At 37.7% G+C, this 96,863-nt stretch carries 79 protein-coding genes, 3 tRNA genes and 1 pseudogene; 54 read left to right on the forward strand and 29 right to left on the reverse strand.

What is annotated here, in order from left to right:
- Positions 1–175 precede the first annotated feature (175 nt).
- The 5 genes from H4J70_RS14235 to H4J70_RS14255 all read left to right on the forward strand — a co-directional run bounded on the left by H4J70_RS14235 (position 176) and on the right by H4J70_RS14255 (position 3,568).
- Positions 176–868: an SOS response-associated peptidase family protein gene (locus H4J70_RS14235; RefSeq protein WP_182251310.1), complete on the forward strand. Its 693-nt coding sequence runs from the start codon at positions 176–178 to the stop codon at positions 866–868.
- Between the two features lie 315 nt (positions 869–1,183).
- Complete coding sequence (locus H4J70_RS14240; protein WP_182222393.1) at positions 1,184–1,798, forward strand: MarC family protein; 615 nt, start codon at positions 1,184–1,186, stop codon at positions 1,796–1,798.
- 234 nt (positions 1,799–2,032) lie between these two features.
- Positions 2,033–2,482, forward strand: a complete 450-nt coding sequence (locus H4J70_RS14245) for a methyltransferase (RefSeq protein WP_310733698.1) — start codon at positions 2,033–2,035, stop codon at positions 2,480–2,482.
- A gap of 190 nt (positions 2,483–2,672) precedes the next feature.
- On the forward strand, positions 2,673–3,122 hold the full coding sequence (locus H4J70_RS14250; RefSeq protein ID WP_182251311.1) for a hypothetical protein: 450 nt from the start codon (positions 2,673–2,675) through the stop codon (positions 3,120–3,122).
- 200 nt (positions 3,123–3,322) lie between these two features.
- Positions 3,323–3,568 carry a hypothetical protein gene (locus H4J70_RS14255; protein WP_182216598.1) on the forward strand — a complete coding sequence of 82 codons (246 nt, stop codon included), beginning with the start codon at positions 3,323–3,325 and terminating at the stop codon, positions 3,566–3,568.
- 49 nt (positions 3,569–3,617) lie between these two features.
- Here the strand turns inward: H4J70_RS14255 and H4J70_RS14260 are convergent, their stop codons facing one another.
- The 3 genes from H4J70_RS14260 to H4J70_RS14270 are packed head-to-tail and all read right to left on the reverse strand — an operon-like array spanning position 3,618 to position 6,020.
- A complete protein-coding gene (locus tag H4J70_RS14260; RefSeq protein WP_182251312.1) occupies positions 3,618–4,598 on the reverse strand; it encodes a biotin-dependent carboxyltransferase family protein in 981 nt (326 codons plus the stop codon).
- Positions 4,591–5,295, reverse strand: a complete 705-nt coding sequence (gene pxpB / locus H4J70_RS14265) for a 5-oxoprolinase subunit PxpB (RefSeq protein WP_182241962.1) — start codon at positions 5,293–5,295, stop codon at positions 4,591–4,593. Before pxpB ends, H4J70_RS14260 begins: the two co-directional genes overlap by 8 nt.
- Complete coding sequence (locus H4J70_RS14270; protein ID WP_182251313.1) at positions 5,295–6,020, reverse strand: 5-oxoprolinase subunit PxpA; 726 nt, start codon at positions 6,018–6,020, stop codon at positions 5,295–5,297. The genes pxpB and H4J70_RS14270 overlap by 1 nt, the downstream gene beginning before the upstream one ends.
- Before the next feature lie 768 nt (positions 6,021–6,788).
- On the opposite strand from H4J70_RS14270, the gene H4J70_RS14275 reads away from it, so the two are divergent.
- Complete coding sequence (locus tag H4J70_RS14275) at positions 6,789–7,577, forward strand: ABC transporter substrate-binding protein (RefSeq protein WP_182222387.1); 789 nt, start codon at positions 6,789–6,791, stop codon at positions 7,575–7,577.
- Between the two features lie 9 nt (positions 7,578–7,586).
- Here the strand turns inward: H4J70_RS14275 and H4J70_RS14280 are convergent, their stop codons facing one another.
- From H4J70_RS14280 to H4J70_RS14295, 4 genes are read right to left on the reverse strand one after another with little or no spacing between them, the layout of a single operon-like run.
- Positions 7,587–8,615, reverse strand: a complete 1,029-nt coding sequence (locus H4J70_RS14280; RefSeq protein WP_182251314.1) for a zinc-binding dehydrogenase — start codon at positions 8,613–8,615, stop codon at positions 7,587–7,589.
- Between the two features lie 15 nt (positions 8,616–8,630).
- Positions 8,631–10,067 carry a TolC family protein gene (locus tag H4J70_RS14285; protein WP_182251315.1) on the reverse strand — a complete coding sequence of 479 codons (1,437 nt, stop codon included), beginning with the start codon at positions 10,065–10,067 and terminating at the stop codon, positions 8,631–8,633.
- A gap of 3 nt (positions 10,068–10,070) precedes the next feature.
- Complete coding sequence (locus H4J70_RS14290) at positions 10,071–13,214, reverse strand: efflux RND transporter permease subunit (protein WP_182241960.1); 3,144 nt, start codon at positions 13,212–13,214, stop codon at positions 10,071–10,073.
- A gap of 9 nt (positions 13,215–13,223) precedes the next feature.
- Positions 13,224–14,405: an efflux RND transporter periplasmic adaptor subunit gene (locus tag H4J70_RS14295; RefSeq protein ID WP_182175705.1), complete on the reverse strand. Its 1,182-nt coding sequence runs from the start codon at positions 14,403–14,405 to the stop codon at positions 13,224–13,226.
- Between the two features lie 119 nt (positions 14,406–14,524).
- On the opposite strand from H4J70_RS14295, the gene H4J70_RS14300 reads away from it, so the two are divergent.
- Positions 14,525–15,469 (forward strand): LysR family transcriptional regulator, encoded by a 945-nt coding sequence (locus tag H4J70_RS14300; RefSeq protein ID WP_182218253.1) that lies wholly within the window; start codon positions 14,525–14,527, stop codon positions 15,467–15,469.
- A 23-nt stretch (positions 15,470–15,492) separates the two neighbouring features.
- On the opposite strand, the gene H4J70_RS14305 is transcribed toward H4J70_RS14300, so the two are convergent.
- Together H4J70_RS14305 and H4J70_RS14310 are read right to left on the reverse strand one after the other, a co-directional pair.
- Entirely contained in the window at positions 15,493–16,185 is a 693-nt protein-coding gene (locus H4J70_RS14305; protein WP_182251316.1) for a cupin domain-containing protein, read from the reverse strand.
- Positions 16,186–16,274: 89 nt separating this feature from the next.
- Complete coding sequence (locus H4J70_RS14310; RefSeq protein WP_182251317.1) at positions 16,275–16,892, reverse strand: glutathione S-transferase; 618 nt, start codon at positions 16,890–16,892, stop codon at positions 16,275–16,277.
- A 188-nt stretch (positions 16,893–17,080) separates the two neighbouring features.
- Here H4J70_RS14310 and H4J70_RS14315 point away from each other — a divergent pair, with 188 nt between their 5' ends.
- The 8 genes from H4J70_RS14315 to nhaD all read left to right on the forward strand — a co-directional run bounded on the left by H4J70_RS14315 (position 17,081) and on the right by nhaD (position 28,279).
- Positions 17,081–18,193, forward strand: coding sequence for an FAD-dependent oxidoreductase (locus tag H4J70_RS14315; RefSeq protein ID WP_182251318.1), 1,113 nt, complete (start codon positions 17,081–17,083; stop codon positions 18,191–18,193).
- A 12-nt stretch (positions 18,194–18,205) separates the two neighbouring features.
- Positions 18,206–18,457 (forward strand): glutathione S-transferase N-terminal domain-containing protein, encoded by a 252-nt coding sequence (locus H4J70_RS14320; protein ID WP_182218245.1) that lies wholly within the window; start codon positions 18,206–18,208, stop codon positions 18,455–18,457.
- A 76-nt stretch (positions 18,458–18,533) separates the two neighbouring features.
- Positions 18,534–19,064 carry a TetR/AcrR family transcriptional regulator gene (locus tag H4J70_RS14325; RefSeq protein ID WP_182251319.1) on the forward strand — a complete coding sequence of 177 codons (531 nt, stop codon included), beginning with the start codon at positions 18,534–18,536 and terminating at the stop codon, positions 19,062–19,064.
- 236 nt (positions 19,065–19,300) lie between these two features.
- Positions 19,301–20,152, forward strand: a complete 852-nt coding sequence (locus H4J70_RS14330) for a DUF6279 family lipoprotein (protein ID WP_182251320.1) — start codon at positions 19,301–19,303, stop codon at positions 20,150–20,152.
- Between the two features lie 244 nt (positions 20,153–20,396).
- Positions 20,397–21,809: an efflux RND transporter periplasmic adaptor subunit gene (locus H4J70_RS14335; RefSeq protein WP_182251321.1), complete on the forward strand. Its 1,413-nt coding sequence runs from the start codon at positions 20,397–20,399 to the stop codon at positions 21,807–21,809.
- A 9-nt stretch (positions 21,810–21,818) separates the two neighbouring features.
- Complete coding sequence (locus H4J70_RS14340; RefSeq protein ID WP_182251322.1) at positions 21,819–24,956, forward strand: efflux RND transporter permease subunit; 3,138 nt, start codon at positions 21,819–21,821, stop codon at positions 24,954–24,956.
- Between the two features lie 313 nt (positions 24,957–25,269).
- Positions 25,270–26,070, forward strand: coding sequence for a hypothetical protein (locus tag H4J70_RS14345; protein ID WP_182230627.1), 801 nt, complete (start codon positions 25,270–25,272; stop codon positions 26,068–26,070).
- 787 nt (positions 26,071–26,857) lie between these two features.
- Positions 26,858–28,279: a sodium:proton antiporter NhaD gene (gene nhaD, locus H4J70_RS14350; protein WP_310733551.1), complete on the forward strand. Its 1,422-nt coding sequence runs from the start codon at positions 26,858–26,860 to the stop codon at positions 28,277–28,279.
- 68 nt (positions 28,280–28,347) lie between these two features.
- Here the strand turns inward: nhaD and speB are convergent, their stop codons facing one another.
- Positions 28,348–29,289, reverse strand: a complete 942-nt coding sequence (gene speB, locus H4J70_RS14355) for an agmatinase (protein ID WP_259368061.1) — start codon at positions 29,287–29,289, stop codon at positions 28,348–28,350.
- Between the two features lie 213 nt (positions 29,290–29,502).
- Between speB and H4J70_RS14360 the strand changes: the two genes are divergently transcribed.
- The 11 genes from H4J70_RS14360 to H4J70_RS14410 all read left to right on the forward strand — a co-directional run bounded on the left by H4J70_RS14360 (position 29,503) and on the right by H4J70_RS14410 (position 39,732).
- Entirely contained in the window at positions 29,503–30,465 is a 963-nt protein-coding gene (locus H4J70_RS14360; protein ID WP_182251323.1) for an adenosylmethionine decarboxylase, read from the forward strand.
- On the forward strand, positions 30,455–31,312 hold the full coding sequence (gene speE, locus H4J70_RS14365; RefSeq protein ID WP_182175720.1) for a polyamine aminopropyltransferase: 858 nt from the start codon (positions 30,455–30,457) through the stop codon (positions 31,310–31,312). The genes H4J70_RS14360 and speE overlap by 11 nt, the downstream gene beginning before the upstream one ends.
- 485 nt (positions 31,313–31,797) lie before the next feature.
- On the forward strand, positions 31,798–32,457 hold the full coding sequence (locus H4J70_RS14370; protein ID WP_182230622.1) for a methylamine utilization protein: 660 nt from the start codon (positions 31,798–31,800) through the stop codon (positions 32,455–32,457).
- Entirely contained in the window at positions 32,447–34,774 is a 2,328-nt protein-coding gene (locus H4J70_RS14375; RefSeq protein WP_182230621.1) for an EAL domain-containing protein, read from the forward strand. The genes H4J70_RS14370 and H4J70_RS14375 overlap by 11 nt, the downstream gene beginning before the upstream one ends.
- On the forward strand, positions 34,758–35,579 hold the full coding sequence (locus H4J70_RS14380; RefSeq protein ID WP_182251324.1) for a DUF3034 family protein: 822 nt from the start codon (positions 34,758–34,760) through the stop codon (positions 35,577–35,579). Before H4J70_RS14375 ends, H4J70_RS14380 begins: the two co-directional genes overlap by 17 nt.
- Entirely contained in the window at positions 35,579–36,016 is a 438-nt protein-coding gene (locus tag H4J70_RS14385) for a group 1 truncated hemoglobin (protein WP_182216343.1), read from the forward strand. The genes H4J70_RS14380 and H4J70_RS14385 overlap by 1 nt, the downstream gene beginning before the upstream one ends.
- 204 nt (positions 36,017–36,220) lie before the next feature.
- Positions 36,221–36,493: a DnaJ domain-containing protein gene (locus H4J70_RS14390; RefSeq protein ID WP_070376442.1), complete on the forward strand. Its 273-nt coding sequence runs from the start codon at positions 36,221–36,223 to the stop codon at positions 36,491–36,493.
- Positions 36,494–36,514: 21 nt separating this feature from the next.
- Positions 36,515–36,979, forward strand: coding sequence for a hypothetical protein (locus tag H4J70_RS14395; protein ID WP_070376443.1), 465 nt, complete (start codon positions 36,515–36,517; stop codon positions 36,977–36,979).
- A gap of 87 nt (positions 36,980–37,066) precedes the next feature.
- Positions 37,067–37,714 carry a hypothetical protein gene (locus H4J70_RS14400; protein ID WP_070376444.1) on the forward strand — a complete coding sequence of 216 codons (648 nt, stop codon included), beginning with the start codon at positions 37,067–37,069 and terminating at the stop codon, positions 37,712–37,714.
- Positions 37,715–37,777: 63 nt separating this feature from the next.
- Complete coding sequence (locus tag H4J70_RS14405; protein WP_070376445.1) at positions 37,778–38,698, forward strand: hypothetical protein; 921 nt, start codon at positions 37,778–37,780, stop codon at positions 38,696–38,698.
- 311 nt (positions 38,699–39,009) lie between these two features.
- Positions 39,010–39,732, forward strand: a complete 723-nt coding sequence (locus tag H4J70_RS14410; RefSeq protein WP_182251325.1) for a hypothetical protein — start codon at positions 39,010–39,012, stop codon at positions 39,730–39,732.
- Positions 39,733–39,821: 89 nt separating this feature from the next.
- Here H4J70_RS14410 and H4J70_RS14415 read toward each other — a convergent pair whose 3' ends face one another.
- Positions 39,822–41,663 (reverse strand): M2 family metallopeptidase, encoded by a 1,842-nt coding sequence (locus H4J70_RS14415; protein ID WP_182251326.1) that lies wholly within the window; start codon positions 41,661–41,663, stop codon positions 39,822–39,824.
- 741 nt (positions 41,664–42,404) lie between these two features.
- Here H4J70_RS14415 and H4J70_RS14420 point away from each other — a divergent pair.
- From H4J70_RS14420 to H4J70_RS14430, 3 genes are all read left to right on the forward strand, one after another.
- Positions 42,405–43,025: a TetR/AcrR family transcriptional regulator gene (locus H4J70_RS14420; protein WP_070376448.1), complete on the forward strand. Its 621-nt coding sequence runs from the start codon at positions 42,405–42,407 to the stop codon at positions 43,023–43,025.
- 161 nt (positions 43,026–43,186) lie between these two features.
- On the forward strand, positions 43,187–44,200 hold the full coding sequence (nagZ, locus tag H4J70_RS14425; RefSeq protein WP_182216335.1) for a beta-N-acetylhexosaminidase: 1,014 nt from the start codon (positions 43,187–43,189) through the stop codon (positions 44,198–44,200).
- 45 nt (positions 44,201–44,245) lie between these two features.
- The gene (locus H4J70_RS14430) at positions 44,246–45,622 is read left to right on the forward strand and encodes a DASS family sodium-coupled anion symporter (protein WP_182216333.1); all 1,377 of its coding nucleotides are present in this window, start codon (positions 44,246–44,248) and stop codon (positions 45,620–45,622) included.
- 93 nt (positions 45,623–45,715) lie between these two features.
- Here the strand turns inward: H4J70_RS14430 and H4J70_RS14435 are convergent, their stop codons facing one another.
- The 3 genes from H4J70_RS14435 to nhaB all read right to left on the reverse strand — a co-directional run bounded on the left by H4J70_RS14435 (position 45,716) and on the right by nhaB (position 48,899).
- Positions 45,716–46,432: a ZIP family metal transporter gene (locus tag H4J70_RS14435; RefSeq protein ID WP_182216331.1), complete on the reverse strand. Its 717-nt coding sequence runs from the start codon at positions 46,430–46,432 to the stop codon at positions 45,716–45,718.
- 148 nt (positions 46,433–46,580) lie between these two features.
- A complete protein-coding gene (dsbB, locus tag H4J70_RS14440) occupies positions 46,581–47,099 on the reverse strand; it encodes a disulfide bond formation protein DsbB (protein ID WP_182216330.1) in 519 nt (172 codons plus the stop codon).
- Between the two features lie 225 nt (positions 47,100–47,324).
- On the reverse strand, positions 47,325–48,899 hold the full coding sequence (gene nhaB / locus H4J70_RS14445) for a sodium/proton antiporter NhaB (protein WP_182216328.1): 1,575 nt from the start codon (positions 48,897–48,899) through the stop codon (positions 47,325–47,327).
- 817 nt (positions 48,900–49,716) lie between these two features.
- Here nhaB and fadR point away from each other — a divergent pair.
- The gene (gene fadR, locus H4J70_RS14450) at positions 49,717–50,427 is read left to right on the forward strand and encodes a fatty acid metabolism transcriptional regulator FadR (protein ID WP_182216326.1); all 711 of its coding nucleotides are present in this window, start codon (positions 49,717–49,719) and stop codon (positions 50,425–50,427) included.
- A 61-nt stretch (positions 50,428–50,488) separates the two neighbouring features.
- Here the strand turns inward: fadR and H4J70_RS14455 are convergent, their stop codons facing one another.
- From H4J70_RS14455 to sodB, 4 genes are all read right to left on the reverse strand, one after another.
- The gene (locus H4J70_RS14455) at positions 50,489–51,982 is read right to left on the reverse strand and encodes a SpoVR family protein (protein WP_182216324.1); all 1,494 of its coding nucleotides are present in this window, start codon (positions 51,980–51,982) and stop codon (positions 50,489–50,491) included.
- Positions 51,983–52,008: 26 nt separating this feature from the next.
- Positions 52,009–53,286 (reverse strand): YeaH/YhbH family protein, encoded by a 1,278-nt coding sequence (locus H4J70_RS14460; protein ID WP_182216322.1) that lies wholly within the window; start codon positions 53,284–53,286, stop codon positions 52,009–52,011.
- A gap of 45 nt (positions 53,287–53,331) precedes the next feature.
- A complete protein-coding gene (locus tag H4J70_RS14465) occupies positions 53,332–55,266 on the reverse strand; it encodes a PrkA family serine protein kinase (RefSeq protein WP_182216320.1) in 1,935 nt (644 codons plus the stop codon).
- Positions 55,267–55,627: 361 nt separating this feature from the next.
- Entirely contained in the window at positions 55,628–56,209 is a 582-nt protein-coding gene (gene sodB, locus H4J70_RS14470; protein ID WP_182216319.1) for a superoxide dismutase [Fe], read from the reverse strand.
- Positions 56,210–56,520: 311 nt separating this feature from the next.
- Here sodB and H4J70_RS14475 point away from each other — a divergent pair, with 311 nt between their 5' ends.
- The 3 genes from H4J70_RS14475 (at position 56,521) to H4J70_RS14485 (ending at position 58,900) form a co-directional block, all read left to right on the forward strand.
- Positions 56,521–56,859, forward strand: coding sequence for a Grx4 family monothiol glutaredoxin (locus H4J70_RS14475; RefSeq protein WP_070376459.1), 339 nt, complete (start codon positions 56,521–56,523; stop codon positions 56,857–56,859).
- 140 nt (positions 56,860–56,999) lie between these two features.
- Complete coding sequence (locus H4J70_RS14480; protein WP_070376460.1) at positions 57,000–57,605, forward strand: peroxiredoxin; 606 nt, start codon at positions 57,000–57,002, stop codon at positions 57,603–57,605.
- Between the two features lie 920 nt (positions 57,606–58,525).
- Positions 58,526–58,900: a hypothetical protein gene (locus H4J70_RS14485; protein ID WP_070376461.1), complete on the forward strand. Its 375-nt coding sequence runs from the start codon at positions 58,526–58,528 to the stop codon at positions 58,898–58,900.
- On the opposite strand, the gene rnt is transcribed toward H4J70_RS14485, so the two are convergent.
- Positions 58,897–59,610: a ribonuclease T gene (gene rnt, locus H4J70_RS14490; RefSeq protein ID WP_182216316.1), complete on the reverse strand. Its 714-nt coding sequence runs from the start codon at positions 59,608–59,610 to the stop codon at positions 58,897–58,899. The genes H4J70_RS14485 and rnt overlap by 4 nt on opposite strands.
- A gap of 183 nt (positions 59,611–59,793) precedes the next feature.
- Here rnt and H4J70_RS14495 point away from each other — a divergent pair, with 183 nt between their 5' ends.
- Positions 59,794–60,660 (forward strand): OmpA family protein, encoded by an 867-nt coding sequence (locus H4J70_RS14495; protein WP_182216315.1) that lies wholly within the window; start codon positions 59,794–59,796, stop codon positions 60,658–60,660.
- A 101-nt stretch (positions 60,661–60,761) separates the two neighbouring features.
- Positions 60,762–62,612 carry a M1 family metallopeptidase gene (locus tag H4J70_RS14500; protein ID WP_182216313.1) on the forward strand — a complete coding sequence of 617 codons (1,851 nt, stop codon included), beginning with the start codon at positions 60,762–60,764 and terminating at the stop codon, positions 62,610–62,612.
- A gap of 84 nt (positions 62,613–62,696) precedes the next feature.
- Here the strand turns inward: H4J70_RS14500 and H4J70_RS14505 are convergent, their stop codons facing one another.
- The gene (locus H4J70_RS14505) at positions 62,697–63,083 is read right to left on the reverse strand and encodes a hypothetical protein (protein ID WP_182216312.1); all 387 of its coding nucleotides are present in this window, start codon (positions 63,081–63,083) and stop codon (positions 62,697–62,699) included.
- A 216-nt stretch (positions 63,084–63,299) separates the two neighbouring features.
- Complete coding sequence (gene cysZ, locus H4J70_RS14510; protein WP_182216310.1) at positions 63,300–64,052, reverse strand: sulfate transporter CysZ; 753 nt, start codon at positions 64,050–64,052, stop codon at positions 63,300–63,302.
- 156 nt (positions 64,053–64,208) lie between these two features.
- On the opposite strand from cysZ, the gene smc reads away from it, so the two are divergent.
- From smc to ligA, 3 genes are all read left to right on the forward strand, one after another.
- Positions 64,209–67,709, forward strand: a complete 3,501-nt coding sequence (gene smc / locus H4J70_RS14515) for a chromosome segregation protein SMC (RefSeq protein WP_182216308.1) — start codon at positions 64,209–64,211, stop codon at positions 67,707–67,709.
- Between the two features lie 57 nt (positions 67,710–67,766).
- Complete coding sequence (zipA, locus tag H4J70_RS14520) at positions 67,767–68,831, forward strand: cell division protein ZipA (protein ID WP_182216306.1); 1,065 nt, start codon at positions 67,767–67,769, stop codon at positions 68,829–68,831.
- A gap of 74 nt (positions 68,832–68,905) precedes the next feature.
- On the forward strand, positions 68,906–70,948 hold the full coding sequence (ligA, locus tag H4J70_RS14525) for an NAD-dependent DNA ligase LigA (protein ID WP_182216305.1): 2,043 nt from the start codon (positions 68,906–68,908) through the stop codon (positions 70,946–70,948).
- A 60-nt stretch (positions 70,949–71,008) separates the two neighbouring features.
- Here the strand turns inward: ligA and H4J70_RS14530 are convergent, their stop codons facing one another.
- Positions 71,009–71,371 carry a hypothetical protein gene (locus tag H4J70_RS14530; protein ID WP_182175749.1) on the reverse strand — a complete coding sequence of 121 codons (363 nt, stop codon included), beginning with the start codon at positions 71,369–71,371 and terminating at the stop codon, positions 71,009–71,011.
- 221 nt (positions 71,372–71,592) lie between these two features.
- On the opposite strand from H4J70_RS14530, the gene H4J70_RS14535 reads away from it, so the two are divergent.
- The 6 genes from H4J70_RS14535 to H4J70_RS14560 all read left to right on the forward strand — a co-directional run bounded on the left by H4J70_RS14535 (position 71,593) and on the right by H4J70_RS14560 (position 78,213).
- Positions 71,593–72,423, forward strand: a complete 831-nt coding sequence (locus tag H4J70_RS14535) for a spondin domain-containing protein (protein ID WP_182216303.1) — start codon at positions 71,593–71,595, stop codon at positions 72,421–72,423.
- A gap of 17 nt (positions 72,424–72,440) precedes the next feature.
- A complete protein-coding gene (locus H4J70_RS14540; protein ID WP_182216301.1) occupies positions 72,441–73,292 on the forward strand; it encodes a spondin domain-containing protein in 852 nt (283 codons plus the stop codon).
- Between the two features lie 374 nt (positions 73,293–73,666).
- Positions 73,667–74,392 carry a response regulator transcription factor gene (locus H4J70_RS14545; RefSeq protein ID WP_182216299.1) on the forward strand — a complete coding sequence of 242 codons (726 nt, stop codon included), beginning with the start codon at positions 73,667–73,669 and terminating at the stop codon, positions 74,390–74,392.
- A complete protein-coding gene (locus tag H4J70_RS14550) occupies positions 74,389–75,870 on the forward strand; it encodes a HAMP domain-containing sensor histidine kinase (RefSeq protein WP_182216297.1) in 1,482 nt (493 codons plus the stop codon). Before H4J70_RS14545 ends, H4J70_RS14550 begins: the two co-directional genes overlap by 4 nt.
- A gap of 88 nt (positions 75,871–75,958) precedes the next feature.
- Positions 75,959–76,765: a M48 family metallopeptidase gene (locus H4J70_RS14555; RefSeq protein WP_310733599.1), complete on the forward strand. Its 807-nt coding sequence runs from the start codon at positions 75,959–75,961 to the stop codon at positions 76,763–76,765.
- Between the two features lie 251 nt (positions 76,766–77,016).
- A complete protein-coding gene (locus H4J70_RS14560; RefSeq protein ID WP_182222357.1) occupies positions 77,017–78,213 on the forward strand; it encodes a GAF domain-containing sensor histidine kinase in 1,197 nt (398 codons plus the stop codon).
- Between the two features lie 107 nt (positions 78,214–78,320).
- Here H4J70_RS14560 and nhaR read toward each other — a convergent pair whose 3' ends face one another.
- A complete protein-coding gene (gene nhaR / locus H4J70_RS14565; protein WP_182216294.1) occupies positions 78,321–79,229 on the reverse strand; it encodes a transcriptional activator NhaR in 909 nt (302 codons plus the stop codon).
- A 261-nt stretch (positions 79,230–79,490) separates the two neighbouring features.
- On the opposite strand from nhaR, the gene H4J70_RS14570 reads away from it, so the two are divergent.
- Positions 79,491–79,949, forward strand: coding sequence for a Rap1a/Tai family immunity protein (locus H4J70_RS14570; RefSeq protein ID WP_182216292.1), 459 nt, complete (start codon positions 79,491–79,493; stop codon positions 79,947–79,949).
- Positions 79,950–80,170: 221 nt separating this feature from the next.
- On the opposite strand, the gene H4J70_RS14575 is transcribed toward H4J70_RS14570, so the two are convergent.
- Together H4J70_RS14575 and H4J70_RS14580 are read right to left on the reverse strand one after the other, a co-directional pair.
- On the reverse strand, positions 80,171–80,449 hold the full coding sequence (locus H4J70_RS14575) for a diguanylate cyclase domain-containing protein (protein WP_182222356.1): 279 nt from the start codon (positions 80,447–80,449) through the stop codon (positions 80,171–80,173).
- 47 nt (positions 80,450–80,496) lie between these two features.
- A complete protein-coding gene (locus H4J70_RS14580) occupies positions 80,497–81,816 on the reverse strand; it encodes a Na+/H+ antiporter NhaC family protein (protein ID WP_182222355.1) in 1,320 nt (439 codons plus the stop codon).
- Between the two features lie 220 nt (positions 81,817–82,036).
- Here H4J70_RS14580 and H4J70_RS14585 point away from each other — a divergent pair, with 220 nt between their 5' ends.
- From H4J70_RS14585 to H4J70_RS14615, 7 genes are all read left to right on the forward strand, one after another.
- The gene (locus H4J70_RS14585) at positions 82,037–82,660 is read left to right on the forward strand and encodes an FKBP-type peptidyl-prolyl cis-trans isomerase (protein WP_182216286.1); all 624 of its coding nucleotides are present in this window, start codon (positions 82,037–82,039) and stop codon (positions 82,658–82,660) included.
- A 143-nt stretch (positions 82,661–82,803) separates the two neighbouring features.
- Positions 82,804–83,226, forward strand: a complete 423-nt coding sequence (locus H4J70_RS14590; RefSeq protein WP_182222354.1) for a hypothetical protein — start codon at positions 82,804–82,806, stop codon at positions 83,224–83,226.
- 38 nt (positions 83,227–83,264) lie between these two features.
- On the forward strand, positions 83,265–84,068 hold the full coding sequence (gene dapB, locus H4J70_RS14595) for a 4-hydroxy-tetrahydrodipicolinate reductase (RefSeq protein ID WP_182216282.1): 804 nt from the start codon (positions 83,265–83,267) through the stop codon (positions 84,066–84,068).
- 267 nt (positions 84,069–84,335) lie between these two features.
- Positions 84,336–85,475 carry a glutamine-hydrolyzing carbamoyl-phosphate synthase small subunit gene (gene carA / locus H4J70_RS14600; protein WP_182241928.1) on the forward strand — a complete coding sequence of 380 codons (1,140 nt, stop codon included), beginning with the start codon at positions 84,336–84,338 and terminating at the stop codon, positions 85,473–85,475.
- Positions 85,476–85,506: 31 nt separating this feature from the next.
- The gene (carB, locus tag H4J70_RS14605; protein WP_182251327.1) at positions 85,507–88,725 is read left to right on the forward strand and encodes a carbamoyl-phosphate synthase large subunit; all 3,219 of its coding nucleotides are present in this window, start codon (positions 85,507–85,509) and stop codon (positions 88,723–88,725) included.
- Between the two features lie 118 nt (positions 88,726–88,843).
- Complete coding sequence (greA, locus tag H4J70_RS14610; protein ID WP_070376488.1) at positions 88,844–89,320, forward strand: transcription elongation factor GreA; 477 nt, start codon at positions 88,844–88,846, stop codon at positions 89,318–89,320.
- Positions 89,321–90,199: 879 nt separating this feature from the next.
- Entirely contained in the window at positions 90,200–91,066 is an 867-nt protein-coding gene (locus H4J70_RS14615) for an NAD(P)-dependent oxidoreductase (RefSeq protein ID WP_182251328.1), read from the forward strand.
- 301 nt (positions 91,067–91,367) lie between these two features.
- Here H4J70_RS14615 and H4J70_RS14620 read toward each other — a convergent pair.
- The 3 genes from H4J70_RS14620 to H4J70_RS14630 all read right to left on the reverse strand — a co-directional run bounded on the left by H4J70_RS14620 (position 91,368) and on the right by H4J70_RS14630 (position 91,768).
- Positions 91,368–91,443 (reverse strand) — tRNA-Asn (locus H4J70_RS14620).
- A gap of 123 nt (positions 91,444–91,566) precedes the next feature.
- Positions 91,567–91,642: transfer RNA gene (locus tag H4J70_RS14625), tRNA-Asn, on the reverse strand.
- A 50-nt stretch (positions 91,643–91,692) separates the two neighbouring features.
- Positions 91,693–91,768 (reverse strand) — tRNA-Asn (locus H4J70_RS14630).
- Positions 91,769–92,337: 569 nt separating this feature from the next.
- On the opposite strand from H4J70_RS14630, the gene H4J70_RS14635 reads away from it, so the two are divergent.
- Entirely contained in the window at positions 92,338–93,711 is a 1,374-nt protein-coding gene (locus tag H4J70_RS14635) for an MATE family efflux transporter (protein WP_182251329.1), read from the forward strand.
- Positions 93,711–95,708, forward strand: a complete 1,998-nt coding sequence (gene uvrB, locus H4J70_RS14640; protein ID WP_182175759.1) for an excinuclease ABC subunit UvrB — start codon at positions 93,711–93,713, stop codon at positions 95,706–95,708. Before H4J70_RS14635 ends, uvrB begins: the two co-directional genes overlap by 1 nt.
- Before the next feature lie 641 nt (positions 95,709–96,349).
- On the opposite strand, the pseudogene H4J70_RS14645 reads toward uvrB, so the two are convergent.
- Positions 96,350–96,863: pseudogene (locus H4J70_RS14645) on the reverse strand (hypothetical protein); the annotation flags it as partial.

Genomic DNA, 96,863 nt, shown 5'->3' on the forward strand with positions numbered 1-96,863 from the left:
TGTTAGTCATATGAAAGTGAGTTGAATAGGCTCACTTTTATCATTAAAAACATCTTATTTTTAATCATCAGTCGTCACTAAGTCATTTTCTCTTTAACACCAACTTGTTACATTCGTTGGCAAGACACAGCTAATATTCGTTGCTACACTGGCCGATATAAATAAGGATAGTATTATGTGTGGTCGGTTGAATACGACGTTTGATAGCGGTGTAAAAAAGCTTTATACCCACTTAAAAATAAATAAGGTTATTGATAGGCCGATTGATCGTCGCTTTGTTAAAGCTGCAGACACTGTTTCCATTGTAAGGAATGTGGGTGAACAACGCCGAGTAGAAAGTGCTATGTGGTGGTTATTGCTTGATCAAACTGAAAATGACTTTAAACCCTCTCGGTTTACTTCATTTAATACCCGATTTGATAAGCTTAATACTCCCCAAAGTGCTGGTTATCAGGCGTATCGGAGCGCTAGGTGTATTATTGCCGTTAAAGGCTTTGGTGAAACTGAATTTGTCGATAAAAAGCCGGTTCATTACTTTGATATGCAAGCAGAATCTGGCGGTTTAATATTGGGGGGCTTGTATCGAACATGGCAGTATAAGAAAACGGGAGAAATTAAACTGAGTTGCTCGGTGATAACGCTGCCAGCACACGAAAAATTAAAACATATCCATAGCAAAGCCATGCCACTGATACTCCCACAAAATTCATCACTCGTAGACAAGTGGTTAGATCCACAATGTGATGAACTTGATCAATTTGAACATTTGTTACATCCGCGTTTGCCTCAGTCTTTGATTGCCCATCAAATTGATAAACCCATGACTCATCGGCCAATTTCTTTGCCGCAAACAATTCCTTATGATTGAAAGTCGATAATACACTAAGTTATCTGAGATAATTGCTAATAGGCGTAAATAGCGTAAAAGGAACAGAAGGTTTTAGCGTAGAAGCACATTTAAAAGCTGGAGTTGTGTGTTTAATAACCGTTTCTTATTTAGACTTAGTTGATGTAATATTTTGAAAAGCCTAAGGTATTATTATTGAGGGGATCAATCTTTAAGAAGGGATAATTACCTTAATTAAAATCGTTTAGAAAGTCTATATCTTGTATACTTCACCAGTTTTCGACTTAAATAATACAATCGTGTTTTAAACTTTTCTAAATCTGGGGGACATGTAAAATGATAGATGTTTTAGCGGTTTTTATAACATTCTTTGCTGTTGTAGATCCAATTGGCACAATACCAGTATTTATAGCTGTAACAGCTCAATATGACCAAAAAACTAAGCGTCGTGTTGCCTTACTCGCCACCATTGTCTCTGCGTGTGTGTTGTTGTTTTTCTTGATTGTTGGTGAAATAGTCTTAACGGCGTTATCCATTCCATTACCCGCATTTCAAATATCTGGAGGGATCGTTTTGTTTCTTTTTGCTCTCAATATGATTTTTGGCGATAGTAAACCCGATGAAGAAATAAAATCATTACAAGATTCCCATAAAGAAACTGCCATATTTCCACTTGCGGTTCCTTCCATTGCAAGCCCCGGAGCCATGCTAGCGGCCGTACTCTTAACTAAAAATTCTGTATATTCACTCTGGGAGCAAACGCAAACTGCATTAGTTATGTTATCTGTCCTAATTTTAGTTTATATCTTAATGTTACTCGCTGGCTTCATTAACCGCATTATAGGGACAAGTGGAGCAAGTGTGATCAGTCGAGTTATGGGACTCATTCTTTCATCTATTGCTATCACGAATATTTTAGCTGGCTTTGGTGATTATTATAAACTGCTATAGGTAGGGGGAAATTAACTCACATTTAGGATGAGTGTCTTGTTAATTTTTATTAAAGGTAAAATGAACAGTTGGCTTTTTCCGCTTGTTGCGGTGTTAGGTGTAAGCGAAATCATCAGCGTTCAACTATTTTAGGCTATTGTTAACATGGACTTTTTTTCTCTAATACTTCTTGTCATAGTTATTCTAATAGTATTATCCATTGTTTGGAGTACGCTGAAAACGGGGATTTCCCCTATGATGAGTTCAAGCAAAGCGTGCAAAACCATGCTTGCTGAAATAGATACGTATGAAAAAGGACCTTTAATTGATCTAGGCTCTGGTTGGGGCACGCTGGTTATAGCTGTTGCCCAAAAACACCCCAATCAGCAAGTTATCGGCTACGAGTTATCTTGGTTTCCGTGGTTGGTTTCAAAAATTTTGAAACACAGTTTACGTTTAGATAACCTTACTCTCTTTCGTAAAGACTTTAAAAACGCTGATCTCAGTACTGCCTCGACCCTAGTTTGTTACCTTTTTCCTGAAGGCATGGTCGCTCTTCAAGAAAAGTTAGTAGATGAAGTCTTTAATAAGGTTACTATTGTGAGTAACACCTTCGCCTTACCTTTATGTCAACCAACAAGAGTCATCAGGCTTAGAGACTTCTATCAAACACCTATTTACGTATACCATTGGCAACCAAAATGAGCTTTGGCTTTATTAAGGCGTAATGACGATATACTATATTCTAAATTTCAGTATCTAGCTGACAAGCCACTCAATAATGAAAATTAACAATTGGCTGTTTTTATTTCGTTCAACATTTCAGTAAACTTTTAACCTCTCCTTATTGGAGTGTAGCTAAATAGTATTAGTGTGTTTTACCTTTGGAGAATAAATGAAAAATGGATTTATGGGCGTTTTTGATATTGCGTCAGTAACAAAGACTTTAGCTCTTTGTATTCTAAGTATCGGCTCATATTTGATATATAAGCTCTACCTGTTGTCTAAGCAAATTAATAAACATACAGCGTTAAAAATATCTAAGACTTTTATTTTTATCACTATATTTTTATATATTATTTCGTTTGGCACTCTAATTCACGCACTAGTAAACTGGCAAGAGCCTGGTATTTTAAATTTCACCTTAGGTTTTCATATTATCTCATCTATTTTCGATATCACCTGGATAATTATGGTGCGTAATCGTATTAATCTAATTGCAGGCGCTAATAGAGGAGACAAACTTTGGTTAAACCCGTTTATTACATCGTTGTTACATGTGGTTTATATGCAACATAAAATAAATCAAGGCTTGGCTAAAAACGCTACTGAGTATCAACGTTGAAGAGCGACCAAATAGCGTTGCAAAACTAATCAGAATCAACTGTAGAACTAGACGAGTTAATATCTGCAGTTGAAGTACTAATAAACGTAGGCTTCTTCATTATTATTAGTGTGATATTGTTTTTATTAGGTATTATTCTAATTTTTATAGATATAATGAAACACAGTTATAATAAGTTGTTAGCTTAATAAGGGCAGTTAATGGGTGTAGGTGTTAAAAAGTTAGCAGAAGATGATTGTTATTTTACCAGTAAAATCGTTTTATTCGGCGTTGTTGTATTATGTGCACTTTTTGGGCTTGGTCTAAGTCTATTGGTTAGTTTAGTTCTACTTGAGCCATCAACAGGGCAGTGGGCTAATTTATTAAGTTCTATTATTTTCCCTGTACTCGCTTCTGGTTATGTTTTGCATTATTACTATAAGCAGGTCTTTACTCGCGCTAAGTAATACAACCATAGCTTCAAACTAAACCAATAGCTTATTTGTGTGACTTATATTAATCACAGACGCTAACTTGGGTTTGTTCAAATAAGCTTAAATCTTCGAGAATAAGTTCACGTGCCTTTTCCATCGTAATAGGCGCAAAGCGTACTTTACCGCCTTGAGATAACTGACCTAATTTGGCGGTATCAATGGATATAACTGCACCGATTTTAGGGTAGCCACCAATTGTTTGACGATCATTCATTAATACTATTGGTTGGCCATCGCTAGGAATTTGCACGGCACCATGACAAATACCCTCTGATAAGATGCCGTTAATATCAGAGACAATTTTTTGACCTTCTAAACGATAACCCATCCGATCAAAGCTTTTACCAACGCTATATTCACTTGAAAAAAACAATTTTTGCTGTTCTACACTGAAATGATGTTTCTGATAACTAGGAATAATACGCAGCAGTACTTCTTGGCTATATTTAGGTTGGTCTTCTATAGATAAATTAACTAATTGAGAATCTTTTGTTGTTACACAAGGGAGTATATCGTTCGCGGCTAATTTTTTGCCCTTTAATCCCCCGATACCTTCACGGCAAACGGTTGCAGTGCTGCCAAAACTGGGTGTTATATTAAAACCACCAGCAACAGCAAAATAACTTCGCATACCAAGGTTAGTAAAACCTAGTTCGATTAAGTCACCGGCTTTCACCTGATAACTGCGCCATAACGTTTTTACTTGACCGTTAATGGTTAATGGCATGTCAGCGCCTGTTACGGCAATAACAGCATCTACTTGTGCAATGATGGCAAAACCACCAACACTCACTTCAATAGCACTAACATTAAGGGCATTATTACATAAGCGGTTTGCCCAGTGAAAAGCCAGCTTATCAATCGGACCACCATTGGTTAAACCGACATTAAAAGCACCATAACGACCCTCATCTTGAACAAGACTTAACATGCCTGGTCGTTTAACAATAAAACCTAAGTTTATTGCCGGTCTTCTTAAAGAAGCTTTACTTTGACTAATCATATGTTGCACCTAATACACCACCTAGTGCAAAAAATTCATCTTTGGAAATCGCTTTAAATTTAACCCTATCACCTACTTGAACGGGCATTGTCGGCGCTTTATTGGCGTTAAACATTTCAATAGGGCAAAGACCAATAATATTCCAACCACCGGGAGAAGTACTTGGATAAACAGCTGTTTGCCTGTCAGCAATACCAACAGCCCCTTTAGGCACTTTTATACGAGGAGTGCTTAATCTAGGCATCGCAATACGCTGATCAACTTCGCCTAAATAAGCAAAGCCCGGCGCAAAGCCAATCGCATAAACGTTATATTCTTGTTGCTGATGTAGGGTAATTATTTGCTCTATGGTTAAGTCTTTAGATTTAGCCATAGCCGCTAAATCGGGTCCTGACTCGCTCGAATAATAAACAGGTAATTCGATGAGTGCCCCTTGATTATGATTAATTATTGGTGAGTTTATTAATAGCTTTTGCAATTTGTTAGTGATCTGATGATGGTCGATATTGTGTAAATTAAACATCACTAATATTGAAGCATAAGATGGTATTAAATCAATAATATCATTGCTCATCTCTTGCCTGATCAGCCATTGTGCTTGCTGTACTTTTGCGGCAACTTCATCATTAACGGGTTGGTCAAAATAAAGGATCAAGCTGTTTTCACCGGCAATTTCTATTTTAAATGTTGCTGACATTAACGAATAAGCTCCCTAATAGTGGCTATTGCTTCTACGCCCTCGAGGTTGTCACCGTGCACACACAAGCTGTCTACTTCTAAAGGTAAGCGCTTACCATTAATAGTGATGACACTGCTTTGCTCTTTTAACAGTTTAACTTGTGCGATCATTTTTTCTCTATTATGCACCGCACCTGTTATGTTGCGTGATAACAAGCTGCCATCATCGTTGTAGCATCTGTCAGCAAAGGCTTCAGTGAGTATTTCCACGTTAAATTTTTCTGCTTGAGCGCGATGTTTTTTAATATTTGAGCTTGCTTGTATCATTAGCTTAAGTGGTTTGTGATATTGGGCTATGGCTGAAAGTATCGCCTCGCGCACTTCAATATTAGTCATCATGTCGTTATATAGTGCACCATGAGGTTTTACATAGCTAAGCTCAATATCTAAAGACTGAGCAACGCCATCAATAGCCGCCACCTGATATAAAACTAACGCAATAATTTCTTCTGTGGAGCACTTCATTGAGCGACGACCAAAACCAACTAAATCAGGGTAACTAGGATGAGCGCCAACACTAACGTTGTGCTGCTTAGCTAATTCTAATGTTTTTTGCATGACCAAAGGATCGCCGGCATGGAAGCCACAAGCAATATTTGCTTGATCAATGTGCGGCATTACTTTTGCGTCTGAGCCCATATTCCAAGAGCCAAAACTTTCGCCGAGGTCGCAATTTAACTTCATTTCATTTCCTAAAAATATTACCGTATATGCAGTGAAGAATTATGATTACTTTAACGATACTCTGACCAAGCATCGTTATTTTAAATCTTTAGCATGCTATTAAGTGACAAAGATTAGCCAGCATCTTACTAAATTTTAGGTGTATAAGGCTAATAGTATCTAAATAAGAGAGGCTAGATTACTTAAATCAAATGGCTGAGATAAATATAAAAAGATGTTAATGATACTTTTGGGAGTGTACAACAATAAAATCAATGCAATAAGACACTTGCCAGTTCAATAAATGATCATTTTTGTGTACCTATTGATCCTACATAATTTATTTTCGCAAGTAATAAGATAAAATGTTACCTGTACATTTCCTTGCATGTGTTAATGTCATTGTTTTAGACTTTACCGGCAGTTATGGTCTGTAGTCCTGTTAAGGCAAAGACTTGATTTAATGCTAGGTTTTCAAATAGGTAGTTGCCACTGACATGATAAAATAACGGGGTGTATTGATTACAATCATGGGATGAATGGCCAGTTGTTTGACGAGCGACTTTACATTAGCAATGCCTGTAAGGTATAAATTGGTATTGTTACTTTTGACCCTAGTAACAAGTAATCGGTCGTTTCTGTTAAAGTTAAAGTTAAAAATAAGCTAATCTTTAACAAGCTAATAGCTGACTATTGTTATAATTATTAATATACCAATAGATCTACTTACATTCTTATGGGGTTTTACCTAATTTCACCGTTGAAATTAGGTAAAAACGATGGTGCTAAATGCCGTATAAATATATATTATTTATTGTTTTTTCATGGTCACTGCAAGTTGGGGCAAATGACACCATAAACATTGCTTCAGACGAATGGTGTCCTTACATTTGTAATGAAGATGATAAGCCAGGTATATTAATTGAAATCATCAGTGAAATTGCTGAAGCTCAAGACTATGATGTTAATTTTACCCTTATGCCGCTGGCTCGTTCATTAAGGCTTCTTCAACAATCAAAGTTAGACATGGTCCTCGCTTTAACAAAAGAACACATTGAAGCTTTTGATTTAAGGCAAAGCCAACAAGTTTATGGCGGCTTGTATAATGACTTTTATGTTAGTAACGAAACTCAATGGAAATTTTCTACCATAGAGAACCTTAAAAACTTCATTGAACAGGGCAATATTCTTGGGCTTATTAATGGCTATGAATACGGCAGTGCAGTGAGTCGCCTAAAAGAAACCTCGGGTGAATTTATATTTTTAGCCTCGGGAGATAAGCCGTTATCCAGTGCTTTAAAAATGCTCAGTAAGCAGCGTATAACTGTGCTGCTTGATTCGCGTTTTAATGTTGAATATGAAATTCAGGATAAAAAAATCACTAACTTACAATATGCCGGTACCCAAGGTATATTTGTTCCGCTTTTTATCGGCTTTGCACCAGACACTAAACTTAACTATATTAGTGCCTTTGATAAAGGCTTAATAAAACTAAGATCAGAAGGACAACTGTCAAAAATATTGCAGCGTTATGGTATCTCAGATTGGCACTCAAAAAGTAGCCAGCCAAGGGACTAAATAAAACCCTCAGGCAAATATTTTTACCACTTGTTTACCGGTAAAACCTCCATCAACTTGAATATGCAGGGCACGAGAAACCTGATGTGCGTTAAATTCAATTAAGGTAATATCAGGCGTTTGAATACTGCCTTTTGCTAGTGCATCAAGTAATTGATTACTCTTAAAACTCATTTTTTGTTGTGCGCACAAGCTATTGGCTAACCACGCACCAGCGAGTGATACTATGCCGATATTGGGCGCTTTTCTAAACATGAGCTCTTGGTCAATGTTAGGCAAGGGACGCAAGCAAGCAATACGACCACAAAACCTCATCAGCTCAATATTACGCATTGTTGAGTCACCACCAACAGAGTCAAGAACTGCATCAAAACCTTGTGGTCCTAATGCTAGGCGAATTTTTTGACAAAGTTTTTTATCGTGGTAATCAAATATTGCATCAGCACCGAGTTTCTTTACTAATTTATGATTATGCTTAGCAGCCGTGGTAAACACATCTGCTCCACGTTCCTTGGCAAACTGAATAGCAAATTGCCCAACAGCACCTGCACCAGCCTCAATTAAAATAGTATCACCTTGTACTACTTGTAATTTATCTAAAGCAATTAAAGCCGTCATACCGGCACAAGGAAGTGTTGCCGCTTCACTTGCTGTAACATTTTTTGGCACAATAGAAACGGCAAAGTTAGGGACTTTAGCGTACTCACTTAGCACGCCTTGTTGACCAATATTGGCATGCCACATAACGCGATCGCCAATATTAGGAAACAGGCCTTTTTTAGCTTGGACGACAATGCCAACTGCATCTAAGCCAAGAATATGAGGATATTGCCATTGAGAAAATCCACTTTTAGCGAAATGAGCATCAATAGGATTGAGACCTACATATTCAACCTTAACTAACAGCTCGTGTTCATCGCACTCAGGTAACGGCAATTGCACGTCAGATAAATGGATTTTTTCGTTTGCCTTTTCAAGCACTATAGCTCGCATAGAAGTAGGTTGGTCAATGTTGGGCAATATCTCAGTAGTTAGCATAAAAAAACTCAAACTTTACAAGGTGATTAAACCGTAACTCCACCGACCATTAAAAGCCTGATAGGCACTTACTTTGGCCAGAGATGAAGAAATGGTCGCGTTTACTGCATTTTCTTGGGCTATTAAAACATCCTGCCGCGCATCTAACAACTCTAAGTAAGGAATTTGCCCCTCTTGATACATAGCGTTAGCTTGCATAAAAGCTTGATGAGCAAATTGGAAACGTTTATCTGCAAAGCGTTTTTGTTCAAGGTGCTTTGTCAGCAATTGTAACGATAGTTCACTGTCATTAATAGCCGCTAAAACAACCTGCTGATATTGGCTATATGCCGCTTCACTTAAATATTGCTGCGCGTCACGTTGCGCCAGTAAAGCTGGATAGCTTAATAATGACCATTGTATTTGTGGCGCGACTTGCCATTGATGCTGGCTATTATTTAATTGGCTACTGCCAAGGCTTAGCACACCAACAAAGGCACTTAAACTAATGTCAGGTAACAAGGCTTTACTTGCGGCTACACTTAACGAATTAGCTTGGCTAAATTGATATAAGGCTTGGCTAATATCAGGACGTAAAGCTATAGCCGAACTGGGTTGCGCTAAAGTGACCTCAAAGGGTAAGTCAAAGATCTTTTGTTCATTATTAAGCTTTATATCGCCGCTTAAACGACCGGTTAATAAGGCCAACGTAGATAAATCGTTATATAATGCATAACTTGTTTCAGGTAATAATGCTTGTTGTTGACTTAACTGAGCACGAGTGCGGTTTAAGTCAAGTTCATTAGCAATGCCTTCTTCAACCCTGGCGGAAAGAACCAAGATACTTTTTTTAAGCGCAGCAACTTGCAGACTAATAATCTCTTGCTTTTGCATATTGCCCTGATAACTAATGAAACCTTTAACAACAGACGAAATCACTTCGATTTGCAAGGCGCGTAATTGTTCAGCCTGGCTCATCGCTGATGCATTGGCGGCATCAACTAACGCATTAATACGACCAAATAAATCGAGTTGCCAACTTAAGGCTAGATTAGCACTTGATTGACGACTAATATTATCAGCTATGCTGGTGCGTTGCGCACCAACCTCAAGCCCACCTTGTGGTAGAAAATCACTCTTTTCTACCTTGAGTTTAGCTAAAGCACTTTGCAATTGTAACTGACTTGTTTTTAAGTCATGGTTATTGGTAAGTGCATCTTTAATCAATTGATTCAATTGTACTGAGTTGAGTTGTTGCCACCAATTAATCTCGTCTTGACCGGTCAACTGTGTGGCTATATCAGCATCAGCAATAAAACTTTTCATTAATTGTTGATGCTGTTGCTCATCAATTTTGGTGGCACATCCCGATAATAAGCTGGCGACTAAAACGACACCGACAGTTAACTTGGTTTTTAGCGGTTTAGCGCTAAATTGCTTGGCTTTTAAACTACGGGTAAGTAACTTAATCATTGGCTACTCCTCAACCTTTTTTTGTTTAGTCTTGGTCACTAAAATATAAAATACTGGCGTAAAGAGCAGGCCAAATACAGTCACGCCTATCATGCCTGAGAACACCGCATTACCCATAGCATGGCGCATTTCTGCTCCAGCACCTGTAGCAAAAACTAACGGTAGTACCCCAGCCGTAAAGGCTATCGAAGTCATGAGTATTGGACGTAAACGCAGCTTACATGACTCAATAATAGCGTCAAAGTGAGATAAGCCTTGCTCGTTTTGATCCTTAGCAAACTCTACCATTAAAATAGCATTTTTCGAGGCCAGTGCGACCAGAACAATTAACGCAATTTGGGTGAAAATATTGTTGTCTGAACCAACGAGCCAAACACCTAACAAAGCAGAGAATATAGTCATGGGTACAATGAGAATAATGGCTAAAGGTAAACGCAAACTTTCATATTGTGCAGCTAAAACCATAAAGACTAAAAGCACCACTAGCGGAAAAACATACACCATAGTGTTGCCGGCTAATATTTGTTGGTAAGTCACTTCTGTCCATTCATAAGCAATACCTTTGGGTAGGGTATTGGCCAATATACCTTCTATTGCCGTTTGTGCTTGGTCTGAACTATAACCAGGGGCAGGGCTACCATTAAGCTCAGCACTTGGGTAACCATTGTAATGCATTACACGGTCTGGACCTGTTGTTGGCGTTACGGTTAAAACAGAACCTAACGGCACCATATCACCATGGCGATTGCGCACTTTGAGGTTTAATATTTGTTCAGGGTCTTGGCGAAACTCAGCTTCTGCTTGCGCTTTTACTTGATAAGTACGACCAAACATATTGAAGTCATTGACATAAACTGAGCCTAAATAGACTTGCAGCGCATTAAAGACTTCATCGAGTGGAATTCCTTGTATTAAGGCTTGTTCACGGTCGATATCTATATCCATTTGTGGAACTTGAATTCTAAAACTTGAAAACAGTCCTACCAATGCAGGGTCTTGTCTTGCTTTGTCAATAACTGCCTGTAAGCTATTAAATAACACTTCAAAGCCTTTGTTACCACGGTCTTCAATTTGTAACTTAAAGCCGCCGGTTGTACCTAAACCTTGGATTGGTGGTGGTGTAAATACCGCAACAAAAGCTTCATCTATGGCTGTAAAACGTTGGTTTAATTGCGCTGCAATTGCCATAGCTGATTTACTATCATCAGTTCGCAGAGAAAAAGCATCTAAAGGAAGAAAAACAATCGCACTATTAGGACTATTAGTAAAACCATTGATCGACAAGCCAGGAAAAGCAACAGTATGAGCAACACCTGGTATATCTAGAGCAATTTTTTCCATTTCTCTAACCACCGCATGGGTACGGTCAAGACTTGCTGCGTCAGGTAATTGAGCAATAGCGATAAGATATTGTTTATCCTGTGCTGGAATAAAGCCACCGGGCACACTGCTAAATAACTGTACCGTTCCACCCAAGAGTGCGATATAGGCAACAATAACGATAACACTCATACGCATTAATTTTTTAACCAGCTTCTGATAACCATGGCTACCACGTTCAAAAACACGGTTAAAAGGCGCGAATAACCAACGGCCAAAAAGTTTATTAAGTAGGCGTGTTAATCGGTCTGGTTTACTATCGTGTGATTTTAATAACAATGCCGCCAATGCTGGCGATAACGTTAAAGAGTTAAAGGCCGATATTATCGTTGATATCGTAATAGTTAAGGCAAATTGTTTATAAAATTGCCCCGATAGGCCACTAATAAATGCCGTTGGTATAAATACCGCACTTAATACTAAGGCGATAGCGATAATAGGTCCGGTGACTTCTGTCATGGCAACGCGTGTTGCTTCTAAAGGGCTTAGCCCTTTTTCGATGTTACGCTCGACATTCTCAACGACAACAATAGCGTCATCGACGACAATACCTATTGCCAGTACTAAACCAAAAAGTGATAGGGTGTTAATTGAAACGCCAAGTAATTGCATTACCGCAAAGGTACCAATTAACGACACGGGTACGGCAATTAACGGGATAATTGAAGCACGCCATGTTTGTAAAAATAGTATTACCACAATCACAACTAAAACAATGGCTTCAATTAAGGTCGTTATTACTGCATCGATAGAGTCACGGACGAAAATAGTGGGATCGTAAACTATGTCGTATTCGACACCAGCAGGGAAGTCTTCAGATAATAACGCCATAGTTGCCCGTACTTGATCTGATAACTCAATAGCATTAGAACCAGGTCGTTGAAAAATAGGCATAGCTAAAGCAGGTTGCCCGTCTAACATGGCACGCAAGGCATAAGTATTTTGTCCTAGGTCAACACGAGCGACATCTTTTAATCGAGTAAGCTGGCCTTGTTCGCCGACTTTAATAATAACTTGTTCAAACTCTTCAATGTTATCAAGACGGCCTTTTACATTGAGTAATACTTGAAATTCACTGTCGTTAGCAGCAGGTTGAGAGCCTAAACTACCGGCAGCAACTTGTTGGTTTTGCTCACGTAATGCATTAATAACATCGGTTGCGGTTAATTCACGCGCAGCTAATGCATCTGGGTTAAGCCAAACGCGCATCGAATATTGACCACCACCAAATAATTTTATATCACCAACGCCGGGTAAGCGGGAGATTTTATCTTTAACGTAGAGATCGGCGTAGTTAGATAAATATGCGGTATCATGGCTTTCTTGGGGTGAATATAAATGTACCACCATAGCTAAATCAGGCGATGATTTTTCTGCAACCACACCCAGACGTTGCACTTCTTCTGGTAAGCGAGATAATGCACTATTAACGCTATTTTGTACTTGTACTTGCGCGCGATCTAGATCAGTTCCAAGAGCAAACGTCACCGTTAAGGTCATACGACCATCGCCAGTGGCTTGTGAAAACATGTATAGCATGTTTTCAGTGCCGTTGATTTCTTGCTCAAGTGGGGTTGCCACTGTTTGTGCAATAACCGAAGGGTTTGCCCCTGGGTAATTTGCCGTAACCACCACGGTTGGTGGCACAACACCAGGGTATTCACTAACGGGTAGTTGAAAAAGTGAAAGTCCACCAGCAAGCAGAATGACAAATGACAAGACAGCTGCAAATATCGGGCGTTGTATAAAAAAATGTGAAAAGTTCATGGTTAACTCTTATTCTTCTGACGTTAGTTTTGCCGTTAAACTGGCATCAGCAACAGGTGATAAAGTAAAGGCAATACCAGCACTATCAATGGTGACATTATTAGGTGCGACAGGCATGCCTGGACCTACGCGGGCAGGACCATTAACAGCAATAACATCCGTTGCTTTTAGCCCAGAAGTAATCGCCTGTAAACTGCCGTAACGCTCACCCAATTTAACCAGCTTATATTGCAAAATATTATTTTCACCAACAGTTAAAACAAAATTATTTTTTAAGTCGGTACCAATAGCGCGTGAAGGCACGATAATTTTTTCGGTAATGGCATTTGCAGCCAACTTGATGCGCGCAAAAGAGCCTGCACGGAGTTGGTTTTTCTCTTCATTAAATACCGCTCTTACCCGCAATGTGCCGGTTGCCGAATTTATTTGGTTATCAATAAAATCAATATAGCCTTGGTAAGCAAACTCACTTTGTCCTACTTTTTGCATCATGACTTTTTGCTGATCGGAGGCACTAATATTAGCAAAATCGCTATTCCAAGTGCGCTCATCAATGTCAAAGTAAGCAAACATCGCTTGGTTAGAAACAATCGTTGTTAGCACACTTTGTCCGGCGATAATGTTATTGCCTTTGGTAATGTTGGCGCGAGAAATAATACCGTCGATAGGTGAACGAATAGCGGTAAATTCTAAATCAAGTTGTGCTGCTGTTAATTGTGCTTGTAATGCGGCGAGTTGTGCTTCGCGCTGACGTAATGTTGACGTGCGAGACTCTGCTTGTTCAGTGGATATCGCTTTTCGTTGAGTTAAACGTATTGCACGTTCTTCTTCACTTTTGGCTTGATCAAATGCAGCTTTTGCACTGTTAACTTGTGCTTGAAGGCTAGCAACAATAGCTAAAAAGGGTCGATCATCTAGTTTAAACAGTAGGTCGCCCGTTTTAATTTGCTGACCCTCATCAAAAGCAATCGACTCTATTACCCCTGAAACACGTGGTTTCAAAGCAACTTGCTCAGGTGCTTCTAAGTGGGTGGTATAGGTGTGCCAATTTTGTACAGATTTGACTAGCACTTCTGCCACATCAATCGACTGTAGTTGTTGCTGCTGTGTTTTTTGACTAGGCGCTTCTGAGCAACCTAATAAAGTTAAGCTTGCCATAGCAATAGCTACTGCGATTAAATGTTTATTCATAATAAGACCTCTTTTAATTTGAGCGCAATTTTACGTAACAAACCTGTTGATAAAAACCATAGATTTTGCATTTGATTAGTGCCAAAATAGCACCAATAGAATTGTGATGGTAATAAAGTATGGATACGACTAGCCGATTATTGATGTTGCTTGAAGTGGTTGAACAAGGTTCTTTTATTAAAGCGGCTGAGGTACGTAATATTGACCGTTCGGTTATTTCTAAACAGCTCAGCCGCCTTGAGGAACAATTAGGCGTTAGATTACTTAATCGCACTACACGCTCATTTTCCTTAACGGCTGCTGGCGCTGAGATGGTTAAAAAAGCAGCTGAACTTAGAGAGTTACTGGGCGAAACAGTACGAATGGCTGAAAATTATCATTTGGAGCCCCAAGGAGTCCTCAAAATAACGTCTTCTACCTTATTTGGGAAACGTTACTTACAGCCAGTCATTAACGATTTTCAAATGCGCTTTCCGCAGGTTGAAGTAGAATTGCGTTTAGATGATCGTGTTATTGATATTGTCTCAGAAGGGTTTGACCTTGCGTTTCGTATCGGTGAGCCCAAAGATTCGTCGTTAATTGCTCGTAAAATAGCGCGTAATCGTTTGTTAATTTTAGCGACCCCGACATTTATTGCTAATTATGGTTTACCTCAAACTATCGAAGATTTAACGCAATTACCGGCGGCAAGTTACGCTAGCACCTCGTTTAAAGTCGAAGGTGTTCGCTACTATGATAAAAATGGTGAAGCCAAGGAACAAAAACTCAATAGTATTTTTAGGGCAAACGATGCCGAAGTTTTATTGATGAAAACATTATCAGGTAGCGCGTTTTTTGTTGCGCCAGCTTTCGTACTTGATAACGAAGTGAAAGATGGTCGTTTAGTACCTTTATTGACCGACGTTAGATTAATGGAGTATGGCGCTATCTATGCAGTATATCCACATCGCGATCTACCCGTTAGAACGCGATTATTTTTTGATGCGGTTCGTGAGTATTTAGGAAAAGAAATACCTATTTGGGAACGGGCTATTCCTAACTTTGAACAGTTATATACCCGGTAGATATTTGTCTGTGCTATTAAATATTAACCCGCCAATTTTACTCGTTTTATTTGCTTGTTTACCTCAGTTAAATTACCTGTCTTAAGCCAAATTCTTGCGCCAGCACTACCAGCGGTTACCGTTAAGGTATCGCCTAATGGCAAACGTACCCAACTATGCTTTTGTAATAAATCACTGGGTGTTTGTAACTCCCCTGATAACACTAAAACTTCAGCCCCTTGAGTCGCGACAATATTCATTACTGCGCTCGGTTCAAAAGATAAAATAGCGACCTCTTCAATGGTATCTTGGTGTAGTGGGATAATTGAAACGCCTAGTATTTTTGTCGGTGTTGCAGACATTTGCTGTGTTTGTAAACAAACATGGCTTCTATCTTCTGGCTGAAATTGCCAAAGTTTTACAAAAATAATACAGCCTTCATCAGAACGAGGTGTATGAGAAGATTGTGGTGGGTTTCTAATATATGAGCCGACAGGGTAGTCGCCGTGTTCATCTTGAAATACACCTTCAAGTACAATAAATTCTTCACCACCGGTGTGAACGTGGGCAGAAAACTTGCTTCCTTTTGCGTATCTTACTATCGATGTTGCTCTGGCCACTTCACCGCCTACTCGGTCTAACGGTCTTCTGTCTACGCCAGGCATAGGTGAAGCTAACCATGCTAATGAGGTACTGTGCACGATAGCTCTTTGTTCAAAGTTAGCTAAAATTTCCATAATCAATCCTATTTTAAAACAGTAAGGGTGAAAGTGAGTCATTTTACATTTAGTAAAAACCTTCATGTAAAATGACTAACCGTCATTTTTTATTTAACGCTTGGACGTTCAGCAACCTTAGCACGCCAATTGAGTAAATGTGTGTATTCGTCGGGTACGGCTATTTTTGCAAAGTCAGCAAAACCAAGACCGGCAAACAGGGTAATATCAGCGACAGTAAAAGCTTCACCTGCGACATAAGTCTGGTTGCTTAAAACAGTGTTAAAGTATTTAAAACCAGCAAGTGCTTTCTCGCCTTGTTTCTTACCCCATTCTTTATTTTGATATGTTTCAAGTTCAGGTCCTAGGCCGTCGGTAGCATGATGAAAATAAGTAGCGACAGCATCAAGTACCATTAATTCAGCTCTTCGTTGCATCATGCTAATAACGGCACGCGATTTTGCCGTTGACCCTGTTAACGATATCCCCTCAAAAGTGTGGTCGATATATTCAATAATAGCAGAACATTCAGCGATGTAAGTTCCATCATCTAATGCCAATACGGGTACGCTGGCTAAGGGGTTCATAGCGATGAAAGCGTCACTTCGATGTTCTTTGTTCATCACATCAACAGCAATAAAAGTGACCTTGTCAGAGGCGTTTTTCTCTGCTAACGCCATGCGGACACGCAATGGGTTAGGAAAACCTTCTATATCATATATTTTCATTTTATATTTCCAATTAATTTGGTTATCGTTGTTTACTTGACTACCTACTGGTAGGTAGTCTGCGTATTTTTAATTATATTGTCAAATTTTATTTAAAACTCAAGTCTTCTAAAAAATTAAAGTTGCTTTTACAGGTCGAGCTAGTTAATATTTATCTATCAGTAGATAGTTTTTTTTAAAGTTTACATATGAATAATAAACGTGTGATTATTGTCGGTGGGGGATTAGCGGTTTTATATACCGCTTATCAACTAGAACAGTTGAATATTCCTTATCTTCTTTTTGAAGCAAAAGATGTTTTTGGTGGCCGTATATATAGCGAGCAACCGAAAGTGTATGATGAAAATGAACCATTACATGATTTAGGTCCGACGTGGATATTTCCGCATCATCACCAGATGAAAGCACTAGTGGCTGACTTGCAAACACATTTATTTGACCAACATATTGAAGGTGCGGTTGTTTATCATGCGGATCAGCATACTCAGCCGCAAATTATTGAAAATGGTCAAGGGCCACTTTTACATCGTTTAGCTGGCGGATTATACAAGCTCATTTTAGCTTTACAGGCTAAGCTATCTAAAGATAACTATCAGCTTAGTTGTCAAGTCGAGCAATTAACAAAAGTGCACGATAGCTGGCAAGTGACAGTAAAAAATACTAAAGATGACTCGACATCTATTTTTGAAACCGACCATTTAGTTTTAGCTTTACCGCCGCGGATCATTAATGAATTTTTAACACCCGTTCATTGGGCAAGCAAAGCTTTAACCGCAGCCCTTGTCGCTGTGCCGACTTGGATGGCAAGCCAAGCTAAGTTTATTGCAACTTATGAAGAGGCTTTTTGGCGAACGAAAGGCTTAGCAGGGCAAGCCTTTAGCCGTGTTGGACCTATGATAGAAATTCATGATGCCTCGGCACAAGTACAGCAAGATTTCGCTTTATTTGGTTTTATTGGGCTTTCGTCACAAGCGATAGAAGGTTTATCTGTAGAACGGGTTAAAGCTTTGTGCATTAATCAACTGAGCTTATTATTTGGTGATGAGGCCCAGCAATACTCACAGTGTTATTTAAAAAGCTGGGGTAATGATCATTATGTTGCCGTTGAAAAAGACAGAGTGGAGCCACCAAATCATCCTTATTTTAATATGAAGGGGTTTGCTGGCGAATTATCCTCATTAAATTTATATTTAGCCGGTAGCGAATTTGCTCAGCAAGAAGCCGGTTACCTTGAAGGCGCATTATTTGCCGCAAATACAACCATTAGGTCATTAAAAAAAGAATTTAATGACCTTAACTAGAGAGAAAATATAATGAGTAAAAGTTCTTATGCTTTATATCACAAGGTTCATTGTCCATATTGCCGACAAGTCATTGCCGCAATGAAAACTAGCAATGTTACGCTTGAATTACGTGACACAGAGAAAAATTTAGCCTTTAATAAAGAGTTAATCGAACAAGGGGGAAAGAAACAGGTACCTTGTTTAAAAATTACAGAAAATGGTCAAGAATCTTGGCTGTATGAATCTGGAGATATTATTAACTATTTGAATAAAATAGCCTAGTCATTGATAATGGATGAAATTATTAAATTTATTTAATAATTTCATCATTTACTTCACCTTCAAATAGCATTTATTTATGAATAAAAAATCTCAAATACTCAAATTAGCTGAAAATAAAGTAAGATCTGGTGGCTATGGTAATTTTAGCTTTAGGGAACTGGCTGATGAAATTGGCATTAAAAGCTCAAGTGTTCATTACTATTTTCGTACAAAAGCTGATTTAGGTGCCGCACTAGCACACCAGTACGTAGATGATTTTTTAGCGTTATTAAATGCTGAGAAAGCAAAGTTAAAGGGCCGTAGTGCGATTAATCTCTATATTAATGCTTTTAAAACGGCATTAGAAAAAGACAATCAAATGTGTTTATGTGGCTTGTTAGGCGCACAGTCTGATGCATTGCCAGAGCAAGTCAACATAGAAATAAAACGCTTTTTTGAATTAAATATAAACTGGTTACAAGCCGTGTATATAGACGAAAAAGGTTTAGCAGTAGACATTGCCAAAACTAAAGCTATTCAGTTATTAGCTACTTTAGAAGGGATGATGATTTTAGCAAAAGTGTTAGACGATACATCGGCTTTTGACAGCCTTACCGACTTTGTTTAGTCATCTTGTAGCAAGTAAATCCTTATAATGTCGTTCACACCGTTGTCATGGTTTATGACTTCAGTTGATAGTACTGACGATAATTTATGGTATCTAAAATAACAGCGATTGATCCTTGTTTTACGCTACAGCGTATTAAAATTATGTTGGCAAATATTCCCCGAGCTGACAGTAATTAATATTTCATTACTTTAATCATGCTAGTTATCAATCACAAATAAAATAAGGTCAGGTATATGCAACGAATTATTAAAAATGGCATTGTTGTGATTTTTAGTTCATTTTTGCTATCAGCCTGTAGTTTTAGTTTTATTTATAACCACTTAGACTGGTGGAGCAATTGGTATCTTGATGATTACGTTACCTTAAGCCAAGAACAGCAAAAAACATTTGATACGACATTTAATGAGCTGCATACATGGCACCGACGAACACAACTCAGTGAATATAGTCGGCAACTTATCACACTAAAAGACCAAGTAAATCGCGGTATTACCGCTGAAGAAGTCAACGGTCAGTTAGTTAATATTAAACAGCATTGGCTTGCAGTGCGAGAGCAAGCAAAACCGGCACTGATATCGTTAGTTCATACCCTGAGTAGTCGCCAAAGAAAACAAGTTGTCGATGAAATTGCCAATAATAATGAAGAACGTCTCGACGACTATGATGAGTTATCTCAAGAGCAATGGCTTAACGAAACATGTATAGAACGACAAGACCAGTTCAAAAAATGGTTGGGGAAGTTAACTGAAAGTCAAAAAATTGAAGTATGTCAACTGACCAAAAGTTTAGCACCGACATTTAATCATAGAATGGATTATCGAATAAAATGGCACTCAGGTCTAAAACAGGTATTAGCCATGGGATTAGATAGACAAGAATATGAAGTGATGTTTACTGAACTTATTTCTGAACCAGAGTCATTAAAGTCAGAGCAACACAAAACATTATCTAAAAATAATAGTGATACCTCTGTAAAAATATTTCATATTATGATGAACAGCTTAACAGATAAACAATTGAATCGATTTAATAATAAACTTGATGATTTAATTGAGGACTTAAAAGAACTGGCTATAAACACTTAGCACCAAATCTTATTTTAAAGTACTTATATAAGACAACTTTGCGTTGACGTTGTTATTTTCCCTCGTGTTTAATTTTAATTATCTCTTCTTGGTTGTACCCGCCTGAAAATAAAACTATTTTTTCACATGAAAAGTAAACTTAATCTTAGTTTTATCGTATAACATATATTAATTTATACATATCACCGGTAGTAAGTGCGATTAACGTGCAGACACCAGCAAAAATAATTTAAGAGAGTGCTAAATGAACGATATTAATTCACCACAAAAACCGGTGGAAGTGACCCAAAAACCTGTTGTTTGGGGAATACATTTGATTGTAACCATCGTGATTTTTGCTATTGCTTTTGCAATTATTTCAGCGATGTTTGCTAGTAAACCTACTCCACGTAAATGGGGAGGAGGACCGCCGGCTTCTGTTGGTGTTGAAACAGTACAACTAACGGCTACGGATTACCCTGTTTGGATTGAATCTTACGGCTCAGCTGAGCCTTTAACTAGAACGCAATTAGTTTCAGATGTCAGTGGGCGTGTTATTGAGGTCGCTAATAATATTCGTGCAGGAGCATCATTTAAAGCGGGTGATGTTTTACTGGCGATCGACCCTCGTGATTATCAGATAGAAGTTGATGTTGCAAAATCAACGGTCGCTAATGCTTGGGTAAAATACAAAGAAGAGTTGGCTCAAGCAGATGTCGCTGAGCGCGACTGGAATGTTAGACCCGGTAGTAAAGCGGGTCGCGATTTAGCACTTCGCATTCCACAAGTTGCGGCTGCACTCGCTTCTTATGACGCATCTAAAGCGCAATTGGCGAAAGCCAAACTCAACCTTGAGAGAACTCAAGTTAAAGCCCCCTTTGACGGAAAAATTTTGAAGCAAATGGTTGATTTAGGGCAAGTTGTTAATCCTTCTCAAACTATTGCTGAGATATATTCCACTGATTATATTGAAGTAAGATTACCGGTAAAAGCCCAAGACCTAGCGCACATCTACTTACCCGATGAATACAATGCACCAGGCAACGAGCCTACAGACAACAAGGAACATCAATCTGTTGTTCTTTTTGAAGGTGAGTTAGGGGGGGAAACTTATACGTGGAAAGGTAAATTAGTACGTAGCGAAGGAGCTTTTGATTCATCTACTCGTATGCTTTACGTTGTTGCCAAGCTCGATAATCCTTTTGTTAGCTCTCCACAACTCCCCGCATTACGTGTTGGGCAGTTTTTAAGAGCAAAGATTGAAGGCACACAATTGAAGAATGTCTATGCTATTCCAAGAAGAGCAGTAAGTCAGAATAATATGATTGCGGTTGCAGAAGATGGTTTATTGCAAAAACGTGCTATTGAACCTTTGTGGACAGATGTTGAGTCTGTCGTTATTTCGGCTTCTTCACTTGCTGGCGATATTTATAATTATGCTGGCGCTATTGACTCTACCGATAAGCTTATTTTAACGCCAACGGCCAATTTAGCCGCGGGTACCCGAGTTAAATCATTGAATGACATTAATTCGACAACCAATGAAGAATTAGCTAAAAAGAAAATGACAACACCTGCAAGGAATCAAGAGATACAAGACAGTGATAGTGAAAAGCAAGAAGGTTTACCGGCTTTAAAAAAATCCCCAAGTAATTCATCCACTTCGACTACGGACTAGGAACTCATTATGCATGGTTTAATCGCTTGGTTTGCTCGTAATGACGTCGCTGCTAATCTTCTTATGGTGGTCATCGTTGCTGTTGGACTTTATAGTTTGTCTAACAAAATCCCTGTAGATTTATTTCCTGAATTTGAAATAAATACTGTACAAGTTAGTGCTGTTTTACCTGGCGCTTCACCACAAGAGGTTGAAGAAGGTTTAACCATAAGAGTGGAGGAAGCGATTCAAGATATCGAAGGCATTCGTGAAATGACTTCGCGCTCTAATGAAGGCAGTTCAACCGTGACTGTTGAAGTAGAAGATGGTTTCGACGTTAGAGAAGTTCTCGACGAAATGAAAGTTCGCGTAGATGCGATTAATAATTTCCCTGTTGAAGCTGAACGTCCTTTGGTGACGATGCCTAAGCGTATGCGTGACGCCATTGGTGTGGTGATGTATGGCGATTATGACAGCTTAACATTACGGCGCTTTGCTGAAGATGTTCGAGATGAAATAGCTTCGTTGCCTGGGGTTACTCAAGTCAGTGTTGATAACTCTCTGCGTTTTGAAATATCGATTGAAATACCTGAATGGTCATTAAGAAAATATGATATTACCTTAGAGCAGGTTGCCGACGCTTTACGACGTAACTCTACAGATGTATCCGCCGGTAATTTGAAAACTGAAGGCGGAGATATTTTTATCCGCAGTATTGGTCAAGCTTATAAAGCAAGTGACTTTAGCCAGCTACCGATATTAACTGATAAAGATGGTACATTAATCCGTTTAGGTGATATTGCTGTTTTACGTGATGAATTTGAAGAAACCCCCTTGAGAACAAGATTTAACGGTATACCCGCAATAGAGGTAGAGGTCTTTCGCGTTGGTGATCAAAGTATTATCGAAGTAACCGATGCCGTTAAAAATTATATCGCAGGTAAACAACAAGCATTACCGGTAGGGTTAACGATGACTTACTGGCGCGATCGCAGTAAATCGATAAAAGCACGTTTAGCTACGCTTACTACAAGCGCTTGGCAAGGTGCGCTATTAGTTATTCTTCTCTTAGCTTTATTTTTACGACCCGCCGTTGCATTTTGGGTGTGTCTTGGCATTCCAATGTCATTTATGGGCGCATTTATATTGATGCCATTTTTTGGTATATCTTTGAATTTAATGAGCCTATTTGCTTTTATTTTGGTGCTAGGTATTGTTGTCGATGATGCTATTGTTACGGGGGAAAATGTTTACGAACATATGCAACGCGGTACTGATCCCCTTACCGCTGCCATTAGAGGTACTCAAGAAGTTGCCGTACCGGTTACCTTTGGTATTTTAACGACTGTTGCAGCCTTTATACCCCTGGCTTTACTTGAAGGACGAGGCAGTTGGTACCAGAGTATTCCTTACGTTATTGTGCCGGTTTTACTCTTTTCATTAATCGAGTCTAAATTGGTATTACCCGCGCATCTTAAACATATTAAACCGCGAACAGGCGCGCCATCGCGGCTAACACGTATTCAAATGGCAATATCGACCTCTTTAGAGTCGTTTATTGCTAAATTTTATCAACCAACATTAGCATTAGCGCTGCGCTGGCGTTACGCGACGCTGGCAATTATGTTGTCGTCACTTTTTATAGTTATTGGTGCGCTTTCAAGCGGACAAACAAAATTTGTATTTTTCCCTCGTGTGCAAAGTGAAGTAGCAACAGCAACACTAACAATGCCAACAGGTACCGCTTTTGAAAGTACCGATCGTATTGTTCAACATATGACTACGCAAGCAAAGTTATTACAAGAGAAATATATTGATCCCGAATCTGGTGAGTCTATTATTAAGAATATTTATTCTATTAGTGGTGGACGTAATTCAAGTACGGGACGTGTTCGTGTCGAAACAATCCCTCCAGAAGACCGCAGCACAGATATTGGCACGCAACAGATAGTTGCAGAATGGCGTAAAATGGTTGGACAAGTTGCTGGCGCTGAGCAATTAAATTATCGAGCTGAGATTGGTTGGAATAGACCCGCTATTAATATCGAATTGCGTGGCAAGAATGCTAATGATTTAGCTGAGCTAGGCGATAAATTCAAAAGTAAATTAACGCAGTACTCAGCAGTTTCAGATGTTGAAGACTCAATGTCTGATGGCAAAGAAGAACTACAATTAAAACTTAAGCCCGAAGCAACGTTACTTGGACTTAATTTAAATATGGTTGCAAGACAAGTTCGTCAAGCAGTCTACGGTTTTGAAGTTCAGCGTATTCAACGTGGGCGTGAAGAAGTGCGAGTTATGGTGCGCTATCCTATTGCTGCTCGACAGTCGATTGAGACGTTAGAGCAGATGATGATAAGAGTCGAAGCCGGTCAAGAAGTTCCGCTATGGCAGATTGCTGATATCGTGCCTGGATTAAGTCCTTCGAGTATTTTACGTATTGATCGACAGCGAACACTTTCTATTACGGCTGACTTTAACAAAGAACAAGGTAATTTGTCTGCGGTACAGGAAGAGTTAGAAGAATTTTTACAACAATCGATAAGTACGTATCCAGGCATGAATTATGAAATGGCTGGTGAAGCTAGAGATCAAAAAGAGTCTTCTCAAGAACTGAAATTTGGTATGTTTGGCTTGTTGTTGGTGATTTATATCCTACTTGCTATTCCGTTTAAAAGTTATTCTCAGCCTTTAGTAGTGATGATGGTTATTCCTTTTGGCATTGTCGGTGCGGTTATAGGTCACTGGATAATGGGCATGGATTTAACCTTATTGAGTCTGATGGGGGTCTTAGCGTTATCGGGTGTGGTGGTTAACGATTCACTGGTCCTGGTCGACTATATTAACAAAAAGCGTGCTGAGGGGAGTGCTGTTTTTGAGGCTGTTTATGCCGCAGGTGGTCGTCGCTTTAGGCCGGTTTTACTGACATCATTAACAACGTTTGCTGGTTTAATGCCACTTTTATTTGAAAAGAGTACTCAAGCACAGTTCTTAATTCCGATGGCAGTAAGTCTGGGATTTGGTATTTTATTTGCGACAATCATTACATTGTTTTTAGTGCCGATAAATTATTTGATTATGGAAGATATCAAACGCTATTGCGCTCGTTATAAAAATGACATGCGTTGGTTAATACGCAAAGGCGTTGATAAAGGAAAATCGTCATAACGTCAGCCGTTAAACGCTTAACTATGTTGTTGCAATAACACTAAAAAATTGCCAACCTTTCATTAGGTCGGCAATTTTTTTATTTATCATAAAAATTTAACTTCACTTCACTATTATCTGCAGTGCTGATTTCTTCAAATTTTATTAAAAATATGCTCAGTAGAGTAAACTGTTTACTTAAAATAACGCTTTGGCTACAATATTTCATCAAGGTTAGCTGAAATACTGATATTTATTAAAATATTTCTTGACCAATCCCCCCCCTCAACCCACTCTTTGCCCACGAATTTATTCAAATGTAGAGATTTAATTAGTGAGCCAAGAACTAATGTACGACAAAAATAGCATTATCATTATTATTACCCTTTTTATTTTGATGTTAATTATTAACCAAATAGGCTACAGCTTCGGTTTACGTAATAAAGACGCAGAAAACACCGAGATGAAAAGTCAATCGACGGCTATTCAAGCCGGTATTCTGGGTTTATTGGCTTTGTTGCTGGGTTTCACGTTTAATATGTCGCTGCAACGGTACGATGGACGAAGTAGCGCGGTTATTGAAGAAGCGGGTGCTATTTCAAGAGTAGCCATGCAAGCAAAACTATTGAGTGGTAAAGTAAAAGATGACGTTTTTGATGAATTAGAGTCTTATCTAGCACTACGTATTTCACTGAGCCAAATAGATTTGAGCAATGCAGAGCAACGTATGGCTGTAAACAAAAAGGTCAGTAAATCACAAGCGAAACTGATTGAATTAGCACAACAAGAATTGGAAAGTCCAAGATCACTGTTAATTGCAAATGGCTTTTATCAGTCATTGTCTAGCATGATTCAAATTGAAAACAAACGATCGGCTATGCTTAGACTCCATGTCCCCGAACCAGTATTGTTTTTGTTGTTTAGTGTTTTTGTTACTGTTGGCGGCATGCTTGGTTACAATAGCGGATTAGGGAAGAAGCGTCCCGCATTTCCCACGATATTATTATTCACCTTAATCATCTTAGTGGTCTTTATTATCATTGATTTAGACAGACCTAAGCGCGGTATTATCCAAGTAAACCAAGATAGCCTGCATGATGCGGTTATGACCCTTCAAGATTATAAAACTGAATAATGTTAACGTTTATTTAAGCTAGGGATAATAAAATTTAATAGCTATTTTTGGTCATTTAATAATGAATAGCTATTAGATATTCCCCTTTAAAAGGACAAAGCACCTAAGGTTTCGGCTACAATCTCACCTTATATGCGGTCGAAAATATAGATACTAGTCCTGTCGATACCAGCCTACCTAGCTAAGCGCTTTATAGGGATAATAAAGACTGTAAAAGTCGATAACGACCAAGCTATTAAAGTTTTTTTATTTAAAAACATCGCCTTGCAAACTTCCTCCTGATTTTTCCTCAATATATTCCTCGATCATTTGTCGCACTTTCTAAGACGCATTAACACCATCTAATACAGCCAGTTTTTCAAAGTTCGCCTTTTTATGATCAATGAATACCGTAAGTCTGACTGTTGTTTTTACCACCTTTAATGTTTGTATAGCGACATGTTATTTTCATTATCATTTAATTAGAATTGTATTGTCTTTTAATTGGAATATAATTGTCGTTTTGTTGGCTGTCGTGTGAAATATTAACCGATAAATTACGCTTATATATTGATGATATTTACCCATATTTATTTTATGTGAGCAAGACATGCAGATAAAACCCCAACATACTTATATTATGGCTGTTTTTAATTTTCAGCCTTTAAAAGCGTTAGCCACAGGCTTTTTTTGATGGTGACCGTTGCCTTGTATTATCTTTGCTTACTCTGTCAAAGAAATATCTAATGCAGCGCTGCTCGCTGAGATAAAACGTTTTTTGACAAATTTTAAATTAACTCAGAGAAATATCGTGAAAAAATTAATAACGACTGTATTGCTGCTCCTCTTTGCAACACCTGCTTTTGCCGCTGGAGCCGGTGAAATTGATCTCACTAACACTATTGCAGGATTTACTGCATTAACGATTTTTATTATCGCTTACCTACTGGTTATTAGTGAGGAGTTTCTTCATCTGAGAAAGTCAAAACCGGTATTGGTCGCGGCTGGTGTCATTTGGCTGATTATTGGTTGGATTTACACCCAACACGGCATTCCTAAAGCGGCAGAAGAAGCTTTTAATCATAATTTATTAGAATATGCTCAGTTATTATTATTTTTATTAGTCGCGATGACTTATATAAATGCGATGGAAGAGCGAGGGGTGTTCGATAGCTTACGGGTTTGGATGATTTCTAAAGGGTTAAGTTTACGCAGTTTGTTTTGGGTAACAGGCATGATGGCATTCGTTATTTCTTCATTTGCTAATAATCTAACGACGGCAATGTTGATGTGTGCCATTGTCCTTAAAGTGGCTCCTAAGGACCTTAAGTTTATTAACATTGCCTGTATCAATATAGTGGTAGCCTCTAATGCAGGCGGTGTGTTTAGTCCATTTGGGGATATAACCACTTTAATGATATGGCAGGCAGGCTTAGTTAAGTTTGAGCAATTTTTCGTACTATTTATACCTTCCCTGGTCAACTTTTTAGTCCCTGCTATTATTATGAGCTTTTTTATCTCTAATGAAAGATCAACACCTATAACCGATGAAGACTTCATGCTAAAACGTGGCGCGAAGCGAATTATTTTCTTATTTATACTCACCATAGCTACGTCAGTTGCCACCCATAGTGTTGTTAACATGCCACCCGTGTTAGGAATGATGATGGGCTTAGGTTACCTCAAGTTTTTAGGGTTTTATTTAAGAAGAAGCCTTCCTCGTTCATTAGATAAAAAACGTACCTTAGCAACTATCCGTCATGATGAAAAAGCCCTGAAAAGGTTAGGTAATATCGTTCCTTTTGATATTTTTGAAAAAATAGCTCGCGCAGAGTGGGATACCTTACTGTTTTTTTATGGGGTTGTTATGTGTGTTGGTGGCCTCGGTTTTATGGGCTATTTAAGTTTAGTATCAGACTTATTATATACCAACTGGGATCCGACCTATGCCAATATTGCTGTCGGCGTACTTTCAGCCATTATTGATAATATCCCTGTTGTTTTTGCTGTCTTAAGTATGAACCCCGTAATGGATTTACAGCAATGGTTATTAGTTACAATGACCGCTGGGGTAGGGGGAAGTTTACTGTCGGTTGGCTCTGCGGCGGGTGTTGCTTTAATGGGGCAAACGAAAGGCAAATACTCATTTGTTGGCCACCTTAAATGGAGTTGGGCTATCGCTTTAGGCTATAGCGCCAGTATCTATGTTCATTTTTTGATTAATGGCTAAGTAATCTGGAACACCTTTAATGTAACTGCGTTATATTAAAGGTGTTCTCTTAGGATATTCATCGACTATTAGGCTGTGCTTGGCCCTGCTAAACAAAGTAATAATTCCCGCACGACTTTCGCCGCAAAAACATCACTATTTCCTGTACTGTCAATTTTAGGCGCTAACTCGACTACATCGCAGCCAACAAAATATTTAGATCGTAAAATTTTGCATAAGCTAATCAGTGAATGAAAATCTTCTCCGCCTGGTTCAGGTGTTCCGGTACCTGGAAAAAAGCTTGGATCAAAATAATCTAAATCTAAGGTTAAATAAATAGGTGTATCTTGTGCAATCGCCTCAACACTGGCAAGAAATTCAGCTCTGCTTTTTTTGAGTGTTTGATGTGCTTTCATCCATTGATATTCTTCACGAGTACCTGAGCGAATACCGTATTGTATTAGCTTATTATCTTTACCAAAATGATCGGTAATACGGCGAATAATAGCGGCATGGGAATAATGATATCCTAAGTAACCATCGCGTAAATCAGCATGTGCGTCGAGATGCAATATGATTAAGTCAGGGTATTCGCTCAAATACTTCTTTATTGGAGCGTAAGAAATAGAATGTTCGCCGCCTAAGGTTACAATGCGAATATTATTTTCTTTTAAAGCAACATTTTCAAATAAGGTGTTAAAAGCATCATTAGCATTACTATAGGCGTTTTCTATATCAGCTTGACAACTTTGTTCATTAATAGATAAATCAATCGGTAAATTACCTAGATCAACAAATGAAATATCTTCAAGGTCTGCGTCTAAATACGGAGAATACGATTCAATACCATCAGAAACGGCTCGAAGTGCGTTAGGCCCAGCCTTAGTTCCTTTTCTAAAGCATGCGGTACCATCAAACTCAAAGCCGATGATGTGGCTCGTATTTTGAAAAATACCTCGCTTATCTTTAGCTCCTTCAAAAGGTGTTGGCGGGGATATTAAACCCACATTAATTTCTTTAACCATATTCATCGAGTCGTGATACCTAACGGCAATATTTTCTTAATTATCCAAAATAAAGGCTAAATGTATAGTTTTATTTATAAAATATAGTGTTGTTAATAAAAATAGGGCTATTGGATGGCAAGCTTGTTGTTTATTTTTTCGATGTTAGCTACATTATTTTATTGATAAAAATGAAATAATTTGTAAAATGACGCACTATTTTTTTAATGAGGAGTTGTTATGTTTTTTGAGGGATCAGAAAAAAAAGCTGAAATCTTAATCGATGGTAAGCAGCTTTCTTTACTTAACGATATTGACGACGAATTTTGGTCAGCATTAGTTAATCGTAGTCAAGCTCAAATATTATCTTCGATTGAAAATGAGTATTGCAAAGCTTTTTTACTGTCCGAGTCGAGTTTATTTGTCTGGTCAGATAGAATATTAATATTAACTTGTGGTGAAACGCAGTTAGTTAAAGCGGTAGAGTTTTTTATTCAAAAATTTGGCACAAAAGTGATTAAACAGCTCACTTATCAGCGTAAAAACGAATATTTTTCAAACGCCCAGCCTAGCTGCTTTGGTGATGATATCAAATTAATTAATCAATATTTACCGGGTAAGGCTTATCGTTTTGGTGAAATGGACAGTCACCACAACTACGTTTTTCATTTAGATAACGACTTTACTGCTGATACTGATGACATTACCTACGAGTTACTCGCCTATCAAATAAGTGAGCAGGCTTCGAAACATTTAACACAAGCTAATTTGTCAGCTGAAGAAATTCGTCAGTTTTTGTGTATTGATAGTATTCTACCTGGCTTTATTATTGATGACTTTGTCTTTTCTCCTTACGGTTATTCACTTAATGCGATTAACGAACAGCAATATTTAACCATTCATGTGACGCCTCAAATGGACAGTAGTTATATTAGCTTTGAATCGAATATAGATTTACTTTTGCTTACGCCAAAACTTTTAGAGATACTGGCACCAAAATCTTTTGATTTAATGAGCTTTAATGAACAAGCTTTTGAGCAAAAATTAAGGGTGTTAATTCCAACACAATATGTGAGTAAATCACGTGTTTGTAAAAAGCTTGATAATGGCTATTTAGTAAACTTTGCCAACTATATTCTGCCACAGACAGTCTTTGCTGAGCCAATTATGATTGATATTTCAGGAGAAAACCATGCACTCTAATTTATGGGTAGAAGAAAAGTTTGAAGACTTTTTGGGGATTAAATTTAAAGTAGAAAAAGTACTTTTCTCTGGGAAAAGTGAATTTCAAACCGTTGATGTTGTTGAAACTAAAGGTCATGGTAAAATGTTACTAAATGACGGTTTGATTATGGTCACCGAGCGAGACGAATTTGCTTATCACGATATGATAAGCCATGTGCCCTTGTTTGTGCATCCTAACCCTAAGAATGTTTTAGTGATTGGTGGTGGTGATGGTGGAACGGCAAGAGAAGTCATTCGTCATCTATCGGTAAAAAAATGTACTATGGTTGAAATCGACGTGATGGTTGTCAACGCCTGTAAAGAGCACATTCCACAAACCGCTTCAGCCCTCGATGATGAACGCATAGATCTTATTATCGGTGATGGTGTGCAATTTGTTAAAGAAACCACTGAGAAGTTTGACGTTATTATTGTCGACAGCACTGATCCGATTGGACCGGCTCAACCCTTATTTGGCGAAGCATTTTATAAAGATGTTTTTAACTGTTTAGCCGATGACGGTATCGTTGTTGCCCAGGGAGAGTCTTCTTGGTATGCCATGGATATTCAACAATCGCTATTGAAAGTATTAAACAATGTCTTTCCTAAAACTTACTTGTATAGTTTTAGTAATTTAACTTATCCAGGCGGCTTATGGAGTTTTACTTTTGCGTCTAAGCAATACCATCCTATTAATGATTTTAACGCTGAACGGGTTGAAAAGTCAGGCTTAAGTTTTGATTATTATAATGCTCCGCTTCACTCTGCTGCCTTCGCCTTACCTAGCTTTGTCAAAAAAGGTTTGCTGGGTTTAATTGATAATTAAGTCATTTTAAACGGCCAATAATCTTTAGACGTTTGTGTTGTAACTGTGTAAGTAAAAATCACCAGACAAGCTATAGCTAAGTAACTCGCTTATTTTGCTATAGCTTATGGTTACTCCCCAAGTGATCCCCTTATTTTGCTATAGCTTATGATTACTCCCCAAGTGATCCCCTTATTTTGCTATAGTTTATGATTATTTCCCAAGTGATCCCCTAATGCTCTTTTATTTATATTTATATTTATACTTGTGCAAAGGATATTGTTCATTTTTACATCGACTCATTAAACTATTGGCAACGATTCTTTTTACTGATGCTTAGCAGGTAAAGCGCTAAGTCTTTTAACTTTACTATTATCGTTAAATATAAGTTATTACACCGTTAACAATGGAGTGGGATTGAATATTACTTTAATAAAATTAGACTCTTGTCATATGTACAGGTATTATTTAAAACCGAAAAAAAATCATTTAAGGTCATCATGATAATGTTTACGTTTCGATTGTTTATGGTTATATCTTTCTGTTCAGTGGTATTCCTTGAAACTGCTTTTAGCCAAACACTTATAAAAATTGTTGATCAAAATAACGACCCTCTGCCCGATGCTGTTATTGAGTATGTCATACCTCAACCCGTTATAAATCAATCAATCGATGATCGTATCTACGTGATGGATCAAATAAACAAACAATTTTCCCCTCATGTTTTAGTTGTGCCGGTTAATAGTCAGGTTAGCTTTCCCAATAAAGATGATATTAGACATCATGTTTATTCTTTTTCGCTAGCTAAAACATTTGAATTAAAATTGTATTCAGGTAAGCCTAAAAGTCCGGTTCGTTTCGAAGATAAAGGTCTTGTCGTCATGGGCTGCAATATCCATGATGCTATGGTCGGCTATATTTATGTTTCAGATGAAAATAATGCCTACTTAAGTGATACCAACGGAGAGGTCTTGTTAACGCAACCATTAGCGTTAAATACCCAGTTAAAAATTTGGCATCCTAATAGCACTGTAGGTTTAACAAAACATACCCTGTTAACCGTTGATCAAAAAATGATTGATAACAATGAAATTTTTATCACCATAAGCGTAAATGCACCTCAAGCAAGAGGCAGTTTTGAAGAGTTAGCTTTCCATGAACACTAGGTTTAGTTTTAAAGCACAAATTACTTGGCTATTAACCAGTTTAATTTTATTAACCGTAATTATTTTAACGGGGAGTAATTGGTTTAGGTTTGCTGATTATGCAGAAAACCAAATCGAACGCCAAATGTATTTTGCTCAAAACGTACTCGACCAAACATTAAGGTCGCAAGAGCGTGTGTTAACGACTACCGCCAGCGTTTTAGCCGCAGACTTTGGTTTTAAACAAGCGGTAGCGACTCGCGACAAAAACACGGTGGAGAGTGTTCTCTTTAATCACGGTAAACGTATCAATGCTGATTTGATGTTGATTCTAGACTTAGAAGGTAAGTTATCGACGACCAGTTCATTACACTCATTCGATGAAAAAACAATTCAAGCAAATATTACTAAACTTCCTTTTAGGGAGGTTCATGCTCAAATTCTGAGTATCGAAAATAAAGTTTACCAAGTTATTGTTGTCCCGGTTAAGGCGCCAAGAGTTATTGCTTACACCGTGATTGGCTTTGAATTTGACCAAGTTGCACTATTAAAACTGAAAGACCTCATCGCTTTAGACTTAACATTAGTACAAAACAATCAACTGATTGAGTCAAGTATCGAACGTGAAGACATTATAAAACAATTGTTACAAGGCACTAAACAACAGTCGCCAAACTTATTGCTAACACGAGCAGATTACTTCCACAAAACCATCAACTTCGGTGGTTCTAAAGATATAAAAGCAACCTTGTCTGTGCCTTTAACACAAATTCAAAGTGATTTTAATCGGCTGATTTTTTCTATGTTGATAATAGCGGTGATTGTCATCGTTATTGCTATCACCTTTTCTCGTCTGTTATCTCGAGGCTTATCTACGCCGTTACATATTTTAATGGAAGTTACGAAAAAAATTGGCCGCGGTGAACTTAATGTGCCTAAATTGGCCAACCGTTTGCCTGTTGAATTTAGCGAACTTTATCAAGGATTTTCATTGATGGGCGCGGCTATTGAGAATCGTGAGCAGTCAATTGTTTATCAGGCAGAGCGCGATATATTAACCGGCTTATACAACCGTCATAAAACATTAACGAAAGTAGCTGACTACTTTAATAAAGATATTCACTTAGTGGTGATTACTTTTAATATTAAAGCCTTTAAAGCACTTAATGACACCATAGGATTGACTAATGGTGATAATATTTTAAAAGAAATTGCTGCCCGTATTTTAGTCTATATTGAAAAATCAAATCATAACTTAGAGCACGACATTATTGCTGCGCGTACTAATTCAGATGAATTTTTATTGGCTGTTCCTATACAGAAAACCAATGAAATAAAACATTTTATCGAATTGCTGCAGAGTGAACTTAATCGTCCTTTTTGGCTTGATGACATTAAAATTAATTTATCACTTTATTTTGGTGTCGCCAACTCTATAGAGCATGGTGTCGATGCGGAGCGATTGATCAGGCGATCAACCATGGCAGTTGCTTCAGCTTATCAAGACCAGGTCTTATTGCGATTTTATCAAGATGGAGAAGACGAGGCTTACCTTTATAAGTTGCGCTTAATAGAAGAGTTAAAAGAGGCACTTGAGTGTGAAGTAAGTCCACTTTTCATGAATTATCAGCCAAAATTAAATATGAATACCGGTAAAATTGATAAACTTGAAGCGTTAATTCGTTGGATAAATAAAGAAGGTAACTTTGTAAACCCAGAATTGTTTATTGATTTAGCTGAAAAGGCCGGTTTGATTGTATCCTTAACACGCTGGGTGATCCTACAAGTTATTCAACAAACTGAACAATGGAATAAGATGGGCTACCGTTTTAAGGTAGCGATTAACTTATCCGCACAAGATATTCAAAATGAGCAATTTGTTGATTATTTACTTAACACAGTAAATAATCACGAAGTGTCAACATCGCAAATCACTTTGGAATTAACAGAGAGAGATATTGCCGAAAACGAAGCATTAGTCGTTGCGCGTTTATCTCACCTAAAATCATTAGGTTTTCTGATTTCAGTCGACGATTATGGTATTGGTCAATCTTCATTAGCTAAGTTAAAAAGTTTACCCGTCGATGAACTGAAAATTGACAAAACCTTCATTTTAAAGTTAGAACAATGCCAGAAAGATCAAGATATTGTTGCCTCAACTATCTCTCTTGGTCATAAACTTGGGCTGAGTGTGGTCGCTGAAGGTGTTGAAAACAAAGAAAGCTTAATGTTATTAAATGACTTTCAGTGTGACTATGCACAAGGTTACTATTTATCAAGACCTGTTAGCGCTGAAAAATTTATAGAATGGTATAAAACTTATGAATCGCCTCTTTAGCCTTATATTACTCCTTTTACCTTTGACTAGCTTCGCTAATGGTAAAATATTAGCAACCCCTGGTGTTTCTCAAGTCGAGGGCTCAGGAGGCGGTGGTCTAGTGCCTTGGGCGCAATTAGCGGGTTATGCAACGGAAGACGAAATAGCCTTTTCTGCCTTTTGTTCGCAGGCTAACGTGAAAGACTTTCAATTAAATAGCTGCGGAGGGCAAATTAATTTTTATGACCGTGTCGAGTTTTCATTTGCTAAGCAAAATTTTCAGGTCGACCCATTATCATTAACCTTATCTCAAAAAATTTTAGGTCTTAAAGTACGTTTGTACGGTGACTTGGTTTATAGCACTTGGCCACAATTATCAGTAGGTATACAGCACAAATCACTATCAACTGCCGATATCGCTTTTTCATTAGGCGCGAAAGATGACACAGGTACCGATATTTATTTAGCAGCGAGCAAGCTTCATTTAGGTTTGTTGGCCGGCTATAACGTGTTATGGAATGCCACTGCTCGTTACACAAAAGCAAATGAAATGGGGTTACTCGGTTTTAGTGGCCCAAAAGGTAATGGTGCATTACAAACCGAAATGTCAGTAGCCGTATTAATGAATAAACACTTGGCGATTGGCACTGAATATCGCCATAAACCAGACAATTTAGGTCTTGGAGAAGACGACTGGCAAGATGTTTTTGTTGCTTGGTTCCCAAACAAACATTTGAACGTTACTCTCGCCTATCTTAATTTAGGCACTATAGCTGCATTAGCCGATCAAAAGGGTTGGTATTTATCTTTGTCGGGATCTTATTAATGATTAAATATGTTAACGGTTTTTTTATTGTCCTAGTCCTGCAACTTTGCCTTGGCTGTAGTAGTAAGAATTTAATACCAAGTGATGAACTTTATCAAGATATTGGCGGTCATCAAGGGATAGAACAACTTGTTGATGCTTTTGTAAAAAGAATTGTCAAGGATAAAGCAATACTGCCTTATTTTGCCAAGTCGAGCGTCAAACATTTCAAGCACGGTTTTATCAACCATCTGTGTGGTGTGGTTAATGGTCCCTGTAAATATAATGGCGATAGCATGATTGATATTCATACCGGCATGAATATCAATGAAGCTGATTTTAATCGTGTGGTAGAGTTGTTAATAGAGGCGATGGAAGATGTTGATATCTCTTATCAGTCCCAAAATAAAATATTGGTTAAATTAGCTGTTTTGAGACCAGAGATAATAAAAATGTAAAGTCGGCAACTGTTTCTATCTGTTGCTTAAGTTAGCCCTAACAACATTATTTGCGTTTAGTTTTAATCGATTACCTCTATACCTTAATATAAACGAAAAATAAGCAAACATAATGATGTTAATTATGTAATAGCGAAGGTAAAATTGCGCCAATTGTGTCAACAGTCATTTTTATGTTGTCTTGCTAAAGGTAGTTGAAATTTTATGGATTATTTTGAACAGTTAGGCGTGAGTAGGGTGTCAACCACCATCGAAATTAAAAAAGCTTATCGAAAACTTGCCAATAAATATCACCCAGATAGAAATGATAATGTTGAAGCCAAAGAAAAGTTTCAACTTATTCAAAAAGCATATGATGTTATTTCTGATCCAAAAAAACGGTCATTATATTTAAAAAGTAACTATACGGTAATAACCGATCCGCGAGAAATTGCTGATTCTTTTTGGCAAAGTGCTTTTAATCAAGCGCAGAATTAGCCTTTTTACTAGGAGATTTGTATGCAATCCCAAACTAACTTACCAGAATATTTAACGGATGATTTCTCTATGTATTTAGAGAATATGAATTCATTATCGGATCCAGAAAATCCTGATCTATTATCAAATTATTTATCAAATTTGTTTGAACAATTAAAGCAAATGCCTTTATTATTTAATGGCATGGTTGATCAGTTGGCGATGGCTATCTCAACTAAGGTAAGAATCGATAGTAAAAATTTATCGACAATCGAGCTTAACGATGAACCAGAGTGGGCTGACGTTAAGCCTTTTGTCGGCGTTCATGCTGATGCTCGAGCATGTATTACTGAAATAATGGCGCATGCTGAAGACGACTTGAAAAAAGCTGTTTTGCTGATTCATTTCTATAATGGTTATGATGCAACGCCCTTAAAAGCCGAAGAAGATGATTACGCTCAAGTCGATGATGACGATGAATCTAATGATTATGATGAGAACTACTAAGCTTAATCAATAAGAGTGTAATTAAGTTTAACTCACCATTAAAAACCGAAATAATCGACAAATAAATATAAGTTTTAAGGAATCAACTTGACAAAAAATGCATTAATTCTAGCTAGCGATATTATAGAACAAGCACAACACAGCGGTAGACGTGCAGGCACTTCATTAGAGGCTATTGCCTCTGAGCACGGCGACGAAAAAATGCTGGCAGTGTTAACCGAGATGGATATTTTAACGGTAGCAAAAATTGTCAGAGAGCACGATGCCACCATTCCCTCTATTGCCACATGGTTAATGGATGCTGAGTCAATAAAACAACTCTTAAATGTTGAACCATCTTACTGGCAAAATATTGATGAAGACCACGTCTTTTGTGCACAAACAGAAGCGCATAGTTTGTTAACGCAAATATTTCTTTCTTCTGATGATGAAGAAAAACAACGAGAAGTATTAACGGCGATAGTTGAAGACGACTTTGGTCTTTTATACTTGTCTTTACCATTCATCGGCCATGATTTTTCAGAAATTGAAGAAGATGAAGAACAAACCTCTGGTAGTATTGAAGAATTATTAATGAAAATAAAATCCTTAAGCGAAGAAGCTTATCGTGAAGTAATGACGGTTAGTACCAATGGCACACTCGATAATATAGAGAATGCATTAAAGCAAAATGCAAATAAACAAAGAGTGACTGCTGTAGAAATGGATACCGACGATATGTTTGCGCCTCTTTAACGCTAAACTGCCACCGTATTTATTTAGCTTATAATAACCGCTTTAATTGATTGGAATTCATCAATGAACATTGCAGAGTTAAGAAATTATCCGTTTTTACTTTTAGTATTAAGAGACGGCGAAAGTGAAGGTTTTTTTACGCCTGAATTTATGCATAAAACCAAGCAACAGTTATCTGATATGTCTTTGAGAATAGCGTCTGATAATCTATCAATAATTTATGCTGATCAAATTAAAAAAGGCTGTGAAATTGTTCTGGGAATGAGTAATTTAGGTTTGTTAGACCTTTGTGATAACGACACAGATAAGGCAAAAGAAATTTTAAAAAGCCAAGGTGTTGTTTATTGCTTTCGGGCAGGCTGGGCAAAGTATGCTCAATTAAAAACAATATCCCCTTCATACTTCGAAGAAATATCTATTCGCCGTTACGCTTTAGCCATCAATGATACAACTGATATCAGAGTAATGCATACAGCGTTAGTTAATGAAGGGTATAAAAGTGCCAAGTTATTACAAGTTTATAAAAGCATTGCCACAGATTATTGTGCAACCAGTTTACTTGTTGACGATGATGAAGAGGTATTGTTGTTTGAATTACAAAAATTTCTAAACACCGCCATTGCATTATTACTTATTGATAGTGATAAAAAAGTTTTTACTACAAGTTTGTACGAGCAGTTGAATACTTACCTGACCAAAACAGATAAACAGGCCCTACTGACTAAAGTCGATACTTGTATTGCCAGTTTTACTGAACAATTATCAGTTTTAACTAAAGGTTACCTGCAAGATATAAAGTTATTAACGTTCACTGAACTTAAGGGCATTATTGATCAACAGGAAAATCTCTCTATTTATATTCAGGAGATATTAGAATTGCCTATCACTGTTGCTAATGAGCTCAATGGCGACTTTGACGGTGGCTATGACTTTCATGCTGACGATGAAGATGATTTGGCTTATTTAAGACCTGAAGGGCAATAATAAAAGTATTAACCAATACTTAAAAGTAAGCGATAACTTGTTAAATAACCGTGCACTAGTGCGGTTATTTCTTTGTGATAACTCAACTCCAGATAAAATTTTCAATGCTATTCATTATTAGCGCTTTTTTTTAGTTTTTGTTAATACAATTAAACCTTCCCTTTATTAAGTTTAGACCTGTCGGTTGAAATATTACTTTCTGTGTTGATAAAATATATCTAAGGCAATTACTTGTACAGATTGGTTGACGTAAAGTTTAGGTTTAAGCTACCTTACTCATCATATTATTATTTTTGGATAAAGGGTTATGGATGAATAGAATAAAGAGGCGTTTTTTACCTGTTTTTTGTTGGGTTGCTGGTAGTGTAATAGTGAGTGCTTGTTCTTCTTTACCTGTTTATCAGAACTTGTCTAGTGACGCGATAGTGGTTAATGCTAAAAAGAACAGCCCTGAGTTAGCCGATGAATTTACAGTAGACATAGGTGATAACTTATTAACTAAAGTGTCAGGTAGCTACTTAGAACAAAAAACGCAGTCTGTTAGTTTACTTACTCATATTAAGTTTATTTACGATGAACACCCAGGATTAAGCAAAGGAAAAACCACCTTGTTAGGCATGAGTCGCTCAGGAGGCAATGCCGCTTGTTTTAATGACGCTGAATATGATGATGGTTTGGTTAAATTTTGTTTATTTGATGAAAACAAAGATGGGTATTTTGAATTGGGAACTTTTGCTGGCGATGAAAGTGTTACTTTAAATATCCCTTATAATATTTTTAGCGATAACAGTAAGACCCCTGAGAAAGGCTATTTCAGAAAAACACTCTCTTATAAAGGATTATCAAACGGTAAAATTAACTTTAACTATGCTGAATACTCATCAAACATGGCTAAAGCGACTTTTAGCCAAGATTTTTCTATACAAAATAAAGAAGGTGCGCATATCCTATTTAATTTCAAAGGCGCTGAAATAAAAATCAAGCAAGCGACGTTGTTAAATGTTACCTATGAAGTCATCCAATACTTTAAGTAATTATTTTAGTTCCCATTCTCCCCAATAAAAAAGCCTGATAAGTCAATTATCAGGCTTTTGTCATAAAAAATTATAATGGCATTAAAAGATTAGAAACCACATTGCTTGCCTTTGTTCTTCTCTTTTAACCAGACTTGTAAAGGAGCAAAGTAATCGAGTACTGCGGTTGCGTCCATTTGTTTACTCCCAGTCAACACTTTATAAGCTTCTTGCCAAGGCTGACTAGAGCCCATTTCTAACATGGTATTAAGTGCTTTACCGGCAGCCTTAGAGTTGTAAATTGAACAGCGATGAATGGCATCGGTATTACCTGATATTTCACAAAGCGCTTTATGAAACTCAAATTGTTGAATATGCGCTAAGAAATATCGACTGTAAGGTACGCCACCAGGCACATGGTATTTCGCACCGGGGTCAAATGCATCAACTTCACGAGCTACGGGTGCAGCAATGCCTTGATACTTTTGACGTAATTCCCACCAAGCTGTATTGTAATTCTCTGGTGTAATTTCTCCTGAATAGACTTTCCAACGCCATTGATCAACCATTAAGCCAAAGGGGATGAAGGCTATTTTCTCTAACGCCATTTTCATTAATAAACCAATATCTTTTGATTCGTCAGGGATAGTGTCGATTAAGCCAATTTCTTTCAAGTATTTAGGTGTTACTGAAAGTGCAATGGTGTCACCAATCGCTTCATGAAAACCATCGTTGGCACTATTTTGAAAATAAACGGGTTGATCTTGGTAAGCGCGCTGATAGAAATTATGACCAAGTTCGTGGTGAATAACGTTGAACTCTTCGCCGGTTTTTTGAATACACATTTTAATGCGAATATCATCTTTTGCATCAAGATCCCAAGCGGAAGCATGACAAACAACATCGCGGTCTGCTGGTTTAGTAAATAATGATCGCGTCCAGAATGTTTCAGGTAATGCTTCGAACCCTAAAGATGTAAAAAAGGTTTCAGCCCCTGCAACCATTTTAATTTCGTCATAGTTATTTGCAGCTAACTGCTCGGTAACATCATAACCTGGATCTGCATTTTCAGGAGCAACTAACTCATAGATATTCCCCCATGATTGTGCCCACATATTACCCAACAAATGAGCGGGAATAGGTTGGTCTTGTGCTACCTTATCTTCTCCATAGGTTTTGCCTAGTTCGCTGCGAACATAGCAGTGAAGGTCATCGTACAAGGGCTTTACTTGTCCCCATAAACGGTCAAGTTCTTTAGCGAAATCGTCAGCAGGCATATCGTAGTTTGAACGCCACATGGCGCCTAAGTCTTTGTAGCCTAGCCCTTGTGCACCCTCATTGCCTAATTCAGATTGACGAACAAATAAAGGTTTCATCTCTGGACTAATTGTTCGCCAGCCTTGCCACATTTCTAGCAATTCGTCGTAATCACGTGATGTTGCCATCGTCGAAGTCATTTCACCCAAGCTTAATTTTTTTCCAGCTTGGGTCGTGTATGTTCCTTTACCGTACATGCCGCCAAGTTCAGAGCCAATTTTTGCCAGTTCAGCTGACTTTTCAGAATCTTGTGGCGCTGGCATAACTAAGCTTTGCTTTAAGGTATTTAATTTTCTACGTTGTGTATCTGTAACATCGACATCGTCAAATTTAGCCGCTGCCATAGCGAAACGAACACCAGCTTCTGTTGATTTTTGGTTTGCTGCCGCAGATAGGGCGGCTGTATCATCGGTAATAAAATTTGAATAAATCCATTCGGCGCGGCTCCCCTCAATACCTAGAGCGATTAATTCTTTTTCGGTAGCGTTAAGAAATACATTCGCATCTTTTGCTGTTAATGCTGGAGCTACTTGCGTTTGTGCTTGTTCAGTTTGTGTAGAATTTTCATCATTACATGCAGTAAGTGAGGCCAATACACACAAGGCTACGCTTGTTTGTTTGAATAGTTTTATCATAACAGTCTTATATTTTTATTATTAATAGATAATGAATCGCCAGTATATAAAATTGTCTAGTCAGCTTAAAGCTTTGACCGCAAAAACTGATCAAACTTTTACAATACTCTGTGATTAAGTAAGTTTGACCATTATCTTACTAGGTAATTAACGGGCAAACGTTAACGCGATTAACGTTAAATAAAAGTCGAGATTAAAGATCACCTATGTAGATTAAATCAGATAAACCAGTAGGGAAGTATCAACGTATCTAAGCGTTTTAGTTGTTTCGATAAAAAGCACTAAACACTTTTACGTTGAGTGCTTTATATCGCCATATTATGCTCTTTACTTTCAGTGTGTAAAACTTAACCTTAGCGAATGTGATTAAGGTTAAATTAGGCTTATAAACGTAGAATTTAATGCTAGGGCTTAACTTTTATTCTTGGACTGAACTGATCGTCATCTCCAGTACTTTGTACGCTTCAATATTCTCTTCAATAAAGCGTAAAGGTCTACGTTGCGTTTTTTACGAATATAACAACGTTTGGTCTGTATTGTGATCGTTGCCATATTCATCTGGCTGTGAATAGGTAATAGAGGAGGCGGTCATACCAAAATAAAGGCTATCTTGTTGAATTTAAATGTAAATTCATTGATTTGTATATTCATTGTTGCGTTATTTCAAACGCTTGTTTAAACTAGGCTTAATTAATGATGAATATTTTCATTTAGGGCGCAGGTAAGAGGTACCGTTGGCACATGAGTACAAAAAACAAAATTTTAGATGCAGCAGAAAAATTATTCGCAACGCAAGGTTTTAATGGTACATCATTAAGAGAAATTACTAGCCAAGCAGAAGTTAATTTAGCCGCAGTAAATTACCATTTTGGCTCTAAAAAAGAGTTAATAAAATCAGTAATGTCTCGTTATATGAACGAGCTTTCACCTCGTTTAGAATTATCGCTAGTGAATATATGCGAACAAGATGATTTAACCTTACTTGAAGTGTTTTCAGCTTTTATTGAACCCTTGTTATCATTAAATGAATTTAAAGAAAATGGTACCAGTAATTTTTTACAATTATTAGGACGAGGTTATAGCGATAGCCAAGGCTTTTTGCGTTGGTTCTTAACTACACAATACCCCGGCGTTATTAATAACTTTGTTAAAGCGGTGCAAAAAGCTTATCCAGAGCTTACTGCTGAAGAAATGTTTTGGCGTTTGCACTTCACTATGGGCACAGTGGTTTTTACCATGTCTTCGAGTGATGCTTTAATTGATATCGCTAAAAGTGATTTTGATCGTAATATGGACATTGCCGGCGTGATTAAACAAGTTATCCCTTATGTCGCCGCAGGTGTTGCTGCTCCTTTACTTTAATCTTACTCTTTTATCATTTTGATATGATATATCCGTGATACTTCGATCTGTCAGCGATAATTTTCAGGTATCACCGTTATATATCAATATCAGCCTTTGTAATTACTATTGATTTAGGTAAAGTAGCAACATCAAAAACTTATCATCTTCAAAGTGTGTATATGGGTCCTATTATGCTAGATGTGCTTGGCACATCTTTAACGGCAGAAGACAAAGAGCTTCTGCAACATCCTCTTGTTGGCGGGTTAATTTTATTTACTCGTAATTATGAATCCCCTGAACAAATAGCAGAATTGACTGCTGATATCCGCCGTGCCGCTAAAAAGCCATTGATTATTGCCGTTGACCATGAAGGTGGTCGAGTTCAGCGATTTCGTGATGGCTTCTCTCTTATTCCGGCAATGGGTAAGATTTGGCACTTTGCCGAAGAAAATATTAGTGTGGCGCAAGAGCTGGCTAAACAAAGTGCGATATTAATGGCATTAGAAGTTCAAGCCGTCGGTATTGATATCAGTTTTGCACCTATTCTTGATATTAACGATATTAGTGCTGTTATTGGCGATAGAGCTTTTCATAAAAATCCAGAAATTGTTTGTCAACTCGCTAGTGCTTTTGTCGATGGCTTACATTTGGTTGGTATGAAAGCTACGGGTAAGCATTTTCCTGGTCATGGCAGTGTTGAAGCTGATTCTCACCTTGCTTTACCTATTGACTCTCGTTCACGTGATGAAATATTCGCTGTTGATATGTTACCTTTTAAAACGTTAATTAATAGCAATAAGGTCGATGCATTAATGCCTGCCCACGTTATTTTCCCTGACGTTGACCGCGAAGCTGTCGGTTTTTCTCCTTACTGGCTCAAAGATATTTTGCGTAAGCAACTTGGTTTTAGTGGAGTTATTTTCAGTGATGATTTATCGATGGAAGGTGCTGCATGTGTTGGTGGTTATGTTGAACGTGCTGAAGCAGCTCAACAAGCAGGTTGCGACATGCTATTACTGTGTAATAACCGAGATAGCTGTATAGATGTCATTGACCATGCCAATATCACTATTGATGAAAAAAGTAATCAGCGCTTATTACGTTTATTGAAAACGTCTACGAGTGGGCTCAGTGAGTTAAAGGCGAATACTCATTGGCAACATGCTCGACAAGCATTAGCCGAATACTTATAAAATAATTTTATCGTCCTCTTAAAAATAATAAAAATAGAGAGTTAAATGAAGTTAACTAAACAAAGTTTTATTGTCTTAGCACCCGCACTAGCCTTTGGTTTTTACTTTTTGCTACTTTGGTTAGGCTTAGCAGAAAAACCCGCAACTGCGGCGGCAATAACATTACTCACCGTTATTTGGTGGGTTAGTGAAGCGATCCCCATTCCTGCAACATCTTTAGTCCCTTTTGCTTTGCTGCCACTACTGGGGGTTGTTGATCATAAAACAGTAGCTTCATCATTAGGTAGTCACGTTATTTTATTGTTAATGGGGGCATTTATGCTCTCTAAAGCGATAGAGAAAAGTGGAGCACACCAAAGACTTGCTGTTTACATGGTTAAGTTAGTTGGCGTATCAAGTGGGCGGCGATTAGTCTTTGGTTTTATGTTAGCGTCTGCTTTATTAAGTATGTGGATTTCAAATACCGCAACGACGTTAATTATGCTGCCGATTGCATTAGCTATACTTACTCATGTAGATAACAAAGAACTTAAAGTCGCTTTAATTTTAGGTATTGCCTATGCTGCGTCGGTTGGCGGTATTGGTACCCCTATTGGTACACCACCCAATGTTATTTTTATGGGCATATATGAAGAAAATACTGGCCGAGAATTTGGGTTTTTATCATGGATGAAAATAGGCGTCCCGATAGTGTTAATCGCTTTACCTATTATGGCATTCTGGCTAACAAGAAAGGTAAAACTCGACCATGAAATAAAGTTACCCGCGCAAGGCGAATGGCGAAGTGAAGAAAAAAGAACACTGTGGGTTTTTGGCCTTACAGCACTCGCATGGATCACTCGCTCAGAGCCCTTTGGTGGCTGGAGTGACCTATTAAATGTTCAAATTGCGGGTGACAGCACCGTCGCTTTATTTGCCGTGGTGTTAATGTTTTTAATCCCTAATGGTAAGGGCTCGCGCCTGCTTGATTGGGACACTGCTAAATCAATACCCTGGGGAATGTTGCTGTTATTTGCTGGCGGTATTGCCATTGCTAAAGGGTTTGTTGAATCAGGTTTAAGCCAGATACTAGGCGAATGGCTGTCTTCGTTGGCTAATTTACCGGTAATTGTGATGATACTGACAATTTGTTTAGTGGTTACTTACCTCACAGAAATTACCAGTAACACCGCGACAGCAACCTTACTTATGCCTATTTTGGCTGTCGTTGCCACCTCTGCTGGTTACGATCCTATGGTATTAATGGTGCCCGCCGCTATGTGCGCGAGTTGCGCTTTTATGCTGCCTGTTGCTACTGCGCCTAATGCAATTGCTTATGGTACTGGTGAACTTGAAATTAAAGATATGGTGAAAGAAGGGGCAATATTAAGTTTTATCTTGTCTTGTTTAATAGCAATTGTTTGCTATTTATTTTTGTTATAACAAAAATAAGGGGCTAAATTTTAGCCCCTTTATCTTAATTACCTAGCATAAATGTAATGGCAAATTATGCTTCTATTATAACGCCATTATGATTTATGCTGCCGTTAACATTAGCCCCAACATGCCAAGAGTAAAGCCTAACACAGCGCCCATCGGTGGAGCCCAATGATTTTCTAATTTTACTTGTGGTGCCAAATCTTGAAATATTGAATAAAGAATTCCGCCTGAAGCGAAAAGCATAACCGCGCCAATAATCTTGGGGGACTCAGATAGCCATAAATAGCCAGAAACTGCGGCGATAGGCCCAAGTATTGCCATTAAAGCAAAGACCATGATAATTTTTTGCGGTTTATAACTTGAAGATGCACTTAACTCACGATAAGCGCTAAATCCTTCAGGTAAGTTTTGTAAGGCAATTAAACCAGCTAGCAAATATGCACTACTACTTCCTGTTGCGAATGCTGCTCCAAGTGCTATTGATTCTGGAATGAAATCAGCAAGCATTGCTGCTAGTTGACTGGCAGGTGTATCTATTTTTTTAAGATAAATATCTAGTGCCATAAAGCTAAGCCCGCCAACAATAAACCAAATGCATGCGGGTAATATATCAAGATTTCCCATTCCTTCAGGTACTAATACTAAGGCAACTGCCGACAACAGCGCTCCGCCACCAAAAGCCATAACGCTATGTCTGAGCTCTTGTTCAAGCCAGTCATTGCCAATTTTTTCGAAGCAGGCAAGGGCAGCACCAAGTGGCATAGCCAAACCAGCAAGAAATGTTGATACGATAACAGTGAGTAATATAGACATGATTTTATCACTTAAGCAGTAAGTGCCCCATTGTGAGGCTATTGTTTAATACAATGAGATTAGTTAGGCCATTAAAGGCCTTATAATTTGACTACTGTGTTCTGTGACCCTTTATTAAAAGCAGCGAGTAAATCGACATTTTAAATGATCACAGTGATTTTTTATTGATCAGTTGAGCTAATACAATTACCACTAGCGCAGCAGTAAAACCACCAAAAACAACAATCATCATTTGTGGCATAGTATAACCGAAGAATTGCCAATTTATGTCACCACAATCTCCTGTTGCTTCAAACAAAGAAGGTAACCATTTGTGTAAAGGGGCCCAACTTGGGAAGTTAGGTACAAACTCACAACTATAGAGAAATGATAATGTAGCTGATTGAATTTCAACGTGCTCAATGGCAATCAATAACCCCCATATAGCGCTAACACCCCAGAGTGTCAATGCGACTGAGCGTAAGAGAGTATTTTTATTGCCCATGCTGCCAACTATGCCAGCAAAGAATATTCCCCATAGTGCTGTACGTTGGTAAATACACATAATGCAAGGAGCTAAGCCCATTACGTATTGAAAATAAAGAGCCGATAATTCTAAACCAAAAACGGTTAGGCTAAGTAATTGCCAAGCGCGAGTGTTTACCGATAAATCACTTAAAAATTTCAAAAGTTTTCCTTAATCATGTTCAATGTTGTTATTTTAGATTGTTATCTAGTTAACTATAGACATCATCACATATTGACACTTAAATTGATGTGATAGTGGCATTAGCGTGATAGTTGCTAGCACTTAGTTTGTTGCACAAAAATGACTTTTATCATTAGTATAAATAAAGCGCCATAAGGGCGCTTTATTGATACAAGTTAACAGTAAAACTACTATATGTTAACTTTAGTGTTCTTGTGAAGATGACGCCCCACCTTCAGTCATGTGATGCTGAATTAAACCCGATTCATAAAAATCTTGTGTCGATTGCTCCAAATGACCTGAAGAAATAGCAAGTAAACCAATAATGGTCAATACGATAGTATAAGGGAAAGCCATAATAACCATACGGCCATATGACAATCTAACTAAGGGAGCAAGCGCTGAAGTTAATAGGAATAAAAACGCAGCTTGGCCATTTGGCGTAGCAACACTCGGCAAGTTAGTGCCTGTGTTAATAGCAACAGCAAGTAAATCAAATTGGTCACGGCTTATTATTCCTGAAGAAAGTGCTTTTTCAATTTCAGTAATGTATACCGTGCCAACAAATACGTTGTCACTGACCATAGATAATAGGCCATTAGCTAAATAAAACATGACTAATTGCATGTTACCTTCAAAAGTTAATACCCAAGTGATGACGGGCGTAAATAATTGTTGGTCAACAATAACGGCAACGATGGACAAAAAAACCACTAATAGCGCGGTAAAAGGTAATGCTTCTTCAAAAGCATGACCAATTTGATGTTCTTCAGTTACACCTGTGAAAACCGTTGCAAGTATAATAACGGATAAACCAATTAAGCCAACTGGCGCTAAATGTAATGCTAAACCAACAATCAACCAAACGGCGATTAATCCTTGCACGACTAATTTTACATTATCACTTTTATTGCGTTTTTTACTTTCTTCAATGTCGAAGTCACGTAATATTTGATAAACATTTTCTGGCAGGGCAAAACCATAACCAAACCATTTGAACTTTTCTAATAAAGCACATGTGATTAAACCTGAAACAAATACAGGAATAGTAACGGGTGACATCCGAATGGTGAATTCAATGAAATCCCAACCGGCTTGCTGACCAATAATCAAATTTTGTGGTTCGCCCACGATAGTGCATACACCACCTAAAGCTGTACCAACACCTGCGTGCATCAATAGGTTACGTAAATATCCTCTAAAGCTTTGTAAATCGCTTTTTATATCATCATCATCGGGATTGTCATGGGGATGGTCTTCACCTATAGAGGCAGCTTTATGATAGACAGAATAAAAACCTAGGCCAACGCTGATTATTACCGCAATGACGGTTAATGCATCTAAAAATGCTGATAAAAATGCCCCTGAAAAACAGAATAATAATGACACCACTATTTTTGAACGGATCTTAGTGACTATTTTCGTGAACAAAAAGAGCAACAAACTCTTCATGAAATATATTCCAGCAACCATAAAAATCAGCAGCAGAAGTACTTCGAAGTTAATCATTAATTCATGTTTTACATGAGCGGGTGAAGTCATCCCTATGGCAATAGCTTCAATCGTTAATAAACCGCCGGGTTGCAGCGGGTAACATTTTAATGCCATTGCTAAAGTGAATATAAACTCTATGACTAATGCCCAACCTGCAATATAGGGGTCAACATAGAAAAAGAGGATAGGGTTAATCACTAAGAATGAGATAATTGCCAGCTTGTACCACTCAGGCGAGTTGCCAAGAAAGTTTTTATAAAATGCACTCATGAAGGATTGTTGCATAATTGACCTGTTTATTTTAAGTATATGACGAATTGTGTCTCGCCTTGAATGGATCTTGTTTCTGTTATTTTGATAAAAAATGCATAGTAGTTTAAGTACCATTGAAAAGCTTGTAAATAATCTATCTTTATAGCGTAATCGTGGCCTTTTCTTCTGAGAATATAAGGCATGAGTCCTTTATATTATTTAATAACTTAGCCGCAGTGATATTTATTGAATTGCCGTTTTGCTTGAAATGCTTCGACTCTGCAGTATTAAATTAAATATTGCCTTTATAAATACACACTTTAGCCCCGCGTTAAACACCATCGATTGAGCTATAAATTCACAATGAGTAAGCTAATTCTAGATTTGTCATGCTATTTCGCAGAATATAGCATGTTAATATTGCTAAATTATTGAGTTAATCGATGTTTATGCATAATAAGTACTTTAATAAGATAAAAATTTATTAGGGGGTGCTTTCGTGACTTAACTCATCGCTTCTTATTAGGCATTAGCTTTAAATATTAATAGTTTTTTAGACGCTAGTTCAGTATTGACTTAAAAATAAAATAGTAAATTTCATTTTGACTTACTGACTTTATCTACAAATAAAATTATTTATTATTCATAAATTAAAGGCTTATCTCTCTACAGCCGCTAATAAACAGGGGTTAACTCTGTTGTTTTTCACAAAATATAGTGTGAGGTTGCCACTGAGTATCCACATAAGTGACCAACGTTGACAGTAACGTCGAATTTATCCGCTTGTGCCAAATAGATGTTCTGGTACAATCAGTTAAAATTTTAAGATTAAGATATTGTGTGGAGCAGTATGGTTATCAAAGCACATAGCCCAGCAGGGTTTGCAGAGCAATATATTGTTGAGTCTATTTGGAACGGTGGTTTCCCCCCCGGTTCTATACTTCCGGCTGAACGAGAGTTATCTGAACTCATTGGTGTTACGCGTACAACATTACGTGAAGTTTTACAGCGCTTAGCACGAGATGGCTGGTTGACTATTAAGCACGGTAAACCCACCAAAGTGAATAACTTTTGGGAAACCTCTAGTTTAAATATTCTTGAAACCTTGGCTCAACTCGATCAAGAAGGCATACCTGATCTGGTTGACAATTTAATGTCAGCTCGGACAAATATTAGCGCCATTTATATTCGTGGCGCGATTAAAAATAATGCTGAAAAAGTGATTGAGCTCATTAAAGCTTATGAAGATGTAGAAGATAACGGAGAAGCCTTTGCCGAGTTTGATTATCGATTAAATAAAGAGTTGGTGGTTGCCTCTGGAAATTCTATCTATTTATTAATCTTAAATGGCTTTAGAGGCTTATATTCTCGTCTAGGTACTTTATATTTTTCTCATCCTAAAGGTCGTGAGATATCTCGAGTCTATTATAAGAAATTAATTGAATTAGCTAGCGAAGATAAGTTTGATGAGTCTATATTTGCCGTACGTAAATATGGTATCGAGTCAGGTAAGCTTTGGCTAGAACTTAAAGATGACGTATTAAAAGAGCTATCTGAATAAATTATCTATAGTGATTAAAAGGCAAGGGTTAACTTGCCTTTTAATTATCTTCACTGCTCTCTCATTCTGGATATTGTGCAATAACTTCTTCATCCTCCTCTTCATTGTTCTGTACTAACCGCACGTCAAATTGCCATAAGGTATATAAATGTTTCATCACTTCATCTTTTGAATCGTCTAGCGGAACATTTTGGTGTGGTGTATATTTCAATGTTAGCGATCGGTCACCATCAACATCAGCATTTGTTACCTGAATATTAACCTCTAGATTACTCAAATTATACTGTTCAGATAACGCGCTTCTTACTTTTTTGTAGCCACTTTCATTGTGAATAGCTGCCACGTCAATAAAATTTTCTTTTTCATCATCGTGTAAATAAAATAACTTGAAATCGCGCATTAGTTTTGGTGATAAATATTGACTAATGAAGCTTTCATCTTTGAAATTTTTCATGGCAAAATGTAAAGTATCTAACCAATTACTATTGGCTATTTCTGGAAACCATCGTTTATCTTCTTCTGTTGGGTGTTCACATATTCTTCTAATATCTATAAACATATTAAAGCCTAACGCATAAGGATTAATACCAGAATAATGAGGACTGTTGTAATTGGGTTGTGCGACAACATTGGTATGGTTATGTAAAAATTCCATCATGAACTTATCGGTGACTAGACCTTCATCATATAAATGGTTTAGCAGTGTGTAATGCCAAAAGCAGGCCCAGCCCTCGTTCATGACTTGTGTTTGTTTTTGCGGATAAAAGTATTGCGAGATTTTTCGAACAATGCGTACAATTTCTCTTTGCCATGGTTTTAGTAAGGGCGCATATTTTTCAATGAAATATAAAATGTTTTCTTGCGGTTCATTTGGAAATGTCGGTTTCTTATCCTTAGCATCATCTTTGTTTTTCGGTAATGTTCGCCATAATGTATTCACCTGCGATTGTAAATATGCTTCACGGTCATTTTGACGTTGTAACTCTTCCTCTAATGATATCTTTTGTGGACGTTTGTAGCGGTCAACACCGTGATTCATTAATGCATGACAAGCATCTAAGCATGATTCAACCTCACTAATGCCAAATTTTTGTTCACATTCGCTAATGTAGTTTTTAGCAAACAATAAGTAGTCAATTATTGAGCTCGCATCAGTCCAGGTTTGGAATAAATAATTACCTTTAAAAAAAGAATTATGTCCGTAACAAGCATGTGCCATAACGAGTGCTTGCATGGTCATAGAATTCTCTTCCATTAAATATGAAATACAAGGATCAGAATTGATAACAATTTCGTAGGCTAATCCCATTTGACCACGTTTATAGTTTTGCTCTGTTTGAATAAATTTTTTACCAAATGTCCAATGGTTATATCCAATAGGCATACCGACACTAGCGTATGCATCCATCATTTGCTCTGCGGTGATCACTTCAATTTGGTTGGCGTAAGTCTCCAATCGATAATGCTTTGCAACCCGTGCAATTTCAGTTTGATATTGATCAAGTAAATCAAAGTTCCAGTCACACTGGTCACTTAAGGGTTTACGTTTGTCCATTATTTGCCTCCTTTGCCGTTATTAACTTAGGCTGCTTTACTCTGATTTTTCTTGAAAAGCTTTCTAAAAACAGGATAAATATCTTCAATGCTTTTAATATGTTGTATTGCAAAATGTTCTGTATATGCTGCAATTTCTTGATATTGCTGCCAAAGTGTTTGATGAGGTCGTTGTGATATTTCAATGTAACTAAAGTAGCGTGCTTTAGGTAGAATATGCTCTGTGAGTAATTTTTGACAACGAGGAGAATCATCGGCCCAGTTATCTCCATCAGAGGCCTGCGCGGCGTAAATATTCCATTCGCTTTCCTTATAACGCTCATCCATTATTTTAATCATTAAATCTAATGCACTTGAAGCAATAGTGCCGCCGGTTTCTTGCGAATAAAAAAACTCTTCTTCATCAACCTCTTTTGCTTGCGTGTGGTGTCGAATATAGACCACATCAATCGTTTTATAGGTGCGGGTGAGAAATAAATACAATAAGAGATAAAATCGTTTGGCAATATCTTTAGTGGCTTGGTCCATAGAGCCAGAAACATCCATTAAACAGAACATCACCGCCTTTGATGTAGGTAGGGCTTGTTTTGCATAGTTTCTAAAACGTAAATCAAAGGTGTCAATGAAAGGGACTTTACTGATTTTACCTTTAAGCATGTCGATCTGATTGTTTAGGTCTTTAATTTTTTGGACATGATCATGTTTATCAGCCATTAATGCCGCTAAGGCGAGTTCAAGGAGTTTTAACTCTTTACGCTTGGTTGATGTCATAGCAATACGTCTTGCTATTGATCCCTGTAGCGATTTTACAATATCTATATTTGAGGGGACGCCTTCAGCACAATAACCCGAGCGAACAGTTTTATAATCAATTAACGTATCCAATTGGTTCTTTTCTAAATTTGGCAATTCAAGATCTTCAAAAAGTAAGTTCAAATATTCATCTTTAGAAATAGAAAAAATAAAATCATCATCTCCCTCACCAGTGTTACTGGCATCACCTTTACCGCTACCTTGTCCTTGCTGTTGTGGAGGGCGTTTGATTTGATCGCCGGTTGAAAATTGGTCATTACCCGGGTGAACTCTATCTTTAACACCCCCTTTGCCCTGATGAAAAACAGGTTCAGATAAATCTTTTTTGGTGATGGTAATGTCTTCACCACGATCAACATCAGTAACACTGCGTTTATTAATCGCTTGTTCAACGGATTTCTTTATTTGGCTTTTATAGCGTTTAATAAAGCGCTGGCGATTAACCGTGCTTTTGTTTTTGCTATTTAAACGTCTATCAATAAAATTCGCCATATTATCCTCCTACTTTATTGGCTTTTTAAAACAATAAAGTACAAGTTAAGAAGACTTTCTTACCCGTAAATACCACTCTGACAGTAACCGCACTTGTTTTTTTGTATAACCTTTACTCATCATGCGTTCTATAAAATCGTCATGTTTTTGCTGGTCGTCATTTGATGTTTTAGTGTTAAACGAAATAACGGGTAATAAATCTTCAGTATTCGAGAACATTTTTTTCTCAATAACCGTGCGCAGTTTTTCGTAACTTGTCCAGTTGGGGTTCTTACCGTTGTTATTGGCTTTAGCACGTAATACAAAATTGACAATTTCATTACGAAAATCTTTAGGGTTACTAATGCCAGCAGGCTTTTCTACTTTTTCTAATTCATTATTTAAGGCTTCTCGGTCGAAAAGCTGTCCAGTTTCAGCATCGCGATACTCTTGGTCTTGTATCCAAAAATCAGCATAAGTGACATAGCGATCAAAGATATTTTGTCCATATTCAGAATAAGACTCTAAATAAGCCGTTTGAATTTCCTTGCCAATAAATTCTATGTATTGAGCTGACAAGTAACCTTTAATGAACTCTAAATATCGCTCGGCTGTTTCTTGGGGTAATTGCTCTCGTTCAATTTGTTGCTCGAGTACATAAAATAAATGTACTGGATTTGCGGCAACTTCTAAATGATCAAAATTAAAAACGCGTGATAATATTTTAAAAGCAAAACGTGTTGATAGCCCAGACATACCTTCATCCATGCCCGCATAATCACGGTATTCTTGATACGACTTAGCTTTTGGGTCGGTGTCTTTTAAGCTTTCGCCGTCATAAACGCGCATTTTAGAATAAATACTAGAGTTCTCGGGATCTTTTAAACGTGATAGTACAGAAAACTGCGCTAAGGTTTCTAACGTATCTGGGGCACAATGTGCATTTTTTAATTCACTGTTTTCGAGTAATTTTTTATAAATTTTTACTTCTTCAGAAACACGCATGCAGTAAGGGACTTTGACCATATAAACGCGGTCTAAAAAGGCTTCGTTGTTTTTGTTATTTCTAAAGGTTTGCCATTCTGACTCATTAGAATGCGCAAGCAAAATGCCATTAAAGGGCAGGGCTGATAATCCTTCTGTTGGATTATAGTTACCTTCTTGTGTTGCTGTTAACAACGGATGTAATACTTTAATGGGGGCTTTGAACATTTCGACAAATTCCATCATGCCTTGATTCGCTCGACACAATGCGCCTGAATAGCTATAGGCATCAGGATCATTTTGTGAAAAGTGCTCTAACTGTCGAATATCAACTTTACCAACCAGGGCTGAAATATCTTGATTGTTATCGTCGCCAGGCTCTGTTTTTGCAATGGCTATTTGATCAAGAATTGAAGGATATAACTTAACCACCTCAAATTTTGCAATATCACCTTGATATTCATGCAGCCTTTTAGCCACCCAAGGCGACATAATGGTCTTTAAATAACGTTCTGGTATTTTATATTCTTTTTTTAATATCTTACCATCTGCATTTGCGTCGAATAAACAAAAAGGGTGGTCATTTACCGGGCTTCTTATGCCATTAGCACTGAGCACATAGATAGGCTCTTGCTGCATTAATGCTTTTAATTTTTCAGCTAATGATGATTTTCCTCCACCCACAGGCCCTAATAAATAGAGTATTTGTTTCTGTTCTTCCAGTCCTTGTGAAGCATGCTTAAGGTAGGCAACAATCTGCTCTATAGCTTCTTCCATGCCATAAAATTCCTTAAAGGCAGGATAGCGAGCAATTACCCGATTAGAAAATATACGGCTTAAGGTAGGTTCATTTGAGGTGTCTATCATTTCAGGCTCGCCAATGGCCTTCAATAAGCGCTCAGAAGCGGTGGCGTAAGCAAGTTTGTCTTTTTGACAAATAGCTAAAAATGCTTGAATACTAAAGTTCTCTTCTTTAGCTTCATCGTAACGTGATTGATAATGCTGAAAAATACTCATAACTGCCTCCATAAGGAAAAAATTTGCAGATGAGTAAAAACTTACCGTAGTACAAAGTCGATATTGTTTAACTCATTCAAATAAGACCGAGAAACTATCGATATTCGCCCCAACAAGACACTAAACTTTGCATTGAAACGAATATGTCTACCATTAAGTCTAGACGGTATTTTTTAAGGTTGAGAATAATTAGAGATTTTTTTGTAAGCAAAGAGGAAAATATAAAAATCTTTTATATTGAATTAAAAAGAAAAAGGACACTTTTATTGAATTTTAAGCATAAAAAAACCAGAGTAGGTACTCTGGTTTTCAATAAAATTCTTACTTAAAGGTTAATAAATTAATCTTTAATGAATATAAATTAAGCGAAGTTTGCCGTAGCAAAATCCCAGTTAGCTAATGCCCAAAAACCAGCCATGTAGCTTGGACGAAGATTACGGTAATCAATGTAGTAAGCATGTTCCCATAAATCCACTGTTAATAACGGTGTAACGCTCTCATCAGTTAATGGTGTTGCAGCATTTGAAGTGTTAACGATAGCAAGGCTACCATCTGCTTTTTTCACTAACCATGTCCAGCTTGAACCAAAGTTGTTGATTGCACTATCAGTAAATTTTGTTTTAAATTCAGCGAAAGAACCAAAGCTTGCATTGATTGCATCAGCCAAAGCGCCTGTTGGTTCACCGCCGCCGTTAGGGCTTAAGCTGTTCCAGTAGAATGTGTGATTCCAAATTTGTGCTGCATTATTGAAAATGCCTGCTGATGAAGTCTTTACGATGTCTTCTAAAGACTTGCCTTCAAAATCAGTACCTTCAATTAATCCATTAAGCTTTACAACATAAGTGTTGTGATGCTTACCGTAGTGAAACTCAAGTGTTTCAGCTGAAATATGTGGTACAAGTGCATCTTGTGCATAGGGTAATGCGGGTAATTCAATAGCCATTAGTTTCTCCAGAAATGGGTTATACAAATTTATTTTTGCGCAAAAATAAAGAAGTTGTGTGCTTTTATTTAAAAACCAGTTAAAACCTAGTAAACTAGTCAAGTATTATTAAAGCCTGACTAGTGTACCCATTTATATAGGTTTTGCCAGTGTAAATATCAAGCCTGTTATTGTTTATTCTACTAAATAAGTGCTTTTTAGTCTTTATTACCTTGATTATTTTAGTGTCAGACTCCATTAATCAAAGTAATAAACATTAAATTTTATATTGTAAAGATCGAGGTTTTTTCGGTCGTAATTAGAGGTATCCCATGGAAACTATTGAACGTATCAAAGAACAACTTTCTGAAAACACTATTTTGCTTTATATGAAAGGTTCTCCTAAATTGCCTAGCTGTGGCTTTTCTTCACAAGCATCACAAGCACTAATGCAGTGTGGTGAAAAATTTGCTTATGTTGATATTTTACAAAATCCTGATATTCGTGCCGAATTACCAAAGTATGCTGATTGGCCAACATTCCCACAATTATGGGTTGACGGTGAATTAGTCGGTGGTTGTGACATTATTATGGAAATGTTCCAACAAGGTGAATTACAAACCTTGATCAAAGAAGCTGCAGAAAAAAATAATTCTGAAGAAAAAGCTTAGTATCATTTTTGAAACTGACGTTAGTTAAATTTTTTATTAAAAAAGATGAAAATAAGTTGAAAATCACCTTATCGTCTCAATAATAGATGTACGTCAGTTTTATGATTTAAATCAATTTAATAAAAATATTGGAGAATAGAATGAGTGTATTAGTTGGCCGTGCAGCACCAGATTTTACTGCAGCAGCAGTTTTAGGTAGTGGCGAAATTGTTGATAGCTTTACGTTATCGACAGCAATTAAAGGTAAAAAAGCCGTAGTGTTTTTCTACCCTCTAGATTTTACTTTTGTTTGTCCGTCTGAGTTATTAGCTTTTGATCACCGTATGGAAGAATTCAAAAGCCGTGGTGTTGAAGTTATTGGTGTTTCTATCGATTCACAATTTTCTCATAACGCATGGCGTAACACTCCAGTAAACGAAGGCGGTATTGGCCCAGTACAATATACTTTAGTTGCTGATACAAAACATGAAATCTGTAAAGCGTACGATGTTGAACATCCTGAAGCGGGTGTTGCATTTCGTGGTTCTTTCTTAATTGATGAAGAAGGCAATGTACGTCATCAAGTAATTAATGATTTACCATTAGGTCGTGACGTTGACGAAATGATCCGTATGGTTGACGCATTACAATTCCACCAAGAGCACGGCGAAGTTTGTCCAGCTGGCTGGAACAAAGGTGATAAAGGTATGACTGCTTCTCCTGAAGGCGTTGCATCTTACTTAGCTAACAATGCTGACAAGCTTTAATATAATAACTTAGGCTTTAGTTAGCCGATGTAATTATTAAAAGTAATAAAAAACCGCTTAATTGCGGTTTTTTTATGTTCAGGAAGAACGGTATGTCACGGTGCCAAGGATGGCAAAGAGTGACGATGTTCAGGAAGAACGGTATGTCACGGTGCCAAGGATGGCAAAGAGTGACGATGTTCAATCCCGTCATGCTGAATTTATTTCAGTATCTGTTTTTGTTTTGTCAACAACGAGATCCTGAAACAAGTTCAGGATGACGGTGTCTTTGTTAGTTGTATTTCAGTATATAAATACAGGCTCTTGAGATCGTCATACTGAATTTATTTCAGTATCTGTTTTTTGTTTTGTCAACAACGAGATCCTGAAACAAGTTCAGGATGACGTTGTCTTTGTGAGTAGTATTTCAGTACTTAAGTATATAAGTACTGGCCCTTGAGATCGTCATGCTGAATTTATTTCAGTATCTAAAGCACTAGATCCTGAAATAAATTCAGGATGACGGTGTCTTTGCTAGTTGTATTTCAATATCAGGATGACGTTGTCTTTGTGAGTAGTATTTCAGTACTTAAGTATATAAGTACTGGCCCTTGAGATCGTCATGCTGAATTTATTTCAGTATCTAAAGCACTAGATCCTGAAACAAGTTCAGGATGACGGTGTCTTTGTGGGTTGTATTTACGTATTTAAGAACTGGCTCTTGAGATCGTCATGCTGAATTTATTTCAGTATCTAAGCACTAGCTCCTGAAACAAGTTCAGGATGACGGTGTCTTTCCTCGTTGTATTTTAATATCAGGATGACGGTGGCTTCATTGAGAGGGTAAATAATAGAAAGTGACAGTGTTTAAAATTAAGCCAATCAAAAGTTGAAAATCAACCTACACTTAATTTATCACCTTATTGATTTCTGGAATCGTTTTGTTTGTACCTAAGACGCTTTATGAGAACTTACCGTTCGCGTATTTTATTGTAAGTGGTTATTTACTTACCTTTAATATGACATGGCCTATGCTTATTTCTGCGGCGCTATTTTATAGTGCTGCTTGTGTTACATTAGTTACTCGTTCGGCTTGTCGAAGACTCGATAAACAAAAAAAACTCGGTATAAAAAATAAAATACCTGAACTCTTCTATGAATATTTACCCTATATTTACAACGCTATTGGGGTATTTACCCTGATGGTCACCAAAAATTCACTCTTTCAATTTTTTGCATTCACTTTGATTGTTTTAGCGGTTAGAAATCTATTGTGCCGACATAATAACCGCAGTAGCTCAGCTAAATTATTTTAATCGCTTGCCGGTGTATCACTCTCTTGTTGTTCTTCATCGACTATTGCTAGGGGCCAACCACCCATTTTTTGCCATTTATTAACGATAAAACAAAAAAGTTCAGCGGTTTTTTCGGTATCGTATAATGCCGAATGAGCTTCACTATTATTGAAGTCTAACCCTGCCGCTAAACAGGCTTTTGCAAGAACAGTTTGTCCAAGCGCTAAACCAGATAATGTTGTGGTATCAAAGCTAACAAAAGGATGAAAGGGTGATCGCTTTATCAAACAACGTTCTACGGCTGCATTGACAAATCCCAAATCAAAAGCGGAATTATGAGCAACCATAACGGCACGCTGGCAGCCGGCAATTTTCATCTTTTTTCTAATTAACTTAAAAATCTCTGTTAACGCTTTGTGTTCATCAACAGCACCACGTAATGGGTTTGTTGGGTCTATGCCGGTGAACTCTAATGCCGCTTGCTCTAAATTGGCGCCTTCAAAAGGTTCTACGTTAAAGTGAATTGTTTCATCAAGAGAGAATTGACCTGTACTTTCATCTAGCGATAAAGTTGTCGCTGCTATTTCCAGTAAAGCATCAGTTTGTGAATTGAAACCTGCTGTTTCAACATCGATGACTACTGGGAAATAACCTCTAAAGCGCTGTGCAAAAGCACTTTTAATATTTTTATCAGCAGAACTCTTATTTTTAGTATCAGGATTTATACTCATGTTTACATCTTTTTTAAGTTAGCATTCAATTTCAAGGAGTAAATTATCGCAGAAAAAAAATGTAAACTCTATGCGAACGCTATGATGAAGCTTTAAAGTTATGAAAATATTGCTGATAACTGCTAAAGTTATAGAATATTGGGTCGATAACAGATACGTGGCAGGATAAAAGATAAATATTTTATGAAAAAAACTATCATCACATTATTATTATGCGTATTTGTTAGCCAAGCTAATGCTGGTATTCGTCAGTATGGTGCTGACTTAGAACACGCTAATTGGCAGTTAACTAATAACTCAAGGCTAGAGTGCACCTTATCACACCAAATACCTAATTATGGTGAAGCAAAATTCTACAGTACGGCAAACCGTAAAATGAATATGGAATTTGAACTCGATATGATGCGTTTACCTGATACTTATTCATTAGCAGAAGTTCGTTCTGTTGCGCCTAATTGGCGCCCTGGAAAAAATGGTCGAACTCTTGCCAATATGAAACTTCATAAGCAGTTTGCGCCAAGTCTACCGAAAAAGGTTGCTTGGAATATGCTTAATGAATTAGAGCAGGGCATGAACCCCACGTTTTACTATAACGATTGGTATAGCGACAACGATCTTATTTCTGTTGGTATATCAACGGCTAAGTTTAACCGTGCCTATCAAGAATTTATTGGTTGTGTCAGTAACTTACTTAATTACAATTTTGATGATATTTCTTATACGGTATTAAATTATCAATTTGGTGGTGATAGCTTAACCAAATCATCTAAAAAGCGTTTAACGATGATCGCAGAGTACCTTGCTTTAGATCAAAACTTAGAGTTGGTGCTTATTGACGGTTATACTGACAGTTATGGTGGCAGAAATGATAACTTGAAAATATCAAACCGCCGAGCAAACACGATTCGAGAGCATTTTGTTAAGAGTGGTATTGACCCTAGTCGAATTGAAGCAAAAGGTTATGGCGAAAAGCGTCACATTGCTGCTAACAATACCGTTATTGGTCGTGCACAAAACAGACGTGTTGTTATTAGAATGGAACAACCGTAAAGACGAATGTACTGCAAAAAAATTATTTTATAAAGAATCAGTTGAATAGGCTGGTAGGTTATCTTAATCTATCAGCCTATTTTTTTATTGGATCTTCCATAATGCGACCATTGTTTAAGTCTTTATTTGCACTATTGGTTTTATCGAGCTTTACAAGTTTGGCAAAAACCAATGACGCATACACCTATGCTAATTACGACCAAGTAAAAACAACCCACATCTATTTAGATCTAGCGGTTAATTTTGATGAAAAATCACTCGCTGGTTTTGCAGAATTATCGTTAGAGTGGTTAAGTAAAACTTCGCAGCCGATTATTCTCGATACCCGAGATTTAATCATTGACCGTGTAATGGCTCAAACTGAAGCAGGACAATGGCGTGGGGTAAGTTTCACACTGGCTAATCGTGATAACGTGTTAGGTTCAAAACTCACCATAAACAATACTTTTAAAGCACAAAAAATTCGTGTTTATTACCAATCAACTGAAAAAGCATCAGGTTTGCAATGGTTGTCAGCTGAACAAACGGCAGGGAAAAAGTATCCTTTCCTATTTAGTCAAAATCAAGCGATTCACGCACGTTCATGGATACCTGTGCAAGACACACCTAGTGTTCGCGTAACTTATACCGCTCGTATTACTACGCCTGATAATTTATTAGCGGTAATGAGTGCAAATAACGAACCTAATACCGCTCGTGACGGCGATTACTTTTTTAGTATGCCGCAAGCAATCCCTCCATATTTAATTGCAATTAGTGTCGGCGATTTAGAATTTAAAGCGATGAGCAAGCAAACGGGTATTTATGCTGAAGCCAGCATTTTAGATGCAGCGGTTAGTGAGTTTGACGATACACAAGCGATGATTGATGAGTCAGAAAAAATCTTTGGTCCTTATCGTTGGGGACGTTATGACTTACTGATATTACCGCCTAGTTTTCCTTTTGGTGGTATGGAAAACCCACGTTTGTCTTTTATTACCCCAACAGTTATTGCTGGTGATAAAAGCTTAGTCAATTTAATTGCTCATGAACTCGCTCATTCTTGGTCGGGTAACTTAGTGACTAATGAAAGTTGGCGTGACTTATGGTTAAACGAAGGTTTTACCAGTTATGTTGAAAATCGTATTATGGAAGCGGTATTTGGTGAAGACCGAGCTGTTATGGAACAAGCGCTTGGTGCACAAAGTTTAAATTATGAAATTGCTGAATTAGCGCCGGGTGATACTCAACTTTATATCGACCTTAAAGGACGTGATCCTGATGACGCATTCTCAGGTGTTCCCTATGTGAAAGGTCAGTTGTTTTTAATGTTTTTAGAGGCTAAATTTGGTCGAGATAAATTTGATACTTTTATTTTAGATTACTTCAACAGCCATGCCTTTGAAAGTTTAGGTACTGCCAATTTTGTTATTTATTTGAAAAAAAATCTTACTGATAAATATCCAAATATTGTCAGCGATAAAGAAGTTAATGAATGGATTTATGAACAAGGACTACCTAGTTATGCGCCGCAGCCTACATCAAGTGCATTTACCACTATCGACGGTCAAATTAATAGTCTGTTAAGTGATAAAATAACGTTAGCGCAATTACCAACTAAAGCATGGACCTTGCATGAATGGCTGCATTTTATTAATAACTTGCCGGTAACATTACCGACTGAGCGGATGAGCGCACTCGATAAAGCGTTTAACCTTACCGCCAGTACTAATGCTGAAATTGCACATGCTTGGTACTTATTAGCATTAAGAACCGGTTACGATACTGTTTACCCTGCGATGTCAAAATATCTAATTGCTATCGGTCGTCGTAAGTTAATTGTACCGCTTTATAAAGCGTTAGCTGAGACACCTGCAGGTAAAGCTTGGGCACTTAATGTCTATGAAAAAGCGCGTCCTGGTTATCATGGTTTAGCGCAAGGCACTATTGACGGTGTCTTAAAAGCTAAATAACATTCAACTAAAATGATAAAATAAAAACGCCACGTTAACATTTATTAACGTGGCGTTTTTTTATGTGATTTTGTGATGTATATATTATTTATTGCTGTTTTCTTCAACGATCACATCAACTTGTCGTAGCTTGTTTTGCTGTGAAATAACAACTCGGATGCTATGTTGTTTTTGGTTAAAGTTTAGCGTTAAACGGCCACGTTTCCTTTCTTGGTTTAACGCTTGCCCATATTCTTTTTGATAAAACTGGATAACTTCCTCTTCGGTACTTCTTGTAAAATAGTTTATAACCGCAGGTGTCTCATCGGTAAATTCAGCAAAAACTCGCGCATCACTCATGGCCGGTATGGTCACCATTGCTGTTTCTTCTGCGATAGCAAGGTTGACGTTTATCAACATAAAAGCGACTAATAGTGTTTTCAAGGAACAAGCTAATCGACTTGATAAATTTACGGTACTTAGGTTAAACATAATATTTGATCCTTTAACGGGCTTAGCTAAATCTAGTGTGTTGCTAGGTAATTATCAAGAATATTGTTAATAATCTAATCATTACCGCTATATAAGGCATTGTTTAAATAACAAATAATAATAGCGGTAATAAGTACCTAATCGTATAAATAACGCTAACTAACTGATTAATAATTAATTAACATGAACGGTCAACAAAATCATCTCGAAAGTTCATTAGGTATCAACAAAGTCATTTCTGTAATGATCAACCCATAGCGCGGTTGCACCACATATAGCGACAGGCATGACCACTAGATTAATAATAGGGATCATTGAAAATACTGCCGTTGTGATACCAAAGCTATAACTTAATCCTTGCTTTTGTTTGAGTGCGTAACGCATTTCATTAAAGTCAATTTTATGATTATCAAAAGGATAGTCTTTATATTGAACGGCCATCATCCAAGCTAAAAATAAAAACCAAAATATTTGTCCTATAACCGGCAGTATCCAATAAAGAATAAAAAAACCAATAGCGCGCGGTAAATAGTAACGTAATTTACACCATTCCCTTGATAACGTTCGTGGTACATCTTTTATAACATCGAGGGTTGAAGCGGGTGGTATTGTTTTACCACAGAGCAATAATTCCATCTTTTCTGATAGCAAACCATTAAAAGGTGCGGCAATCCAGTTGGCGACTGAGCTAAATATAAAAGAAAACATCACTAACAAAAATAATAAAGCGACTGGCCATAAGAAAGCACTTAACCAAGACAGCCAATCAGGAAGCCAGTTATCGAGCATAGTCATATAGGTATCAAGTTCTAAAAATAGACCATAAAAGGCGACACTAAATAATACTAAATTAACCAGTAGTGGTATAAACACAAAACGGCGAATACCTTTTTCTCTGATTAATTCAAAGCCCTTAATAAAATATCCGGCACCACTGTTAGCTAAAGGTTGATTAATAATTGTATTCATTGGCTGATTTTTATCCTTACATGCTTTCTTTAACTGTGATTATAAAATAAATTGATAAATTGAACAGATGTTTCATGTTACAAAATATAGATAACTCTGGTAAAATTTTATTGCTGAGTATTATCAAAGTATAACAATAAAAGGTTTCTGTGTTTTATGCGTTTAAAGCATATAAAACTTGCTGGTTTTAAATCATTTGTTGACCCGACTAAAGTGCCATTTGAACAAAGAATGACAGCTATTGTTGGGCCAAACGGTTGTGGAAAATCGAATATCATTGACGCTGTTCGTTGGGTACTTGGTGAAAGTTCAGCGAAAAATTTGCGTGGTGATGCCATGACCGATGTGATTTTTAATGGCGCAGCAACACGCAAGCCGGTCGGACAAGCATCTGTTGAATTGTTATTCGATAATATTGATGGTCGCATACAAGGCAATATGGCCGATCGTAATCAAGTTTCTATTCGACGCGTTATAAATCGAGATAGTCAAAATACATATTATTTAAACGGTAGTAAATGCCGCCGTCGAGATATCACCGATATTTTCCTGGGTACCGGTCTTGGTCCTCGCAGTTATGCGATTATTGAGCAAGGTACTATCTCAAAACTTATTGAATCTAAGCCGCAAGAGTTACGTGTTTTTATTGAAGAAGCCGCGGGTATTTCTAAATATAAAGAACGCCGCAGAGACACTGAAAATAGAATCAGACATACGCGAGAAAACCTTGAACGTTTAAACGATATACGTGTAGAGCTTGGTTTACAAATCGACAAACTGCATCAACAGGCAGAAGCCGCTAAGCGTTTTAAAACGTTAAAAACTAGAGAGCGTAAATATAGAGCTGAGTTGACTGTTTTAAAATGGCAAAAATTTGATCAACAAGCTAACGAGCAAAAACAACAAGTAAGTCAATATCAAACAGAAATAGAAGCTTTGATTGTTGAACAGAAAAAAATCGATATCCAGTTGTTTGATGCTAAACAAAAAGTGACCATAGGCGGAGAGTCTAGCGGTGAGCTACATCAACAAAAATTACTATTAAGTAATGATATTGCTCGTGCAGAACAAAACATCAAACATTTAAAGCAACAAAAACAGAAAGCCCAACACGATAACAGTGTTACCCAGCAACAGCTGATTAATGCGCAACAATTGGTGCTAGCCGAGCAAGAACAGCTCCAAAAAAGCACTTTAAAAATTACCGAACACGTACCTGAACTTGAACTCATAGAGCAGCAACTGCTTGAGAGTCAAATTCAGTTAGAAGGCTATATTGAACAGCAGCGAAATGAGCATCAGCAATGGCAAGCTTTACAACGCCAACATCAAGATACAAATGATCAACAGCTGAGTGTTAATCAGCGAATCTCTCAGTTAAGCGAGCAGATAAGTCAGCAGCAGCAGCGCCAACAATCATTAACACATTTATTGGCGAATTTAACCAAAGAGAGCTTCAGCGAAAATGTCGAGAGTACTGCTGAGCTTGGAAATAAGCTACTTAAGCAAGAAAAACACCAGCAATCTTTACTAAAACAATATAAAGATAATGAATCAAACCAACTCGTACTCGTTACCCAAATCAGCCTAGCCTCGAAGCAGCAAGCACAGTACAGTGGTGAAATAGCAGCATTAAAGCTTTATTTACAGCAGTTACTGACACAACAAAATCAACAAGCAGGTTGGCGCATTAAGCAAAAAGAATGGTTAAGTGTGCGCGGGCAAAAAGTTCTTGGCGCTGTTTTTCAATTATTAACCGTAGAAACAGCCTGGCAGGCAAGTGTCGAATTAGTATTACATCATTGGTTACAAGGCGAGTTGGTTGAATATTTCCCCACAGAAGTCACCATTGAACCACTATTTTTAGTACTTGATCAACAAATAAACAAGACTAGCGCGACTCGTTCAGTGAAAGTAACAAGCGGCACATTGGCCGAACAAGTTAAAGGCTTACCGGCAATAACGGCCTTGCTAAATAATATTTTTATTGCCCGAGATTACCAACAAGCGCAACAGATAATGTTAACGCTTGCTGATCATCAGTCAGTTATTTGTAAAGATGGTACTTGGTTAAGTCGGTATTTTCTGCGAAAAGGAAGCGCTGAAAATTTTGATGCCTTGCTACAGTTAACGGATAATATCAGCCAGACCTCAGAAAAAGTGACTGGATTAACACTCAGTATTCAAGAATGCCAAGATAAAGAAAGTCAGCTGATAAAAAGCAAAGAACAATTTGTGAGTGACGCTAAGGCACTTAAAACGGCAATCGAACAATCTACTTATCAAGTTCAGGCTTTACAGCAAAAAATTGCTTTGGCTAAACAAGCGGCAGAGCAACGCGATAAACAAAGTACCCTTTATCAACAAGAGCTAACAACGCTAGAAAGTTTACTGAGCCAAAACAAAAAATTATTATCAGTACAAGAAGATGCGCTTACAAAATTACCAAAGCATGATGCCGAACAGCTTATGCATATCAGCAGTGCACAAGAGAGTTTACAAAGAAAAATTCAAGACAGTCAAGAAAGTAGCCAAAGGTTCCATCAACAAAAACATCAGCAAGCGTTAATGATTGAAAAATTGAATCATGAGCAAACTCAAGGCCAATTATCATTAGTTCGTGCGCAAGAAAGTATTCAACAACTCACCAAACAACAACGCATGCATCAAGAAATCGTTGAAGAGTGCGCATCGCCGTTGCAAGTTGATGAACAAAAGTTACAAGCATGGTTAATAGACGTTGCGGAACTTGATGGAAAAATAGCAAAGATACAGCATGATACAACAGACTCTAAAACACTGATTAGTGATGCAGAATCAAAAGTTCAGCAACTAACTAGAAATATTAATAGTAAGAAAGAGCAAATTAATGCTGTTCATTTAACCGCAGAAAGTTATCGTTTACGTGCTGATGCGGCACTCGAGCAACTTAATGAAATGCAACAGAATTTATTGGCGGTGCAAACCGCTATGCCAGATCAGGCAAAAGAGCCTTTATGGCAGGCTCATATTGTTAACTTAGGTAAAGATATTAATCGTTTAGGGGCAATAAATCTTGCAGCTATTAATGAATATCAAATACAATTTGAGCGAAAGACCTATCTTGATCAACAAGATGAAGATTTAACCCAAGCGATTAATACGTTAGAATTAGCCATTGCTAAGATAGATAAAGAAAGCCGTCACAAATTTAAAAATACCTTTGAAAAAATTAATAGTGATCTTAAAGCATTATTTCCTAAGGTGTTTGGTGGTGGTAGTGCCTATTTAGCCTTAACAGATGATGATATGCTTGAAACGGGTGTTACTATTATGGCTAGACCGCCAGGTAAAAAAAATAGCACTATTCACTTATTATCTGGTGGCGAAAAAGCGCTGACCGCATTATCATTAGTGTTCGCAATTTTTAGGTTAAATCCTGCACCATTTTGTATGCTTGATGAAGTCGATGCGCCTCTTGATGATGCTAACGTTAGTCGTTTTTGTAACTTGGTGCGAGAGATGTCGCAAACTGTACAGTTTATTTATATCAGCCATAATAAAATAGCGATGGAAATGGCGAGTCAGTTAACCGGTGTTACTATGTTTGAACCGGGCGTATCAAAAATGGTAGCTGTAGATATTGATGAAGCAATCGCTATGGCTGAATTAGAATAAGTACAAAATTAAGTAAAGCTAAACAAAGCTGAAAATAGAATAATAAAAGGCTATCCGATGGAATATAATTTCAGAACTGCATTGATTGTTATCAGTGCTGTGGTTATCACGGCAATATTTGTTCATGGTTTTTGGACCATAAGAAAAAATAAAAACCCTTATAAGCTTAAAGCAAAAGCTGAAAAAGTTGAGCCTAATAACCGAGGTTTTGATGGCTCAGGCTTTGATCAAGATGGTGTTAGTAAACCAAGAGTTGTTGAAAACTCACTTGGTGCTCAATCATATGATGAAGAGATGCCTATGCCATCGACAGCTGAATATGAAGAACAAGCTACATCATATCGCGAATTTAGTGCCGAAGATGATGAACCAAGTTTGGGGGACATGTCTTCTTTTGATGAAACTTCTGCTAAAAAAGATAATAACAGTGCTGATTTACGTGATCATGATGCATCATTATTTGGCTCGGTTACCGCCAAAGAAGCGGCTGTTATTGAGAGAATTGAAACACCTGTCTATCAAACACCGATAACATCAGCTAAACAACCATTGAAAACGTCGGCGCGTTTTACTGAAAAAGCGCCTGTTAAGCGAGACCAAATAGAGATAAATTTTGGCAGCGAAAGCAAGGAAAGTAAAAGCGCAGCCAAAAAAGAATCGATAATCCCTCAGCATAAAAAAGTGGAAGTTGAACCTGAAGTACTTGTTATTTCAGTGGTTATGCCTGAAAAACAGCAAATGTCAGGTGCCGCACTTTTACCGACATTATTAACCTTGGGTATGAAATACGGAGAGATGAACATCTTTCATCGCCATCAAGATAATGCTGGAAATGGTAAAGTTACTTTTAGTTTAGCAAACATCATGAAACCAGGAACATTTGACCTCGACAATATGGAAAGCTTTACTACACAAGGTATTAGCCTTTTTATGATGTTACCTAATGCGGGTGATGCTTCCGTTGTCTTTGAGCAAATGCTCAACGCAGCAAAGCAACTCGCTTTAGAATTTAATGGTCAATTATTAGATGACAAACGTAATGTTATGACCAAACAAACAGAACAACATTATGTGGGTAAAATTCGCGAATTTACGCGAAGAAATTTAATCGCCTCATCTTAAAACTAAGCAAACTCTGACAGGTTAATTTATTGATTAACCTGTAATTTAAACTCTTTCAAAAGTAATTCATTCTTATGTCATCACCTGCTAATGCGACTCGAGTACAAGAGCTTCATCAACTTATCAATCAATTAAATCATCAATATTACGACCTAGATGAACCCAGTGTTCCTGATGCAGAATATGATCGCTTAATGCGAGAACTTATTTCAATTGAAACAGCAGAGCCAGAATTAAAATTACTTGATTCACCGAGTCAAAAAGTCGGTGGGCAAGCGTTAAAATCTTTCAGTCAAGTGACACACCAAGTACCGATGTTATCGCTTGATAACGTGTTTTCTGGCGATGAATGGCAAGCTTTTGCTAAGCGTGTAAAAGACCGTTTGCTTTCTAAAGAAACTATTAAATACTGTGCTGAGCCAAAACTTGATGGTTTAGCGGTGAGTTTACGCTACGAAAATGGTGTTTTAGTGCAAGCAGCTACGCGCGGGGATGGCGCTGTTGGTGAAAATATCACGGTAAATGTTCGCACGATCAAATCGATACCTTTAAAATTAACCGGTGATAATTACCCTGACATATTAGAGGTTCGCGGCGAAGTTTTTATGCCCAAAGCCAGCTTTAATGCGTTAAATGCTAGTGCGCTAAAAAAAGGTGAAAAGATTTTCGCAAACCCAAGAAATGCAGCTGCAGGTAGTTTACGCCAATTAGACTCAAAAATAGCCGCTAAACGCAACTTAGCTTTTTATGTCTATGGTATTGGTTATGTTGAACAAGCATCAAGTCAAACATTAGGCGAACAGTGGTTAGAAAATTCACACTATCAACGTCTTTGTCAGTTAAAAACATTGGGTTTACCTATGTGCCCAGAAGTTAAGTTGCTGAGTGATTCGTCAGAAGTCGCCAGTTTTTATCAATATATCATGCAAGAACGTGACAATTTAAGCTATGAAATAGATGGCACGGTTTTTAAAGTTGATGATATAGCCCTGCAAAAAAAATTAGGCTTTGTTGCTCGAGCGCCGCGCTGGGCAACCGCTTATAAATTTCCGGCACAGGAAGAGACAACACAATTACTTGATGTTGATTTTCAAGTTGGCCGAACAGGGGCTATTACTCCGGTTGCGCGTTTAAATCCTATTTTTGTTGGTGGTGTAACCGTCAGCAATGCGACCTTACATAATCAGGATGAGATTGAGCGTTTAGGTATCAAAATTAATGATTTTGTTACGATAAGAAGAGCGGGTGATGTCATTCCACAAATTGTCAGTGTTCAATTGCAAAAGCGTCCTGAAAATTCTCGTGACATCGTTTTTCCTACAACTTGTCCAGTATGTGATTCTGCTGTGGTTAAGGCTGAAGGCGAAGCCGTGCTACGTTGTACGGGGGGCTTATATTGTGGCGCACAACGTAAAGAAGCGATTAAACATTTTTCGTCACGAAAAGCCCTCGATATAGATGGTTTAGGCGATAAATTAGTTGAGCAATTAGTCGACGAAAACTTGATTAAAACCCCTGCTGACTTATTTAAGTTAACAGAACTAGACGTGAGTACCATGGCTCGTATGGGTAAAAAATCGGCAGATAATTTAATTTCAGGTCTAGTAAAAGCAAGAACTACTACATTGCCTAAATTTATTTATGCACTCGGTATTCGCGAAGTAGGTGAAACCACGGCAACCAATTTAGCCAATTATTTTCTTAACTTCCCTGCAATCAAAGTAGCGAATGAAGAGACTTTGCAAAAAGTGCCTGATGTTGGGGCGGTTGTTGCTAAAAATATTATACAATTTTTTCAGCAAGACCATAACATTGAAGTGGTCAGTGAGCTTGAAAGCATAATGTCGTGGTCAGATATTGAAGTGAAATCTGCAGAACAACAGCCCTTAAAAGATAAAATATTTGTCTTAACAGGCACTTTGACACAAATGGGGCGCAACGAAGCTAAAGCAGAATTACAAGCACTGGGCGCTAAAGTCTCAGGCAGTATCTCAGTAAAAACTGACTTTTTGGTCGCTGGTGAAAAGGCTGGGTCAAAGCTAACAAAAGCGCAAGACCTAGGGGTAGATATATTGACCGAAGATGAGCTGGTAACCTTACTTGCAAAACATAAATAAGGTTATTACTGATCCCTAGGTGTTAAATAATAAATAGCCGGTTAAACAATAAACAACCGGTTAAATAACGATCAGTGCGTAAACAAACAAAAGCATAGGTAAAGGTAATATAACGGTAAAAATAATGGCCTCACACCATTCGATTGTTGAATAAAACTTTCGCCACGGTTTATTTTCTTGTTTATTTGATTGTAAAGTCACAAAGAAGAAAATAAAACTTGCTACCACTAAGGTCTGTAAAGCCGCAAATAAAATAAATATAGCGAACCACACCAAGACAATAGGGGTGCTTTGTTCAATTTGCTTACTTAACATAAAAAATAGTGCAAACGAGAAACCGCTCCACGCTAATAGTTTCCAGCGATATGAAGAACAAGTAATGGCGATATTATTGAATAGTGCTGGTGTTAACCGATATTTCATATAAATTCTAAAAAATGATAATGATTAATAATTTTGTCACGCTTGCTGCGGGACTTGCAAGATTTAATAAATATTATCAATACATAGAACCTCTTTCTCTAAATAAATTTCATTACTTTTATAATTAACTCTTGTGATGAATTCGTGATAACTTCGTGAAACCTTCGTAATATTTGCTGCGCATACTGAATGTGAAATCATTTAGTCATCAAAGGAAAGTTATGAAATTTTTTAAAGTCGCATCAGCTATCGCATTAGCTTGTTCAAGTTCAGCATTAATGGCACAAACCATTGATATTCAAATTACTAACCTCACCCATGCACAACATTTTACGCCACGCTTAGTTATAGCCCATGATAATTCTGTTGATGCTTTTGAACCCGGTGTTGAAGCTACATCAGCATTAGCATGGCTTGCAGAAGCGGGTGTCATTGATGATGCGCAAAATGCTGCATCAGCAGGTCAAAACTTTGAAGCACTTTTAGGCCCTACAGATACCGATAATACAACGAATACATGGCACCGTTTTGGTGGTTTAGTCGCGCCATCAACGTCTTTAAGTTATGCCTTTGATACGATGGATAAGCCTTATCTTTCAATTTTATCTATGTTGATCCCAACGAATGATGCATTTGTTGGCTTAGACAGTATTAAAATTCCAACTACGCCAGGTACTTATACTTATATGTTGCACGCATATGATGCAGGTACAGAATTAAATGATGAATTAAACAGTATGCGTACTGATATTGTTGAACAAGGTGGTGCTGCACTTGGTGGTTACGGTGTTCCAGGTGTTGCAGGTGCAGGTGCTTCTCCAGTGCCATTAGGTGTTGGCGGAACAGGTGTTGCAGTAAAAGTTGGTTTTGCTGAAGATGGTAGTGCAATTGGTGCTAATGAAGTTGTTGATGGTACCGATGGTCCCGTACATATTCATAGAAATATTCTAGGCGATACAAGTCTTACCGATGGAGCAAGTGATTTGCAATCGACAGAGCATCGTTGGTTGAACCCTGTTGCCCGAGTAACCATTACTATCCCAGCATCTTAATTTAGGGAGAATAGAACATGAATATTAATAAAATAAGTTTAGTGTTATTGCCTCTTATTGCTGTATTAGCAACGGGTTGTGGCGGTGATGATGGAAGTAATGGTACAGCTGGTCAAGCCGGTGCTGCCGGTACTGCCGGTACTGCGGGTGTTGATGGAACTGATGGTACTAACGGTGCTGATGGTACTAATGGTACTAATGGTAATCTAGCTGTTTTCACTGTTCAGTTAACTAATTTAACCTACAGTCAGCCATTTTCACCTGCGGCGATTATTCTACATGAACCTGGCTACCATGCCTTTATCGATGGTGAAGCCGCCAGCCTTGGTTTAGAGCAGCTCGCTGAAGGTGGTGACCCTACTGAACTTCTTGCTGAAGCTTTAGCTGCAACGCAGTATTTAGATGCTACCACTACAGATGGTGCAACGGGACCTCGCTCTGTTGGTACAATGTCGACACTCGTTGTTCCATTACTTGACGTAGATAATTTAAGACTTAGTTTCACAACAATGTTAGTTGACACTAATGATGCGTTTACCGGTCTTAATGCGGCAGACATAAGTAATATGACCGTCGGACAATCAATGAGCTTTATGGCTCCTACATGGGACTCTGGCACTGAAGCTAATACTGAAACGGCAACGACTATGCCTGGTCCAGCAGCAGGTGCTGCAGGTGGCGGTGGAGCAAGTGCTGGTTTTGATGCAGCACGTGATGATCTTTTTGACTTAGTTCATTTCCATCGCGGTGTTGTCACTAATGCCAATGCTAATGATGAGAGTAAGGAAGGTTTAAGCACGTCGGTATTAACAGAAGCGGATCGCTGGGATAATCCAACGTCACGTATCATAGTAACTCGAACTCGATAAATTGGCTGGCGTCCTTACAGGCGTCGCTATTTCTACATTGCTAGTGATAGATAATAAAGTCAAAGAGTTGATAAAAAATAAAATAATAAATGTTTCGAAAGTATTTATGCCCGAGCAAGTTCTTATGCTCAGGCATAAAGAAAAATAATGCAGAACATATTGATGTTGTTGGTATTGGCTTAGGTGTATCGATGGAGAGTTAGCTTAATAATAGCTTAACTTGAATCGATGAGCTTTATAACTCCTGCTTGGCTACCTAATAATATTGATGAGCATTAAAATTGTCCCATAAAGTATATTCAATCAATAGTTGATGAACTTTTTTTCTTTGTGCTGTAATTCTTAATAATAAATAGAATAAAACGGAGCAAAGCATGGACACTATTTTAGTGGTTGAAGATGATCAAGATATTGCAGATTTAATGATTTTAAATTTACAAGAACTGTCATTAACGGTTGAACACTGCTTAACCGGAGAGCTAGCGTTGCAGAAACTTGTTGATAATAACTATGCTCTCGTTTTACTGGATGTGATGCTACCAGGAATTTCAGGTTTAGATGTTTGCCGACAACTACGCGAACAAAAACCAGAACAAGTGATCTTAATGATAACCTCTCGTGATAGTGAAATTGATCGTGTATTAGGGCTTGAATTGGGCGCAGACGATTATATGAGTAAGCCTTTTAGTGTGCGTGAATTACAAGCTAGGGTAAGAAGTCAGCTGCGACGTTTACACTTAGCGGCTCAGAGAGAGCAACAACACTCACAACAACAGCAACCAGAACAGCATTTAACAATAGGTGAATTGCAAATTAATAATACCACTCATCGAACGCTATTGGCTGGAAAAGAACTAGAGCTAACCTCCACTGAATTTGACTTACTCTTATTTTTGGCTTCTCATCCTGAGCAAGTGTTTTCTCGAGAACAGCTACTTAGTAATGTCTGGGGATACCACCATAGCGGTTATGAGCATACTGTAAATTCTCATATCAATCGCTTACGTAACAAAGTTGAAAGAAATGCCACTAAACCTGAAATTGTGCAAACAGTTTGGGGGGTGGGTTATAAATTTAATAAAAAAGGTGTTGCCGCATGAAACTGTCTTTATATCACCGTTTGTCTCTTTCTTTATTGGTGGTATTTATTGCAATTATTAGTGTTTTTTATATTTGGGCGCAACAGCTTGAGCAAAAAACAAGATATGAATCAGAGCAAAATTTACACTTATCTTTAGCTGCTAATCTAGCCAGAGACAACCCATTATTACAACAAGGTGTTTATGATCACCAAGCGTTGAAAAATTTATTTCATACCTTAATGGTTTTAGGCCCCGCCTTTGAATTTTATTTTGTTGACCCCGCAGGTAAAATTATAACCCATTCGATTACTCCAACATTAATTAAACGTACAAAAATTGATTTACTCCCACTTATTCAATTAACACAAAATCAAGCTGCGTTACCTATTTATGGCGATGATCCGCAACACATTTCTCGTAAAAAAATATTTTCTGCCGCGCCTGTTTTTAATGGCAGTAGTTTGCAAGGTTACTTATATGTCATTGTTACAGGAGAACGTTATGAATCTGCTTTTAAGCGATTGCAGCCGAGCAGGCAAGCCGAGCTTTCTATTCTGGCAATGTTTGGTGCTATGCTATTCTTTTTTGTAGTAATGTTAGGAATATTTGCTTATTTTACTCGCCCATTAAGACGCTTGAGTAGAGATATTAAAGCACTAAGAGCTGTTGGTTTTGACAAAAGTAAAGTGAATCTCGCTAAATGGATGCCTAACAGTCGTAATGAAGTACACCAACTGGGCGAAGCGTTTGAGCAAATGGTTAAACAAATTAATCAACAGTTTGGCATGTTACAAAAAAATGATGAGCATCGACGAGAGCTGTTGGCTGATATATCTCATGATTTACGAACACCACTGTCGTCTCTGCAAGGTTATATTGAAACCCTTGAATTAAAAAATGATCAGGTCACTAAAGAACAACGACAAAAATATATCGAAATAGCATTGAAAAACGCTCAACAATTGAAAGGGCTTATTGATCAAATATTTGAGTTAGCCCATCTTGAAAGTGGTCAAGTTTCTTTGAATCTTGAAGCGTTTAATTTAGCTGAACTTTTATATGATGTTGTTGCTAAATTTAGTTTGCAAACCTCAGCAAAGCATATAGAAATTAATATCGTACCTGAGTGTTCTTACACCCAAGTTCATAGTGATATTGGAAAATTAGAGCGGGTATTAAGTAATTTACTAGAAAATGCTATTCGTCATACTGCTGAGTTAGGAAAAATCACCTTATCTATTTCTGAGGTGGATAAAAACCACTGTCAATTAAATATTACGGATACGGGCACAGGTATTAAAGAAGATGAGCTGCCCTATATTTTTGATACGCGTTATCGTGCAAGTAATGCAGTGCAAGACAAGCAGAAGCATACTGGACTTGGGCTTGCTATCACTAAAAAACTATTGGAATTATTAAAATCTGATATAAAAGTAACGAGTACGTTAGGCGAAGGGACAACATTTTCTATTAATTTAAGTAAAGTTTCGTTATAAATTGAATTTTAACAGTCGAATTGTTTGGCAACATTCCTTAGAATACCTATTAGGATTTCATTTAAAAAATTTCACCTAAGGAAATATCGTGAATAACAAAGCTACCCTCTTATTAACACTTGCTGCGCTTATCGTTTTAGCAAGCTGTGCAAAATCTTCGACTGGACGTAATCAAATAACGCTTTTCTCAAGTTCAGATCTCAATAAAATGGGTGCCAGTTCGTTTGAACAAATGAAAGAAAAAGAAAAAATCAGTACCGATATTGCAGTAAATAATTACGTACAATGTGTCGCGAAAGCCATCACTAAAAACGTGCCTAAATCTGCTCATAAAGGAGAGTGGGAAGTTGTTGTTTTTGACTCTGAACAAGTCAATGCATTCGCTTTACCCGGCGGGAAAATTGGCGTTTATACGGGTATTTTAAAAGTTGCCGAAAATCAAAATCAACTTGGGGCAATTATTGGTCATGAAGTAGGGCATGTTATTGAAAGTCACTCTAATGAGAGGATGTCATCTAGTAAAATTTCTCAAACAGGTATGGCTGTTGTCGATACGGCCCTATCAGTTGGAAATGTTGAAAACCGCAACTTGTGGATGTCTGGTTTAGGCTTAGGGTTACAATACGGTATATTAATGCCCTATGGACGTACCCATGAAAGTGAAGCTGATATAGTTGGGCAAGACTTAATGGCAAAATCAGGATTTGAACCATCGGCAGCTATTAGTTTGTGGCAGAACATGGCTAAACTTTCAAATGGTTCACCACCAGAATTTATGTCAACACATCCATCAAATGAAACCCGTATTACTCAGTTAACAGAACATTTGCCGAAATCCCAAGCTTATTATAAGGCCAGTAACGCACCCAGTTGTAAAAAGCCAAAGAATATTTAAAGACTTATATAGAGTCTTTACGCTCAAATACAGCAGTAATTGATTCTTTTACCTCTACTTGAGAAACGTATTATAATTATATTGATGGCTGGCTTTAGTAACACTGCTACAAATGTTATTGATTTTTGTTTAAACAGTTAAATATCAGAACTTAACATGGTAAAATACGCTATAGTCATTGGAATATAGTTTAATGTAATCTTCTGTTTTTCCTATAAACGTAGTTAATGCAACCTAAGGATTTGCGTATTATGATAAGTGCTGAGCTGCACCCCGAAGAATTACAACGTATTGATGAATTACTCAGATACGAAGTATTAGACACTGAAGATGAAAAGATGCTCGATGAACTTACTCAGTTGGCTAGCGCCATTTGTGGTACTTCTATTTCTCTCATCTCTCTTGTCGACAAAGACCGCCAGTGGTTTAAATCTCGAGTAGGTCTTAATGCTCAGGAAACGCCAAGGAATATCGCTTTTTGTTCACATGCTATTTTACAAGATGACGTTTTTGAAGTACCTGATACCTTAGCGGATGAACGCTTTGTCGATAATCCATTGGTAACAGGTGCTCCAGATATTCGTTTTTATGCGGGAGCACCACTGGTCAGTACAAACGGCATGCCTATCGGCACCTTATGTGTTATTGATACAGTTCCCCATAAACTGGATGAAAAACAACAACTAGCATTAAACACTTTAGCAAAACAAGTGGTTAGCCAATTAGAACTAAGACTACGTAACCGTCAGTTAGAGCGGATGCAAGCAGATCAAGAAAAAATATTTGCTATTTTGTCTCATGATTTACGCTCTCCTTTTAATGGTATTTTAGGGTTATCAAAAATTTTGCATGAAAATGCAGACACTCTTGAGCCTGAGCTTATTGCTGAAATGGCCGATGGAATTTTAGAGTCGTCACTGACTTTTTATCAGCTACTAGACGAAATTTTGCAATGGTCGCGTAATCAATTAGGCGCCGTTCATGCGGAATTAAAAACGATAGCGTTAAAGCCACTGTTAATAGAAACGCTCGACTTGATGACAGAAAGTTTCAATTTAAAAAAAATCAGTATTAAACACAACATCAATGAAAATACTACTGTGATGGCGGACGTTAATTTAACAAAAACTATTATTCGTAATTTATTAGCAAACGCCATTAAATATACGCCAGAGCATGGCAGTATCGACATTGAAGCTAAATCTAGTGATGGCCAGGTTAAACTGGTTATAACAGATACTGGTGAAGGTGTTCCTCAAAATATACAAGACCAACTATTTAGTGATTGTGTTGCTAGTCAGTGCGGTACTCAAGGTGAATCAGGTCATGGCTTAGGATTAAGTTTATGTGGTGATTTTGCCCGCAAGCAGCAAGGTTATCTCTCTCTAGATAAAACCTATACTGGTGGTGCTAAATTAACCCTTAATTTTCCAAAAACTGCTGAATAATAATTAACTAAATGAATGACGGCTTTAGCATAGTATAAATATTGAAAAATAAAGACGTTTACCCAGGCCCCATCTAGGGGCTTTATTTTGCTAACTATTTAATAAGTTTAAGCCATTGGTTGTTTAAATAGTTTTTTGCCTTCGGTTAATAAATGTTGAACCGCTGGATGTTTGACTTTACGTTCGGGTGAGATCAAGTAGTAATGTTCGGTTATATCATTGGTTTTTCCGATAATGCTCACGTTAAACTGTTCCATAACGTGATCTTCAATAATTGTTGGGGCACAAAAAACACCATAACCCGCCTGACCAAAATACTTAGTTAATATCGAATCATCAAACTCTCCAATAATTAATGGCGAGATACTCAATTGATTAAACCAAGAAAGTACACTTAAACGTTGATTTGTACCTTCACCAGCAATGAAAAATGATTGTCCATCGAGTGAGTAAGGAAAGTTAGCCTGTAATTTATCAGCCAAATTATGGTGAGCAAAAAAGCTAAAACCGCTTTTTCCGATAGCATGGCTATATGCCTTTAACGGGGAAGTCGTAGGCAGGGGAGTATCAGTTAATATCGCGTCTAATTTATTTATCGCCAACTCTCCAAGTAATACCTCTAAACTCGTTTCCTTACAGATTAATTTTATCGAACTATCCATGGTATAAATTTGCTTTAGGAAATGAAAAGAAAATACTTTTGCTATCACATCTGTAACACCTATTGAAAAGCGGGAAGCAAAATCTGCTGAGTGATTTTTAAGTGAATAAAGTAATTCGTCTCCTAAACTAAAGATTTCTTCGCTATAACTATATGTCAAGCGTCCCATTTCGTTCAGCACTAAACGTTTCCCTTTTCGTTCAAATAACAGGTAGCCTAATTGATCTTCAAAAGTACTGAGTTGGGCACTCAACGTTTGCGGAGTTATATGAATAATTTTTGATGCTTGGGCAATACTGCCATGTTTTACTATCGCATTAAAATACTGTAGGTGGTGATAGTTTAGTTTGGCCATAATGTTCTCTTAATGATTTACCTATAGCTATTAAAAATAATAATCCTTAGATTTTTTGTCAACTTTTTTCTAATAAAGAAGTAACAACAAACAGCTTTTATTGTTTTACTTTCGGATTGTAAAATATCTAGAAAGATAAAACTGCTTAGGTTAGGATGGTTAAGCACTAAAGTTGGCTATTATTGTAGTTTTTGCCATTACTTGCAGAATATTAATACGAGTGGTTATCTGGAAAATTAATTGAATTAAGGGATTTTAACAATGAAGTTCACTAAAAATTTTATAGCTAAATTTATTTTCGTTGGTTTTTTATTAGCAAGTGGCTCAGTATTTGCCGACTTTAAGTCTGATATTATTAAATCGTGTAAAGCATACCAACAGGGTATAGACCGTAGTGAAATTAATCCATGCAAACTTTATATCGATGGGTTTATCGATTCATCTTTACTTTCAGAAAGTGCGGTAGTAAAACCAGAGGCGTTAATTGATAATCCTCGAGCGCCAGTCAGTGATTTTGTCAAAAGAGCCTACAATACTCGTGTTACAGCGAGGTCATCATTGACAGAGAAAGGCGGTGAACATGAGTTTTGCATTCCTCTTGAAGAAGACCGAAGGAAAGTGGTCTCTAAAGTAGCCAAGTCGATGAAAATAGATGACTTACAGACGAAATCTTTGAAAGAGGTATTATTTGAAGCGTTAGTTTCAGAATTTCCATGTTGATCATCAAGGCAGATAAATCGCTGTCTAGCGGCATGTAGAGCACTTCGCTACTTTGGTGTTTCACTTATCGATAATCACGTTATAACGTCTTATTTACTGTTGTTTAGTGCCGATAGCGCTATGTCGTTAACTTGGCATTTTTATTGTTGCCAACAAACTTGAATTATTGCTCAATAACCCGTAATGCTTAAAGGGCTGTTATATTAGCAGTTAGCTAATATTTAGTGAGTTGTGTAATTAAAAGTATGACAACTCTGCTTACCTTTTTCCTTCGCTTGGTACATAGCCGAATCAGCTTGTTGCATCAGTAATTCCGGTGAGCTAGTTTTATCTTTATTCCATGCCATTCCAACACTTGCGTGGCAATATAAAGATAACTTATCAATAATATAGGGTTCGTTCATTTTAGCTAAAATACGCTCGGTTACCTCATTAATTTCACTAATACAAACAACGTCTTTTAATATAATGGTAAATTCATCACCTCCTAAACGAGTCAATCACGCAAGAATCTAGAATAGAGTAACGAAAGCCTAATATTGGTAAGCTACTTAGTGATGCGCCAAAAAGCTATGCTGGCGACAACTAGCAAGATCATCGGATAAAAAGCACTTGATACCACTTCAATAGGTGATATTTTCAAGGTTGCTCCTAGCAGTAAAGCTTGCGCACCATAAGGCAGTAAACCTTGGTTAATACAAGCGTAAATATCTAATAAACTTGCCGAGTGTGCTGGGCTGACTTGTCCATCTTCTGCTAACTCTTTCGCTGTTTCACCAGTAACAATAATTGATACGGTATTATTTGCGGTAAAAAAGTTACAAGTAAATGCTAACGAAGCGATACCTAAACCGGCGGCACGTTTTTTATTGTTGGGGTTGAGCTTTCGCGCAAAGTGCTCAATTGCATGGGTTAGCGCGGCTAAGCCTCCTTGGCGTTTGATCAGTTCGCTTAAACCACCAATAAACAGCGAAAGAATGAAAATGTCTTGCATACTAGCAAAGCCAGCATTGATATCACTGACCCATGCCGATAATTGATAGCCATTGTCGTACATGCCTATTGCAGCCGCGAGGATAATACCAACAATTAATACGACAAACACATTAAGACCCATTAACGCTAACGTTAGTATGACCAAATAGGGTAATAAGCCAAGTACGTTAATATCTTGGGTTTGTTCATGCGGAATACTAATTCCCATTGAAGCATAAATAATGAGACATAAAATTGCCGCAGGTACGGCAAATTTAAAATTGACTTTAAATTTGTCTTTCATGTGCGCACCCTGACTGCGCGTCGATGCTATGGTGGTGTCAGATATTATTGATAAATTATCGCCAAAAATAGCGCCTGAAATAATACAGCCAGCAACAATTGAAGCGTCTAAATCAGCAGACTCTATAAAGCCTAATGCCACCGGCGCAATCGCAGCGATGGTGCCCATTGAAGTACCCATGGCGGTAGCAATAAAAGCCGCAACTAAAAATAAGCCTGGCAGTAATAAGTAATCAGGGAAAAAAGATAAACCTAGCTGAACGCTCGCATCAACACTCCCAGTTGTTTTGGCAACTGTTGCAAAAGCACCGGCGAGTAGATAAATAACACACATAGTAATAATGTTTGCGTGGCCAGCTCCAGAAATAAATTGGCTTACTTGATCATTAATACTGTCTTTACCTAAATATATAGCCACTAAGATGGCTGGAATAATAGCGATGCTGGCGGGGAGTTGATAAAAAGCAAACTCAACGCCTTGTAGGGTAAGGACAATACCGGTGCCCAGAAATAAACCAAGAAAAACCCCAAAAGGTAACAGGCTAAGTAAACGCTTCTCTGGAGAAGAAATAACGATATCTTTATTCATAAAATTTATCTTTAACATTAAGTTAACGCTAGTCTATCGTAAACTAAATCGATAGCAAAATAATAACGAAAGCATAGCCATAACCGGAAATTATATAAAATAACCAAATGTCTTAAGTTCAAGCTACAGACCAGTAGCTGTTTATGTTATCCTATCGCGAATTTTTATCTAATTGCCATTTTTACACAATAACTGTGTCGGCGAAAACATAAGGAATATCATGTCAGAGAATACATTTGAAACAATTGAGCAACGTGTAAGTTACGGCGTAGGTCGTCAATTAGGTGATCAATTACGTAATAACCCTTTTAAAGAGTTTGACGTATCTGCTGTACAAGCAGGTTTGGCCGATGCTATTGCTAATTCAGCAAGCCAAGTATCAGACGAAGATTTAAATGCCGCGTTTTCTGTTGTTTCTAAAAAAATGCAAGAGTTAGAGCAAGCCGCAGCTAAAGAAATGTCAGCTGAAGGCGAAAAATTCTTAGCTGAAAATGCTAAGCGTGATGAAGTAACTGTTACTGAATCTGGCCTTCAATATGAAGTTTTAGCAACAGGCGATGGCGAAAAGCCAACAGCAGCAAGCACAGTTCGTACTCATTATCATGGTACTTTCATCAATGGCGACATTTTTGATAGTTCTGTAGATCGCGGTCAACCTGCTGAATTCCCAATTGGTGGTGTTATCCCAGGTTGGACTGAAGCATTACAGTTAATGACCGAAGGTTCTAAGTGGCGTTTATACGTTCCTTACCATTTGGCATACGGTGAGCAAGGCTCACAAGGTGCTATACCACCTTATTCAACGTTAGTATTTGACGTTGAATTATTAGCAATTGTTAGCTAATTAGTTTTTAAAGCCCTCCGTTGAGGGCTTTTTTATGCCTGTATGTCGTGATGTCATAGATGGCAAAGAACGACGAATACGCTAAAATAATAAAATATAAACCCATAGTGATTAACCATAACAAAGCAATCAAGTAGGGATGTATGTTAGAGCAAGCACTGATCAAATTATTTAAAGATTATATTACTGCCTTTGAACATTGTGATTTAGAGGCAGCCCGCGCTTGTTATCATTTACCTTGTACATTACATACCCCAGATAAAATTGCTTATTTAGTGAATAGTGAAAGTTTCAATCAAGAGTTTAAAGATATCTTTACTGTTTTAACGCATGCAAAAACCCGAAAGATAATACCAACTACAGCAAGTTATAATTATGCAGATAATTCGTCTATCGATATATGTGTTGATTGGGCTTTCTTTGATGACAAAGATCAAGTTTTTGCTGATTTTACCGCATTTTTCCATGTAGTTAAGATAGATGAGCAGTTTAAAATAATGAGTGTGGTTTCACACGACTTATCCAATAGTATTGAATTAGCATTGCCATTAGCGTTAGTACGCTAAAGTAATCTAGTAGATAAAATAATTTTATAGAGATTAAAATGAAAGTAAAAGTAGCCATTTTAGGATGCAGCGGCCGTATGGGCCGTAACTTAATTCAAGCAGCCGTTGAGCATAAGTCTATTGAACTTGTTGGTGGTACGGTTCGAGCGTCTTCATCGTTTGTTAATTTTGACTTAGGCGAACTCGCCGGTATTGGTGCTATTGGCCAAAAAACAGCAACTAACTTAAACGACTTACTCGATGCTGATGTTTTTATTGACTTTACGGCTATTCAAACCACTTTAGACAACCTAAAATGGTGTCAACAACATCATAAAGCTCTCGTTATTGGTACCACGGGCTTCAGTGACGAGCAAGTGAGTATTATTGAAAAAGCAGGCGAACTTATGCCGGTGATTTTAGCGCCAAATACTAGTGTCGGTGTTAATTTAATGTTTAAGCTACTAGAAGTTACCGCAAAAGCAATTGGTGACTATACTGATATAGAAATATTTGAAGCACACCACAGATTTAAGAAAGATGCTCCATCAGGTACAGCAGTAAAAATGGGGCAAGTTATAGCAGACACTTTAGGTAGAGACTTAAATAAAGTGGCTGTTTATGGTCGCGAAGGTATCACAGGAGAACGTGATAAAGAAACCATAGGTTTTGCGACAGTAAGAGCTGGAGATATCGTTGGAGAGCACACCGCTTTTTTTGCTGATATTGGTGAACGGTTAGAAATCACCCATCGCGCAAGTTCAAGAATGACTTTCGCATTAGGTGCTATGAGAGCCGCATTCTGGTTAAGTGAAGCAGATAATGGTTTTTATGATATGCAAGATGTTTTAGGCTTGAAGTAATTTATTTTTAGAGAAAACAGTTACTTTTGGCTGTTTTAACTGAATATTCAATTAAACGCTTAGTTTTTACAATTATCGCTAGACGAACATGTGATACAAGCGTAAAATAAGTGGATTTTGTCAAAAATTTAGTAGTTCTGTTAGTAATAACGAAATTTTTGGCATTTTTTATGGGTGTTTCATTAGGAAACAGCCGACACGTAATTTGTACTTAATGATGTTTTTTAGTTGCATCGTTAAGCTTCTTTCTTCTTTACGGAGGTTAAATTGACTAAATCTGCCATTTTAGTGCTTGAAGACGGCACTGTATTTAAAGGCACCGCTATTGGTGCAGACGGAGCGGCTGTTGGTGAAGTAGTATTCAATACTTCAATGACCGGTTACCAAGAAATTCTTACCGACCCATCATATGCAGAGCAAATTATTACCCTAACTTACCCGCATATTGGTAATACAGGTACCAACAGTGAAGATGAAGAATCAAACACTATTTGGGCAAAAGGTTTAGTTATTCGTGACTTACCGCTATTAGCGAGTAATTTTCGAAATGAACAGAATTTAAGCGACTACCTAAAGGCACGTAATGTTTTAGGTATTGCTGATATTGATACGCGTAAACTAACACGTATTCTTCGGGAGAAAGGTGCTCAAAACGGTTGCATCATGACCATAGACACAATGTCTGAGGCTGCAGAAACAGACGCTTTAGCTCAAGCAAAAGCATTTCCAGGTCTTAAAGGCATGGATTTAGCCAAAGTTGTTTCAACCAAAGAACAATATCAATGGACAGAAGGTAGCTGGGAATTAGGAAAAGGTCACATTACCCCTGAAAACTCGAAGTTTCATGTAGTTGCTTACGATTTTGGTGCCAAACGCAATATTTTGCGCATGTTAGTAGACCGTGGTTGTAAGGTAACAGTAGTGCCAGCACAAACACCAGCCGCTGATGTTTTAGCAATGAATCCAGATGGCATATTCTTATCAAATGGCCCAGGCGATCCAGAGCCTTGTGATTATGCGATTTCTGCTATTCAATCATTTTTAGAAACACAAACGCCAATCTTTGGTATTTGTTTAGGTCATCAACTTCTTGGCTTAGCCAGTGGAGCAGGTACCATTAAAATGAAATTTGGTCATCACGGTGGCAATCACCCCGTGAAAGACTTTGAACGTAATGTCGTGATGATAACTGCGCAGAACCATGGTTTTGCGATTGATGAAAATAAAATGCCCGCGAATTTGAAAGTAACGCATGTGTCATTATTTGACCAATCAATTCAAGGTGTACATCGCACCGATAAGCCTGCATTTAGTTTTCAAGGTCATCCTGAAGCAAGTCCTGGTCCTGCAGATGCGGCACCATTATTTGATCATTTTATCGATTTAATGAACGAAGCCAAAGCTTAGCCCTTAAACAAGATATAGAGAGAACTGAAAAATGCCAAAACGTACCGATTTAAAAAGTATCTTGATCTTAGGCGCTGGCCCAATTGTTATTGGTCAAGCATGTGAATTCGATTATTCAGGCGCACAAGCCTGTAAAGCACTTCGTGAAGAAGGCTACCGAGTTATTTTAGTTAACTCAAACCCTGCAACTATCATGACAGACCCTGAAATGGCCGATGCAACTTACATTGAGCCTATTCACTGGGAAGTTGTGCGCAAGATCATTGAAAAAGAACGTCCTTGTGCGGTTTTACCGACTATGGGTGGGCAAACCGCTTTAAACTGTGCTTTAGAACTTGAAGCAAAAGGCGTATTAAAAGAATTTAATGTTGAAATGATCGGCGCAACAGCTGATGCGATTGATAAAGCTGAAGATCGTTCTCGTTTCGATAAAGCTATGAAAGCAATCGGCTTAGATACGCCAAATGCTGAAATTGTTCATACGATTGAAGAAGCACACGCCGCTAGTAAAGTTTTAGGCTTTCCTTGTATCATTCGACCTTCATTTACTATGGGGGGTACCGGTGGTGGTATCGCTTATAACCGCGAAGAGTTCCATGAAATTTGTACTCGGGGATTAGATCTCTCGCCAACCTCTGAATTATTGATTGATGAATCATTAATTGGTTGGAAAGAGTATGAGATGGAAGTGGTTCGCGACAAAAATGATAACTGTATTATTATTTGTTCGATTGAAAACTTTGACCCTATGGGTATTCATACCGGTGATTCTATTACGGTTGCTCCAGCGCAGACGTTAACTGATAAAGAATACCAAATCATGCGTAATGCATCGATTGCGGTTTTACGTGAAATTGGCGTAGAAACAGGCGGGTCCAATGTACAGTTTGGTATTTGTCCTAAAACTGGCCGCATGGTTATTATCGAGATGAACCCACGTGTTTCACGTTCATCAGCACTTGCTTCAAAAGCAACAGGTTTCCCAATTGCTAAGATTGCTGCAAAATTAGCGGTCGGTTATACGCTTGATGAATTAACTAACGATATTACCGGCGGCGCAACTCCAGCGTCATTTGAACCGACTATTGATTATGTTGTTACTAAGATTCCACGTTTTAATTTTGAAAAATTTGCTGGCTGTGAAGACCGTCTAACCACGCAAATGAAATCAGTTGGCGAAGTAATGGCCATTGGCCGTAACCAACAAGAATCATTACAAAAAGCGTTACGTGGCTTAGAAGTTGGCGTAAATGGTTTTGACTCTATGGTTGATGTTACTCAGCCGGGCGCTAAAACTAAAATTATGCACGAACTTCAAGAAGCTGGCGCTGACCGTATTTGGTATATCGCTGATGCGTTTCGCTTAGGTTTATCAGTTGATGATATTTATCGCTTAACTATGGTCGACCGTTGGTTCCTTATTCAAATCGAAGATATCGTTTTAGAAGAAGCTAAAGTTGCTGCCGGCGGTTTAAAAATATTAACCGCCGACTATTTACGTAAACTTAAACGTAAAGGTTTTGCTGATTCTCGCCTTGCCGATTTAATTGGTATAGCCGAAGCTGAAGTGCGTAAAAAACGTCATAAAGCTAATATTTTTCCGGTATACAAACGTGTTGATACCTGTGCGGCTGAATTTAGTTCAGATACAGCTTACATGTATTCAACCTACGATGAAGAGTGTGAAGCAAACCCAACCGATAAAGAATCAATTATGATTTTAGGTGGCGGTCCAAACCGTATCGGTCAAGGTATTGAATTTGATTACTGTTGTGTACATGCGGCATTAGCATTACGCGAAGACGGTTATGAAACTATCATGGTCAATTGTAACCCTGAAACTGTTTCAACCGATTACGACACCTCAGACCGTTTATATTTTGAATCTATCACTTTTGAAGATGTTCTTGAAATTGTTCGTATCGAAAAACCTAAAGGCGTTATTGTGCAATACGGTGGTCAAACACCGCTTAAATTAGCGCGTGCTTTAGAAGCAGCCGGAGTGCCTATTATTGGCACCTCTCCTGATGCAATTGATAGAGCAGAAGATAGAGAGCGTTTTCAACAAGCCGTTGAACGCTTAGGTTTATTACAACCAGAAAATGCGACGGTGACTTCATTAGAAGAAGCAATGGCTAAAGCTGAAGGTATTGGCTTTCCGTTAGTTGTTCGTCCATCTTATGTTTTAGGTGGTCGTGCGATGGAAATTGTTTATGACCTAGATGATTTACGTCGATACATGACAGAAGCTGTTAGTGTTTCAAATGATTCACCAGTCTTGCTTGACCATTTTCTTGATGATGCGATTGAAGTCGATATCGACGTTGTTTGTGATGGTACTGACGTTGTTGTTGGCGGTATTATGCAACACATTGAACAAGCGGGTGTTCACTCAGGTGACTCAGCATGTTCATTGCCAGCTTATAGCTTAAGCCAAGAAGTCCAAGATGTTATGCGTAAGCAGGTTACCGACTTAGCATTTGAGTTAGGTGTTATTGGCTTAATGAACACACAAATGGCGGTTAAAGATAACGAAGTTTACATTATTGAAGTAAACCCTCGTGCTGCACGTACCATACCGTTTGTTTCTAAAGCGACATCTGTGCCACTAGCTAAAATTGGCGCACGTGTCATGGCTGGCAAGTCACTAAGAGAACAAGGGATAACGAAAGAAATTATTCCTCCATACTTTTCAGTGAAAGAAGTGGTTATTCCGTTTAACAAGTTTCACGGTAGTGATCCTTTGGTTGGTCCTGAAATGCGCTCTACGGGTGAAGTGATGGGCGTTGGCAAGACATTTGAAGAAGCATACGCAAAAGCTTGTTTAGGTGCTGGTGTATCTGTGCCTAAATCAGGTCGTGCGTTAATCTCTGTTCGTAACAGTGATAAAGTACGTGTGGTTGATTTAGCGAAACAGTTGGTCGCTTTAGGTTATGACGTCGATGCTACTCATGGCACAGCGATTATCCTAGGTGAAGCTAATATTCCATGTCGCTTAGTTAATAAGGTACAAGAAGGTCGTCCGCATATTCTTGATAGAATCAAAAATGGTGAATATAGCTATATTATTAACACCACAGAAGGTCGTAAAGCGATTGAAGATTCTAAAGTCTTGCGTGGAGGAGCATTGCGCTATAAAGTGGCATACACGACTACTTTGAACGCAGCATTTGCAACATGCCAATCTCATGCAGCTGATGATAGAAATACGGTAACATCAATACAAGAATTGCATAAGCAATGTAATTAATATTGAAGTATGTAAGGCATTTATTTATTATGAGATAAATGCTTTATAAAAAATTGTTATATAAGGGTGGTTATACTTTTTAAGTAAGCCACCTTTATCATTTAAAAAGAAGAGAGAAATGACAAAATATCCAATGACACTTCTTGGTGCTGAACAGCTGAAAGAAGAGCTTAGAGTTTTAAAAACAGAAAAACGCCCACGTATTGTTAAAGATATCGCTGTTGCCCGTGAACATGGTGATTTAAAAGAAAATGCAGAATACCATGCGGCTAAAGAAGAGCAGGGCTTTTGTGAAGGCCGAATTCAAGATATTGAAGGTCGACTGTGTAATGCTCAAGTTATCGATATCACTAAGATACCCAATCATGGCAAAGTGCTTTTTGGTACAACAGTTACCTTATTAAACATTGAAACCGAAGTTGAAGTCACTTATAAAATTGTTGGCGATGATGAAGCAGACTTTAAAACCGGTCGTATTTCATTAAACTCACCGATTGCCCGTGGTTTAATTGGTAAAGAAGTTGATTCTGAAGTTGAAATCACCATACCTGGTGGCGTTGTTGAATATGAGATTGTTTCAGTCGAATATATTTAATATACAGCTAGAGTAAACCCAGTTACAAGAGACCAAGCCCATTATGAAAATAATGGGCTTTTTTATGTTAAGCCCTGTTATGTCAGTATCAAAGTAACGAGATATTAATGTCGTCATACTGAATTAATTTCAGTATCTAAGTAACGAGATCCTGAAACGAGTTCAGGATGACGGAGTTTTTGTTATCTACAAAAAAGCAATACTTCAGTATTAAGGTGAGAGAGCTCAGGTTTAGAGTAATATTTATGTCAGTATCTAAGTAACGAGATCTTAAAGTCGTCATGCTGAACTGGTTTCAGTATCTCTGTGACTAGATCCTAAGTTCGTCATGCTGAATTTATTTCAGTATCTAAGTGACTAGATCCTGAAACGAGTTCAGGATGACGGAGTTTTTGTTGTTTACAAAAAAGCAGTACCTCAATGTTAAGGTGAGAGAGCTCAGGTTTAGAATAATATTTATGTCTCTATCTAAGTAACAAGATCTTAATGTCGTCATGCTGAATTTATTTCAGTATCTAAGTGACCAGATCCTGAAACCAGTTCAGGATGACGGAGTTTTTGTTGTCTACAAAAAAGCAGTACTTCAGTATTAAGGTGAGGAGCTCAGGTTTAGAATAATATTTATGTCAGTATCTAAGTGACGAGATCTTAAAGTCGTCATGCTGAATTTATTTCAGTATCTAAGTGACCAGATCCTGAAACGAGTTCAGGATGACGGAGTTTTTGTTATCTACAACAAAGCATGAATAATTCCAATCGTGTCAATAACAAAGAAAGATGATGTTTATAAAACGATTACTATTAATTGTTATCAACTTTTCGTAGTATTTAATGAATGAAGAATATAGGTTTTATGAGCTGATTTATCGTGGAGATAATATGAAAAAAGTAGCATTTGTTGGTTTAGGCGTTATGGGCTATCCAATGGCCGGACATTTACAAAAGGCAGGCTTTGATGTTTGCGTTTATAACCGTACGACTGCGAAGGCAGAACAATGGGTGCAAGAGTTTGGTGGCAGTTTAGCTCAAAGTCCAAGAGAAGCCGCCCAAGGTTGCGAGATCGTCTTTTCCTGTGTTGGTAATGACAATGATGTTAGGCAAGTTGTTTTGGGGGATGACGGTATATTCGCTGGCTTAGCTGTTGGCGCTATTTTGGTCGATCACACTACCGCTTCAGCAGAGCTGGCAAGAGATCTTGATGCACTAGCAAAATTGCAAAAAAAGCACTTTATTGATGCACCCGTATCCGGTGGCCAAGCAGGCGCAGAGAATGGTGTATTAACGGTTATGGCCGGTGGTGACTTGACTATTTTTGAACAGATAAAGCCAGTCATGGATGCTTATGCCCGCTTTAGTCAATTAATGGGGCAGGTAGGCTCGGGTCAGTTAGCTAAGATGGTTAATCAAATATGTTTTGTAAACACCGTACAAGGCTTAGCAGAGGGCCTTAACTTTGCCCAGAAGGCAGGTCTTGATACTGATAAGCTAATAGAGACCATTTCTAAAGGTGCAGCAGGTTCATGGCAAATGGATAATCGTGGTAAAACGATGTGTGCCCGAGAATTTGATTTTGGCTTTGCCGTCGATTGGGTGAGAAAAGATTTAGCTATGGCGTTCAGTGAAGCAGAAAAGATCGGCGCTGACTTAACCATTACTAAACAATTAGACAGTTATTATGAAGAGGTACAGAAAAAAGGCGGCAGCCGTTGGGATACATCTAGCTTGATCGCTCGTCTAGATGATTAACAAGTTAACTTGCTAGCCGTCTGACAATTAAGATAGCCAAAAAATGTATTAGTATATTTAACGTCTTAAATTTAGCGTAAAAAAAGCCTGCATATAACTGCAGGCTTATCTTATGTGGCTCCTTAGCTCTTTCTTTGACTCTTTCTTTAGCTCTTTCTTTAGCTATGGACTTGAACCAGGGAGAAACGCTGACTTTATATGAGCACAGTCCGTTGCTCTGCCAACTGAGCTATTGAGCTTTCTCAGATCATTAAATTTAGTGTAAAAAAAAGCCTGCAAATATTTGCAGGCTTATCTTATGTGGCTCCTCAACCTGGACTTGAACCAGGGACAAACGGATTAACAGTCCGTTGCTCTACCAACTGAGCTATTGAGGAATTGTTCTTTATGTAGTTGCCTTTAATAATGAAAAGCGACTATTTTTATTCACTACTATCAATTAATTGAAGTAGTCATTCAAATAAAAAAAAGCCTGCAAATAATTGCAGGCTTATCTTATGTGGCTCCTCAACCTGGACTTGAACCAGGGACAAACGGATTAACAGTCCGTTGCTCTACCAACTGAGCTATTGAGGAATTGTTCTTTTCTAAAGCCGCTTTAAAATTCAAAGCCACTCATCTTAATTTGGCTCCTCAACCTGGACTTGAACCAGGGACAAACGGATTAACAGTCCGTTGCTCTACCAACTGAGCTATTGAGGAATTGTTTTGTTTGCCAAGGGTCTTGGCTAACGGGGCGAGATATTAAATGTCCGTGGCGGAACTGTCAACACAAAATGTAGAAATAAATCATTATTTTGTTTGTTTGCTTATTTTGTCGACACTCAGTCTGCTTTATCTTCAAGTTCAGTGCTTTTTTTACACTTGGGCTATATAAGTTACTATTACACAAAGTTATCCACTGAATCTGTGGATAACTTTGTGAGTTAAAGTGTAAAAAAGCGTAACTTGGGTGAAGAATGCACGTTACAGCTAAATGGCTATATAAAGATGATTTGTCTTTTTATATTTATAACAGTGACTTAGCTAGTTTTGTTGTCTACTTTACTATCTTAGTGTGATTTTTGTTCAACGTCAGTTTTTATACCCATTTGCAGTGAGTTATACAAAAGTAAAGATATTTCAACGTTATTATTTATTTCTTTTTAACATTAAATTTATATAAAAAATTAAAATGAAGTTGAAATAAAATATATACATAGCGAGTCTTATCACTATCTTTTACAATACTTTGCTATTCTCCTGCAAAGACAAGCAAAAGCTACCTTTAAATGACCGAAATAAATAAAAAGAAAAAAATCAATTTACTCGAAGACCCTGTTGCAGAAACCATTAAACGTATGACTATACCTATGATATACGGTATGGTTTTGTTAATGACTTTTAACTTGGTTGATACTTTTTTCGTTGGTTTACTCGGTACACAACCTCTCGCAGCAATCAGCTTTACCTTTCCTATTACCTTTACCGTGATCAGTTTAACCATAGGTTTGGGTATTGGCACATCAGCTGTTATTGCCAAAGCTTTAGGTAAAGGTAATGATGATTCTGCAAAAAACTCAGGCACAGCAGCGATATATTTAGCGGCAATAATTGTCGGTATTATATCTTGTGTTGGTTATTATTTTATTGATGAAACCTTTTTATTACTGGGAGCGAGTGAAAGTTTATTACCGCTTATTCATCAATACATGGATATCTGGTTTATTGGCAGTATTTGTTTAATTGGACCTATGATAGGTAACGCTATTTTAAGAGCATCCGGTGATACCAAAACGCCAAGCATAATTATGGGCAGTGCCGGTTTAATTAATGCGATATTAGATCCTATTTTTATTTTTGGATTAGGTCCTATACCGGCCATGGGAATACAAGGTGCGGCTATTGCGACGCTAATCTCTTGGGTTTTTGGACTCTTATTGGTTTTATATATTGTTGGTATCAAGCGACAATTAATTCACACTACGCTGTTACCTTTGAAAACATTTATTGCGTCGAGTCGAGGTATTTTACATATCGGTTTACCAGCAGCGGGGGCTAATATGCTTACGCCAATAGCCGCTGCTATTTTAACCGCTATTGTAGCAAATTATGGTGAGTCGGCTGTTGCAGCCTTTGGTGTTGGCTCTCGTATTGAATCTATAGCTTGTTTAGTTGTGCTGGCTATGTCGATGACTTTACCTCCTTTTATTAGCCAAAATTTTGGTGCTGGTAATATGCATAGGGTTGAGACAAGCTATAAAGCATCAACAAAGTTTATCATGGTATTACAATTACTTATTTATTTTCTACTGGTGTTAATTGCGCCATTTATCGCTGATGTTTTCTCTAAAGAACAAGCGGTAGCAGATATTATTGTACTTTTTATTTGGATACTTCCCTTAGGTTATGGTTTTCAAGGCGTCATTATTTTAACTAATTCTTCTTTTAATGCACTTCATAAGCCGTTAGTCGCATTAGTGCTTAGCGCTATCCGACTTTTTGTTTGTTATGTGCCTTTAGCCTATTTAGGCAGTGTTTATTATGGTCTTGAAGGATTTTTCATTGGTGGAGTCTTTGGCAATTTTATTATGGCGATAATTTCATACCGTTTATTTGATAAACAATTTCCGCATGAACTTACCCAAGCAAAGGATTTTTCTTAATGAAATCAATGGATTTAAAGTCAGATTACACCCCTAATGGTGACCAACCAGCAGCGATTAAACAGTTAGTTGATGGTATTGGAGATGGCTTAGCGCATCAAACGCTATTAGGTGTTACTGGCTCAGGAAAAACTTTTACTATTGCCAATGTTGTTGCGACCTTAAATCGTCCGACAATGATGATTGCCCCCAATAAAACCCTTGCTGCACAACTTTATAGTGAGATGAAAGAGTTCTTTCCAAATAATGCGGTCGAATACTTTGTTTCTTATTATGATTATTATCAACCAGAAGCTTACGTGCCAACAACAGATACTTTTATAGAGAAGGACGCCTCTGTAAACGAACATATCGAACAAATGCGCTTGTCGGCTACTAAGGCCTTGCTAGAGCGTAGAGATGTTATCATTATCGCTTCAGTGTCTGCTATTTATGGTTTGGGTGACCCCGACTCGTATTTAAAGATGATGCTACACATTAGTGTTGGCGATATTATCAACCAGCGCGATATTTTACGACGCTTAGCTGAATTACAGTACAAGCGTAACGATGTCGCTTTCCAACGGGCAACTTATCGGGTGCGCGGTGATGTTATTGACATATTTCCTGCTGAATCAGATCGTTTGGCATTACGTGTTGAATTGTTCGACGAAGAAATAGAACGTTTGTCGATGTTCGATCCGCTGACTGGACAAGTTGACCGCACGCTAGATCGAGTAACCGTATACCCTAAAACACATTACGCGACCCCAAGAGATAAAATTTTATCAGCAATAGATAAAATTAAAATCGAGTTAAAAGAGCGAGCAACTTTTTTAAAGGATAATAACCGCTTAATTGAAGAGCAACGCATCGTGCAACGTACTCAATTCGATATTGAAATGATGACAGAGCTGGGTTATTGCTCGGGTATTGAAAATTATTCTCGTTACTTATCAGGGCGTGGGGAAGGGGAAGCACCACCGACTTTATTTGATTATTTACCTGACGATGGTTTATTAATTATTGATGAATCGCATGTAACCGTGCCGCAAATAGGTGCTATGTATAAAGGCGATCGTTCTCGTAAAGAAAACCTAGTGAACTATGGCTTTCGTTTGCCATCTGCATTGGATAACCGTCCAATGAAGTTTGATGAGTTTGAAGCGTTAGCGCCACAAACTATTTATGTTTCAGCGACACCGAGTAATTACGAGATTGAAAAGTCAGGTAATGAAATTGCTCAGCAATTAGTTCGTCCAACAGGATTACTTGATCCTATCATCGAAGTTCGTCCAGTCGAAACACAAGTAGATGACTTATTATCAGAAATTCGAAAACGTGTCGTGATACAAGAGCGTGTTTTAGCGACCACGCTAACCAAGCGAATGGCAGAAGATCTTACTGATTACTTAGATGAACATAATGTAAAAGCCCGTTATTTACATTCTGACATTGATACCGTCGAGCGTGTTGAAATTATTCGTGACTTTCGTTTAGGTAAGTTTGATGTGCTCGTTGGTATTAACTTATTACGTGAAGGTTTAGATATGCCAGAAGTCTCCTTAGTGGCGATTTTAGATGCAGATAAAGAGGGGTTTTTACGCTCAGAGCGTTCACTTATTCAAACGATTGGACGTGCTGCCCGTAATATTAATGGTCGAGCTATTTTATATGCGGCGAAGATCACTGGCTCTATGAAAAAAGCGATTGATGAAACTGAACGAAGACGTGAGATGCAACATCAATACAACCTTGATAATAACATTACGCCTCGGGGAGTCATTAGCAAAATTAGTGATGCACTTCATAATGGTACGGTATCTTCAAGTAACACCTTATTAAATGTAGCTGAGCAAGCTTCAGATTATAAAATATTATCAATTAAAGATATTGATAAAAAAATTAAGCAGCTTGAAAGTGAAATGCTTAACCATGCTCAAAATCTAGAGTTTGAACAAGCTGCTAATTTACGTGATGAAGTGGCAAAATTAAGAGAACAGCAGCTATCTCGTTAAATAGATTTGTCATCACTTAAGCTCAAACATCATATATTGGCTGATGATGTTTGAGACGGACTCACAATTGCAATATGGCAAGTGGCTAATGTCATTGATTATTTTATCTTGAATATCTAAAGGAAACAGCATTAGCTGTTCAAGATAAAGATGTGCTTGAACTTCGTTATTATTATTAACGAAGTCCACCAGTCGACTTGCATGATTCTTCCAAATAACACTCATATACATTACCTCTGAAACTTAAATAACTTTATGCTCCTTTATTAATAAGCCAATCTAACGGTGATTAATGGTATGAGACGATGATCTTACCCCATTAAGCTCAGTTTAAGTTTAGAGTATCTCAGCGGAAGGGTTATATGTTTTAGGAATTAAAACCCTTTGTTTGCAACCTTGTTTTATAAGTAAGAGGTACTTTAGCGCTAACTATTTGATGTTTGATGATATTTAAAATTTTATGATCGCTGTAGACATCTCTATTAAGGTCAATTTAAATTTCCCTTAGGCGTTTTTATCTCAACAAACGACCCTTTACCGTTTTGTAAAGGGTGTTTTACTCTATCGTAGACAATAAAAAACCAGTCTAGTGACTGGTTTTTTTAATTTTACCTAGTGGTAAATATATACGCTATATAGGCCTATGGTTTAGTTGGACCTGCACCACTACGACTTACTGCGTTAGATACTCTTGCCATTTTACCCGATGAAGCATGCTTGACACGATCTTCACTAGCAATGAAGTCCGTAGGAACTTCATTCATGGTGGTAATTGATTCTGTTTTAGTCATTGGCGCAGATGATTTACCTGGCTTACTACCTTTACTAGAAACTTTCCCTGCCTTTGAGCTCACTTTAGGGCTTGGTTTTCTTGAAATAACGCGCTTTGGCTTTTCAACTGCAGTTTCAACTTCTTGCTCTGCAACTTGAGGTTCATCAAAAGGTAAATCTTGTTGAACTTCTGCTTTGCTTGTTTCAACCACTGTTGTCTCAACTACTGTTGTCTCAACCGTAGTTGTTGCTACAACAGTAGTTTCAACTGCTGGCTTTTCAGCTACCGGTGTATCAACCGTGGTCGTTTCAACGATCGTTGTTTCAACTAACGGTGTGGTAACAACCGTGGTTTCAACAACAGGTGCTTCAACTACAGGCGCT

This window comes from Colwellia sp. BRX8-9 (assembly GCF_014077245.1).
Taxonomy (GTDB): domain Bacteria; phylum Pseudomonadota; class Gammaproteobacteria; order Enterobacterales; family Alteromonadaceae; genus Colwellia_A.

Bases quoted from the DNA above. Each gene is read 5' to 3' on its own strand.
- H4J70_RS14235 (WP_182251310.1), top strand. From the start codon at position 176: ATGTGTGGTCGGTTGAATACGACGTTTGATAGCGGTGTAAAAAAGCTT.
- H4J70_RS14240 (WP_182222393.1), top strand. From the start codon at position 1,184: ATGATAGATGTTTTAGCGGTTTTTATAACATTCTTTGCTGTTGTAGAT.
- H4J70_RS14245 (WP_310733698.1), top strand. From the start codon at position 2,033: ATGATGAGTTCAAGCAAAGCGTGCAAAACCATGCTTGCTGAAATAGAT.
- H4J70_RS14250 (WP_182251311.1), top strand. From the start codon at position 2,673: ATGAAAAATGGATTTATGGGCGTTTTTGATATTGCGTCAGTAACAAAG.
- H4J70_RS14255 (WP_182216598.1), top strand. From the start codon at position 3,323: ATGGGTGTAGGTGTTAAAAAGTTAGCAGAAGATGATTGTTATTTTACC.
- H4J70_RS14260 (WP_182251312.1), bottom strand. From the start codon at position 4,598: ATGATTAGTCAAAGTAAAGCTTCTTTAAGAAGACCGGCAATAAACTTA.
- pxpB (WP_182241962.1), bottom strand. From the start codon at position 5,295: ATGTCAGCAACATTTAAAATAGAAATTGCCGGTGAAAACAGCTTGATC.
- H4J70_RS14270 (WP_182251313.1), bottom strand. From the start codon at position 6,020: ATGAAGTTAAATTGCGACCTCGGCGAAAGTTTTGGCTCTTGGAATATG.
- H4J70_RS14275 (WP_182222387.1), top strand. From the start codon at position 6,789: ATGCCGTATAAATATATATTATTTATTGTTTTTTCATGGTCACTGCAA.
- H4J70_RS14280 (WP_182251314.1), bottom strand. From the start codon at position 8,615: ATGCTAACTACTGAGATATTGCCCAACATTGACCAACCTACTTCTATG.
- H4J70_RS14285 (WP_182251315.1), bottom strand. From the start codon at position 10,067: ATGATTAAGTTACTTACCCGTAGTTTAAAAGCCAAGCAATTTAGCGCT.
- H4J70_RS14290 (WP_182241960.1), bottom strand. From the start codon at position 13,214: ATGAACTTTTCACATTTTTTTATACAACGCCCGATATTTGCAGCTGTC.
- H4J70_RS14295 (WP_182175705.1), bottom strand. From the start codon at position 14,405: ATGAATAAACATTTAATCGCAGTAGCTATTGCTATGGCAAGCTTAACT.
- H4J70_RS14300 (WP_182218253.1), top strand. From the start codon at position 14,525: ATGGATACGACTAGCCGATTATTGATGTTGCTTGAAGTGGTTGAACAA.
- H4J70_RS14305 (WP_182251316.1), bottom strand. From the start codon at position 16,185: ATGGAAATTTTAGCTAACTTTGAACAAAGAGCTATCGTGCACAGTACC.
- H4J70_RS14310 (WP_182251317.1), bottom strand. From the start codon at position 16,892: ATGAAAATATATGATATAGAAGGTTTTCCTAACCCATTGCGTGTCCGC.
- H4J70_RS14315 (WP_182251318.1), top strand. From the start codon at position 17,081: ATGAATAATAAACGTGTGATTATTGTCGGTGGGGGATTAGCGGTTTTA.
- H4J70_RS14320 (WP_182218245.1), top strand. From the start codon at position 18,206: ATGAGTAAAAGTTCTTATGCTTTATATCACAAGGTTCATTGTCCATAT.
- H4J70_RS14325 (WP_182251319.1), top strand. From the start codon at position 18,534: ATGAATAAAAAATCTCAAATACTCAAATTAGCTGAAAATAAAGTAAGA.
- H4J70_RS14330 (WP_182251320.1), top strand. From the start codon at position 19,301: ATGCAACGAATTATTAAAAATGGCATTGTTGTGATTTTTAGTTCATTT.
- H4J70_RS14335 (WP_182251321.1), top strand. From the start codon at position 20,397: ATGAACGATATTAATTCACCACAAAAACCGGTGGAAGTGACCCAAAAA.
- H4J70_RS14340 (WP_182251322.1), top strand. From the start codon at position 21,819: ATGCATGGTTTAATCGCTTGGTTTGCTCGTAATGACGTCGCTGCTAAT.
- speB (WP_259368061.1), bottom strand. From the start codon at position 29,289: ATGAATATGGTTAAAGAAATTAATGTGGGTTTAATATCCCCGCCAACA.
- H4J70_RS14360 (WP_182251323.1), top strand. From the start codon at position 29,503: ATGTTTTTTGAGGGATCAGAAAAAAAAGCTGAAATCTTAATCGATGGT.
- speE (WP_182175720.1), top strand. From the start codon at position 30,455: ATGCACTCTAATTTATGGGTAGAAGAAAAGTTTGAAGACTTTTTGGGG.
- H4J70_RS14370 (WP_182230622.1), top strand. From the start codon at position 31,798: ATGTTTACGTTTCGATTGTTTATGGTTATATCTTTCTGTTCAGTGGTA.
- H4J70_RS14375 (WP_182230621.1), top strand. From the start codon at position 32,447: ATGAACACTAGGTTTAGTTTTAAAGCACAAATTACTTGGCTATTAACC.
- H4J70_RS14380 (WP_182251324.1), top strand. From the start codon at position 34,758: ATGAATCGCCTCTTTAGCCTTATATTACTCCTTTTACCTTTGACTAGC.
- H4J70_RS14385 (WP_182216343.1), top strand. From the start codon at position 35,579: ATGATTAAATATGTTAACGGTTTTTTTATTGTCCTAGTCCTGCAACTT.
- H4J70_RS14390 (WP_070376442.1), top strand. From the start codon at position 36,221: ATGGATTATTTTGAACAGTTAGGCGTGAGTAGGGTGTCAACCACCATC.
- H4J70_RS14395 (WP_070376443.1), top strand. From the start codon at position 36,515: ATGCAATCCCAAACTAACTTACCAGAATATTTAACGGATGATTTCTCT.
- H4J70_RS14405 (WP_070376445.1), top strand. From the start codon at position 37,778: ATGAACATTGCAGAGTTAAGAAATTATCCGTTTTTACTTTTAGTATTA.
- H4J70_RS14410 (WP_182251325.1), top strand. From the start codon at position 39,010: ATGAATAGAATAAAGAGGCGTTTTTTACCTGTTTTTTGTTGGGTTGCT.
- H4J70_RS14415 (WP_182251326.1), bottom strand. From the start codon at position 41,663: ATGATAAAACTATTCAAACAAACAAGCGTAGCCTTGTGTGTATTGGCC.
- H4J70_RS14420 (WP_070376448.1), top strand. From the start codon at position 42,405: ATGAGTACAAAAAACAAAATTTTAGATGCAGCAGAAAAATTATTCGCA.
- nagZ (WP_182216335.1), top strand. From the start codon at position 43,187: ATGGGTCCTATTATGCTAGATGTGCTTGGCACATCTTTAACGGCAGAA.
- H4J70_RS14430 (WP_182216333.1), top strand. From the start codon at position 44,246: ATGAAGTTAACTAAACAAAGTTTTATTGTCTTAGCACCCGCACTAGCC.
- H4J70_RS14435 (WP_182216331.1), bottom strand. From the start codon at position 46,432: ATGTCTATATTACTCACTGTTATCGTATCAACATTTCTTGCTGGTTTG.
- nhaB (WP_182216328.1), bottom strand. From the start codon at position 48,899: ATGCAACAATCCTTCATGAGTGCATTTTATAAAAACTTTCTTGGCAAC.
- fadR (WP_182216326.1), top strand. From the start codon at position 49,717: ATGGTTATCAAAGCACATAGCCCAGCAGGGTTTGCAGAGCAATATATT.
- H4J70_RS14455 (WP_182216324.1), bottom strand. From the start codon at position 51,982: ATGGACAAACGTAAACCCTTAAGTGACCAGTGTGACTGGAACTTTGAT.
- H4J70_RS14460 (WP_182216322.1), bottom strand. From the start codon at position 53,286: ATGGCGAATTTTATTGATAGACGTTTAAATAGCAAAAACAAAAGCACG.
- H4J70_RS14465 (WP_182216320.1), bottom strand. From the start codon at position 55,266: ATGAGTATTTTTCAGCATTATCAATCACGTTACGATGAAGCTAAAGAA.
- sodB (WP_182216319.1), bottom strand. From the start codon at position 56,209: ATGGCTATTGAATTACCCGCATTACCCTATGCACAAGATGCACTTGTA.
- H4J70_RS14475 (WP_070376459.1), top strand. From the start codon at position 56,521: ATGGAAACTATTGAACGTATCAAAGAACAACTTTCTGAAAACACTATT.
- H4J70_RS14480 (WP_070376460.1), top strand. From the start codon at position 57,000: ATGAGTGTATTAGTTGGCCGTGCAGCACCAGATTTTACTGCAGCAGCA.
- rnt (WP_182216316.1), bottom strand. From the start codon at position 59,610: ATGAGTATAAATCCTGATACTAAAAATAAGAGTTCTGCTGATAAAAAT.
- H4J70_RS14495 (WP_182216315.1), top strand. From the start codon at position 59,794: ATGAAAAAAACTATCATCACATTATTATTATGCGTATTTGTTAGCCAA.
- H4J70_RS14500 (WP_182216313.1), top strand. From the start codon at position 60,762: ATGCGACCATTGTTTAAGTCTTTATTTGCACTATTGGTTTTATCGAGC.
- H4J70_RS14505 (WP_182216312.1), bottom strand. From the start codon at position 63,083: ATGTTTAACCTAAGTACCGTAAATTTATCAAGTCGATTAGCTTGTTCC.
- cysZ (WP_182216310.1), bottom strand. From the start codon at position 64,052: ATGAATACAATTATTAATCAACCTTTAGCTAACAGTGGTGCCGGATAT.
- smc (WP_182216308.1), top strand. From the start codon at position 64,209: ATGCGTTTAAAGCATATAAAACTTGCTGGTTTTAAATCATTTGTTGAC.
- zipA (WP_182216306.1), top strand. From the start codon at position 67,767: ATGGAATATAATTTCAGAACTGCATTGATTGTTATCAGTGCTGTGGTT.
- ligA (WP_182216305.1), top strand. From the start codon at position 68,906: ATGTCATCACCTGCTAATGCGACTCGAGTACAAGAGCTTCATCAACTT.
- H4J70_RS14530 (WP_182175749.1), bottom strand. From the start codon at position 71,371: ATGAAATATCGGTTAACACCAGCACTATTCAATAATATCGCCATTACT.
- H4J70_RS14535 (WP_182216303.1), top strand. From the start codon at position 71,593: ATGAAATTTTTTAAAGTCGCATCAGCTATCGCATTAGCTTGTTCAAGT.
- H4J70_RS14540 (WP_182216301.1), top strand. From the start codon at position 72,441: ATGAATATTAATAAAATAAGTTTAGTGTTATTGCCTCTTATTGCTGTA.
- H4J70_RS14545 (WP_182216299.1), top strand. From the start codon at position 73,667: ATGGACACTATTTTAGTGGTTGAAGATGATCAAGATATTGCAGATTTA.
- H4J70_RS14550 (WP_182216297.1), top strand. From the start codon at position 74,389: ATGAAACTGTCTTTATATCACCGTTTGTCTCTTTCTTTATTGGTGGTA.
- H4J70_RS14560 (WP_182222357.1), top strand. From the start codon at position 77,017: ATGATAAGTGCTGAGCTGCACCCCGAAGAATTACAACGTATTGATGAA.
- nhaR (WP_182216294.1), bottom strand. From the start codon at position 79,229: ATGGCCAAACTAAACTATCACCACCTACAGTATTTTAATGCGATAGTA.
- H4J70_RS14570 (WP_182216292.1), top strand. From the start codon at position 79,491: ATGAAGTTCACTAAAAATTTTATAGCTAAATTTATTTTCGTTGGTTTT.
- H4J70_RS14580 (WP_182222355.1), bottom strand. From the start codon at position 81,816: ATGAATAAAGATATCGTTATTTCTTCTCCAGAGAAGCGTTTACTTAGC.
- H4J70_RS14585 (WP_182216286.1), top strand. From the start codon at position 82,037: ATGTCAGAGAATACATTTGAAACAATTGAGCAACGTGTAAGTTACGGC.
- H4J70_RS14590 (WP_182222354.1), top strand. From the start codon at position 82,804: ATGTTAGAGCAAGCACTGATCAAATTATTTAAAGATTATATTACTGCC.
- dapB (WP_182216282.1), top strand. From the start codon at position 83,265: ATGAAAGTAAAAGTAGCCATTTTAGGATGCAGCGGCCGTATGGGCCGT.
- carB (WP_182251327.1), top strand. From the start codon at position 85,507: ATGCCAAAACGTACCGATTTAAAAAGTATCTTGATCTTAGGCGCTGGC.
- greA (WP_070376488.1), top strand. From the start codon at position 88,844: ATGACAAAATATCCAATGACACTTCTTGGTGCTGAACAGCTGAAAGAA.
- H4J70_RS14615 (WP_182251328.1), top strand. From the start codon at position 90,200: ATGAAAAAAGTAGCATTTGTTGGTTTAGGCGTTATGGGCTATCCAATG.
- H4J70_RS14635 (WP_182251329.1), top strand. From the start codon at position 92,338: ATGACCGAAATAAATAAAAAGAAAAAAATCAATTTACTCGAAGACCCT.
- uvrB (WP_182175759.1), top strand. From the start codon at position 93,711: ATGAAATCAATGGATTTAAAGTCAGATTACACCCCTAATGGTGACCAA.